Source organism: Cupriavidus sp. 96C5-1 (assembly GCF_057798855.1).
Window position 1 is genome coordinate 56743 of sequence record NZ_JBYOJU010000020.1, and the last position, 91846, is coordinate 148588.

Genomic DNA, 91846 nt, shown 5'->3' on the forward strand with positions numbered 1-91846 from the left:
GACCCCCATCGCCAAGAGCTGGCCGTCGCAGTGGTGCCTGGAAGCCAACAGCCTGGCCATCCAGGTCCATGGCGGCTACGGCTACACCCGCGAGTACAACGTCGAGCAGTTCTACCGCGACAACCGACTCAACCCGATCCACGAAGGCACCCACGGCATCCAGGGCCTGGACCTGCTGGGCCGCAAGGTGGTGATGAAGGACGGTGCCGCGTTTGCGGCGCTGGGCGAAGAGATCCAGGCCACCATCGGCCGTGCGCTGGCCAGTGGCGACGCTGCGCTGGGCAGCCATGCAAAGGCGCTGGGCGCCGCCGTCAAGCGCGTGGCGGAAGTCACGCAGGCGCTGTGGGCGGCGGGCGACGCCGAGGTGACGCTGGCCAATGCCTCGGTCTACCTGGAAGCCTTCGGCCATGTGGTGCTGGCGTGGACGTGGCTGGAGCAGGCGCTGGTAGCGCAGGCTGCCCGCGCGGGCGCTACCAGCCAGGAAGACCAGGACTTCTATCGCGGCAAGCTGGCGGCGGCGGAATACTTTTTCCGCTGGGAGCTGCCCAAGGTGGGACCGCAACTGGACCTGCTGGCCTCGCTGGACCGCACCACGCTGGACATGCAGGACGCCTGGTTCTGAGCACCGGCGGCTGCGCAAGACGATCGGGCGCGCACACGGATGCGCGCCCGCAACACGATATCGGGAGACCCCAATGAACACCATCCAGCAGTTGTTCGATCTCAAGGGCAAGACGGCACTGATCACCGGCGGCTCGCGCGGGCTCGGCCTGCAGATTGCCGAAGCGCTCGGCGAGCAGGGCGCGCGCATCGTGCTGTCGGCGCGCAAGCCGGACGAGTTGCAAGCGGCGCAAGCCCACCTGAAGGCGCTTGGCATCGAGGCTGACTGGATCGCCGCCGACGGCGCCCGCGACGCGGATATCGCGCGCCTGGCCGACGAGACCCTGGCCAAGCTGGGCCATGTCGACATCCTCGTCAACAATGCCGGCGCCACCTGGGGCGCGCCTGCCGAAGATCACCCGGTGGAGGCGTGGGACAAGGTGATGAACCTCAATATCCGCGGCGTGTTCCTGCTGTCGCAGCGCATCGGCAAGCTGTCGATGATCCCGCGCCGTTATGGCCGCATCATCAACGTGGCCTCCATCGCCGGGCTGGCGGGCAACCCGCCGGGCACCATGGAGACCATTGCCTACAACACCTCCAAGGGCGCGGTGGTGAACTTCACCCGCACGCTGGCGGCTGAGTGGGGCGAGCACAACATCACGGTGAACGCGCTGGCGCCGGGATTCTTCCCCTCCAAGATGACCCAGGGCTCGCTGAACCGCCTGGGCGTGGAAGCCATGTGCGCCTCGGTGCCGCTGCACCGGCTGGGCGACGACGAAGACCTGAAGGGCGCGGCGCTGCTGTTCGCCAGCGCCGCCGGCAAGCACATCACCGGCCAGGTGCTGGCGGTGGATGGTGGCGTGAGCGCGGTCTGATCCCGTGCTCTAATGCGGTTGGCATGCGCGTTGCGGGGCTTTCGCCTTGCACTGGTTCCGCAGCCGACCGTACCGTTTCCGCCTCATTAGCCAACATGACCCAAAGCAACGCCTTTCCGCTCAAGATTCCCTTCCTCGCTTCGCTCGGCGTGCAATGCACCCGCATGGACAAGGAGGGCAGCGAGATCCAGCTGGCGCTGGAACAACGCCACCAGAACAGCTGGGACATGGCCCACGGCGGCGTGCTGATGACGCTGCTCGATGTGGCCATGGCCATTGCAGGCCGCGCCGCCGACCCCGACGGCCGCGGCGTGGTAACCATCGAGATGAAGACCAGCTTCATGGCGCCCGGCCGGGGCAATCTGATCGCCCGTGGCCAGTGCGTGCACCGCACCACCACCATGGTTTTCTGCGAGGCCGAGATCGTCGACGGCGAGGGCAGGATCGTGTCGCGCGGATCGGGCACGTTCAAGTACGTCAAGCGCATGCCGCCGCAGCGCGCGTCCGCCGGTGCCGCCGATACCGGCGCCGACGGCTGAACCGGGCGCGGCCGGCGGCGCCAGCCGCGCGCCACCGGCCGGAGAGTCGGGAAAGGACAGCCGTAACACCGGCAGGGAAGCCGGAATCAACCGGCATGCAGCACCTATAAAACCAAGAATGGAGACAAGATGCTGTTTGAACGAATGGCCGCCACGCGGCTGCTGAAACTGACCGTGCTCGCCGTCTGCGGCGCAGGAACTCTTGCCATGTACCAGCCGGGCCAAGCCCAGAATGCCCCCGTTCCGCCTGCCGCCGCGCCGGCGGCACCCAGCTTTCCGTCTGCGGCAGCCACCGACCCCGTCACGGCAGGCTGGATGCAGGGCTTTCCCCCCGCGGCCGACAAGGTCATCAGCTTTACCCCCGCCAGCAATGGTTTCCCGCGTACCCGCTGGAGCTTTTCGCATATCCGCGAACTGGTCCCCACCGCATCGGTCTGGCATGGCCGCGGCCCGGTAGCGGCACTGCCACGCGCCGAGCGCGATATCGGCGGCGTGCCGTTCACGGATGCCGACGGCACCCACCGCACCTTCAGCGACATGCTGGGACTGACCTATACGGACGGCATCCTGGTGATGCACAAGGGCCGCGTGATCTACGAGAAGTACTTCGGCGCGCTGGACGACCATACGCCGCATATCGCGATGTCGGTGACCAAGTCCTTCGTCGGCACGCTGGCCGCCATGCTCGTGGCCGACGGCAAGATCGATCCCGCCGCGCCCGTGACGCGCTACCTGCCGGAAATGGCGGGTACCGCATACGGCGACGCCACCGTGCGCGAGGTGATGGACATGACGGTGGGCGTCAAGTACTCGGAAAACTACGCCGACCCCAAGGCCGAGATCTGGGACTACAGCCGCGCCGGCGGCATGATGCCGCGCGAGCCTGGCTATGCGGGCCCCAAGACGTTCTATGAATTTCTCGGCACGCTGAAGAAAGAGGGCGAGCACGACCAGGCCTTCGCCTACAAGACGGTCAATGCCGAAGTGCTGGCCTGGATCGTCAAACGGACCTCCGGCCAATCGCTCGCCAGGCTGCTGTCCGAGCGCGTGTGGCAGAAGATGGGCGCGGAGAGCGATGCCTATTTCATGGTCGACAGCGTCGGCAGCGAGTCCGGCGGCGGTGGGCTCAACACCACGCTGCGCGACCTGGCCCGCTTTGGCGAAACCGTGCGCAACGGCGGCCGGTTCAATGGCCAGCAGATCATCCCGGCCGAAGTGGTCGCCGATATCCGCCGCGGCGGCGATCCCGCCAAGTTCGCCAAGGCCGGTTATGCCACACTGCCGGGCTGGAGCTACCGCTCGATGTGGTGGGTGTCGAACGATGACCACGGCGTGTTCGAGGCGCGTGGCATCCACGGCCAGCGGATCTATATCGATCCCAAGGCAGAGCTGACCATCGTGCGCTACGCTTCGCATCCGATTGCGGCCAATGGCGCCAACGACCCCGTCACGCATCGCGCGTACCGGGCACTGGCATTGTCATTGATGAAATAAGCGGGCCGCCCCGTCGAGAAGCCGGGGAGGCATCACCCACAACGAACGACAAAGGACGAGTGTCCTTGTCCATTTCACTGTAAGGAAGCCATCATGTCGAACACCTTCAAGCGCATCGTCCTGGCCTCGCGTCCCACCGGCGCGGTTACCCCCGACAACTTCCGCCTGGAAGAGGTGCCCGTGCCCGAGCTGGCCGACGGCGAGGTGCTGGTCCGCAACCACTATCTCTCGCTCGACCCCTATATGCGCGGCCGCATGAACGAGGGCAAGTCCTACGCTACGCCGCAGCCGCTGGGCGAAGTCATGATCGGCGGCACGGTCGGCGAGATCACCGCGTCGAAGAATCCGAAGTATGCCGTCGGCGACAAGGTGGTCGGCATGTTCGGCTGGCAGGAAATGGGGGTCACCAACGGTCTCGGCATCCAGAAGGTCGATACCACCCATATCCCGCTGTCGGCTTACCTTGGTTCGGTGGGCATGCCCGGCGTCACGGCCTGGTATGGCCTGAACAAGATCATCCAGCCGAAGGCAGGCCAGACCGTGGTGGTGAGCGCGGCATCGGGTGCGGTCGGCAGCGTGGTGGGCCAGCTGGCCAAGCTCAAGGGCTGCCGCGTGGTGGGCTTTGCCGGCGGCAAGGACAAGTGCGATTACGTGGTCAATGAACTTGGCTTCGATGCCTGTATCGACTACAAGGCGGCCAAGGACAGCAAGGAGCTGTACACCATGTTCAAGGAAGCCACCCCGGACGGCGTGGATGGCTACTTCGAGAACGTGGGCGGCGAGATCCTCGACACCGTGCTCGCGCGCATGAACGCCTTCGGCCGCATTGCCATCTGCGGCATGATCGCCGGCTACGACGGCCAGCCGATGCCGCTGAAGAATCCGCAGCTGATCCTGGTGTCGCGCCTGACGGTGGAGGGCTTTATCGTGTCCGAGCACATGGACGTCTGGCCGCAGGCCCTGCAGGAACTCGGCACCGCAGTGGCGCAAGGCAAGATCAAGTTCCGCGAAAGCGTCGCCCAGGGCCTGGCCAGCGCGCCGGAAGCCTTCATGGGCCTGCTCAAGGGCAAGAACTTCGGCAAGCAGCTGGTCAAGCTGGTGTAGAAAAGGGGGCGATCCAGCGGCATTTGCCGAAGCCGGCAGGATGCGCCAAAGCCGTCCGAAGTGCCCGACGGTGTTTACTCCCTCTCCCGCCATGGGGAGAGGGGAGCAAGCCAACCAGAAAAGAGGAGACTCCCCATGAATGCCCCTGCAGATAACACCAGGCCCCAGGCCGACCAGGATGAAATGGGCGCCGGCCTGTCCGAGGAGGTCAAGGCCAGGTACCGCATGCTGCCGCGCCCGCCCAAGTTCGATACGCCGGCGGAGGAGCGCCTGCACCGCAAGCAGCGGCTGGCCGCGGCCTTTCGCCTGTTTTCCAGGTTTGGCTTCGACGAAGGCGTGGCTGGCCATATCACCGCACGCGACCCGGAGTTCCCGGATACGTTCTGGGTCAACCCCTTCGGCGTGCATTTCAGCCAGGTCAAGGTGAGCAACCTGATCCGCTGCGATCACCACGGCGATGTGGTGGAGGGCGACTACCCGGTCAATGCCGCAGCCTTCGCCATCCATTCGCGCGTGCACCAGACCCGCGCCGACGCCGTGGCCGCCGCGCACTCCCACAGCACCCATGGCCGCGCCTGGTCCACGCTTGGGCGCCCGCTCGATGCGCTGACCCAGGACGTGTGCGCCTTCTATAACGACCATGCCGTCTACGACGATTTCGGTGGCGTGGTGGTGGAACTGGACGAAGGCCAGCGCATCGCCAACGCGCTGGGCGGCAACAAGGCTGCCATCCTGCAGAACCACGGCCTGCTGACGGTGGGCAAGACGGTGGACGAAGCCGCCTGGTGGTTCATCACCATGGAGCGCTCCTGCCAGGTGCAACTGCTGGCCGAGGCCGCCGCCGCGCGCACCGGCGCGCCGCTGAAAGTGATTTCCGACGCGGCCGCGCGCCAGGCTTACTCGATCGTCGGCTCCGCGCAGGCGGGCTGGTTCCAGTTCCAGCCGCTGTACGCCCGCATCGTGAAGGAACAGCCCGACCTGCTGGACTGAAGCCATGGCCGCGCTTGCACCATTCACCGGCAAGGTCGTGCTGATCACCGGCGCCTCCGACGGCATCGGCGCCGAACTGGCCCTGCTGCTGGCGCAGCAGGGCGCGCGGCTGGCGCTGGCGGCCCGCCGCGTGGACATGCTCAAGGCGCTGGCGGAGCGCATCCGCCGCCAGTACCCGGCCGCCGAGGTGGCGTTCTGGCGCGTCGATGTATCCGATGAGGCTGACTGCCGGCGGCTGGTGGCCACGGTGGTTGCGCAATACGGTGTGCTCGACGTGCTGGTCAACAACGCCGGCGTGTCCGCCCACGGCTACTTCGAGCAGGTCATGCGCGTGAATTACTTCGGCGCCATGTGGTGCACGCGCGAGGCGCTGCCCCACCTGCGCAAGCGCGGTGGCCTGATGGTGGCGGTATCCAGCCTGGCCGGCAAGATCGGCGTGCCGGGCCGCACCGCCTATTCCGCCAGCAAATTCGCGCTGGCTGGCTTTTGCGAGGCGTTGCGCGCGGAGCTGCGCGGCACCGGCGTGGACGTGTGCGTGGTGTTTCCTGGCGTCGTGGCCACCGACACCCGCATCAACGGCTTTGGCCCCGACGGACGTGCGCTGGGTGAAAGCCGGCTGCGCGAGGAGGGCGCCATGAGCGCGCAGGAATGCGCGCGCCAGATGCTGGCGGCCATGACGACGCGCAAGCGCGAGCTGGTCATGACGGCCAAGGGCCGGCTCGGCCTGTGGCTCAAGTTGCTGGCGCCGCGCCTGGTCGAGAACATGGCGCTCAAGGCATTGAAGCAGGCTGGCAGGTAGCCCGCCCCTGCGGGCACGCGCCTCGCGCCAACGCCGGGCAGCATCGGCGGAGCGGAAGGCGGCGGGCATCGGCAGTACAACCAGGCAGACAACACGAGCAATCCGGATATCATGGCAGACCTTATCCTGCACCAATACGCAACCTCGCCGTTCTCGGAAAAAATCCGCCTGCTGATGGGTGCCAAGGGCCTGGACTGGCAGGCGGTGGAAATCCCGCCGATCCTGCCCAAGCCCGATGTGGTGGCGCTGACCGGCGGCTACCGTCGCACCCCCGTGCTGCAGGTCGGCGCCGATATCTATTGCGATACCGCGCTGATCTGCGAGGTGATCGACCGCGTGGCGCCCGCGCCCGCGATCTATCCTGCCGCGCAGGCCGCCAGCGCGCGCCTCGCCGCCGGCTGGATCGACACGGTGCTGTTTACCGCGGCCGTCACCTACCTGTTCCAGCCGGCCGGCGTGCAAAGCATGCTGGGCCACCTCACGCCGGCGCAGATCCAGGCCTTCTCGGCCGACCGCAAGGCCATGCGGGGCGACACCAATGCGCTGCGCATGCCGCTGCCGGAGGCTATTGCCCTGCTGCACGAGACCTTCGGCCGGCTCGAGCAGCAGTTCAATGCGGGTGTCGCGCATGTGGCCGGGCCGGAACTGTCGGTGGCGGATTTCTCGCTGTATCACAACGTCTGGTTTATCAAGCGAGCCAGCGAGCTGGCAAGCATTCTGGATGCCTATCCGGCGCTGCAGGCCTGGTACGCGCGCATGCAGGCCCATGGCCATGGCAAGGTCCGCGTGGTCACCGGCGCGGACGCCCTGACCGTGGCGCATCGCACCGATCCCGCGCCACAGCCGCGCGGCGTGGCCGCCGGTAGCGGTTTCGAAGCGGGCGACGCAGTCACGGTGACGCCCACCGATTACGCGCGCGATCCGGTGGCGGGCGTGCTGGTGGCGCTGGATGCGCACACCGTCGCGCTGCGGCGCCAGGATCCGCGCGCGGGCGCCGTCAATGTGCACTTCCCGCGCCAGGGTTATCAGGTACAGCGCGCGGGCTGACGCGCGCGGCTCGCCGCACTGGGGCGCGCACGAGTTCAACCATAAAAGCGAAATAAGCGACATAGACGAGAGGACGACAAGATGAAGCAATTCCAGGGTAGGGTCGCGGTGATCACCGGTGGCGCATCCGGCTTCGGCAAGGAGTTCGCCAAACAGGCCGCGGGGCTCGGCATGAAGCTGGTGCTGGCCGATGTGCAGGAGGACGCGCTGGACGCCACGGTGGCGGAATTCAAGGCCCAGGGCGTCCCGGTGATCGGCGTGCGCGTGGATGTGTCCAAGGCCGAACAGGTGCAGGCCCTGGCCGATGCCGCGATCGCCGCCTTTGGCCAGGTCAACCTGCTGTTCAACAACGCGGGCGTGGGTGCCGGCGGCCTGATGTGGGAAAACACGGAGCGCGACTGGGAATGGGTGCTGGGTGTCAATCTCTACGGCGTGATCCACGGCGTGCGCATCTTCACGCCGCTGATGCTGGCGGCGGCGGAGAAGGATCCGTCGTTCGAGGGCCATATCGTCAACACGGCCTCGATGGCCGGCCTGCTCAATCCGCCCGCGATGGGCGTCTACAACGTCTCCAAGCATGCCGTGGTGTCGCTGTCGGAATCGTTGTACCAGGATCTCAGCCTGGTCAGCGAGCAGGTTCATTGCTCGGTGCTGTGCCCGTATTTCGTGCCGACCGGGATCACGCAGTCGGGCCGCAACCGGCCGGCCGGACTGGCCAACGATGCACCGCCCACGCGCTCGCAGCTGGTGTCGCAGGCCATGTCGGACAAGGCGGTCAGCTCGGGCAAGGTCACTGCCGCCGAGGTGGCGCAGCTCACTTTCGATGCGATCCGCAACCAGGGCTTCTATATTTACTCGCATCCGCAGTCGCTGGCGCCCGTGCGGCAGCGCTTCGAAGATATCATTGGCCAGCGCAACCCGGGCGACCCGTTCGCCGACAAGCCGGGTGTGCGTGACGGGCTGGTGGCGGCGTTGCGCGGATAGCCAGCAACAAGCAGGCAGCCCGGGCGGGCGGCGCTTTCCCCGCCGGCCGGGTCTGCTGCGCAGCAGCAAGTCCATCGGAGACGGTCAGCCATTGCGGCAAGGGAGGATTTCATGACCAAACCTGCAGTCATTCGCCATCTGCAATATGCCACCTTGCCCAACGGCACGCGCCTGCACTATGCCAGCGCGGGCGAGCGCGGCAAGCCGCTGGTGCTGTTCGTGCACGGCTTCCCGGAGTTCTGGTACGAGTGGGAAGCCCAGCTCGCCGAATTCGGCAAGACCCATTTCGCGGTCGCCCCCGACCTGCGCGGCTTCAACCTGTCCAGCAAGCCGGCCGACGTGGAGGCCTACCGGCCCCGACACATCGTCGAAGACCTGGTGCAGTTCATCAGCGCACTGGGCTACTCGCACTGCGTGGTGGTCGCCCATGACTGGGGCGGCGCGATCTGCTGGAACCTCGCCATCCAGTTCCCGCAACTGGTGCAGCGGCTCGTCATCATCAACTCGCCCCATCCCTATGTGTTTGCCAAGGCGCTGACCAGCGATCCGCAGCAGCAGGCCGCCTCCGCGTATATGAACTGGCTGCGCCAGCCCGGTTCGGAAGAGGCGCTGGCGGCCGATGGCTTCGCCAGGCTGGAGGGCTTCCTGAACGGCCAGGGCAAGCAGGCGGCGCCCTGGTTCGCCGGCGAAACGCGGGAGAAGTACCACGCGGCATGGTCGCAGCCCGGCGCCGGCGGCTCGCATCCGCTGACCGGCGGCGTCAATTATTACCGCGCCTCGCCGATGCATCCCCCGGGCCCGGGCGAGACGCCGCCCGATATTTCCAAGCTGGATCCCGCTGCCTTCACCGTGCGGGTGCCCACGGTGGTGATCTGGGGCGAGCGCGACACCGCGCTGCCCAAGAGCCTGCTGGACGGCCTGGACCAGTTCGTGCCGGACATGCGGCTGGAACGCATCCCCGACGGCACCCACTGGGTGGTGCACGAGCAACCCGAGCGCATCAATCTGCTGATCCGCAGCGCCTTGCCCTGAGCGTGCGGCTGGCCGGCCCGCTGCCGGCCAGCCGTGACCGGCGAGCCCGCCGGCGCTGGCCCGGCGGGAAACCGGCCGACTGTGCATGGGCCGTGGCCCCGCCTGCTGCTACATTGGCCGGATCCGAAAGCGCCAGTGCGCACAGGGAAGGTCAAATGAAAACGATCGGACTGATCGGCGGCATGAGCTGGGAATCCTCGGCCGAGTACTACCGCCTGATCAACCAGGACATGAAAGCGCGGCTTGGCGGGCACCGCAACGCGCGCAGCGTGATGGTCACGGTGAGCTTCGAGCAGGTCAAGGCGCTGCAGCACGCGCAGCGCTGGGACGAACTCGGCGAGTGCATGCAGCAGGCCGCCTTGCAGGTACAGGCGGCGGGGGCGGATTTCGTGCTGCTCTGTACCAACACCATGCACCGGGTGGCGCCCGCGCTGGAAGCGGCGCTCGACATTCCCTTCCTTCACATCGTCGATCCCACCGCGCAGGCGTTGCGGGACGCCGGCATCGCGCGCGTGGGCCTGCTCGGCACGGCCTTCACCATGGAGCAGGCGTTCTATCGCGGCCGCATGCAGGACATGCACGGCATCGAGGTGGTGGTGCCCGACGCCGCGGACCGCGCGCTGGTGCACCGGATCATCTACGACGAACTCTGCCACGGCATCGTGCGCGACGGATCGCGCGATGCCTACCGGCGCATTATCGGCGGCATGCAGGCGCAGGGCGTGGGCGGCGTGATCCTCGGCTGCACGGAGATCGCGCTGCTGATCGGGCAGGACGACGTGGCGCTGCCGGTGTTCGATACGACTGCGCTGCATGCGCGCGCGGCGGTGAGCCGCGCGCTGGAGGGGGTGGTGGTTGGGGGCTAGCTCAGGCGCTGCCGATACAACCTGTAGTTCTCGTCGTCGAAGCAGACGAAGCTCACCTGCTCGATGCCGGGCGCCTTGGCCAACGCCTTGCGCACTGCATTGATGGCGATATCGACGGCGCGCTCGCGTGGGAAGCCGTAGATGCCGGTGCTGATATTGGGAAAGGCGAGGGTGCGCAGCTTGTGCTGCGCGGCCAGCGCCACGCTCGCCTCGTAGGCACTGGCAAGCAGGGCGTCTTCGTTGTGGTTGCCGCCTTCCCACACGGGGCCGACCGCATGGATGACATAGGGCGCGGGCAGCAGGCCGCCGGTGGTGATCACCGCCTGTCCGGTGGGGCATCCGCCCTTGGTTTCGCGGATGCCGCGGCAGGCGGCCATGATGGCGGGACCGCCGGCGCCATGGATGGCGCCATCGACACCGCCGCCACCGAGCAGGCCGCTATTGGCAGCATTGACGATGGCGTCGACTTCCATGCGGGTAATGTCTCCGTGCAAGACCTGCAGGTGTTCCCCTGTCATGACCTCTTCTCCGTGCTGGTTGGATAAAGCTGGATCGCCCCGGCTGTTCCGCGCACCTGTGCTGCCGGCCCGCCGCGGCACTTACATGGATTCCGCCAGCATACGCCGATAATCCTCGGCGCTGGCCTCTTTTGGGTTGGTCTTGTGGCAGTGGTCCACCAGCGCACCGGCGATCACCTTGTCGAACATGGCTTCGGTGACGCCCATCTGCCGCAGGCCGGTGGGCAGCCCGAGGCGCGCGGTCATGTCGTGCACGGCCTGGGCCAGGTCGGCATCCTTCGGCAAGCCCATGGCGTGGCGCAGGCGGGCGTAGCGGTTGTCGCGCACCACGCTGGGCGCATCGGCGTTGAAGCGAAGTACAGCCGGCATCACCACCGCGTTCAGGGTGCCGTGGTGCAGGCCGGTCTTGCCGTCGATCTTGAGGCCGCCGAGCGGGTGCGACAGCGAGTGCACGCAGCCCAGCCCCTTCTGGAAGGCCATGGCGCCCTGCATGGAGGCGCTCATCATGTTCAGCCGCGCCTCGCGGTCCTGGCCGTCGCGCGTGGCGCGTTCGATATGAGCCCAGCCGCGCTCCAGCCCGTCCAGCGCGATGCCGTCGGCGGGCGGGTTGAAGGCGGGTGCGAGGAAGGTCTCGACGCAATGCGCGATCGCGTCCATGCCGGTGGCGGCGGTCAGGCCGGCGGGCAGGCCGAGTGTGAGGCCCGGGTCGCAGATGGCGGATTTCGGCAGCAGGTGCCAGGAATGGAAGCCGAGCTTGCGGCCGTCTTCCAGGATGATGATGGCGCCACGCGCGACTTCGCTGCCCGTGCCGGCGGTGGTCGGCACGGCGATCAGCGGCGCCGCGCGCTCGGTGATCTTGCCGCTGCCGCCTTCGATGGTGGCGTAGGTGGTCAGCTCGCCGGGGTGGGTGGCGAGGATCGCAATGCCCTTGGCGAGGTCGATGGAGGAGCCGCCGCCCACCGCCACCAGCCCATCGCAGCCGCTTTCCCGGTATTGCGCGGCGGCTTTCCTGACCATGGCCTCGGTCGGGTTGGACGGCGTTTCGTCGAAGAGTTCGTGGGGCAGGCCGCCCAGCGCGTCGATCGCCTGCCGGGCTACACCGGCGGCGACCACGCCTTTGTCGGTGACCACCAGCGGGCGGCGGATGCCGATACGCTCGCACTCCGCCTTGAGCTGGCCGATGGTGCCGAAATCCAGGTGGATATGGGTGAGGTAATAAATGAAGGCCATCTGTACTGTCTCCGTCGGTGAGGTAATTTCTGTTTTTTCTGACGATGGTCGATGATCGCGCAAAACCTGCCACCCTGACCAGCCCTAGGGAAATTTCATATGTACTGCTGCAGAAACATCTGGAATCATACTAAAATCGAACGACCGTTCACAATTAGAACACCGGTTTGCTGATACCGCCGGAAATCCGGCTGTCTTGCCCGAGCTTCGTTGTCCATTGCATTGATCCGCCTTATGTCCGCTGCGCCGTCTACCCCGTCCTCCGGATCCGCTCACCCTGCGCCCGCATCGCCAGGCATGCCGTCGGCTCCGCTCGAACCGCAGGTGGCGGCGCTGCTGGAGCTGATCGGGCGCGTCAAGCGTCCGAGCATCCACGAGCTGGACCCGATTGACGCGAAGACCGCCTACGAAAAAAGCGCGCCCATCATGGATATCGCGCCGCTGCCCGTGTACAGCGTGGAAAACCTGTCCGTGGCCGCGCGCGATGGCTATCACATCCCGGTGCGCCTGTACGCACCCCGGGAAGCCAGCTGGGCCGACCCGCTTCCCCTCCTGCTGTATTTCCATGGCGGCGGTTTCACCGTCGGCAGCGTCAATTCGCATGATCCGCTGTGCCGGCTGCTTTGTCTGCGGGCGGATTGCATGGTGCTGTCGGTCGACTACCGGCTCGGCCCCCAATGGAAGTTCCCTCACGCGGCCAACGATGCGTTCGACGTGATGCGGTGGGTGTTCGACGAAGCCGCGCGCCTGGGCGCCGATGCCACCCGCATCGCCCTGGGCGGCGACAGTGCGGGCGGCACGCTTGCCGGCGCCTGTGCGGTGCATGCTCGCGATCTGGGCCTGTCGCCGGTGCTGCAGATGCTGATCTACCCCGGCACCAGCGCGCGGCAGGACACGCCGTCGCACCGGGCGCTGGCCGAGGGCTATCTGCTGACGGGGCCGATGATCCAGTGGTTTTTCTCGCAATACCTGGACAGCGAGGCCAGCCGCGACGACTGGCGCTTTGCCCCGCTCGACGGCGGCGGCAAGGGCGCCGATGTGCACGGCTGCTGCCCGGCGTGGATCGCCGTGGCCGGCTATGACCCGCTGCACGACGAAGGTGTGGCCTATGCGGCCAAGCTGCGCGCTGCGGGCGTGCCGGCGCATCTGGCGGACTATCCGGGCATGATCCACGATTTTTTCAAGCTGGGACGCTTCGTCCCGGCGGTGGCCGGCGCCCATGCGGACGCCGTGGCGGCCTTGCGCACCGCCTTCGACCGCGGCTGAGCCCGGTTCGCCGCGCAATCGCCGCAACCATCCCGAAGCGGTCGCAGACCCCCCGTTCCAGCTGGCCTCGGCTTTGGCTTTACTTGTAGTGCATCACCTTGTAGTGCATCACCTTAAGCAGTAGAAACAGGAGACAGAGACTCATGCAACGCCGCCATTTCCTCGCCCAAGCGGGCGCGCTCGCCGCCACCGCGGCAACCCTGGGGCTGGCCAGCGCACCGGCCCTCGCGCAGGCGGACAATTTCCCGCAACGCCCGATCCGGCTGATCATCGGCTACACCGCCGGCGGCTCCACCGACCTGCCGTTCCGCGTGCTGGCCGAGAACGCTTCCAAGATCTTCGGCCAGCCGGTGATCATCGAGAACAAGCCGGGCGCCGGCGGCGTGCTGCCGGCCCAGCTGATGCAGACGACCCAGCCCGACGGCTACACGCTGGCCCAGGTAGCGATGCCTGTCTACCGCCTGCCGTACACCACCAAGATCAACTGGGACCCGGTCAAGGACCTCTCCTATGTGATCAACCTGGCCGGCTATTCGTTTGGCCTGGTGGTGCCCGTGGATTCGCCGATCAAGACGATGCAGGACTACATCGCCTATGCCCGTGCCAACCCGGGCCGGCTCACCTACGGCTCGCCGGGCTCGATGACCACGCTGCACCTGACCATGGAAGAGCTGGCCATGAAGCAGAACGTGCAGTTTTCGCACATTCCCTACAAGGGCAACTCCGAATCGATGCAGGCCCTGCTGGGCGGGCATGTGATGTCGGTGGCGGACACGCCAGCCTGGGCGCAATACGTGGAAACAGGCAAGCTGCGCCTGCTGTCTACCTGGGGCGAGAAGCGCTCGGCGCGCTTCCCCAATGTGCCGACGCTCAAGGAACTGGGCCTGGGCATCGTGCAGACCTCGCCGTTTGGCGTGGTGGCGCCGAAGGGCACCGACCCGAAGGTCGTCAAGAAACTGCACGATGGCTTCAAGAAGGCCATGGAAATGCAGAATTACCGCGATGCGCTGGCCAAGTTCGATATGGAGCCGTTCTATATGGGCAGCGAGCAATACGCCCACTTTGCCGCGGATACGGTGAAGAAGGAGAAGGCCATCATCGACAAGCTGGGGCTGAACAAGCCGCAATGAGCGCGGCATAGCCCGCATCTGGCCGGTGCCGCCCTGTCCGGGGGGGCGGCGCCGTTTTCACACTGGGCCGGAGTCCGGCCGGCAATCAAGGGGAACGCCGTCATGGCAAAGGAAGATTTCCGCCACAGCATGCCGCTGCGCGTGCGTTGGGCCGAGGTCGATCCGCAGTCGATCGTCTTCAATGCGCATTACCTGACTTACTGCGACATCTGCGTCACGGAATACTGGCGCGCGGTGGGAATCCGGTACCCGGAGGATGTGCTGCACGCGCATGGCGTGGATATCTTCGTGGTCAAGTCCACGTTGGAGTACCACGCTTCCGCGCGCTTCGACGACATGCTGGATATCCGCGGCCGGATCGCGCGGCTGGGGCGCTCCAGCATGCTGTTCCGGGTCGAGATGTACCGGGGGGATGAGCACCTGATCACCGGCGAGATCGTCTACGTCTGCGCCGATCCCGCCACGCAGAAGTCGGCGCCGATTCCCGGGCCGGTACGGGAGACCGTCACGGCTTACGAGGTGGTGAAGCCGGAAGCTTGAGCATTCCCAGGTTTGCGCGTTGACGGTGCCGGCCCCGCTGGCCGGCGCCGCCAGCGCCGGCTCGGGAAAGCCATGCGGCTCAAGCCTTCCCGATCCCCGCGTCCTCCATATACGCGCGAATCACCGCGTCGAAACTCTCGTCCCCCTGAAATCCGAGCGCCAGCGCCCGCGCCGTATTCCAGGCGGCCGGCCAGGTCCCGACGATATTCTCGATGCGCGCCTCGCGCTGCCAGGTCACGCGATCCGCCACGGCATCGCCGGCAACCCGCCGCAGCGCCGCCACCATCTGCGCGGGCGTCACCGACAGGCCAGGCAGGTTGACCGTGCGCCGCTCGCCAAATGCTGCGCCATCGATCTCCATGCCACGCACCAGCGCCGCGATGGCCCCGCGCGGCGACAGCAGCCACAGCGGCGTATCCGGCGCAACCGGGCAATTGGCGGCCTCGCCGGCCAGCGGCTCGCGCAGGATGCCGCTGGCGAACGACGAGGCAGCGGCATTGGGCTTGCCCGGCCGCACGCTGATGGTGGGCAGCCGCAGCACGCGCCCATCGACGAAGCCGCGCCGGCTGTAGTCGGACAGCAGCAGCTCGCCGATCGCCTTCTGCGCGCCATAGGAAGATTGCGGATTGAGCGCGGTATCGTCCTGCACCACGGCGGGCAGGGCGCCGCCGTAGACCGCGACCGAACTGGTGAACACCACGCGCGGCCGCTGGCCATGCCGCTGATGCAGTGCGCGGCAGGTTTCCAGCAAGGCGCGGGCTGCGTCGAGATTGACCCGCATGCCCAGGTCGAAATCCGCCTCGGCCTGGCCGCTGACCACCGCGGCGAGGTGAAACACCGCGCCGGTGCGCGCATCGATCGCTTGCGCCAGCACGGCGGGGTCCGACAGGTCGCCGGTGATCACGCGTACGCGCGCGTCGTCCAGCGGGGGTGGCGCTATCACGTCCAGTAGCGTCAGGCCTGAGATGGCGGCCGGCTTGCCGTCGATTTCCAGGGTGCCGCGCTTGAGCAGCAGGCGGGCCAGTTGCAGGCCGAGAAAGCCGGCGCCGCCGGTGATCAGTACATGCATCTCTGTCTTCCAGTTGTGCCGCCGCGGGCGGCGGCATCGCTTGATGGATGCCGAAGGCGGGGCGTCCAGCCCAGCATTCAGCCCCTCATTCAGCCCTTCATTCAGCCCCTCATTCAGCCCTTCATTCAGCCCTTCATTCAGCCCTTCAGGTAAGGCCTGAGCCAGCCCAGCCCTGCCGTGGTACCGGCACGCGGACGGTACTCGCAGCCGATCCAGCCGTCGTAGCCGAGCGTATCGATCACGTCGAACAGGTAGGGATAGTTCAGTTCGCCAAGGTCCGGCTCGTGCCGTTCGGGCACGCCGGCAATCTGGATATGCCCGATGCCGGCAAAGTCGCGCTTGAGCTTGACGGCGAGGTCGCCTTCCACGATCTGGCAGTGGTAGCAGTCGAACTGCACCTTGAGGTTGGCCGCGCCGACCTCCTTGCAGATCGCCTGGCCGTCGTCCTGCCGGTTGAGGAAATAGCCCGGCATATCGCGCGTGTTGATCGGCTCGATCAGCACCGTCACGCCCTGCGCGGCGGCCGTGCGCGCGGCATAGGCCAGGTTCTCCAGGTAGCACGCGCGATGGCGCGCATCGTCGGCGCCGGCAGGCACCAGGCCGGCCATCACATGGATCTTGCGGTTGCCGATCGCGGCGGCGTATTCCAGCGCGCGGCCGAAGGCGTCGCGGAACGCTGCTTCGCGGCCGGGCAGGGCAGCCATGCCGCGCTCGCCAGCGCTCCAGTCGCCCGGCGGGGCGTTGAACAGCGCCTGGGTCAGGCCGTTGGCATCGAGGCGCGCGCGGATCTCGGCGGCGGGGTGTTCATAGGGAAAGAGGTACTCCACCGCCTTGAAGCCATCCGCCGCCGCAGCGGCGAAGCGGTCCAGGAAGGCGTGTTCGGTGTACATCATCGACAGGTTGGCGGCAAAGCGCGGCATGCGGTGCTCCAGGAGATTTCGGTTGTTCTTGCGTTGTTGCGTTCCTGCTGCCTGCATCAGCGGTTGACCAGTCTGGCCGGCGTCAGCCAGACCAGGCCCGCGCCGATCACCAGCATGGCCGACAGCACGTACATGCTGGACTGGGTGCTATGGGTGAGGTCGGTCAGGTAGCCCACCATGTAAGGTGCCACAAAGCCCGCCAGGTTGCCGACAGAGTTCACCACGGCGATACCGGAAGCCGCGGCGAGGCCGGACAGGAAGGCCGTGGGCAGCGACCAGAACAGCGGGGCACAGGTCAGCACGCCGGCGGCGGCCAGGGACAGCGCCGCGATGGCGACCACCGTATTGTGGGTAAACGAGGCGGCAATGGCAAAGCCCACCGCGCCCATCAGGGCCGGCACGATCAGGTGCCAGCGGCGCTCGCGGCGGGAATCGGCGCTGTGGCCCAGCAGGTTCATCACCACGATGGCGCAGATAAAGGGAATGGCGCTGAGCAGTCCGATATTGAGGTTGCCGCTCACGCCGCTGGTCTTGACCAGGGTGGGCATCCAGAAGGTCAGCGCGTATTGCCCGGTGACGAAGCAGAAGTAGATCAGGCACATCCACCATACGCGGCGGTCGGCGAACACGGCGGCGAGCGAGTGGCCGGTGCCAGCGGCATTGGCCTGGCGCGCGTCCTCCTCGATATTGCGCCTGAGCACGCGTTTTTCGTCGGCATCCAGCCAGGGCGCCTGGTCGATGCCGTTCTTGAGCACGAACACCGTGACGATGCCGATCAGGAACGCGGGCAACGCTTCGAGCAGGAACATCCATTGCCAGCCGCGCATGCCGCCGTAGTCATGGAAGGCATCCATGATCCAGCCCGACAGCGGGTTGCCGAACATGCCGGCCACAGGAATGCCCGACATGAACAGCGCGATCATCTTGGCGCGCCGGTTGGCCGGGTACCAGTAGGTCAGGTAGAGGATCACGCCGGGATAGAAACCCGCCTCGGCCAGGCCGAGCAGGAAGCGCATGACATAGAAGGTGGTGGGCGTCCTGACGAAGACGAACAGCGCCGAAATGATGCCCCAGGTGATCATGATCCGCGCGATCCAGATACGCGCGCCAAGCTTGTGCATCAGCAGGTTGCTGGGCACCTCGAACAGGAAGTAGCCGATAAAGAACAGGCCGGCGCCCAGGCCGAACACCGTTTCGGAAAAAGCCAGGTCCTGCGCCATCTGCAGCTTGGCAAAGCCGACGTTGACGCGATCCAGGTAGGCAATCACATAGCACAGCATCAGGAAGGGCATGATGCGCCAGAACACCTTGCTGTAGGCGCGTTTTTCTATGTCCTGATCCAGGCGGTGGCCGGCGCCGGTCAGCGCGGCAGGGGTGGATGGGTTCATTGTCGTCTCCTGTTTCCCGGCTCGCGCGGCGAGCCGGGGGCGAACGCTCCCCTTGCCGCGGCCCCGGCGTCAGCGGGGCGTGCGGTGGAGTGGTCCGGCCTTGTTTGTGATGCCGTGTGAGCCGGCGGGCTTACCAGCGCGCCTTGAAGGTGTCGCGCAGTTCGGCCAGGGCGTGTTCGTCGAGCGGGTCGGGCTTGTCCTTGAGCATCAGCCAGAGTCTGGCGGTTTCTTCCAGTTCCTCGAGCGCGAAGGCCGCGCGCGAGACGGTGGCTTCCCACACCACCGGACCAAGGCGCGCGAGCAGCACGCCGCGCACCTCGGCGGCAAGCTGGGCGACGCGCGCCGCCACCGCCGGGTCGCCCGGACGATGGTAGGGGATCAGTGGGATATGCCCCACCTTCATCACGTAGTAGGGCGTGATCGGCGGCAGCACATCGTCCGGTTGCCAGGCGCCCGCCAGGCTCAGCGCCACCAGGTGGGTGGAGTGCGTGTGCACCACGCCATGGGCCTGCGGGTTGTTGTCGTAGATGGCGCGGTGCAGGGTCAGCGTCTTGGACGGCTTGTCGCCGGCCACCCAGGCGCCGCCGGCATCCACCTTGGCGATGGCGGCCGGGTCCAGCATGCCCAGGCAGGCATCGGTGGGCGTGATCAGCCAGCCGTCATCCAGACGCGCGCTGATATTGCCGGCGCTGCCGACGGTGTAGCCGCGCTGGAAGAGACTGGCGCCGATGCGGCAGATCTCGTCGCGCAGGCTGGCTTCGGTGCTCATGCCTCACCTCCGAGTTGCCGCAATGCCTCGTCGAAGAAATCCACGCCGCCGAAGTTGCCGGACTTGAGCGCCAGCGCCAGCGGCTGCGCGTCCAGCGTGACGGTGGCGGGCACGCCCGGCGCGATCTGCGTGCCGATGCGCAGGGCCCGCACGCCCAGCGCCTGCACCACCGCGCCCGAGGTTTCTCCGCCGGCCACCACGAAGCGGCGCGTGCCGCGCGCTTTCAGGGCGGCGGCGATGGCGGCCAGGGCCTGCTCGACCAGATGGCCTGCGCGTTCCACGCCGAGCGCGGCCTGCGCCGCCTTGACTTCCTCGGGCGTGGTGGTGGCATAGACCAGCGCCGGTTCCGCGTGGGAGGCGATCAGGCCAAGCGCCTGATCCACCAGCGGCGCGCCCTCGGCCAGCGCGAGCGGGTCGATGCGCAGGGCCGGACGCTGCTGCGCCAGCCACCGCGCCACCTGGGCGTTGGTCGCCTTGGAAGCACTGCCGGCCAGCACCACGGCCGGGCCGGCGACCGGGGCCACGCTATCGGCATCCGCGCGCGCCGGCAGAAGGCCGGCGCGGCGGAAGTTGGCGGGCAGGCCAAGGGCCAGGCCCGAGCCGCCGGTGAGCAGCGGCAGTCCGGCGCAGGCCTCGCCCAATGCATGCAGGTCGGCATCGCTCACGGCATCGGCGATGGCCAGGCGCACGCCGTCGCTGCGCAGGGCCGCCATGGCTTGCTGCGCAGCGGCGCTGCCGCGCGCCACGCTGTCGTAGCGCACCAGGCCCACCTTGCCCTGGCTCTGGCACTGCAGCACGCGTACCAGGCTGGCGTCGCGCATCGGCGTGAGCGGGTGGCTCTCCATGCCCGACTCGTTGAGCAGCGCGTCGCCCACGAACAGGTGGCCGCGGAAGATGGTGCGGCCGTTCTCGGGGAAGGCCGGGCAGGCGATGGTGAAGTCGCTGCCCAGCGCCGCCAGCAGCGCCTCGGCCACCGGGCCGATATTGCCGGCGTCGGTGGAGTCGAAGGTGGAGCAATATTTGAAGAAGAACTGGCGGCAGCCCTGGGCCTGCAGCCAGCGCAGCGCAGCCAGCGACTGCGCGATGGCGTCGGCCGCCGGGATGGTGCGCGACTTCAGCGCGACCACCAGCGCATCGGCCTGCTCCACGCCGCGCAGCGCCTCGCCGCCGGCAGGCACGCCGATGGTCTGCACGGTGCGCATGCCGTTGCGCACCAGGGTATTGGCGAGATCCGTGGCGCCGGTGAAATCGTCGGCGATGCAGCCAAGCAGGGCGCGCGGGGAAGGGTTCGGTGCGGTCATGCTGGCTTCCTCAGTCGGCTTTCTTCGCCGGCAGTTCGATGCCGGGGAACACCTTGATCACGGCGGAATCGTCCTCGCCGCCGTGCCCCGCGCTGGACGCCATCATGAACATCTGGTGCGCCGCGGCCGACAGCGGCAGCGGGAATTTGCTGGCACGCGCGGTGTCGAGCACGAGGCCGAGGTCCTTGACGAAGATATCGACCGCCGACAGCGGCGTGTAATCGCCCGCCAGGATGTGCGGCACGCGGTTCTCGAACATCCAGGAGTTGCCCGCGCTGTTGGTGATGACCTCGTACAGGGCCTCGGCATCCACGCCTTCACGCAGGCCCAGCGCCATGGCTTCGGCCGCGGCGGCGATATGCACGCCGGCCAGCAGCTGGTTGATGATCTTCACCTTGGAGCCGGCGCCATGCGCGTCGCCCAGGCGGTAGACCTTGCCGGCCATCGCCGCCAGCACGTCCTCGGCCAGCACGTAGGCTTCGGATGGGCCAGAGGTCATCATGGTCATTTCGCCGCTGGCGGCACGGGCGGCGCCGCCGGAGACCGGCGCGTCGAGCAGCAGGATGCCGCGCTCGCCCAGCCGCCTTCCCAGCGCTTGGGCAAAGGCCGGGGGCACGGTGGCGCTGGCGATCACCAGCGTGCCGGGACGCAAGGTGCCCGCCGCGCCCTGTTCGCCGAACAGCACGGCATCGGTTTGCGCGGCATTGACCACCAGGATCACCACCACCTCGCATTGGCCGCCCAGCTCGGCCGGGCTGGCGCAGGGGATGCCGCCTGCATCGGTAAAGCGCTGCAGCACTTCGGGCCGCAGGTCGCAGGCGTGTACCTTGAAACCGGCGCGCAACAAGTTGTGTGCTACGCCGTTGCCCATGGCACCGAGCCCGATTACGCCAATGGATCTGCTCATATAGTCTCCTGCCGTGGCCCGTCGGGCCCGTTGTTCTTCGATTCTTCGATGCGTCGATGCTGCGGTTCAGTGGACCGGACCGCGCGCAGGCGCATCGGCAAGGCCGGGCGCCGGATCGGGCTGGCTGCCCTGCGACAGGCGCCGGGCCGCGTTGTACATATGGGTCTGGGCCGCGTTGCGCGCGGCCAGCGGATCGCCCGCGCGGATGGCCGCCACGATGGCCTGGTGTTCCTCGCGCACCTGGCGGGAGAAATCCGCGCGGCGGGCTTCGTTGGTCCGGGTCACGCGGGTGGCGGTTTCCAGGTACTGGCTCAGGAAGGCAAGCGTCTTGAGGAAATAGGGATTGCCGGTGGCCTGCGCGATGGCCCGGTGGAAGGCCACGTCGGCCGCCACGCCGTCGCCGCCGGCCGCCTCCTCGGCGTCGATGCGGGCCAGCGCGGCATCGATGGCCACCATGCTGGCGTCGCTGCGGCCGCGCGCCGCCTGCGCCGCCACCTCGGCCTCGATAGCGCGGCGCAATTCGACGATCTGCAGCACCGATTCGAGCGTGGCGGTATCCGTGTAGTCGATCCGCAGCGGCCGGATGCCGGCTTGCTCGGTGACGAACACGCCGCTGCCCTGGCGCGATTCGACCACGCCTTCGTGGCGCAGCCGGGCGATGGCTTCCCGGATCACGGTGCGGCTCACGCCGAATTCTTCGGACAGCACCGCTTCGGTGGGCAGCTTGTCGCCACGCGCCAAGGCGCCGCTATCGATCTTCTCCAGCAACTGTTCGGCAACGGTATCGGTCAGGGCTCGGGCAGGGACTTTCTGGAACACGGTGTGCTCTGGTGATTGGGTAATATGGTCATCATACAAATTTGAAGGCAGTGTTGCAGATCGGCAATTACCCTTAGAGCCGATCCGAGAAGCCTCGGCTATGCGATAGCGCCGGGCAACCGGCCTCGCACACGGGAGTATCATGACGCCCGCCCCCCGGGCTGTCCCTTTACCGCTTTCGCTTCTGTACCGACTCACCATGACGATCACCATCCGCCTTGCTCCCTGGTCCGAAGTGCGCGACACCGCACGCGCCATCCGCTACGCCGTCTTCGTCGAAGAACAGGGCGTGCCGGTCGAACTGGAATGGGACGAATGGGACGAGCCGAGCTGGCACGCGCTGGCGCTGGCCGGCGATGGCAGCGCGCTGGCCACGGGCCGGCTGCTGCCGGATGGCCATATCGGCCGCATGGCGGTGCTCAAGGCCGCGCGCGGCAGCGGCGTTGGTGCCATGGTGCTGGACGCGCTGATGGCCAAGGCCGAGGAACTGGGCTATCCCGAGCTGGTGCTCAATGCGCAAAGCTACGCGGCGCCGTTCTATGCGCGCGTGGGCTTCGAGCAAGTGGGAGAGGAATTCGAGGAGGCCGGCATCCCTCACGTGGAAATGCGGAAACGGCTGCGCTGAACCAGGCTGCCGCTACCGCATTGCGATCAACCGCCGGCCGTCCGCGGGAACAAGGGCCGGGCCATTAGCGCGCAACCGCTGGCGGCCAGCCAAACCGCCGGCCATCCATACCCGGCCACCAGCGCCGGAATCGCCAGCGGCACCAGGAAGAAACCGGCAAAGGCGAAGGTATTGCCCAGTCCGAGCGCGGTGCCGGCACGGCTCGCGCCGGCAATCGTGGCCAGTTCGGTAAAAGCGACGCCATGCCAGGCCGATGTGCAGATGCCGCCGAGCACCAGGCTGGCCACGAGTGCGGGCGTCAGCACGGCGTGCCAGCCCGGCGCGGCGGCGCAGAGCCACGTCAATCCGGCCACGATGGCAAAGACCAGCAGGGTCAGCAGGCTACAGGCCCGCATATAGCCGCGCCGGTTACCGCGGCGATCGGTCCAGCGTCCGCTCCATACGCGCATCACAGCGGCTCCGGCCTGGACCGCGGCCACGGTGAGGCCCGCGGCGGCGACGCCGATGCGGCTGAAGTCATGCAGGAAGACCGTGGCGAAAGTCAGCACCGCCACTTGCGGCGCGCACATCAGGCCCATGCCGCCCACCAGCCGCCAGACCAGCGCGCTGCCCAGCGGCCCCCGCTCCGCCTGCGCAGCCTGGCCCTGGCCGCTCGCAGCCAGGGCCGCCGCGGGTTCGCGGGAGGCCGGCGGCTCATGCATCCAGTGCCAGGCAAAGGCCACGGTAATGCCGCAGAACGCGGCGAGCATGCCGTAGACCGCCACAAAACCGAATGACTGTGCCAGCAAAGGCAAGGTCAGCGCCCCAATGCCGCCGCCGGCCGGCACGGCGGTCTGGCGGATGCTCATGGCCAGGCCCCGTTCGCCCTCGCGGAACCACGCCATCACGGCGCGGCCACTGGAGCCGTTGACGCTGCCGCCAAGCAGGCCGAGCACCAGCAAGCCCAGTGCCAGCGGGACATTGCCCGGAATATGGCCAGGCAGCGGCGCCATGAAGACCGCCATCAGCACCAGCCACAGCGCCGTGGCCAGCAGTCCGGTCAACAACACCCGGCGATCGCCCCAGCGGTCGGTCAGCAGGCCCCAGGGCACTTCGCTCAAGGCAATGCCCAGCCCCATCAGGCCAAGGCAGAAGCCCAGCTCGCCATTGCCGAGCCGGTAGCCGGCGCGCATCAGCACCGCCGTGGTGGGAATGCCGGAGAACGCCGCCGCGAAGCTGGCATTGGCCGCGACCCCGATGGCCAGCACTTTCCATCGGTGGCTCGGGCCATGGCGTGGGGTAGAAGCGTTGCCGGCATGTCCGGCGGCGGCGAACGGAAGCGGGGAAGGAGTGCGGGACACGGGATCATCCTTGAAGGGGCGGCACAGGCGGCCTTGACGGAACGATTCTGTCACCCGAGAATGATCCTGAATATCAGATTATTTTTTAACAAACATCCCAAATAACAGGACGATTGGCCATGGCTTCGGTGAACTTCGACCTGGATGTGCTGCGCAGCTTCGTGGTGGGCATGGACCTCGGCAGCTACGCCCGGGCAGCCGACCGGCTTGGCCGGTCCACCTCGGCGGTCAGCGCGCAGCTGAAAAAGCTGGAAGAGCAGGCCGGCACGGCCATCTTCCGCAAGGCGGGACGCGGCCTGGCCCTGACCGAAGCCGGCGAGACCATGTTGGCCTACGCCCGACGGCTGCTGGATCTCAATGACGAGGCCGCGTCCGCGGTGCATGGCGTGGCGCTGGAGGGCTGGGTGCGCTTCGGCCTGCAGCAGGATTTCGGCGAGGCGCTGCTGCCCGAGGTGCTGGGCCGGTTCGCGCGCGCTCATCCCAAAGTGAAGATCGAGGCGCGCGTGGCCCGCAACACGGAGCTGCTCGACAGCGTGGCAGCGGGCCGCCTGGACCTGGCCCTGGCCTGGGACGACGGCGTGGGGATGCCATACGTGGAGCGGGTGGCGGAATTGCCGATGCGCTGGATCGGGCCTGCCACCGCGCGCGCGCCCTGGCAGGGCGAGGGCCCGCTGCCGCTGGTTGCCTTCGAGGCGCCGTGCCGCTTCCGCTCGGCCGGCACGGCGGCGCTGGACCGTGCCGGCATTGCCTGGCGGGTGGCCTTCAGCAGTGCAAGCCTTGGCGGCTTGTGGGCTGGCGCAGCGGCCGGCCTGGGCCTGACCGTCCGCACGGCCATGGGCTTGCCGCCTTCGGTCAGGGCCTGGGAGGAGGGGGAGGCCGGACTGCCCGAACTGCCCTCGCTGGCGCTGGCCCTGTACCGCAAGGATGCCGAGCTGGAAGCGCCCGCCGCGCGGCTGGCAGGCATCATCGGCGAAGCCGTTCGCGCCGCGCTGCCAGTCAGGCTGGCAGCGGCCGCCTGAGGTTCAGGCCTGTTGCCGGCACGCAGGCATACAGGAGGGGCTGCAAGTGGCCAATAAACTCGCGTGGCATTTGCAGCCTGCCGCGCGCGCGGTACCATCGCGGTCTTTGTTTTTGCCCGCGCTGTTATCGCTTTATGTCAGAACTCCGTTCCCGCCTGCTCCAGGCCCTGGCCGACGCCACGCCTCCACTCGATCCGGCCTCGGCGCCGCCCCAAGATCCGCCTGCCGGCGAAGATCTGCTGTCCGCATGGCTCCATCCCTGGCTGGGGGCGCACTGCCTGGTACGCGTGGACTGGAAGGATTTCAGCACGCTGGGCGTGCAGGCCGTCACCGGGCTTGCCGCGCTGCGCGCGGCCGGTGTAACGGCCATCGACGTCGACGATCTCTATGACGAGGACGGGATTCCCCTGGGCGGCGACGACAACGATTTCGATATGGAGCCCGCCGCCCTGTACCTCGCGCATGTCAACCGGGAACTGGCGCCACACGGCATGCAGTTGCTGGAGATCGGGCATTTCGAGGATGCGTGGCTGCTGGCCGTGCGCAACGACCCTGGCGCCATCCGGGCGCTGAACGCCGCGCTGCGCCCGATGGGACTGGCCGCCCAGCAGTACTGAGCGCAAGCAAGGAGACGATCGGAATCGTGAGGGTCGGGAAGGGCTGGCAGGGCACCGCCGCGCCCCCTTCAGCGCGGCGCAGGTACCTGACCCGCGTCGCGGGCCACCCGCAGATGGCCGCGGTATGACACCTCGCCGGTGCGGCCGTTGGCGTCGAAGCTGCGCTCGCTCAGTTCGAAGCGGCCGTCGTGGCGCACGCGCAGCACCGTGCTGGCGCGGGTGCCATAGCTCGGCGAGCGGATAAAGGCGGAGGACAGCAGCCTTTCCCACTCCGGCGTCACGCCGGTGCGCGGCAGCTCGAAATCCAGGGCTTGCCGGTCGTCGGCCAGCAGGTCGAAGTAGGGCTCGGCGCTGGCGCCAGGCTGTCCGGTATCGGCGGCCAGCGTCTCGGCAAGTGCGCCGACGCGGCTGAGCACCTTGGGCCATGGCGTATCCAGCAAGGCATTGGACAAGCCATAGAGCCCCGCTTTCAGGCGTTGCGGATGAGGCGCCGCGCCGCGGTTGCTATACCACCAGAGCTGCTGCAGGTCGCTGGCGAGCAGGTTGAAACCGTTGTAGGCGCCGGCGCGCGGCATCAGCCCGGCGAGGTAGGCTTCGGGATCGCTCTCGCCGCGCAGGAAACCCGCCACCAGTTCGCCGCGGGAGCGGGCATCGGTGCGTTTCTCGGAAGGGGCGCGGTAATTGGTCAGGGCGGCAAAGCGGCCGTCGCCGGCCAGGCCCATCCACGTGCCCGGCTCGCCGATCACTTCCGCCAGGTCGCGTCCGGCCAGCACATCGGGGGCATCTTCCCACCAGTGCACGGCCGCCGCCGGGCGGGCGTAGAACTCGTCGCGGTTGCCGGCTACCACCAGGGCATAGTCCGGGTGCGATTGCCAGGCCACCAGAATCAGGCACATAGAGCTTCCTTTGCTACTTTCACTGCGGTCACTGCATCGACTGCGTTCGCTGCGATTTCATCCGCCGGCGGCATCAGAGCCGGATCAGAGCTGGTCGAGATCGACAAAGCGCTCGACCTGCCGTTCGCCGCTGATGAATTCCTGCAATCCGCTTTGCCGCCACAGGCCATCGAGCAACAGGTCGAAGGCCGGCGGCACATCGGCATAGGCTTCCATCCAGGTCTGCATGCCATCGCGCGTTTCGGGCCTGCGTAAGAGCGTACCACCAATTCCGCCGGCTTCGGCAACGGTCTCCATCCAGCGATGCCAGTGCGGCAGCGCCGCATCGGCCAGGGCATCCGGCACCCGGAAATAGACGTAAAGGTGATCGCTCATGACAGTCTCCCGCGCGCCGGGCGAGCCCAAGCGCTGCTTGCGTTCAGGCCGCGTCGCCGAAGGGTACCGCGTAGGGCAGTTCGCCCACGCGCACCGGGCTGCCGCTGGCGCTGCCCAGGTGCAGGGCGCCACCGGCGGCATCGATCTTGAGCTCGGCCAGGCCGTCCCAGCCACCTTGCGGCGCGGCGGCGGCGTTGACCACCATGCCGCACGGCTGCTCGGGATCCTCCGGACGGAAGATCTCGGTGGCCGCGGCCGGCACGTCGCCTTCGCCGTGGACCAGCCACATGCGGCGCTTGAGCGTGCCGCGGTACTGGCTGCGGGCGACGATTTCCTGGCCCGGATAGCAGCCCTTGCGAAAGCTCACGCCGCCGACCAGTTCCAGGTTGATCATCTGCGGCACGAACTGCTCCTGCGTGGCTGCGGCGATGCGCGGCACGCCAGCCTGCACTTCCAGCCAGTCCCACACGGCGGCATCCGCCGGCAGCAGTTGCACGGATAACGCAACCTGCGCCTGTGCCGCTTGCCCGGCCGGCAGCACCACTTGCCAGCGCGGCTGGCCGGCGCCGTCCGGCAGCCGGATCACGGTGGCGGCGCCAGCGGCGGCAGTCGACCAGGGCTGCGCCGGGGCGGGCAGGCCGGCCGCCTCCAGGGCCGCCGCGGCACCGGCGCCGGCCACGCCCAGCACGGCGCGCTCGGGGGTCAGGTCGGACAAGCGGGCCTTGGCGCGCAGCACGAACATCGACAGGCGCTTCTGGATGGCGGGCTGCAGGTCCGCCGACAGCTGCAGCACGATGCCTTCCTCGTCGCGCCAGGCCAGGAAGCTGGCCAGCAGCCGGCCCTTGGGCGAACAGTAGCCGGCCAGGCGGGCGGTACCGGTGGCGAGATCGTCGATGGCGTTGGTGAGCTGGGTGTGCAGGAAACTGCCGGCATCGTCGCCGGCAACCCGGATCAGGCCCAGTTGCGCGGGCCGGCAGACGACTCCGCCGTGGCGCACGGCTTCGAACTGGGTGGCAAGGTCTGGGGTAGGGGCATTCATGGCAGGTATCGCAGGCAAGGGGCGCGGGTAGCGCCGGATGAAAGGTGCAAACGGCTACAAAGGTCTAAAAAGGCCGGCAAAGACCGGCGGATTTCAGCGAATGGCAGCGAAAGGCGCGGTAACCGGCGCGGCAAATGGCGCAAAATCGGACCCCGCCGGACCGGCGCGCCGGTATCCGGCAGGCATTCGGGATATGGGGCGCGCTCGTGGCGGTGCAAGGCTCCCGGTATTATATGAGGCTGTCGCCATTTCAGCCGGCGGCCTGCGTGAATGACGCAGTGCGCGGCCGGCTTTGCCGCGGTGCAGAATGCGCCGCTACTCTCTGCCCTACATGAAACGTCTTTTCCTGCGACTGATGCTGGTCGCCGTGGTTTTCGCGATTGCCGCCGCCGGTGCCTTTGCCTGGTGGGCCAACCGTCCGCTCCAGCTTTCGGCCTCGCCGATCGAGGTGGTGATCAAGCCCAACTCGAGCGTGATGAGCGTCGGCCGCCAGATCCAGCGCGGCGGCGTGCGGATGGATCCGCGCCTGTTCGCCTTGCTGGTGCGGCTCACCGGCCACGGGACCGACCTGAAGGCCGGCGGCTACGAGTTCGACAGCACCGCCACGCCGCTGTCCGTGGTCGGCAAGATTGCCCGCGGCGAGGTCAACCACTACGTGCTGACCGTGATCGAAGGCTGGGAATTCCGCAAGATGCGCGCCACCGTGGACGCGCACCCGGCGCTCAAGCATGACACCCGCGGCCTGTCCGACGCGGCGCTGATGAAGGCGATCGGCGCGCCCGAGACGGCTGCGGAAGGCATGTTCTTTCCCGACACCTACCTGTTCGCGCGCGACAGCAGCGATCTCGAACTATACCGCCACGCCTACCGGGCCATGCAGCGCCGCCTGACGGACGCCTGGAATGCCCGGGCGCCCGGCCTGCCGTACAAGACACCGTACGAGGCCCTGGTCATGGCATCGATCGTGGAGAAGGAAACCGGCCAGCCAGCCGAGCGCCCGCTGATCGCCGCCGTGTTCGTCAATCGCCTCAGGAAGGGCATGATGCTGCAGACCGATCCCACCGTGATCTACGGCATGGGCGAGTCGTTCGACGGCAATATCCGCAAACGCGACCTGCAGACCGACACCCCTTACAATACCTACATTCGTAATGGCCTGCCGCCCACCCCGATCGCCTTGCCCGGACTGGCCTCGCTCGCCGCGGCCACCGCGCCGGCGTCGTCCGATGCGCTTTACTTCGTGGCGCGCGGCGACGGCAGCAGCCACTTCTCCAACTCGCTTCCCGAACACAACCGCGCGGTCGACAAGTACCAGCGCGGCAAATAAGTCTCCCATGCGCGGCAAATTCATTACATTCGAAGGCATCGACGGTGCCGGCAAGAGCACCCACGTGGAATGGGTGGCAGAGCGCCTGCGCGCGCGCCTGGCCGGCAGCGCCGCCGTGGTCACCACCCGCGAACCCGGCGGTACGCCGCTGGGCGAGGATCTCCGGCAGTTGCTGTTGCACCGCAAGATGCATCTTGAAACCGAGGCCTTGCTGATGTTCGCCTCGCGCCGCGAGCATATTGCCGAAGTCATCGAGCCCGCCCTCGCACGGGGCGACTGGGTCGTCTCCGACCGCTTTACCGACGCCACCTTCGCCTACCAGGGCGGCGGTCGCGGCCTGTCGCGCGCCCGGCTCGAAGTGCTGGAAGGGTGGGTGCAGGAAGGCCTGCAACCCGACCTCACATTGCTGTTCGACGTACCGCTGGAGACTGCCAGCGCACGTCTGGCCGGCGCCCGCGAGCCAGACAAGTTCGAGGCCGAGTCGCGCGCCTTCTTCGACCGCACCCGTCAGGAATACCTGCGCCGCGCGGCGGAATCCCCGCAGCGCTTCCGGGTGATCGACGCAACCCGGACCATTGCCGAAATTCAGGCGGAACTTGAAAAAATCCTGGCAACGCTTTGAATCCGCATCACTATTTACGGATGGTGAGCATGGCCGGGCCGGCAGGATCCGGCCCGTCGACTTGCCCGCCCGACTTACGCTGTCACGCGAAGTTCAAACCTTAACTCATTGATTCACATGCTTTATCCCTGGCAGACAGAAGACTGGCAACGGCTGAACGCGCTGCGCGAGCGGCTTCCGCACGCCTTGCTGGTGCACGGCCAGCAAGGCATTGGCAAACGCGACCTGGCGCTGCATTTCGCCCAGGGGCTGCTGTGCGACACGCCACGGCCCGACGGCCAGCCCTGCGGCGCGTGCTCCGCCTGCCATTGGTTCAGCCAGGGCAACCATCCGGATTTCAGCGTGGTGCGTCCCGAGGCCATGGAGGCCGCGGGAGAGGCCGAGACCGATGAAAGCGGTAAGAAAAAAGCACCGAGCAAGGTCATCCGCATGGAGCAGGTGCGGAACCTGATCGAAACGGTCGGCATCGGCACCCATCGCGCCGGCCTGCGCCTGGTGGTGGTCTATCCGCTGGACGCCTTGCAGCATGAGGGCGCCAACGCCTTGCTCAAGACCCTGGAGGAGCCGCCGCCGTCCACCGTGTTCCTGCTGGTGACCGATCGGCTGGACCGCGTCCTGCCCACCATCCTGTCGCGCTGCCGCCAGTTTTCCGCGCAGCGGCCCACGCCCGCCGATGCACTGGCCTGGCTGCGCAGCCAGGGCGTTGCCGACGCCGAGGCGCAGCTGGCGCTGGCCGGCGGATCGCCGCTGACGGCGCTGCATGCCGCCGAGGCGGAAGAACAACCCATGCAGCGCTGGCTGGTGAGCCAGCTCGGCGCCGGCGCCGGCTTCGATGCGCTCGCCGCCGCCGAGCAGGTCCAGAAGCTGCCGGTGCCGTCGGTGCTTGGCATCCTGCAGCGCTGGACGTACGATCTGCTGTCGGCCCAGTTGGCGGCAGCCCCGGCGCCGCGCTATTTCCCGCGGGAGCAGGCGGTCCTGGCGCGCTGCGCGCAGGCTTCCGACGCGCACCGGCTGCAGGCGTTCCTGGCGCGGCTGGTGACCTACCGCCGCAGCGAGAATCACCCGCTGGCGGCGCGGCTGGTGATGGAAGCGGTGTTTCTCGAGTACCGGCAGTTGTTCCAGTAAGTCCAGGTCTTCAGATAAGTCAGATAAGTCAGATAAGTCGAATAAGCAAAATAAGGCCTCAAGGCCATCTCTGTAACAAGGGGTCAGTCATGAACACAGCAGTGACAGGGGCACGGGGCGCCAGCGTTCCCGGCGCCGCAGGCGTGGGCGCGGCGGGTGCGGGCGCCGGGATCGGAGCCCCGACAGTGCCGGGCGCGCCGTCGCGGCCGAACGTGCTTTCGCTCTCGATCAAGGACCAGGCGGGGCTCTACGGCGCCTATATGCCATTCCTGCAGCGCGGCGGCATCTTTGTGCCGAGCAACCGGCCTTTCCGCCTGGGCGAACAGGTGTTCCTCGTGCTTTCCCTGCTCGACCGCCCGCAGAAATACCAGGTCGCGGGCCAGGTGGCCTGGATTACCCCGGTGGGCACGCCGAACAAGACGCCCGGTATCGGGATTCACCTGCCGGACGACGAGAATGGCCGCAACCTGCGCCGTGCCGTGGAGGAAATCCTGGGCAAGACCATCGAGTCCGGGCGGCCCACCCAGACTTTGTAGCTGACTTTAACTTTATTGCCTAAACGGTTGTTTCAGAAGAATTCCAAAATGAGTGATTCCGGTTTCTCCCTCAGAATCGCGCAGCAGGACGACCTGCCCGCCATCGTTGCCATCTACAACAGCACCGTTGCGTCGCGCATGGTTACGGCCGACACCGAGCCGGTTTCGGTGTCCTCGCGCCAGGCCTGGTTCGATGCCCACCAGCCGGAGCGCCGGCCGCTGTGGGTGGCGGAGGACCGGGACGGAAACATGGCCGGATGGCTCAGCTTTTCCGACTTCTACGGACGCCCGGCCTACGGCGCCACCGCCGAAGTCTCGATCTACCTCGACGCCGGCCGCCGCGGGCAAGGCCTTGGGCGCTACCTGTTGAAGCAGGCGATCGCCCATGCGCCGCAGATCGGGGTGAATACCCTGCTGGGCTTTATCTTCGGCCATAACGCACCGAGCCTCGGCCTGTTCGCCGCGCTCGGTTTCGAGCGCTGGGGCAACCTGCCGCGCGTGGCCGTGCTCGATGGCGTGGAGCGCGACCTGGTCATCCTCGGGCGGCATTTGACTAAGCCGGCGGAGTAAGACCGCCCCGGGCACGCCGGGAGGCCCATCGGGCGGTTCGGCACGCCCGATGGTCCGCCATGCGGCTGGCATGCCGGTGCGACCGGATACAATGGCAGGCGGCGCCGCCCCGGGCGGCGCCTCTATCCGGAAAAAGCCACTCCCATGTTTGTCGATTCACACTGCCACCTCGATTTCCCCGACCTGGCCGCGCGCCTGCCCGAATTGCTGGAGAACATGCGTGCCAACCAGGTCTCGCATGCGCTGTGCATCTCGGTCACGCTGGAAGATTTCCCGCGCGTGCTGGCGCTTGCCGAGCAGTATCCGCACCTTTACGCCACCGTCGGGGTGCACCCCGACTACGAGGAAGGCGAGGAGCCTACGCTGGAGCGCCTGCTGACGCTCTCGCAGCATCCGCGCGTGGTCGGCATTGGCGAGACCGGGCTTGACTATTACCGCCTGAACGGCCGCAGCGTGGCGGACATGGAGTGGCAGCGAGAGCGTTTCCGCACCCATATCCGTGCGGCGCGGCAGACCGGCAAGCCCCTGATCATCCATACCCGCTCGTCCGCCGACGACACCTTGCGCCTGATGCGCGAGGAGGACGCGCGCGCCGCGGGTGGCGTCATGCACTGCTTCACCGAGAGCTGGGAGATCGCCAGGCAGTCGCTGGACGAGGGCTTCCATATCTCTTTTTCGGGCATCGTCACCTTCAAGAACGCGGTGGAGTTGCAGGAGACCGCGCGCAGGGTGCCGCTGGACCGCATGCTGATCGAGACCGATTCACCTTACCTGGCGCCCGTGCCCTACCGCGGCAAGACCAACCAGCCAGCCTGGGTGCGTCATGTGGGCGAGTTCATCGCCGATCTGCGCGGCATTCCGGTCGCGCAGCTGGCGGAACAGACATCCGATAATTTCTTCAGGCTTTTCAAGCATATAAACAGGGAATCTCATGTTTGACATGAAATCGTTCCGAAGCCTTGCCGCCGCTGCGGCGCTGCTGGCCAGCACCCTCGCATGGGCGACGCCGGCCGACGATATGCGCAAGGCGGTGGAGTTCGACGACGCCAATACCGCGCAGAAACTGCTGGCGCGCGGAGTCGATCCCAACCTGGTCGACGCCAAGGGCAACCCCATGCTGATAGTGGCGCTGCGGGAGAAATCGCTGAAGGTGGCAAACGCGCTGATCCGCGCCAAGAACATCGATTTCGACAAGACCAACGCCGCCGGCGAGACGCCGCTGATGATGGCCAGCCTGCAGAACGAGATCGACATGGTCAAGCTGATGGTCGACCAGATGGAGGTCGAGATCAACAAGACCGGCTGGACGCCGCTGCATTACGCCGCCACCAACGGCAACAACGAGATCGTCAAGTTCCTGGTCGACCACGCCGCCTATATCGACGCGGAGAGCCCCAACGGCACCACGCCGCTGATGATGGCGGCGCGCGGTGGGCATATCGAGACGGTCAAGCTGCTGCTGGACGAGGGCGCCGACATGCGGCTGAAGAACCAGCAGGGCATGACGGTGATCGATTTTGCCGAGCGCTACCATCAGGCGGAAATCGCCGACGGGCTGAAATCGCGCTGGCAGAAGCTGTATCCGCAGGCGCCGCAAGGCTCGCAAGCCCCGCGCAAGGGCTGGAACTGACCTGAAGGCGGGAAGACGGGCGGGCGCCTGTCCACGTTCGCCCGTTTCCGCGCCATCTCCCGCCCCGGCTAGGCGTCGTCGGCAAGGCGCACGCCGGTAAATTGCCAGCGCTGGTGCGGGTAGAAGAAGTTGCGGTAGCTTGCCCGGATATGCGATTCCGGCGTCACGCAGGAACCGCCGCGCAGCACCATCTGGCTGCACATGAACTTGCCGTTGTATTCCCCCACCGCACCGGCGCCAGGCCGGAAGCCCGGATAGGGCTGGAAGCCGCTGGCGGTCCACTCCCACACGTCGCCAAACATCTGGCGCAACGCGCCGGCGGTATTCTGGCGGTCGGGCAGCGGCCGCAATACGCGTCCCTCGACAAAATTCCCCGTGGCTGGCAGGTTGCGCGCCGCGTGCTCCCATTCCGCCTCGGTGGGCAGGCGCCGCTCGGCCCAGCGGGCGAAGGCGTCGGCCTCATAGAAGCTGATATGCGTGACCGGACTGTCGGGATCCACCGGCTGCATGCCGCGCAAGCTCATCTGCCACCAGGTGCCGTCGCGTTCCTCCCAGTACAGCGGTGCCTCGATGCCCTGCTCGCACACCCAGCGCCAGCCGTCCGAGAGCCACAGCCCGGCGGCACGGTAGGCGCCATCCTCGATAAATTCAAACCATTGCCGGTTGCTGACCGGATGCGAGCATAGCTGGTACGGCTGCAGCAGCACGTTGTGGCGAGGGCCTTCGCAATCGAAGGCGAAACCGTCGCCGTCATGGCCGATGGCGACAATGCCGCCGGCCAGGCTGATCCATTCCGCCGCGGGGCGCGGATCGGCGATCACCGGTGCCAGCAGCTCGGGCGCGAAGGCTGGCTTCAGCGGGTTTTGCGCAAACAGGTGAAGGATGTCGGTCAGCAGCAGCTCCTGGTGCTGCTGCTCGTGATTCAGTCCGAGTTCGATCAGCGCCGCCTCGGCATCGGTCTGGGCGCTGATGAGCAGGCTGAGCATGGTCTCGTCGACTGCCTCGCGGTAAGCCAGGACCTCGTCCAGCGAGGGCCGCGTCAGCAGCCCGCGGCGCGGGCGCGGGTGACGCGCGCCGACCGACTCGTAATAGGAATTGAACAGGTAACGGTACTGCGGATCGACCGGTTCATAGTCCGGAATGCGGGCCGTCAGCACGAATTCCTCGAAAAACCACGTGGTATGCGCGAGGTGCCATTTGGCGGGACTGGCGTCATCCATGGACTGCACCGTGGCATCGGCGTCGGTGAGATCGGCCACCATGGCCTCGCTGGCCGCGCGCACGTGGCGGTAGTGGGCAAGCAATGCGGGCTCGTGCGGAGGGTGCACGGCGCTGGCAGGCAGCAGGGCAGAGGACATGCGGGCTCCCGGATCGGACTTTGCATCTGCCGCGGATGCCGCTGCGAGGGCGGCCGGCCGTGGCGTGTGGATTGCGGACAGGTTCCGATCCAGGCTCGCGCAGCAAGGCCGGGCGGGCTTCCCCCTGGATGGACGTGCACCGAAACCGCTCAGGCGTTCGAAACCATCATAGACCCGATTCGGGCGGCGGGCATAGCAGGCATACGCCTACAGAGCCGGCGGCTGCGCGCTGGCGGGCTGGCCAAACAGATAAGAGAGCGCCTGTCCCACCTCGGCCCGCAGCGTGGCGACGGCATTGGGATCGCCGGACAGGTGGCTCAGCAGGCAGCGCTGGAACAAGCCGTCGAGCACGGCATAGGCTGCGGCCGGGGACATGCAGGCCGGGGTGCCGCGCAGTTCCGCAAACCGGCCGACGATGCGCCAGGTCATGTCCTCGAGGCTCTGGTCTATCTCCACGACATCCGCCCGGAACGCCGCTTCGAACAGGGATTGCGCGCGCAGGTCGTACCACAGCCGGTGCATATGCGCCTCATCGCGCAGCGTGTCGCCAAGGATGGTCAGGAAGCCCTCCGTCAGCGCGTCATAGCTGGTGGCTTGCGCCAGCACCTTGTCATAGCGGGTAACGCAGCGGGCCTTGTACTGGCGCACGCTGCAGACGATCAGGTCGGTCTTGTCGTTGAAGTAGTAGTGGAGCACGCCATGCGAGAACTCGGAGTTCTGCGCGATCTCGCGCAGGCTGGTCCGTGCATAGCCCAAAGCCGCCAGCGTAGCCAGCGCGGCTTCGCCGAGCTCGGCGCGGCGTTCGGCGAACTTGTCCACGCGTTTGCGCGGCACTCTTTGCGGGTGCCTTTCCTGCTGTTCTGCCATGTCTACGCTTGCCGGCACGGGGCGCCGTCGGTTGCTCCAGTGTCTGGCAAGCATAGCATGCCCGCTGCGGCCGTTGCGCAGTGCAAACCCAATATTTTGGACAGTTGCCCAATAAAATCTTGACAGGTGTCAAGTCGATTTCTAGGCTGAGTACTCCATCCGCATAACAAACCTACAGGAGACAGCGATGGCACGATTCGACCTGACAGGGCGCAAGGCCCTGGTGACCGGTGGCGCCCGCGGTATTGGCGCGGGTATTGCCGAGGCGCTGGCCAGCGCCGGCGCCTCGGTCATGATTGGGGACGTTCTGGCCGAGCCTGGCCGTGAGACCGCGGCCAGGATTGCCGTCACGGGCGCGCAGGCGGGCTTTGTCCCACTGGACGTGACCCGAGACGAAAGCTGGGCCGAAGCGGTTGCCGCCACCGGCAGCGTCCTCGGCGGCTTCGACATCCTGGTCAACAACGCGGGCATTGAAATCACCTCGCTGCTGGCCGATATCGATGCCGCCGACCTGCGGCGCATGTTCGACGTCAACGTCATCGGCACGGCGCTTGGCATGAAGCATGCGTTCCGCGCCATGCGCCCCGCGGCCAATGGCAAGGGGGGCGCCATCGTCAATATCTCCTCGGTTGCGGCCACCATCGCATTTCCCGCCATCGCCGGCTACTCGGCCACCAAGTCCGCAGTCGACCGCCTGACGCGCGTCGGTGCGCTGGAGTCGGGCAAGCTCGGCTACGGGGTCCGGGTCAACTGCCTCTATCCCGGGCTGGTGCCGACCCAGATGGGCATGCAGCTTGCCGACGACCTCGTGGCCGCCGGGCTTTGGCCCACCACGGAAGCGGCGGTGACCGACGTGATCGGGCAGACCCCGCTGGGCCGCCTGGGCGACGTGACCGACATGGCGGACGCCGTGCTCTTCCTGTGCTCCGACGCTGCCCGCTTCATCACCGGCGCCGGCCTGCCCGTCGACGGCGGCATGGGCATGTGAGGCGGCACGCGCGTTCTCCGGCAAGAGAAACAATGGGAACAACTGGAATAGTTGGAATAGTTGGAACAAGAGGAGACATCCATGAGCAAGAAAAAACCCGTCGTGGTCTACGGCGCCTCAGGCTATACCGGGCGGCTGGTATGCGAATACCTGCGCGAGTTCAACGTGCCCTTTATTGCCGCCGGTCGCGATGCAGCCCGGGTACAGGCCGTGATGGACAGGATTCCGGGCATCGAGACGGCCGACTATGAGGTGGTCGGCGTGGAGCACACCACCGAGGCCCTGACCGAACTGTTCCGCGGCGCCAGGGTGGTCAGCAATATGGTGGGCCCATTCATCAAACTGGGCGGGGAGGTGGCCGAGGCTTGCCTGGCGGCCGGCTGCCACTACGCCGATACCACCGGCGAGCAGGACTGGCTGCTCGAAGCCCAGTCGCGCTGGGGGACCAGGTTCCAGGAAAAAGGCCTGCTGCTGTCGCCCGGCCTGGCGCAGATGTACACCACCGGCGAGATTGCCGCCAATATCTGCCTGGAAACGCCGGGGCTGGATACGCTCGACATCCTGGTGCTGTGGAAAGGCTTCCCGACCTACGCCTCCACCCAGACCATCTTCACCATCCTGAAAGCCAAATGGTATTACCTGGCCAATAATCAGTATGCCGAATGGGCGCCGGGCACCAGTTTCGAGGTGAATGTGCCCGGCCAGCACGAGAGCGCGCTGGCCCTGCCCTGGGGCGGCACCTGCCACCCGGTCTGGTTCAAGGACGACCCGCGCGTGGCCAATTGCAGGGTGGCCGGCGGCGTATTCTCCCGCGAGGTGATGAAGGGTGTGATCGCCACCGCGCAGATGGTCGAGGAGAAGATCAAGGTCTTGCCCATCGACCAGCAGGAAGCGGCACTGGCCGAGATCGCGGCTTCGGTGCAGGCGGGCATGCCGCCGCGCGAGAATCCGCGCCTCAACAGTTCGCTGGATTCCGTCTATGCCTCGGGGCCGCTGGGGCGGGCCCATTGCGTGATCCACGGCAACTGCAACTACAAGCAGACCGGCCTGTTGCAGGCTTATGCGGCGTACTCACTGCTCCAGCAGGCTCCCCGGCGAGCCGGGCTGGCATCGGGCTGCCAGGCTTTCGGTCACCGGGAACTGCTGGGGGTGCTCAAGAGCTTCGGGCTGGTGATGGACCCCGTGCTGACCGTGCACCGTTGAGCAGCCCGCCGCCAGGCTCTGATGCTCCCGGGCCTGCACGCGGCAGGCCCGGGCACCTGTGTTTTCGGAGAACCGCATGCGTTTGATCGATTATCTGGACAAAGGCGCCGCCAGGGACCCGGCGGCGCCGTGCCTGACCATGGGCGACGCGACCCTGTCCTATGCCGAAGTCCAGCAACTGAGCTGCCGGGTAGCCCGCGCGCTGTGGCGCGACGGTATCCTGCCGGGCGAGAAGGTGGCGGTGCTTTCGTCGAACGACGCTACGGCGTTTGCCTGCGTTTTCGGGCTATCGCGCGCGGCGGCGGTATGGTGCCCGATCAACCCGCGCAACGAAGCGGCTGAAAACCGCTATGTGCTCGATGCCTTCGATTGCACCTGCCTGATCTTTCATAGCGCCTACGCGCCGCTGGTGGCGCAGCTGCGCGCCCAGCTTCCCAGGCTGAAGGTGCTGGTGTGCCTGGACCAGCCGCAGGCTTTCGCCCCCGCGCTGGCAGCATGGCTGGAGAGCATACCCGGCGATCCGCTGGAACAGGCCGTTGCCGACGACCTGGTCATGATCGCCGGCACCGGCGGGACGACCGGCAAGCCAAAGGGCGTAATGCTCTCGGGCCGCAACCTGGAAGCCATGTCGGCACTGACCCTGATGGGCTACCCGTTCAAAGGGCGGCCCGTGTACCTGGCGCTGGCGCCCCTGACCCATGCGGCGGGCGTGTTATGCCTGCCGATGATGGCCCTGGGTGGCGAGATCGTGATCATGCCCCGGCCCGACCTGGGTGAATTCCTGCGGCTGGTGGAACGCCATCGCGTGACGCATACCTTCCTGCCACCCACCCTGATCTATATGTTGCTGCAGCATCCGGCACTGGCGGGCGCCCGGCTCGATTCGCTCCAATGCTTCTGGTACGGCGCCGCGCCCATGTCGGCGGCCCGGCTGGAAGAGGCCCTGCAGCGGATCGGCCCGGTCATGGCCCAGCTATTCGGGCAGACCGAAGCACCGATGATGGTTTCGATGATGCCGCCGGGCGATCATTTCAACCCGGACGGATCGGTGGCGCGCGAGCGGCTGGCATCGGCCGGGCGCCCGGGGCCGCTGGTGCAGGTGGCCATCATGGATCCCGACGGGCGCCTGCTGCCCAATGGCGAGAGCGGCGAAATCGTGGTGCGCGGCTCGCTGGTCATGATGGGCTACTACAAGGATCCCGCCGCCACGCGGGAGGCTTCGCGCCATGGCTGGCACCATACCGGCGACATTGGCTACCTGGACGCCGATGGTTTCCTCTACATCGTCGATCGTGCCAAGGACATGATTATTTCGGGCGGATTCAACGTTTACTCCACTGAGGTGGAGCAGGCGCTGATGCAGCACCCGGATATACAGGACAGCGCGGTGGTCGGCCTGCCCGACGAGAAATGGGGCGAGCGGGTGGTCGCCGTGCTGCAGCTTCATCCCGGGCGGGCGGTCGATGTCGAGGAGGTCAAGGCCTTTGCCAAAGCGCGCATCGGCAGCGTGAAGGCCCCGAAGCAAGTCGAGGTCTGGCCGGACCTGCCCCGCTCCAAAGTGGGCAAGGTGCTGAAGAGGGACGTGCGGGCCACGCTGCTGGCTCGCTTGCCGTAACCCCGGGCGTGCCGTTCCGGATGGCAATGCTCCCGCCGGCATGGCTGCGGGCGGGAGCGGGTCTTGCTGCGCGGCGGCGTGCTGCCGCCGGGCCGGGATCAGGCGGCCAGGGCGGCGCCGTCGTTCAGGGCTGCCACATCGGTGCGGGCCGCAGCCAGGCTGGCTTCACGGGCTTCGGGGCCGAACGCCAGGCCGTGCGCGCGCACATAGGTGATATCGGTGATGCCGAGGAAGCGGAACACCACGTCGACGGTCTGCTCATGCAGGTCCAGCGCACTGGCGTCCTGGCGCACGCCGCCGCGCGACGACACCACGATCACGCGCTTGCCACCGGCCAGGCCCACCGGACCGGACTCGGTGTACTTGAAAGTACGGCCGGCCTGGGCGATGCGGTCGATCCACGATTTGAGCTGGCTGGGAATGCTGAAGTTGTATTGCGGCACGCCCACGACCAGCACGTCGGCTTCCAGGAATTCCTTGAGGAAGGTTTCGGTGCGTTGCAGTTCGCTTTCCTGCACGGCGTTGAGGCCGTCCTTCGGACCGCCCAGCACGGGCAGCAGGTGACCGGACAGGTGAGCCGGGGTGTCCTGGTCCAGGTCGCGCACGGTCAGGCTGGCTTCGGGGTGCCTGGCGCGCAGGTCGGCCACGACCTTGGCGGTCAGGCTGCGGGAAGCGGAATGGCCGCCAAGTACGCTCGAGTCGATTTGCAGGATCTTCATGTTCATCTCCACAGGGGTTCGGGTTGATGAAGCAAAAGATAGCGGTCCGCCATTGATGCCGGTAGTGGGGCAAAATAGAACTTATTGTTCCAAGTGCAGAACGCCGGCCTGAATGATCCTGGCGCGCCCACCCCACAAGGAAGTCCGATGCAAGACCTGAACGATCTCTCTCTGTTTGCCCAGGTGGTCCAGCACGGCAGTTTCTCTGCCGCCAGCCGCGCCAGCGGCGTGCCCAAATCCCGGCTGAGCCGGCGCATTGCGCAGCTGGAACGCGATCTCGGCGTGCAATTGCTGCGCCGGACCACCCGGCAGGTGCGGGTGACGCCGATTGGCGAGGCTTACTACGAACGCTGCCGCGCCATGCTGGCCGAAGCGGACGCCGCGCGCGAAGTGATCGAGCAGGCGCGCGACCAGCCGGGCGGCACCTTGCGCGTGAGTTGCCCCGTGGCCATCGCACAGAGCCTGCTGGCGCCCGCCATCGGGCGTTTCATGCAGGCCAATCCCGGGGTGCGCATCGAGGTGGAGGCCACCAACCGCCGCGTCGACGTCATCGCCGAAGGCTTCGACCTGGCGCTGCGGGTGCGCGAGGTCATGGACGATTCCTCGCTGGTGGTCCGCACCTACGGCGAAAGCCCGCTGATGCTGGTGGCCAGCCCGGCGCTGCTGGACAGCATCGGCCGTCCGCGCACGCCCGAGGCCCTGGACGGCATGCCCGGCGTCAACCAGAAGCCGCACGATGGCAAGCACGCGTGGACCCTGACCTGCAATACCGGCCAGTCGATCCACGTGGCCTACGATCCCCGCCTCATTACCGATGAGTTCGCCCTGCTGCGCGAGGCGGCGATCGCGGGCGTGGGCGTGGCGATGCTGCCGCGCATGTTCTGCCGCGACGCCATCGAAAGCGGGGAACTGGAGGTGCTGCTGCCGCAATGGATCATGCCGGTGGGCACGCTGCACGCGGTATTCCCATCCCGCAAGGGCATGCCGCCCGCGCTGCGGCGCTTCCTGGATTTTCTGGCCGATATCCTGCCCGAGACAGCCTGCAAGGCGGGCATGCAGCCCCCGCGCCAGCCCGGCATGCACCGCCCGATCAGCCAGATCTGAACAGGTTCGGCCGGACCCGCAAGCGCGCGCCGGCGCAACTTGCGGCTTTACCTTCATGGTTGGGCGCACTAAGGTACAGGTGCGAACCACGCGTGGAGTTATAGGCGCTTGGTTCGCGCCAGATGGCGTGGACTGCCTGCGTGCGGTGCATCGCTTTTCCAACCGGACAAGGAGTGGCGACCATGAATGGCTCCCAGGGATCCCAGGACCTCGGCAAGGCGGTACTGCGCATCGTGCTCGGGCTGCTGATCCTGCTGCACGGCATTTCCAAGCTGATCAACGGACCGGGGTTCGTGACGCAGATGGTGACGCAGGCAGGCTACCCGCCGGCCCTGGCCTACCTTGTCTATATCGGCGAGGTGGTGGCGCCGGTTCTGCTGATCCTTGGCATCTGGACCCGGCTTGGGGCGGTGATCGTAGTCGTCAACATGCTTGTCGCGATCAGCCTGGTGCACACGAAGCAGCTGGGCATGCTGGCCGACACCGGTGGCTGGGCGCTGGAATTGCAAGGCATGTACCTTGCGGGCGCGCTGGCGGTTGCGTTGCTCGGAGCGGGTCGGCTGAGCGTGGGCGGCATCGGCGGCAGGTGGAACTAGCGCAAGCCTTCAGGGCGTCCATCGCCCCAGCGTCTCCGCCACGAACATATCGGGCGGCAGCGCTGGCGACCAAAGATAGCCTTGGCCGAGATCGCAGCCCAGGGCCAGCAGCGCGTCGCGCTGGGCAGGGGTCTCGATGCCCTCGGCCACGCACTCCAGCTTGAGGTCGCGCGCCAGATTGATGACATTGCGGCAGATTGCCGCGCGCTGGCTGTTGCCGGGCACCGCCACCACGAAGGACCGGTCCAGCTTGATCTGCGTGAAGGGCAGGTCCGCCAGCAGCTTGAGGGTGGCGATGCCGATGCCGAAATCGTCGATCGCCACGCCGTAGCCGAGCAGCCGCAAGCGGTTCAGCGAGATCGACAGGGCACGGGTGTCATGCACCGGATAGCCTTCGGTCAATTCGATGATCAGGAGCTGGCGCGGCATGCCGCTGGCTTCCACCATGGCGTCGAAAGCGTCAAGCACGCCGGGCCGGCACAGTGTCTGGGCAGAGGCATTGATGCTGAGGGGAATGCGCACGCCGCGCGCCAGCAATTGCTGCTGCACCGTCAGGCATTGCCGGCCCGCCAGATGGAACACCGCATCGGCTTCGCCCAGCGCCTCCAGCCGGGGGATAAACAGGTCGGGCCGGATCAGCCCGAGGTCCGGATGGCGCCAGCGGCAGAGCGCCTCGGCGCCGGCGAGCTCGCCGCTGCCGATCCTGAATTGCGGTTGCAGCATGATAAAGATGGCGCCCGGTGTCTTCAGCGCAGCCAGCAGCTCGCGGTCGTCAGGCTGGCTGGCCGGCGCCGCGGGCACCCGGGCGGTGAGATCGCGCTCCAGCGCATCCTGCAGGATCTCCTCGAGCATCACGACCGAGATCGGCTTGCGTACCGCCCTGACGTGGACAAGCCCGACGGAATCGGCCAGGCTTACATGGGAATCAATGATGTCATCCTCCAGCGCGGACACCCAAACCCAGAGTGGCTGGGCACCGGCAAAGGCATGCTCTGCGCGCCGGGTCAGTTCGTCCATCATGGCAGGTCCGTTGAGACCTGGCATTTCGATGTCGCACAGAACCAGATCGACCTTGCGCGCGGCCAGCAGGTCGAGCGCAATGCGGCCATCGGAGGCGCAATGCACGTCACTGACGCCAAGCTGGGTCAGCAACTGCTCCGCGGCCAGCAACTGGAAAGGGTGGTCGTCGATCACCAGGGCCGATAGTTCGGCGTAGCGCGTCTGCATGGTTGACTCAGGCTGGTTGTCGGTGGGGTGGCGGAGGCAGAAGCGTTGGGATGAAAGCAGGTGCGCCTCATAGTAGCGTAGATGATGCATGCTGGGCATGGCTCTCGGCCGGCAGCGGCGGATCGCACGGCGGAGGAGGGAGGTTTTGCACGGAAATCTGGCGCTATTGCGCCACGGCGGCCATCTTGGGCGCAGGCACGGCGCCCAGACCCGCTACAATCGCAGCCCGAGGTATTTGATTATGGCGTTTCGATAATGGGTTTTGGCTGGTTCGGATTTTCGACCTTGTGGCTTGTGCCGCTGGTATGGCGGCTGGTGACGCGCCTGCTTGCCGGCGAGCGCCGGTTCTTGAGCGGCCGGGGCACGCTCCGGGTATGGGTGGGCACGCTGATCGTGCTGTGCGCAAGCGCTTCGCTGGAAGCGCTGACGGGCGCTGCGGGCGAGGCCGGCATGGCAGGCAGCACGTCGGGCGGCAGCGCCGGGCGTGCGCTGGGCGGGCTCGTCTCCGGCATGCTCGGCTGGAGCGCCAGCCTGCTGGTGATGCTGGGCGTGCTGGCGCTGGCCGCGCCGATGATCTTCGGCGAAACCTGGCGCAGCCTGTTCCTGCGCGAGCCCCGCCCCGCGGAGCCGGAAGAAGCCGATCTTGCACCGGCTCGCAGTGCCGTTCGTACACCGGTCCGCACCGTGCGCGAGCCGGACAACTGGGAAACCACGCACCTGGGCACGACGCATGGCGCCGTGCCGGGCACGAGCGACCATGTACCGCGCCACAAAGGCATCGAAGCCGTTTCGGCGCGGCGCCAGCCGGTCTGGCAACCGCCTGCGCGCACCCGCGAGTCGCCGCCGCAACCGGGCGAGATATGGCTCCAGCAGGCTGCGCCGCCGGAAGCCGCCGCGCCGGCACCGCAGCCGGCCGTGTCCAGGGCCCCCGCCAAGCCAGCGCCAGCGCGTGCCGCCGGCCAGAACAGGAGCGCCAGCCAGGCTACCGCACGCACCGCATCCGCTGCGGCGGCCGCCACCACCTCGATCGCCGCGGCGGCGCAGCCCCGCACTGCTGCCATGGCAACGGCAGCGCAGGCTCGCAGCAGCGGCACCGCAACGGCCGCGACACCGCGCGCGAGTGTGGCCAGCAACCCCGTGCGCCAGCCGCAACCCGTCGTGCGCTCGGCCATCACCACCTTGCCGGAAGCCGGTTCGCGCACCGCCCGACCCGATGCGGGGAGAAACCCGGCCACCGCGCCGGCGGCCGTTGCCGCAGCGGCGCCCGCGTCCGTGCAGGCCAAGGCCGGCGGCGCCGCAATCCCGGTCGGTAACGCCGCACCTCAGGACGGTGAGCAGGGACAGGACAATACCGCGGATCACCTGCCGGGCGAACCGGCTGCTGCGCGGCAGGCACCGCCGGCTATGGCGGAAGCCGTGGCCGGACAAGCGCACACGCCGCCGGCACCGATCGAGCCAGTCGCGGTGCTGGAGGAGAAGACGGCCCCAGCGCAATCGCTCGCGGAGCCGCAGACGGTTGCAGTGCTGTCCCCGGAAGATGTCGCCCTGCCGGTTGCCGTGGCTGCCGGCGGCGCGCCTGGCGAAACGCTGCCCGTGACGCTGGACGAAATCCGCCAGGAAGCCGAGACGCTGATGGCAGAGCTGAAAGCCCTCTCCGGTGCCTGGAAACCGGCGGCGCCGGCTGTAGCGGAGGTGGCGGCGGTGGCGGCGGTGGGGGAAGCCGCCAAGGACGGGGCAGGCGGGGAAACGTTGCCGGAACCAGCCGAAGAGCCTGTTGAGTCCGCCGCTGAGCCCGTCACCGATGCGAATGCCGGCGATGCCGAAGGCATGGTCCCGGAAACGCCGGAATTCGCCGTATCCCGTGATGTTGCATTCGTGGCCGATGCGGTGGATTCGTTGACGGCGTCCGGGCCTGAGGCCGAGGCTGAAATCGAAGTCGAAGTCGAAGCCGAAGCCGAAGTCGAACATCACGCCGAGGTCGAAGCCGAGTTCGAACCCGAGGTCGGAGTTCAAGCCGAAACCGCGGCTGGTACGGATGAAAGCGCCGACTGCGTTCTCGATGCCAATCTGTTGGTCGAGCACCGGGGCGAGGAGATGGGTCCCGAACCGGCGCATCAGGCGGAAGCGGCGCCGGCCGCCGTCATCGCACCCGAGCCTGCCCCGGTGCCCGAGGCATTGCCTGCCGCACCGGCTGCCAAACCGCGCATCGTGTTGCAGGCCGTGGTCGGCAAGGTGGTCGCGCTCGGTGCCGCGCAAGGTGCGGCCACGTCAGCAGCAGTGGCACCCGTGGCACCCGGCGTGCCTGCGGCGCTGGCCATTGCAGTGACGCCGGCGCCTGCGCGTATCTCGGACTATCGCTTGCCCGACCTGGGCCTGCTGGAGGCCGCCACGGCCGATATCGAGCAGGTCACCGAAGAGCGCCTGCAGGAAACCGGTGACCTGATCGCGCAGCGCCTGGCTGAGTTCAAGGTGCCGGTATCGGTGGTGGGTGCGTCGGCCGGCCCGGTCATCACGCGCTTCGAAGTGGACCCCGCCATGGGGGTGCGCGGCGCGCAGGTGGTGGGCCTGATGAAGGACCTGGCGCGCGCGTTGGGCGTGACCTCGATCCGCGTGGTGGAAACCATTCCCGGCAAGACCTGCATGGGACTGGAGCTACCCAATGCGCGGCGCCAGATGATCCGTCTGTCGGAAATCGTGGCCGCGTCGTCATTCCTCGCGCACAACTCGAACCTGGTGCTGGCGATGGGCAAGGACATCACCGGCAACCCGGTGGTGACCGATCTGGCGCGCGCGCCGCACTTGCTGGTGGCGGGCACCACGGGCTCGGGCAAGTCGGTGGCGGTCAACGCCATGATCCTGTCCCTGCTGTACAAGGCCACGCCGGACGATGTGCGCCTGATCATGATCGACCCCAAGATGCTGGAGCTGTCGGTCTACGAGGGCATCCCGCACCTGCTCGCGCCGGTTGTGACCGATATGAAGCAGGCCGCGCACGCGCTGAACTGGTGCGTGGGCGAAATGGAAAAGCGCTACCGGCTGATGTCGGCGCTGGGCGTGCGCAACCTGGCCGGCTTCAACCAGAAGATCCGCACCGCCGAGGCCGCGGGCGAGTACGTGCGCAACCCGTTCTCGCTGACGCCCGATGCCCCCGAGCCGCTGCGCACGCTGCCGCTGATCGTGGTGGTGATCGACGAGCTGGCCGACCTGATGATGGTGGCCGGCAAGAAAATCGAAGAGCTGATCGCGCGGCTGGCGCAGAAGGCGCGTGCCGCAGGCATCCACCTGATCCTGGCCACGCAGCGCCCGTCGGTGGACGTGATCACGGGTCTGATCAAGGCCAATATCCCGACCCGGGTGGCCTTCCAGGTTTCGTCCAAGATCGATTCGCGCACCATTCTCGACCAGATGGGTGCCGAGAGCCTGCTGGGGCAGGGCGATATGCTGTTCCTGCCGCCGGGCACGGGCTACCCGCAACGGGTGCATGGGGCCTTTGTTGCCGATGACGAAGTGCACCGCGTGGTGGAACACTGGAAGCAGTTCGGCGAGCCGGACTACGATGAAGCGATCCTCGCCGGCGATCCGGCGGAGGCCGCCGCCGGGGACCTGTTCGGCGATGGCGGCGAGGTCGAGGCCGACCCGCTGTACGACGAAGCCGCCGCGTTCGTGCTCAATACGCGGCGCGCGTCGATCTCCGCCGTGCAGCGCCAGTTGCGCATCGGCTACAACCGCGCCGCGCGCCTGATCGAGCAGATGGAAGTGGCAGGCCTGGTCTCGCCGATGGGCCGCAACGGCGCGCGCGACGTGCTGGCGCCGGGCTCGGGCGATTGACGTCGGGCGGCGCCACCGGGAGACGATGATGGATGCCACGACTGGTCCGCCGCCTGTGCCGCAGGGCAACCTGCTGGCGCAGGTGCCCGTCGACCGCGACGCGGAGCGTTTTGAACCCCTGCTGGACCGGCCGGGCCTGAAGATCGAACGCATCGTCTCCAACGGCCAGGCCAGCCCGCCGGATTTCTGGTACGACAGCGTGCAGGACGAATGGGTGCTGCTGCTGAGCGGCAGCGCCGGCCTGCATATCGAAGGCGAGGCCGCGCCACGCCAGCTGATGCCCGGCGACTGGCTGCACCTGCCGGCGCATTGCCGGCACCGCGTGGCGTGGACCGATGCGGACCAGCCTACGGTATGGCTGGCCGTGCATTGCGCAGCGGCCACGCAAGGATAGGGCGGGCGCGAGCCGAAGCCGATTACTCTCAATGCACGCGCCCCACCTCACCGCCTTCAGCCTGCCTCTGCCGGAAACACCGGCTCCCCCAGGTTCAGCATCAGCCGGTTCGCCCACGCAAAGATGGCGATCGAGTGAATCAGATCGAGTATCTCCGCGTCGCTCACGCCCACCTCGCGCAGCGCGCGCAGGCTTTCGGCGCTGACTTCGTTCGGCCGCTCGGTCAGTTCGATGGAGAACTTCGAGATTGCCCGCTCGCGCTCGGTGGTCCCGGCGGTTTCCGGGTCTTCGAATATCTGTGAAATCACATCGTTGCGCTTGGCCAGTTGCTCGAAGCGCTGCGCATGCACCGATGCACAGTACACGCAGCCATTGACCCGCGACACCACCGTGCTCGCCAGTTCGCGCTCGGCGCGCGCCATGCCGCCGGGCGCGTACATGATGGCGTTGAAGGCGGTGGAGCGCTGGCGCAGGATCTCGGGCTGGTGCACCAGGAAGAGGTAGTAATCCGAGACCTTGGCCTTGGGATGGCTTTCTTCCAGCACCGCGACCTGCCCGGGCGTCGCCTGCTCTACCTGGACCACGTCCAGCCAGGCCTTCCAGTCGAGGATTTCGTTGGTGAAACCTTTCACCTTGATCGGTGCGCTCATGCTGCGGCCTCCTCGGATTGCAGGGTCTTGAGGGCCTTGAGGCCGGCCACCAGGCGTACCTGGTAGGACAGGAAAGCGATCAGTTGCGCCAGGGTCACCACGTCGGGGGTGGCCAGGCCGGCGGCGGGCAAGGTCTTCAGGGCAGCTTCATCGCCGGCTACCGGGTTTTCGATCAGCGTGCGGGTGAAGGCCAGGATGGCGCGCAGGCGGGGATCGGCCAGCGTGGCGGGATCTCCTTGCCCTGCCACGGCGACCAGGGCCGCATCGGCGCCGGCTTCGCGCAGGCGGTCGCGGTAATGCACGGCCAGTTCCGGCGCCGGCGTCAGGCGCGCGGCATAGAGCGCCACCAGCAGGCGCTCGGCCAGCGCCAGGCCGGGCAGGGCGGGAGCGAACAGGGCGTCGTAGCTGCCTTGCGTGGATACGGCGACTTTGTCGCGCTGATGGCGCAGCGCATGCGTGGCGGAGCCGGCGGCAAGGCCGGCCACGTGGTCCACCACGTCGGCGATGGCGGGGTTGGCTTGGGTCATGATGGGTTCTCTGTCTTGACTCAGGGGTTTAGTCGTTCGGTGCTTCGGCGCGGCCGGCATGACTGGCGACCGCGCGGGCCAGGAATTCACGCACGCCAATCCACGATTGTTCGTCCGCTACCGCATTGGCCGCGGGCGTGCCGCCGGTGGTGCTGATGCGCCTGGAAACCGGGTGCGCGTAGACCATCTGCGTGGCCGGCACATAGGGAAACAGGATGGCATGGCCGGCTTCCTCGAAATCGAGATGCTCGACGGCGTAGGGATGCCCGGCTTCGGCCAGCTTGTCCACCACCATGCGCGAGTACCGGCTGGAAGGCCAGGAGCCGTCGTCGGTGCCCGACAGCAGCATCACCGGTCCGCGGATGTTTTCCACGCGGATGCGGGCGCGCGCCACCGCCTCGGGGTCCTGCAGCGCGGTCAGGATGGCGCGTTCGTGCCGGTGCGGCGCCGGGCCTTCGTCGAAAGGCGCCCAGCTGGCAGTGCGGTTGTTCTCCCATACGTGCGCCAGCGGCTTGCCGTGGTGCAGCCAGGCCGCGCCTTCGCGCCCGATGGCGGGGTCGGCGGCATTCTGCGCGCTGTGCACTACCGCCCCCGGCACATAGCCGATCACCGCCGAGACCAGCCCGGCAAAGGTCGCGCCCAGCAGCAGCACCAGCTCGCCGCCGCGGGACTGGCCCGACAGCGCGATGAAATCGCGCGCCGGCCGTACCTGCTGGCGCATCCAGCGCAGGCCGCGCTCGAAGTATTCCAGCGGCGTATTGGATATATAGTCCGAGAGCCCCGGCGCCTTGAAGTACGCCAGCGCCAGCGCGGCATAGCCGCGCGAAGCATAGAGCGCGGCGCGCGGCTCGTTGATGCCGCCGCCCGAGCCGTTGAGCACCATCACCGCCGGATGCGGCCCCGGGCCCGCAGGCAGGTAGAGCGTGCCGACCAGGCCGTCGTCGCGCACTTCCTGCCGGGTCACGCCGGCGGCCGCCAGGCGCTGCACCAGTTCGCCGCGCACCTCGCCGCCGTCCGTGCGCACAGTGATGTCGGTCGCGAGCGGCCGGGTGGCGTCGGCGTGGAATAGCTCCCGGCTGTCGCTGTCGACCGGGCGCTGCGACCAGAGCAGGCCCATCGGGCTGACGCCCGAGTAGCTGCCGGACGAAGGCGCGTCGCGTTCCAGGTCGACAGTGCCCGCGGCATCCGCCACGAACACCGCCTCGCTGGCCCAGGGAATCTCCCGGCCGCGCAGCGTGCGCGCGGCGACGGTGACGATTTCGCCGGGGCGCAGGCCCGACACGGCGATCCGGCGCGGCACGTCGATCAGCTCGTCGGCCGGCGTGATGGTAAGCAATGCCATATCCGCTGCTCCGCCTTACTTGCCGTCGCGCGTGACCATCATCGCCGCGGTACGGTCGCTGGTCATCGGCGCCACCTTCAGGCCCTTCTTCGCGGCCCAGATGTTCTGGTAATGGTAGAGCGGCAGCACCCCCACGTCGTCCGACACCAGCTTGACCGAGCGGCGCAGGATGGCTTCGCGCCTGGGCACGTCGAACTCGGCCGTGGATTCGTCCAGCGCCTTGTCTACCGCCGGGTTGCTATAGTGGCCCCAGTTCGAGGCCCCCAGGCCTTTCCTGGCGTCCACGGTGGCGAGCACGTTGACCAGCGCGTAGCTGGCTTCGCCGGTGCCATTGCCCCAGGCCAGCATGCTGACCGCGTACTCGTTCTTGTTGGCGCGGCCCGAGTAGACCGACCAGGGCACCACTTCGACCTGCGTCTTGACGCCCACGCGCGTCCAGAACTGCGCCACCGCCTGTGCGGTCTCGGGGCCTTGCGGATAGCGGTCGTTAGGCGCGTGGATGGTCAGCTTGAAGCCGTCCTTGAAACCCGCCTCGGCCAGCAGTTTCTTTGCCTGCTCGGGATCGTAGGGGATGTCCTTGACCTCCGGGTTGTAGCCGAAGGTGTTCTTCGGCATCCACTGGTTGGCCACGCTGGCCGTGTTTTGCAGGATGCGGCCCACCACCGCCTGGCGGTTGATCGCCAGCGACAGCGCACGGCGCACGCGCACGTCCAGCAGCGGGTTCTTGTCGAGCGGCTTGCCGGCGTTGTCGGTGATGTACGGGTTGGGGCCGGGCTTGAAGCTCGGCTGCAGCAGCATGACGCGCAGGCCGGCATAGGGGAAGACGCTCACGCCGGGCGACTGCCTGAGCTTGGCGAGGTCGGAGACCGATACCTTGTCGATCACGTCGACATCGCCGGACAGGAGCGCCGCGGTGCGCGCGGGGCCATTGTTGATGTAGCGGTAGCTGACCTGCTGCCAGGCCGGCTTGCCGCCCCAGTAGCCGTCGTTGCGCGTCATCGTCACACGGTCGCCCGGCGTGTAGGAGACGAATTTGTACGGACCGGTGCCGACCACGGCGCGGCCGCTGTTGTAGTCCTCGGTGCCGGATTTCTCGCCGACATGCTTGCTGACGATATGGATCGAGGCCAGGTTCAGCGGCAGGTCCGGGTTCGGGATGGTGGTCTTGACGATCAGCGTGTACGGATCCTTGGCGGTGACCGCTTCCACGGTGCGCAGATAGCCCGAGAATGAGGCCACGCTGCCTGGCACGTTGCGCACGCGCTGGTAGGAGAAGATCACGTCCTCGGCGCCGAAGGGCTTGCCGTCCTGCCACTTCACGTCGCGGCGCAGCTTGAATTCCCAGGTCTTGTCGTCCAGCGGCTTCCATGACAGGGCCAGCCCTGGCTGCAGCTTGTTGTCCTTGTTCTCCACCAGCAGGTCCCAGAAGTGCAGGTCCACGGAGCGGTCGCCCGCATGGTTGTTGAGTTGCGGGTCCAGCGAGGACAGCGGATCGGCAAAGGCGATCGACAGCGACTGCGCGGAGGCGGCGCCGGCGCAGAGCATGGCGGCGACGGTGGCGCTGGCGGAAAGGGACAACAGGCGTTTCATGGACGGATTCCTCGGGGCGGTTGGAATAAGCAGGGCGGCGCGGCGCGCTTCAGCCGCCGTCGTTCAGGTGGCAGGCGCTGAAATGGTTCACGGCGATGCCGCGCAGGCGCGGCACCTCGGTCCGGCAGCGCGCCATGGCATGCGGGCAGCGCGGATGGAAATGGCAACCCGGCGGCGGCGCCAGCGGGCTCGGAATCTCGCCGCGGATGGCGGTGAAGGTCTTGTGGCGCGAATCCAGGCGCGGGATTTCCGCCAGCAGCGCCTGCGTGTAGGGATGGTTGGCCTGCCGGAAGATCTCCTCCGTGGGCGCGCTCTCCACCACGCGGCCCAGGTACATGATGACCACGCGGTCCGACACATGCTCCACCACGCCAAGGTCGTGGCTGATAAAGAGATAGGTCAGGCCGAGCTGCTCGCGCAGGTCCATGAACAGGTTGAGCACCTGTGCCTGGATCGAGACATCCAGCGCGGCCACCGCCTCGTCGCACACCAGCAGCTCCGGCTGCACGGCCAGCGCGCGGGCAATGCCGATGCGCTGGCGCTGGCCGCCGCTGAACTGGTGCGGGTAGCGCTGGCGCAGGGCCGGGTCCAGCCCGGCGCGCTCCAGTTGCGCGCTGACGTAGTCGTCGAAGCCGGCCGCATCCACCAGCCCGTGCAGGCGCGCGCCTTCGCCGACGATGCGGTCGACCCGCAGGCGCGGGTTCAGGCTGGCATACGGATCCTGGAACACCATCTGTATCTTCAGGCGCAGCGCGCGGCGGGCGGCGGCATCCAGGCCGTCGACGCTTTGGCCGTCCACGCGGATCTCCCCCGCCGACGGTGGCAGCAGGCCGGCCACCATGCGCCCGAGCGTGGACTTGCCGCAGCCGGATTCGCCCACCAGGCCAACCACTTCGCCACGGCGGATCTGCAGGTCGACGCCGTCCACGGCATGGGTGACCGGCGCCGGTTCCGACCAGCCCAGCCGCCGCAGCGCGCGGCCAATATAGTCGAAGCGGCCGGGATGCTGCTCGCCAAAGCGCTTGGCAAGGCCGCGGGCGTCGATCAGCGCAGGCAAGCGCGGCGGCTCGCCGGCGGCGTGTTCAGTCGGCTTCATGCGAACTCCGCGGTGACGGCCGGCTGGCCCGGGTGAAAGCAACGGACCTGGCGCAAGGCTCCGGGCGAGCTGATCGCCGGGGCCTCGCGGCAAGCCCCGGAGGCGCGCGGGCAGCGCGCGGCAAAGGCGCAGCCGGGCGGCATCGTCAGCAGGTTCGGCGTCATGCCAGGGATCTGGCGCAGGCGCTGGCCGCGCTTGTTCAGGCTCGGCAGGCTGCCGATCAGGCCTGCCGTGTAGGGGTGCAGCGGATGATCGAGCACGGCGTCTACCGGGCCTTGCTCGACGATGCGGCCGGCGTACATCACCGCCACCTCGTCGGCCAGGCCGGCCACCACGGACAGGTCGTGCGTGATCCAGATCAGCGCCGTGCCGTGCTGGCGCGCCAGCTTCTGCACCTCGGACAGGATCTGCGCCTGGATGGTGACGTCCAGCGCGGTGGTGGGCTCGTCGGCAATGATCAGGTCGGGCCGGTGCAGCATGGCGATGGCGATCGCCACGCGCTGGCGCATGCCGCCGGAAAGCTGGTGCGGATACGCGCGCAGGCGTTCCTCGGGGCTCGGAATGCCCATCATCCCCAGCGTATCGCGCGCCTGCTCGCGCGCCTGCTTATGGCTCGCGGCGCTATGGGCGCGTACCGCCTCGATCATCTGCGCATCCACCCGCATCACCGGGTTGAGCGTCATCATCGGGTCCTGGAAGATCATCGCGATGCGATTGCCCTGCAGCTGGCGCAGTTCGGCGGGCCGCATGCAGGTCAGCTCGCGGCCCTGGAACAGGATCTCGCCGCCCACGATGCGTCCCGGCGCGTCGACCAGTCCCATGATGGAGAATCCCGTCACCGACTTGCCCGAGCCGGATTCGCCCACCAGCCCGAGAATGCGGCCGCGCGGCACGCTGAAGGAAACGTCGTCCACCGCCGGCAGCACGCCGGCGCGGGTTTCGAAGTGCGTGCGCAGATGGCGGACTTCCAGCGTGGGCACGGCCTTGTCGATGCTTGCCGCCGTCATTTCTGCAGTCTCGGGTTGAGTACGTCGCGCAGGCGGTCTCCCACCAGGTTGATGGCCACCACCGTGACCAGCAGCGCGATGCCGGGGAAGAAACTGATCCAGTATTCGTCGGACAGCATGAACTGGTAGCCGTTGGCGATCAGCAGGCCAAGCGATGGCTCGGTCACCGGCACGCCCAGGCCGAGGAAGGACAGCGTGGCTTCCAGCGTGATGGCGCGCGCCACCTGCAGCGAGCCGATCACGATCAGGGGCGGCAGGCAGTTCGGCAGGATATGGCCCACCACGATGCGCCAGTTGGAGATGCCCTGGCCGCGCGCCGCTTCCACGTATTCGCGCCGGCTCTCCACCAGCGCCTGGCCGCGCGCGGCGCGCGCATAGTAGGCCCATTCCAGGATCACCAGGGTCAGCACCACATTGAGCACGCCCTTGCCGAGGAAGGCCAGGATCATCATCGCCACCAGGATCGACGGGAAGGACAGCAGCAGGTCCACCGTGCGCATGATCAGGCTGTCGATGCGGCCGCCGGCATAGGCGGCCAGCAAACCCAGCAGGGTGCCGACGATCCCGGCGATCAGCGCCGAGCCCACGCCCACGGTCAGGCTGATGCGCAGGCCATAGAGGATGCCGGAGAAGATGTCGCGCCCCTGGCCGTCGGTGCCCAGCCAGTAGCTGAAGCTGCCGGCGCCGTTGGGCGTGCCGGGCGCCAGGCGTGCGTCCATCACGTCGAGCTGCAGCAGGTCGTAGGGATTCTGCGGCGTCACCAGCGGCGCGAAGATGGCGGCCAGCATCAGGATGGCCAGCACGGCAAGGCCGAACACGGCAGTGCGCGAGGCGAAGAAATCCGCCGCCACCCGGCGCCAGGGCGATTCACGGCGCAGTGCCTGGGGCGGGGCAGGCATGGCGGGGGCAGTGTTGTCGATGGCGCTCATGCGGCGGTCTCCAGCCGCACGCGCGGGTCGAGCAGCTTGTAGAGAATGTCCACGATCAGGTTCAGCGTGACGAACAGGCACACCACCACGATCAGGTAGGAAACGATCACCGGACGGTCCAGCGCGTTGATGCTGTCGAGGATCAGCTTGCCGGCGCCCGGCCAGGCAAAGATGCTCTCGGTCACCACGGCGAAGGCGATGGTCGAGCCGAATTCCAGCCCCAGCACCGTCACCAGCGGGATCATGGTGTTGCGCAGCACGTGGCCCAGCACCACGCGAAGCGGCGACAGGCCCTTGGCGCGCGCGAACTTGACCCAGTCCTGCGGCAGCACCTCGCGCACACCGGCGCGCGTCAGCCGCAACACCAGCGAGACCTTGAACAGCGACAGGTTGATGGCAGGCAGGATCAGGTGGCGCAGGCCGTCCGCGGTGAGCCACGACCAAGGCACGCCGAGCCACTCGGCGGTGGCGCCGCGCCCGCCCGATGGCAGCCAGCCGAGCCGCACGCTGAAGGCCATGATCAGCATCAGCCCGACCCAGAAGGTGGGCAGCGAGAAGCCGACGATGCTGCCGGTCATCAGTACGCGCGACAGCGGATGCTCCGGATAGAGCCCGGCGAACAGGCCCAGCGGCACACCCACCAGGATCGCCAGCAGCAGTGCCGCCACAGCCAGTTCCAGCGTGGCCGGCAGCCGTTGCAGGATCAGCTGGATGGCCGGCACGTTATAGACAAAGCTGTTGCCCAGGTCGCCGCGCAGCGCGCCATGCAGAAAGGACAGGTACTGGCGCCATAAGGGCTGGTCCAGCCCCAGCCTGGCGATGATGCGGGCACGCTCGACCTGGTCCACGTCCTGGCCGATCAGGATGTCGACCGGGTTGCCGATCGCGTGCAGCCCGGCGAAGACGATCACCGACATCGCCAGCACCACCAGCAGCGACTGCGCCAGCCGGCGCGCCAGCCATCGGATCGGCCAGCGGCTCATGATGCGTTCGCCACGCCGGCGCGAAGTGCCGGCGGCGGCCCGGCCGGTACCCACTCGTCGCCAAAGACTTCGGGTTCGGCGAAGGCTTCCATATTGGCATAGTGGAATTCCACGTCTTCCTGGTAGAGCAGGCCCGCAATACCCTGGCCGAGGCGTCTGGCACCATCGCTGATGGCCGGGATATCGCCCGACACGGTGCCGTGCGATAGCGCGGCGGGATAGCAGAAGCAGTGGATACGCGACAGGCCCGGGCAGGCGCCAGGCGTTTTCTCCAGGAATTCGAAGGCCGGGCCAAGATCCGGCGAGTCCGACAGCTCCTGGTCTTGCTGGCCGTCGCGCGGCGCGTAGCGGTCGCGCCAGTAACGGATCTGCCCGGCGAAGGCGGCGAACTCCTCGCGCGTTTCCAGGGCAATGCGGAAACCCGTCGAGAAAATCAGGAAATCCAGCTCGAACACGCCCTTTGGCGTGTGCACCAGCAGCGCGTCGCCGGATTGCTCGATGCGCTCGATGGGACAGCCCAGGTTGAAGCGGGCATTCTCGTGCCGCGAAACCCGCAGCGTGCTGCCGCGCGGTGGCGGCACCTGCTGCGCGTTGATGTAATGGCGGATGCGCCACTTCCATTCGTCGGGCAGGCCGGCATGGCCATGCGTGAGGCCCGGGTTGCCGGCGCCCTTGCCCTTGTTGATACGCGGGATGTCAGCACGGCGGATCAGCAGGTCGACGCTGGCTGCGCCCGCTTCCAGCGCGGTGGCAGCGCTATCCATGGCGGAGGCGCCGGCGCCGATCACGCCCACGCGCTTGCCGCGCAAGGTGCCGTAATCGAAGGCATCGCTCGAATGCGCCCAGCGCGCGCGCGGCAGGTCCTGCGCGAACGGCGGCACATGGGCGCCGCCCAGTCCGTCGCGGCCGGTGGCCAGCACCACGCGGCGCGCCAGCACGGTCTGCCCGCCGGAGGGCGTGCGCATTGCCAGCGCCACCAGGCCGTCGGGGCGCGGCAGCACGCGCTCGACCTGGTGTTCGTTGCAGATGTCGAGATCCAGCACGCGGCGGTACCAGCGCAGGTAGTCCATCCACTGCAGGCGCGGGATCTTGTCCAGCGTCTCCCAGGCCTCGCCGCCGAATTGCGCTTCGAACCAGGCGCGGAAGGTGAGGGCGGGCAGGCCCAGCGCGGGCCCGGTCAGTTGCTTGGGCGAGCGCAGCGTCTCCATGCGCGCCGTGGTGGCCCAGGGGCCCTCGAAGCCTTCGGGCGAGCGGTCGAAGATGCGCACGTTCACGCCCAGGTGCTTGAGTGTGGCCGCCGCGGCCATGCCGGCCATGCCGCCGCCGATCACGGCGACGTCGAGCACCGGTTCGCCGTCATGCGCCCGCGCTACGGTCCAGTTCCTGGTGGGCAGTTCCAGCCAGGCGAGATCCTGGCGCAGGCGCGCTTCCAGCTTGGCGAGGCCCTGGGCGGCGTTGGCGGATTCTGCCGGGGTGGCGTCAGCGGGCAAGTTCATAGGTCGGTGTCGTCGGTGTCGAGGGGGGCGCCGGCCGGCTCGGTGGCCGTGGCGTCGCCATACAGTGCTTGCAGCAGCGCGCCGTGCTGCTCCGGCCCGCGCTGGGTGAAATCCGGCAGCAGCGCGCGGGCCGCGGCCGCCAGCGTGTCGATCAGTGCCAGCACTGCGGCGCTGGCCGGCCTGGACTGGGGGGTGATCACGCCAAAATAAAAGGGGATGTCGGCGTCGATGGGCCGCACCACGATGTCCGCCAGCGGCACGCCGCGCGCGGTCACCGGCTCCAGCACGGCGATGCCGAGGCCGGCGCGTACCGCGGTCAGCGCGTTGAGCGAGGAATTGGTGTCGATCAGCGCGGCCGGCTCCACGCCCGCCCGGGCAAAGGCCTCGTCCAGGCGGCGGCGCAGCCGGTAGGGGTTCTGCATGGTGACGATGCGCCGTCCGCTGCAGGCCGCGAGCGGGATGGTGGCGCGCGCGGCCAGCGGATCGTCGGCGCGCACCGCGGCAACGCAGGCCGCCTGCCCGATCCAGTGCACGGTCACGCCGCGGTGCTCCAGCGGCAGGCTGGTCAGCCCGATCTCGGCCGCGCCGGTCAGCACCGAGTGCACGACTTTTTCCGGGGAAGCGCTATTGATATGGATATGGCTGGCATGGCCCGAGCCTGCCGTGCCGGCCGTGGCATGGTCCGGCTGCTTGCCGGCCAGGGCGAGGGGCAGCAGGCCCGCCGCCAGGGCCGGGGTGGCGGCAACCTGCAGCGAGCGGTTCTCCTCGCGGGCGATTTCGGCGGCGCGGGCGCGGATCTGCTGCAAGCCCACCAGCGCATGTTCCACTTCCTCATACAGCAGGAAGCCCCGCTCGGTAGGGCTGACGCGCGGCCCGCTGCGGGCAAACAGCGCAAAGCCGATCTCGCTCTCCAGCTCCTGGATCAGGCGGGTGATGGCCGGCTGGGAGCGCCCCAGCAGGCGCCCGGCGGCGGTGATGCTGCCGCTGGTCATGACTGCCGCGAAGGCTTCCAGTTGCCGGATTTCCATGGGGGCTCGATGTCGCTGATGCGATGTATGCTTTTTCTGGATTCTGGACCACCAAGCATTCGTATTGCAAATACTATTTTCGTATGTGCTAATGCGGCGCTGAAGGATGGATTGCAGCGGCCCGGGATACGAGCCCGACATGCAAATGATTCGAGATAGTGACAAAATTCGCAAATATGCTGCGCTTCTGGCAAAAATGTGGCTTTATTGGGTAGCATTGCGCACCTGGGGAAGGCACGCAATGTGAAAAGAGGCGCCTGACTCGCACCCTATTGCACGGAGATATTCATGACCCACCCATCCAGCCAGCCCACTTTTGCCTTCGTCGCAGCATCCTGGGCGGCACTCCTTGCCGGCTTTGTGGCATTTCTCATCGGGCTGTTCAACGCCGACATGCAGCTCAACGAGCGGGGCTACTACTTCACAGTGCTGGTGTACGGCCTCTTTGCGGCGGTTTCCGTGCAAAAAAGCGTGCGCGACCGCATGGAAGGCATCCCGGTGACGGGCATCTACTACGGCTTGTGCTGGGTGTCCGTGCTGCTTGCCGTGGCGCTGCTCGGCGTCGGCCTGTTCAACGCCACCCTGGCGCTGAGCGAGAAAGGCTTCTACGGTATGTCGTTCGTGCTCGCCCTGTTCGGGGCGATTGCGGTGCAAAAGAACACGCGCGACATCCAGGCGTCCAAGCCGCAAGTGATCGAATCGGAGTTCGTGCAGATCCACGAGGGCGGATCCGCCAAACAGCAGGAGCTCTGAGCCGCCGGTGCCTGGCCCGGCACGTATCATGGAATCCATGACAGGCCGGGCGGTCGCGATGCCTGTGTTGCGGTGCGATTTACCGGACCGCGCCGGCGCACCGCGGGCCCGGCATGACACACGGGAGAGCACCTCATTTGAATGCCGACCAAGGCCGCGCGCGCGGCGCCGGCCTTAGCATCCAGGCCGGGCTATCCAGGACCATGGCGGTGCTCGCTTCCGCGCTGATCGGGCTTGCGCTGCTGGCCGCGGCAGGCACGGCGCGCGCCGACACGCTGCGGATCGGCTCCAAGCGTTTTACCGAGTCCTACATCCTCGGGGAAATCCTCACCCAGACCGCGGCCGCCCATGGCAGCGCCCAGCACACGCCCGGCCTCGGCAACACGGCCATCGTGTTCGAGGCGCTCAAGGCGGGCAGCATCGACCTGTACCCGGACTACACCGGCACGGTTGCCAGCGAAATCCTCAAGCTGCCGCCCGGCACCACCCTCGATCAGATCAATCGGGCGCTGGCGCCGCTTGGCCTGGCGGCCGGCATCCCGCTCGGATTCGAGAACACCTACGCCCTGGCAGTGGACGAGGCAAAGGCGCGCCGGCTTGGCCTGGCAGCGCTGGGCGACCTGGCCGGGCAGCCGCAATTGCGGCTGGGCCTGTCGCACGAATTCCTCGGCCGGGCCGATGGCTGGCCGGGGCTGGCGCAGCGTTATGGCCTGCGCCAGCATCCGCTGGGGCTGGACCACGGCGTTGCCTACGAAGCACTGGCCAGCGGGCAGGTCGACGCCATCGACATTTATTCCACCGATGCCAAGATCCGCAAGTACGGACTGCGCGTGCTGACGGACGATCGCCATTACTTTCCGCGCTATGACGCCGTGGTGCTTTACCGGCGCGACGTGCCGCAGCGCTTCCCGGCGGCCTGGCAGGCATTGACCAGCCTGGCCGGCAAGGTGCAAGCGCGGGACATGATCGCGATGAATGCGGCGGCCGAACTGGACGGGCAATCCTTCGACACGGTGGCGCGCACCTTCCTGGCGAAGAGCGGTGCCAGCACGGCGGGCGATCAGGCAGGGACCCGGACGGCCGCGCGTGCCGGGCTTGCCGGCACCTTGTTTGGCCGCGAGACCTTGCGGCTGACCTGGCGTCACCTGGCCCTGGTGTTCGGGGCGGTCGGCGCGGCGGCCCTGATTGGCGTGCCGCTGGCCATCGTGGCCGCGCGCCGGCCGAGGCTGGGCCTGGTCCTGATGGCGGCGGTGAGCGTGCTGCAGACGGTGCCGTCGCTGGCCTTGCTCGCCATGCTGATTCCGCTGCTGGGGCGCATCGGCGTATGGCCGGCGATGGTGGCGCTGTTTCTCTATGCGCTGCTGCCGATCGTGCGCAATACCCTGACCGGCCTGCAGCAGGTACCGGCCGGCATGCGGGAGGCGGCGCGCGCCCTGGGTTTCCGGCCCGGCCAGGTGCTGCGCTACGTCGAGCTGCCGCTGTCGATGCCGGTGCTGCTGGCGGGCATCAAGACGGCAGCCATCATCAGCGTCGGCACCGCCACCATTGCCGCCTTTGTCGGCGCCGGCGGCTATGGCGAACGCATCGCCATCGGACTGGCGCTGAATGATCACGTCCTGCTGATGGCCGGCGCCATCCCGGCCGCCGTGCTGGCGCTGCTGGTGCAGGCGGGATTCGAGCTGGGGGAATGGTATCTGGGCAGGCAGGGCCAGGGCGGGCCGGCAGCCTGAAGGGGCAGGGCCTGTAGTCTTATTCCGTGACGTTGTCCATGGCCAATGCCGGCGTCTTTGCCTTGTTCGCCAAGGCGAGCCACCAGAACGCCGCAGCCGAGAGCGAGACGACCACGGTCACGTAAAGCCCGGCTCGCACGCCGGCTTGAAACGGCCGGGTGGCCGCGATCAGCGCGCCGAAGATGGCCACACCCAGTGCGGCGCCCAGTTGCCGGGCCGAATTGAGTACCGCGGCGGCAATGCCGGCCTGGTGTTTTTCGACGGTCCCCATGGCGGGCGCCGTCGCTGCCGGCGAGATAAAGCCGGAAGCCAGGCCAATCGCCAGCATGGGCACGGCAGCAACCCAGTAAGGCGAGGTGGGGCTGGTCCAAAACATACCCAGGGCGCCTGCCGCATAGAAACCGAAGGCGCCGCACATGGACCACCGCGTGCCGCACCGTTTCGAGATGCGGCTGGAGACCAGGCTCCCGATAGCCACCATCGTCGTCATCGGCAGGAAAGCGAGCCCGGTCCGCAGTGGCGAGTAGGCCAGGACCTGCTGATAGTAGAGGCTTGTGACAAAGAGCAGGCCGTAGAACACGAAGGCCGAGGCCATGGAAACACAGACTGACCCGGTGAAGATGGCGCTCTTGAAGAATGCCACCGGCAGCATCGGATGCCTGTTTCGTGCCTCGGTCAGCAGAAATGTCACCCAGGCTGCAACGGCGACTACGCTGCCTGCAACAATCGGCGGTGAAGCCCATCCCAGCGCCTGGCCTTCGATCAGCACGCCGATGAGCGCGCCAAGCGCGACCATGGCGCTGACCTGTCCCAGAAGATCGAGGCGGCCAGCCTGCGGCAGCTTCCGGTCGCGCGCGATGCGCCACGCCATCCCTATGCCGGCCAAGCCAACCGGCAGATTCACGAAGAAGATGCTGCGCCAGCCGAACAGATCGATGAGAACACCGCCAACCAGCGGCCCGGCCGCCATGGCGACGCCGCCGCAACCAACCCATACGCCAACAGCACGTGCCCGTTCCTCCGGATCGGGGCAGGCATGATTGATGAGTTTCAGCGAACATGGCACCAGCAGCGCCGCGCCAACGCCCTGGAGGAGGCGGGCAACGACGAGACCTGGCAAGCCGCTTGCCAGGCCGCAAAGCACCGAGGCGCAGGTGAACACCACCAGACCGGCGAGGTAGGTATTCCGTGCGCCCCAGCGGTCTCCCAGCAAGCCGCCCGTCAGGAGCAGGCTGGCGAACGCCAGGGTATAGGCATTGACGACCCATTGCAGGCCCGCGATATGCGTGCCGAATGCCGTGGACAGACTATCCAGCGCCACGTTGACGATGGATGCGTCCAGGGCAACGACGACATAGCTGATACTGGTGGCTGCCAGGATGCCGCGCTGGAATGTGTGTCCGCTCCGCATGTCGCCAGTCTCCATCGTTAATTGTCCTTGTCATTGTCAAATCGATGACCTGGACTCTAGCTGCGGATGGACGACAGATGCTTCGATGCGTGTCGAAGCATGCGATCGGGTCTGGATGCTATCGTAACGGTGTCCTACGAGAGACCAGAGATTGGAGATCCAGGCATGGATGCGCACCCGAATATCGCCGCCGCCGCGTTCCTGATCGCCGACCCGGCACGCGCCGCCATGCTGATGAGCCTGCTGGACGGCCGCGCGCGGCCCGCCGGCGAACTGGCCTGCGCCGCCTGCGTGACCGCGCAGACGGCGAGTTCGCATCTGGGAAAACTCCTTGCCGGCGGCCTGCTCGTGGTCGAGACGCAGGGGCGGCATCGCTACTACCGTCTGGCCGGCGCTCATGTGGCGCAAGTCCTGGAACATCTCGCCACCATCGGCCCGGTGGGAACGATGCGCCGCAGGCCGCCCAGCCGCGAGGCACAGCATCTGCAGTTTGCGCGTTGTTGCTACGATCACCTGGCGGGAAGCGTCGGCGTCGCCATGACACAGGCCATGCAGGCACGAGGCTTCCTGGTGGCAGTGCCGGATAAGCGGTTCGAGGTCAGCCAGGCAGGTATGGCATGGTTTGGCCGCATGGGCCTGGACGTGGCGGGAGTCAAGCCAGCCCGGCGCGGCATCGCCCGGCAATGCCTGGACTGGACCGAGCGGCAGTATCACCTCGCCGGACCGCTCGGCGTTGCGCTGACGGCGCTGTTGTGCGCGAAGGGATGGCTGCGGCGCTCGACATCGTCCCGCGCCGTCCATGTCACGCCGGCGGGGAGGGAGGCGCTGATGGAACACCTGGGCATCGATACGGCATCGCTTGGCCTGTCGCGTGAGGGACCGGGATTCGTTAAAATCCACCACATCTCTGGCTAAGCTTATGATTTCAATATGAAACCTATGGCTTGCTCGGGCGGCATGACTGATGAGTGGCGTTTCGTCAGGTGGGCCATGGCTCAGTCCGGTAATCTCGCGGCGAGCAACCGACGGCCCGCTTGAATGCGTGGCTGAACGCGCTGTCCGAGTCGTAGCCAAGCGCCTGCGCAATGGCGGAGACCGACGCGTTCGAGCGGCGCAGTTCGCGTGTCGCGAGTTGCATGCGCCAACGCAACACATACTCGAGCGGACCGAATCCCACCCGCCGCTTGAAATGCAACGCGAACGTTGAGCGTGAAACGTTGCAGCGGGCCGCAAGATCGTCAACGGTCCAGCGCCGTGCGGGCTCTGCGTGAATCGCCTCAAGCGCCGCCGAGATCCGCGTGTCCGCGAACGCAGCGAGCCATCCGATCGCGCCGCGTTCACGCCCACCGGCATAGAGCCGCAGCATCTCCACTAGCATCATGTGTCCCAGGTGCCGAACCATCAGCGACGCGCCCGGCGACTGGACATCAAGTTCGTGCGCAAGTCGCTGCAGCGCCCAACGAAGCACGGCTGCCTGCTCGGAATCGCCGCTCACGACCGCGACGGGCGGCAGGCTGCCGAGCAACAGCTTGGCGTCGTCCTCAAACGAAAAGCGGCCGCCAATCAGGAAGAAGTCCGGGGGCTCGCCGCAGTGCGCGATGCCGCGCTCGGCGAAGCGATAAACGTCTTCCGCCGCGACAGGTTTGACTGACAGATCACTGGCAAGCGAAAACGCACGCGGTTCCGCGAGCAGAAAACAATCGCCCGCATGCAATTGCACCGGCTTCCCGACGCCGTCGACAGTGAGCCAGCACGAGCCTTCGACCACCGCGTTGAATTTGACGCCGTCGGGCGGCGGGCAGTCGATCGCCCACGCACCGCCGGCCTTCAGGCCGCCGAAGTACGAGTTGCGCGTTTCCAGCAGCGACAGCACATCCGATAGCGGGTCCATGCGTGTCCTCCGGACGATCTCGATGAGAATCCGGATTCTATGGCATTCACGGTCCGGATTCATCACGCGAGAATAACGCTGTACGACAGCACGGCCGACCGTCGGCCGATCGCGTCGCGCAATCAGGGAGTTCCCATGACGCACCAGCAGATTCCACTTGGTTCCGGCTTCGGCACCGCTACGACGGCAAACGACGTACTCGACGGCGTCGACGTAACCGGCGCGACTGTCATTGTGACGGGCGGTCACTCTGGCCTCGGTCTGGAGACGACTCGCTCGCTCGCGCGGGCCGGCGCACGCGTCGTGGTCGGCGCGCGGAATATTGACGCCGCGCGCGCCGCGACACGGGGTATCGACGGCGTGGAAGTTGAAGTACTTGACCTTGGAGACCTCGCGAGCGTCAGCGCGTTTGCCGCGCGATTCGTCGATGCGCGTCGCAACGTTCATATCGTCATCAACAGCGCCGGCGTGATGGCTTGCCCGGAGACGCGCGTCGGTAACGGCTGGGAAGCACAGTTCGCGATCAACCATCTCGGCCATTACGCGCTCGTCAACCAACTGTGGCCCGTACTTGCGCACGGTAACGGGGCGCGTGTGATCGCGGTGTCGTCGCTTGGGCACCGGCTGTCGCCAATACGCTGGAACGACGTGCAATTCACGCGCGACTACGACAAGTGGCTCGCGTATGGGCAATCGAAAACCGCCAATGCGCTCTTCGCGGTCCATCTCGACGCACTCGGCGAGCGTGACGGTGTGCGCGCGTTCTCGCTGCATCCGGGCAAGATCGCCACCCCGCTGCAGCGGCACCTGACACGCGAAGAAATGATGGCGGCCGGCTGGGTCGACGAACACGGCATGCCGCTCGACCCAACCTTCAAGACGCCCGCGCAAGGCGCGGCGACCCAGGTGTGGGCGGCGACGTCGCCTCGCCTGGCCGGACTTGGTGGCCTCTACTGCGAGGACTGTGACGTTGCGCCGGTGACCACGGGCGATGAAGAAGCTGGGGTGCGTCCCCATGCGAATGATCCAGAACAAGCCGAGCGTCTCTGGATATTGTCTGCAGCGATGACGGGTATCGATGCGTTCGCATCGCGTATTTGAACGACCTTGGACGTGATTTCTAAACGCATCCATATCGCTGGCTTTTGTTAGCGATATGGAAGGGTATTCTGATCAAACTGCCGCGAAGTTGTGACTCAAGACAGCATGCCGCCCCAAATCGCGAACGTTCGGTGGAGTGAATTGACCGCTTGCGCGATGACTGCAGTGCACGAAAGCCGGACGTGAACCGGGAGTGCGTCCATTCACCCAGCCCCATGAAGGACTTGGCCTCATTCATTAATGCGGCTGTACCATGGCCTCTCATTGAGGCGCCTGGACACCGTCTTGCGGCAGGCGCTTGATCACTGTGCCGAGGAAATCGGCCAGACCGCCGCAGCGGGCGTGAGTACAGCCTCGTCGTCGGATGCCGCCGCGTTGGCGGAACACGGCTGCCGTCGACGGGGTGAGCACTCCCATGTTGTAGGCAGAGAACGGAAATCCGATGCGGATGGGCGCGGCCTCGTGCCGCTCGATACAGTAGAGCAGGGCGCAGAACATGCCATCGCTCAATGGAGCGAAGCGAGCGATGCCAAAGCCGATGCCGACCGAGGTGGTGCCGCTCGGCACTGGCGAGTCGATTCCCCGTTGGACCCGCCGTCAGGACTGACGCAGTCGGCCGCCCCCGGGACGTCCCTCCTGGCACGATTACGATTGCGCCTTCGCCAGCGCCCCCAGCCTGGCCACCGCGGCTTCCACGGCATCGCTCCACAGGTGGCCGTAGTTCAGCCGGATGCAGTTGCGGTAACCTTGCCGCGCCGAGAAAATCGGGCCCGGCGCAATCCCGATGCCATGCTCCAGCGCCGCGCGATGCAGGGCCAGGGCGTCGAAATCCGGCGCGAACTCCACCCACAGGAAATAGCCGCCGGCGGGCTGCGAGACCCGCACGTTGTCGGGGAAATGCCGGCCGATGGCCGCGATCAGCTGGCCTTGCTGCATTTCCAGCAAATGACGCAGGCGCCGCAGGTGCTTGTCGTAGCCGCCGTTCTGCAGGTACTCCGACAGCGCCACTTGCGTCGGCACGCCGGCCGACAGCGTGGTCATCAGCCGCAGGCGCTGGATCGCCAGGCCAAACCGCCCTGGCGCCACCCAGCCCACCCGGAAGCCCGGCGCCAGCGTCTTGGAGAAGGAACTGCAGTGCATGACCAGCCCTTCCTGGTCGAAGGCCTTGGCGGGCAGGGGGCAACGATTGCCGAAGTACAGCTCGCCATAGACATCGTCCTCGATCAGGGGCACGCCGTGGCGGGCCAGCAAGGCCACCAGCTCCTGCTTCCTGGCTTCGGACATGCTGGCGCCAAGCGGGTTCTGGAACTGCGTCATAAACCAGCAGGCCTTGATCGGGTGGCGCTCCAGGGCCTCCGCCAGCGCGCCCAGGTCGATGCCCTCGCGCGGGTCCACTGGAATCTCGACCGCGCGCAGGCGCAGCCGCTCGAGCGCCTGCAGCGCCGCGTAAAAACCGGGGGACTCGATGGCCACCACGTCCCCGGGCTGGGTCACCGCCATCAGGCACAGGTTGAGCGCTTCCAGCGCACCGTTGGTAACCACGATTTCGTCGGTGGGTTGCGGGGCGCCGGCGCCCAGGTAGCGCAGGCCGATCTGCTGGCGCAGGGCCAGGTGCCCGGCCGGCATGTCGTTGACGGAATACCACGGATCGAGTTCACGCCCGGCGCGGGCCAGCGACTTGCCCAGCCGTTCCCAGGGGAACAGCTCGGGCGAGGGGAAGGCCGAGCCCAGCTGGACAAGCTGCGGGTCGCGCGCGGCATCGAGCACGGAGAAGACCAGCTTGGAAATATCGACATCGGTCGAGACCTCGTGCGAGCGCCGCGCGGCCGGTTGCGGCAGCGGTCGCCCGACCGGGCCCGTCACGTAATAGCCCGAGCGCTCGCGCGCCCGCACCAGGCCGCGTTCTTCCAGGCGGTAGTAAGCCTGGAAGGCGGTGGCGGGGCTCACGCCATACTGCGCGACGGTCTTGCGGATCGACGGCATCTTGGTGCCGGGCGGCAGGTTGCCGTTGCGGATGTCCTTGGCCAGCGTTTCCGCCAGTTCTTCGTAGCGCTTCATGGGGCAGGGGGCTTTGCCGGGGGCGATAACGGATCAAGGCCTGATGATCAGGCCATCAAACTGATACGTAAAATTATCACAGATCTGATTCTGTTATTACTTGCCGGCAGACGCGATAATTCCCCCCAACTAGCAAAAGCCATGGCGCTGGCCGGCCACATCGACGCAGGCGGGCGCATGGCAAGCATGGAAGGAAGAGCGAGATGAACCCCTTGCGATTGATTGCTACGGTGTTGTGGGGATTTTTCGGCCTGCGCCGTGGCCAGGAACATATGCGCGACCTGCAGGCGGTGCGGCCGGTGCCGTTGATCCTGACCGGCGTGGTGCTGGCGGCGGGGCTGGTACTGCTGCTGGTGTCGCTAGCCCATTGGGCCGTATCCCAGGCCTGAAGCGCGGACGCGCCAATCCATCCCGCATCCACGGGGCCTGCCCGGCCCGCCACCACGAAGCCTTGCCCGCCGCGCGCGGGCTGCGCCACGTTCGCCGTATCGAACGCCGTCATCGCCGCGCACGCATTGGCATCTAAAACGACAATCAGCCCCATGAGCCTTGCCACACGGCGGTTTTCCGCTACTGCTGCTGCCTTCGCCGGTTCTTTCGCCAACGCCATTTCCGCCTCTGTGCGCAAGCCCTTGCGCCGCGCCACCGCTGCTATCGCCACCGTCGGCGCCGCCTTGCTGCTGGCGCCGGCACTGGCATCCGCTGCGCCGGACGCGCCCAATGCAGCCCAGCCCCCCGGCGCCGCGCAGATCGAGCGCGGCCGCTACCTGGCCAAGGTCGCCAACTGCGCGGCTTGCCACACCAGCGCCGGCGGCGCGCCCTTTGCCGGCGGACTGGCGCTGAAGACCGGCGTGGGCACCGTCTATTCCACCAACATCACCCCGGATGCCGACACCGGCATCGGCGCCTATACGTTCGAGGAATTCGATCGCGCGCTGCGCCAGGGCGTGGCCAGGCACGGCAAGCGGCTCTATCCGGCCATGCCTTATCCGTCCTATGCCAGGCTCGCCGAACCGGATGTGCAGGCGCTCTACGCCTATCTGCGCACCGAAGTGAAGCCCGTGCGGCAGCAGGCCGCCGAACCCGAGATGCGCTGGCCGTTCGGCATGCGCTGGCTGCTGCGCGTCTGGAACTGGCTGTTCCTGGAGGACGGGCCGGTACGCAGCGAGGCCAGCCAGAGCGCCGAATGGAATCGTGGCGCCTACCTGGTCCAGGCGGTGGCCCATTGCGGTGCCTGCCATACGCCGCGCGGCGTGCTGATGGCCGAGAAGGGACTGGACGAGCGCAGCCGGCATTTCCTCGCCGGCGCCAGCGTGGAGGGCTGGGCTTCCACCAACCTGAGGGGCGATCCGCGCACCGGGCTGGGAAGCTGGACGCGCGAGGACATCGCCGAGTATCTGCACACCGGCCGCAACGGACACGCCACGTCCTTCGGGCCGATGTCCGAAGTCATCGCGTCATCCACCCAGTTCATGAGCCAGCCGGATCTCGCCGCCGTTGCCGCGTACCTGAAATCGGTGCCCGGCGCGCGCAGCGAAGAAACGCCTTACAGCTATGAAAGCGGCACGGCCGACATGCTGGCGCAGGGCCGCTTCGACGCCACCGGCGCGCGCCAGTACGCCGAATTCTGCATGCCCTGCCATGGCGCCGACGGCAAGGGTTTTGCCCGCGTCTTCCCGCCGCTGGCGGGCAATCCCACCGTGGTCGATCCCGATCCGTCCTCGCTGGCCAACCTGCTGCTCGATGGCGCCGTCACGGCGCGCGTGGGCACCGCGGCCACCGACTACCACATGCCCGGCTATGGCTGGACCATGGACAACCAGGAGCTGGCCAATGTGCTGACTTTCATCCGCACCGGCTGGGGCAATCGCGCCAGCCCGGTGGAGGAGGGGACAGTCGCCGCCCGGCGCGCGGAAATCGGCCGCCAGCGCAACGCCGGCCCCCGTTGATCCCACGCCCCAGCGAACCGCCAAACCGCCAAATCAAGCGAACGATATTGCCATGACCATCACGCGCAGGGACTTTCTCAACGGCGCCGCGCTCACCATTGCCGCGGGCCTGGCACCCTCCCAGCTACTGCAGGCCGCCGAGCGCGGTGCCGGCTACCCGCCGGCGCTGACCGGGCTGCGCGGCAATCATGCAGGCACTTACACGCTGGCGCACAGCCTGGCGCGCGAGGGTGCCAAATATCCCACCGTGATGGCGCGCGAAGTCTTCGACCTGGTGGTAGTGGGCGGCGGGCTGAGCGGACTGGCGGCCGCGTGGTTCTACCAGCGCCGCTTCGGCCCTGGCAAGCGCATCCTGATCCTGGACAATCACGACGACTTCGGCGGTCATGCCAAGCGCAACGAGTTCACCGTGCGCGGACAGAGACTGGTGACCTACGGCGGCAGCGCCGAGATGCCGCCGACCGCGCTCGACAGCCGTGCGGTGGCCACGCTGCTGGCCGGGCTCGGCGTGGACGCCAAGAACCATCAGGCCGGCCAGCGCGACCCCTACCGCGACATGGGCATGGGGCGCTCGGTGTTCTTCGATGAGGCACATTTCGGGCGGGACCAGTTGCTCGCGGGCGATCCGTTCGCCGACCTGGTCGATGCGCGCAATGCCCGCGGCGCGGACACGCAGGCGGCAAACGCGGCAGCCTTCAAGGCCTTTCTCGACAAGACGCCGCTGCCGCAGCAGGACCGGGCCGCGCTGGCGCGCCTGGCGGACGGCGGCACGGATTACCTGGCAGGCATGGGCGAGGGCGAGCGGCTGGCCTATCTGAAGCGGACCAGCTATGCGGCCTTCCTGCGTGAAAAGGCCGGCCTGGGCCTCGATGGCCAGCGTTTCTTCCGTAGCCGCAGCAACGACGCCTACGCACTGGACGCCGACGGCGTGTCCGTTTTCGACGCGCTGGCTATCGGCCTGCCGGCGGGCAGGAACATGCCGCCTCCCCGCCTCGATCCGCGTCTTGGCAAATCGCCCGCATCGAAGCTGTGGTTTCCCGACGGCAATGCCTCCCTGGCGCGGCTGCTGGTGCAAAACATGATCCCGGGCGTGGCAAGGCTTGCGAGCGCGGATGGCATCGGGGCGGCCAGCTTCGACTACAGCCGGCTCGACACGGACGACGCAAAGGTGAGAATACGGCTGAACAGCACCGCGATTGCCATCGAGCCCGACCAGCGCATCACGCGCGTGACCTATGGATGGAGCGGCAACCTGCACCGGGTCGAGGCCGCGCACGTGGTGCTGGCCGGCTACAACATGATGATCCCATTCGTCATGCCTGGCCTGCCGGACGCACAGAAGCAGGCCCTGCGCGCCGACGTGAAAGCGCCCGTGGTCTACACCAAGGTGGCGCTGGACAACTGGCGCGCCTTCGAGGCGCTCAAGACCAGCCGCATTCATGCGCCAGCCATGGCATACACCGACCTGTGGCTGGAGAAGCCGGCGGGCACGCGCGCGGCCGATCCGGTAGTGCTGCACATGCTCTACGTGCCCACCGTACCGGACAGCGGCATGAAGGCACGCGAGCGCTTCCGCGCCGGGCGGGCCTTCCTGCTGGGGACGCCATTCAGCGAGCTGGAAAAGGGCATCCGCAACCAGCTCGACCGCATGCTGGCGCCCGGCGGCTTTGCGTCGAAGGACGTCATTCGCGGCATCACGGTCAACCGCTGGGCGCACGGCTACAGCTACATGCCCAACAGCCTGTTCGAGGAAGAGGCGGCAGCCCAGGCCGCGCTGGACCGATCGCGCGTGCCCGCGGGCAATGTGGTGATCGCCAATAGCGACAGCGCGGGAAGCCCGTCGTTGACAGCGGCGATCGACCAGGCCTGGCGGGCGGTCGGAGAGCTGCCAGGCTGACTACGGACGCTCAGCGGCTGCCGTCGCGGGCGGCGAGATAATCGCGCTGGAACATGCACATGCGCAGCGCGTTGTGATATTTGCCGTAGCTGAAGAATTCCTCCTTCAGCTCTCCCTCCCGCTGGAAGCCGCATTTCTCATAGATATGGATGGCCTTGGTGTTCTGCACGTCCACGATCAGGAACAGCTTGTGCAGGTTCAACACCATGAAGGCGTAGTCCGTGGCAAGCCGGGTGGCCGTGGATGCGTAGCCCCGGCCCTGGCTGGCCGGCGCCACGATGATCTGGAACTCGCCGCGGCGGTGGATATGGTTCAGCTCCATCAGTTCGACCAGGCCGACCGCCTCGCCATCCCGGTTTTCGCAGACGAAGCGGCGCTCGCGCTGGTCGTGCACGTGGCGGTCATATAGCTGCGACAGCTCGGTGAAGGTTTCGTAGGGCTCCTCGAACCAGTAACGCATGATCTTGGCGTCGTTGTTCAGGCTGTGTACGAAATGCAGGTGGCTGCGCTCCAGCGGGCGCAGGAACAGGTTCGGGCCGGTTTCGGTCACCATCGGCGGGCCTTTCTTGATTGTTATGCGTTGAGGAATCGGCCCGGAATCGCGCTGCTTGGGCGGAAGTCATGCGATCGGGCATGCCGGGCGAGGCGGATTGGACCCTTTGCATGATAGGGGAGTTCCTCACCGAGGTCGACACGCCCGGACACAATGCCCGTCCACCGGCTTCCCGCGCCGGCCCCGGATTGCCTATTATTCTTGCCAGTGGATGCGGTGTTTGTCCTCGGTCTGCTGGTGCCTGGCATCGTCCTCCGTATGCAGGTACAAGCTGGTGGTCGACAAGGATTCATGACCCAGGTTATCGCGCACCACGCGCAGGTCGATCTCGTGGTTCGCCATATGCGAACCCGCCGTATGGCGCAGCCAGTGCGCCGATGCGGCCTCCATCTGCTCGGCGGCGCCCTCGGCATCTTCGCCGCCGCGTGCCCGCAGGCGGTCCGCGGCGCCTTCGAATATGGTCTTGATGGTCAGGTGCAGCGCCGAGCGTGTCAGGGGCTTGCGCGATTTGCCGAGCGGCAGCACCAGCGGCGTGTCCTCGATCGTGGCCGGCCGCGCAGGCAAGCCCACGGCGAGCCGGTAGCGCTGCAACTCCGTCATCAACTGGCTGGTGGCCGGCACCAGCCGCTCTTTCCGGCCCTTGCCCAGGATCTCCAGCCACCAGCGTTCGCGCCCCGCGCTGTCGCGCCGGGCGTAAAAGCAGCCCATGGTATTGCCGGCCACCTCGGATATCCGCAATCCACCCAGGTAGAGCAAGGTGAACAGCCAGCGCGCACGCGCCTGCCTGGCGCGCTGTGCTGGGGTTTCCTGCTCCATTTCCGCGATATAGGCGAGCGTCTCGCCCCACATCTCGTCGGTCAGGTAGCGCGTCACGCGCGGTTTGGCGCGCCGCGCCCGATGTCTCGACAGCGACAGCGGATTGCCGCGCAGGTAGCCCGCCTCCACCAGCCAGGCCAGCATCGAATTCAGGATGACCATCGCCTGCCGCTGGCTTGAGGCGCCCAGCGGCCCATGGAACGGCCGCCAGCGCGGATCGCGCCGGCCATGCTTGCGTCCACCGCCGCCCACCCATTTCTCCCGCGGCTGCGGGTCGGCCAGGAAGCGCTGATAGACCAGGAAATCCTCATGCGTCAGCGAGGACAGCGGTTTTCCCAATTGCAGGGTGCTCCACAACAGCAGCCGTTCGGCCTCCTTGCGGTAGTTGTCGAAAGTGGTGGGCGTGTCGTGGAAACGCGCCAGCCACGCCCGCACGGCCTCCACGTCATTGTTCGCCGCAATCCGCGACAGCCCGGCAACGCCGCGATTGCTACCGGCCGAGCCATCGAGCGGCAGCGGCGTAGCAAGGATATCCAGGGGAAAAGCTGGCGAAACAGGCTCCAAAACGGTCTCCGCACGATCAGGAATGCACAAGCGCCCAGTTTAGTTAGAAATTTGACATTAGACTAGTAATGTCAAATAAATAACGCCATTTTGTATGAAACATACTAATTACGATGTAATATTACAAAAAGCACGGAATCCTGGAGAACACCATCAACATGGACGCAGAACAGCAACTTCAAGCCGAAATCGACACGCTCAGGCTCCGGATCGCCAATACACAGGACCTTTACGTGCAGGCATGCCATGTGATGTTCTTCCGGTTTGGCGTCACACCCACCGCGACCAGGCTCTACCAGCTGGTACGCAAGGGCAGCATGACGACGGTGTCGGAAGCCGTCAGGCAGTTCTGGGCCCAGCTCCGGGAGAAAAGCCGCATCCTGGTGGACCATGCCGGCCTGCCTGACGACATCCGCGGCTACGCTGGCGAAATCCTGGCCGAGTTGTGGCACAGGGCCGTGACGTCGGCGGAAACAAACGCTGCGCGCCTGAAGGATGAGGCGGAGCAAGCATTGGTGGTCATGCAAGAAGTGCTCGCAGCAACGCAGCGCGAGCGCGACAATGCGCGGCTTGAAGTCGAAGCCGCAAACGGTCGGCGCGACGAAGAGGCCCGGAGTGCGCGGGCCCTGGAGCAACAGCTATCCGCCGCCGGCGCGCAGATCGCGTTGCTGGAGCGAGAACTGCAATCCAGCCGCAGCCAGACGGCCGACGCCCAGGCCGCGCTCGCCGGCGCGCAGCGGGATTTTTCGGCCGAACTGGAGAAGCTGCGAGAGGACGCCCGCATCGTCGAAGAGCGGATGGCCGGCACCGAACGGCGCGTCTTGCTGGAAGTCGATCGGCACCGCACCCAGACGGCAGCGCTGCAGAAGGAACTCGACAATGCCCGGCAGGAACAGGTCCTGCAACGCGAGCGGCTGCAGGCGGAAACCGAACGGTACGAGCGTGAAGCCGCACAGGAGCGCGAGCGCGCCAGCGGCTTGCAGGGAAGCTTCCAGGCCGTTTGCGCGGAACGCGATCGCCTGCTTGCGGAAGATGCCAGGAACCGGCAACAGATTGAAATCGCGGCCGCCGAGGCCAGGACGCTGCGGCAAAAACTGGTCGCAGGCAGCCAGTCCCGTGAAACCCTGGCCGCCGCGCGTCGCCGGCAACGTCTTGCAGGCCGCAAAGTGCCGGGAGCGTGAACGCTGGTCACCGGGTTGGCGCAGTCTCAAGGAGAGGCTAGCGGATCCGGACTAAGGGCCATCGGGTCACGAAGCAAGCAGTGGCGCTAGAGCTCAGTGCCGCCGATCAGCGCTTCGGCTTTTTCATTAATATTTAACATAACACTAATTATCCGTAAAATGTATTGTAGAGGCCAAATCAGAATGTCCGCTTCCAGCCACATCAGACAGCACGGCTTGCCGCCTGTTCCAGACTAGCCCGCGCGATTACACGGTGGAACGGTGTGATTACCGCGAGGTACGTCCGTCCCAGCAAGTTATGGCAATGCACTACGGTCACCAGGACGAGCTCCCTGCCGCCTGCCGCACCCGCGCGCAGCTGGATCGCGAGCCGGAAGTCGAGATGCCGATCGTCCTCGCCCATCACCAGTTCCCCCGCACTCTTCGACTGCAGTGGAAAGAAACCGATCACCGGCCCTCGCGCCGCCGCAGCAATACCGACCGCACGAGACGATTTGACGCCGACTGTCGCCATAATCGTGTCCCGTACCCGCGTCAGCGCACGAATCCACCACGCCTGCCGCTCGAATCCAGCGCGCGCCAATACTTCGAGATCGTCGCTGGCCCCCGCCGGCAACTGAACCGCATACGCATCCAGCAGGTCCGCGCTCCTATAAAGCGGCGCCAGGATGCTGTCGGATGGCATGGGTATCGCATGAGCTTTATGGGCATTGATCATCACCGAACCTGCTCGGTGCCAATCCAGGCTGGATGCCAAGCCGTGTCGACCTTGATGATGAGTTTGTCCTCATCCTCGACACGACACAAACCAGAATAAGCAATCATTGTCTCGAAAAGGGCCGCCGGATCGCTATTCAGGCGCTCTCTGGATGTGAGTATCGACATCATCCTATCGCGTTCGATGACTATATGGCCGAGTGGTTCGACACCGTATGTGTCCGCGCGCTCGCCTGTATCCTCGAACTCGACCTGAAAAGATAAAATCTTCCACCACCCGGACAACGGGTGGGCTTCGATGTCGGACATAGCCATCTCATCTCTCCTTGGTTTCGCCAACCTGCAAGTCAGACACGGGCGATTGGCTTCACGCCATCAGGCGCAATTCACCTTTGGGGGAAATGTGCCGATACAAGGTCTGCCGTGGGCCATCTGGCCAAAGCCTTGCCGGATACTGAGCCCGATCAGTGCGCCGTAAAGTTCCTGCTGTCCAGCCGGCAGCACCGGCAACAGTGTGGCGCGTCGTTTCTCGATATCGAACAGGGATTCCACCAGCCACCCCACCAGATAGAGCGCAGCAAGGCAGCCTCCAGCCGTCGCGACGCTTCCTTGGCATACCAGGGGCTGGTCCACTAACTCCAGCCCTAGAGCTTGAAAGCCTTCGCGCGCATCCGGATGAGTTGTCGCACGACCACCAGGAAGCAGTCCAAGTCGTTCAAGGATGAAGGCACCTGCACAGATGGAGCCAATGAACTGTCGTGTGGGATCGAGTTGGAAGGATGATAGGAAATCCGGATGAGCAAGCGCTGCAGGTATGCCCTGCTTGCCGCTGGCAAACAACACTGCATCGGCGTGATTGGCCTCAGAGAGAGAGCCATGTGCCGAAACCGACAGTCCGTTCGCCGATCGCACGATAGAACTAGACGCCAGGATGCGCACGTTCCAGTCCTTGGTGTTGCGGCCCAAGATGTCCCACATTAGGAAGAGGTCGATATCGGTGAATTGGTCGAACGTGACCAGTGCGATTTCTTTCAAGGTGAACTCCCGGAGAAACGCTGCTGTGCAAAATGCAGCGGCGATCTATGCTAATGTTCGCAGCGTATCAATCCAGATCGCACCATACACAGCCTGTATGGCGCAGACATATGAGCAAACTGACTCGCAACCACTGGGTCTCGGCTGGCCTTGAGTCCCTAGACCAAGAAGGACACGCCGGCGTCTCGGCCGAAATCCTAGCTCGCCGGTTGAACGTAACCCGTGGTTCGTTCTATCACCACTTTCGCAATCGCGAAGACTTCGTGCGTACGTTGCTGGCCAAGTGGGAAGAGGACTACACGGAGCGGATGCTTGCCTATGCAGCGCAGGGACGCACCGCCAGCGAAACCTTGATGCGCTATTTGAGCATTGCCGCCGAGAAACAGCCGGGCCGGGAAGTTGCCATCCGAGCGTGGGCGCTGCACGATCCGTTGGTGGCCGAGTTTCAGCAACGAGTCGACGCAACTCGACTGGCTTTCGCGGTCAGAACGTGCCGTCGATGGGTTCGCTCGCCTAGCCATGCAGAAATAATCGGCCAGGCGGCTCACTTGTGCTTAATCGGTGGTCAGCAGGCAGGACTGCGACGTGACGCCAGTCGCTTCAATAGGCTCTTGCAGGATGCGTTTACCCTCTTCAAAGACACACTTCCACCGCGCGCCTGAGACCACGTTGCCGGCCTAACGGCAAGTCCATCCAACGTCGTCAGTCATTGTGATTGACATACAGGTCAGTTGGGGGCTAGGCGGCGCACGATTCTGGATATCTCGTCGCATGTGAGGGGTCTTTGGTCCGCTGCGTTGTGAATACCTATCCCCTCGATAAGGCGTCAAGCGCTCAAGGAGTGTCTGAAGGGTTGATGAACCGCCCCGGCCGAAATGGCGCTGCGCTTCCCTATACCACCTACCATGGCCATTAAACGGTACAACTGACTGAGCCGTTGTCTCCGGAAATTCCACATGCGACCAGCATGAATGCCAAGTCTTCTGGAAAGACCGTTTCACGCGTAGCAGCTAACTCACTGAGCGTCCACCAGTGGCTATCAGCCATTACCTCATTTTCCAGCGAGGTCCAATGCTCCTTCGAGAGGATATCGCTTGATACCCTGACGAGGAAATAGCGCTCCTCCGCCCAAACATTCTCACCGTCGGGAAGCTGCATCTGAAAAGATCGCTCCGCTACATGCTTGCCGACATCGCTTCTCTCAATGCCTGTCTCTTCAAAAAGCTCGCGGGATGCTGCCTCCTCGAAGCTCTCGCCCTCGTCCACTCCGCCACCCGGAGTCGCCCAATAGGCTTTCCCTGCAAGTGCTCCACGCCTATGTGCAAAGCGGAAAAGCAGTGTCCGGTGAAGGTGGTCCACTACCAATAGTCGGGATGAAGGCCGTAGTCGCACGGGATGTTCTCGTTATTTCCACAGCGGACATTCTAGCTTTGCCAGAGACCGGACATCTGAACTTAGCCTAGGCAAAAAATTGTAGAGGCCAAATAGTAATGTCGTACCCGTAGGCTAACGCGAGCATGCTGGCGCTCTATCCGCTTGGATTGGAGGGCCGGCCATGCCGAAGCCCGAGATGGTCACCATGTCGATGCGTGAACTGGACTCGGTTCACGGTGAGGAGTCTCGCGGCTGGAGACGCCATGCTGTGTCTAGTTTGGCACGGTCTTTAAGCGGTACAGGCTGTCGAAGCCGGCACCGTCCACTGGCGTGCCGTCCGCGCAGCCGGGCATTGGCAAGCCCTGCGCCCATCCTGCCGCCAAAGCCTGCACGTCACGCAAGGGATCGGCCGCCTTGGCGCGCTGGTTGCGGATGCGGCAGGTTTCAGGATCGGTGGCGAACAGCCCGCGCGCGAAGACCCGGCCCTGCTCGGTCAACCTCGCGGTCTTCGGCCCGCGGATCTCCGCGAAGCGCAGGAAGGCTTCATCCAGGCCGCCGTCCGCCCCGTCCAGGCACCGGGCCAGATGCCAGGCGTCTTCCAGCGCCTGGCAAGCGCCCTGCCCCGACGTCGGCAACGGCGCGTGCGCCGCATCACCCACCAGCAGCACATTAGCCCGGCTCCATGTGCGCAGCGGCTCCAGGTCATGCACGGCAATCAGCCGGATGGCGTGCGCCGGCGTCGCCCGGATGATGCGGGCGACAGGCTCCCCCCATCCCGCGAACAGATCCTCGACCTCTTTGCGCATATCCGCTGCGGACTCCGCCCCAGGCAATGGCCGCGCCTGTGCCGCCGCCCAGTAGACCAGCCCCGGCCTGACCGCCACGCAACCAAAGCGCTCGCCCGAGCCCCAATAATCCTGAATCGCGATATCGTCCACCAGCGCGCCCCGCCCCTGCGCCACGCCTATCCAGTTCACGAAGCCCTGGTAAACCGGCGTGTTGTCCCCTGCGACGAACCCGCGCGCCACCGAATCCATACGGCCGTCGGCGCCGATAAGCAGGTCCGGACGGATGCTCACCCCGTTCTCGAACCGCGCCACGGCCTTGCCGCTGGCATCCAGGTCGATCGCCACCGCCCGATGCCCGTATTCCACCTGGATCCCGGCCTGCGCCGCATGGTCCAGCAGCACCGCCTGCAGGTCCCGGCGCAGAATCGTATGGGTCGGATATCCCATCATCTGGTCCAGCAGCGCAATATCGATGCCCCCCAGTGTATTGCCCGCAGCATCCTGGCGGCGCATTGCCACCGGCCGTCCGCCCGCTGCCGCGATGTCTTGCAGCAGCCCCAGTTCCTCCAGCACAAAGCCGGCATTGGGCCAGAGCGTCACGCCAGCCCCCATGGTCGCCGGCCCTGCCCGGCGCTCATATACCCGGGGACTGTACCCCCGCTTACGCAAGGCAAGCGCCACGCCCAGGCCCGCAATGCCGCCGCCAAGTATTCCGATTTCCACGCTGAAGCTCTCCTGTCCAAGCCGCCCTGACGCGCCGCCGGCGGCGGTCCATCGGACGAGACGGCATCTTATATTCCGCCAATGCAGAGAACTAGCATGTAAAAATGGGCTGCTTTCATACCTTAAACGGGATAATCATGCGCGATGCACTCGACCTGAATACCATCCGCGTCTACACGGCGGTCGTCGACGAACAGAGCTTCGCCGGCGCGGCGCGCCTGCTGGCCCTGCCCTCATCCAACGTCAGCCGCCACGTCGCCTCGCTGGAACGCAGGCTGGGCGTCCGCTTGCTGGAACGCAGCACCCGCCACCTGCGCATGACGGAAGCCGGCAGGCTACTCTACGAACGCGCGAAACCCCTGCTCGACGCCTTGCTCTCCACCGAAGAAGAACTCGGCGCGGTGCAGCGCGAGCTGCGCGGCCCCCTGAGAATGTGCATGCCAGGCGAAGCGCCAAGACTGCTAGCCCCCATCCTGGCCGAATTCTGCAGCCTCCATCCCGGCGTGGAACTGGAATGCGACACGCGCCTGACCGGCCTGGAAGCGCTCCGAGAAGACGTGGACCTCTCCATCATCTTCCATCGCGGCCGCCAGGACGACAGCACCCTTATCACCCGCGAACTCGCCACGCTGCCCAGCATCGTGGTCGCGGCGCCCGCCCTGCTAGCCAAGACCGGAATGCCGCGCCAGGCGCGGGCACTCAAGTCCCTGCCCTGCATCACCACCCTGAGCGCGCTGAAGGGCCAGCCCTGGCAGTTTCAGGACGCCACGGGCGAAATCATCAAGGTGCCGGTCCGCAGCCGCTACCGCGTCAACAGCGGAGAACTGGCGTTGGCGGGCGCGCGGCAAGGCATCGGCTTCGCGATAGTGGCGGCCTATCCATGCCAGGAAGATCTTGCCGCGGGCCGGTTGCGGGAAGTGCCGCTGGATCTGTCCCCCGCGCCACTGCAATTGCTGGGCGCGTACAGCCACCGGCATTCCGTGACTGCGCGGGTTCGGGCGTTGCTGGATTTGATACAGGTGCGGCTGGATGGAGTGGGGAGCGGTTCGAGATAAAGGTCGAATCCTAGCGCGGTGACCGGGAAGCTGATCGTGATCGGTGCCGTCAACGTGGGCGGGGCACTGCAGTACCAGATGGGCGCGAGCCGCTCCGTGCTTGCACCTCAGGTACCCGCCTTCAAGGAACAGGGCTTCGACATCGAGCTGGCCTCACTGCGCGGCGTGGCTGCGCCAAAGGGCCTGCCCGAAAGCGTGCGCACGCAGCTGGTAGACGCCATCGCGCGAATAGCCTCCGATCCGCAGTTCCAGCAACAAGCCGAGGCGATGTTCGCACCGCTGCGCTACCTGCCACCCGGCCCGTACGCGGCCGAAATCGAGCGCGCCGAGGCTGGCTTCCGACAGCTGTGGAAGGATATGCCGTGGCAGGAAGACAAGCAATGAGACAGCACGCCCCTTGCAAACGCCGCACGCTGCCGAGGAGACGTCGGCCATGTCCGGCCGGCGCCACCGCCCCAAAATGGCCCCCACCATACAAGAAGAAGGGCTGGACTGATGTTTGAAATTGGCCGGCGTGCGGAGCATCTGGCCGGGCGAGGTGCCTCAGGCCGTAGAATCTCCCTTATATTCGTTTCGAGATCCCGAAGCTCGCCAAAGACATGATCAAGAAGATCTCCCTGCTCTCCGCCCTCCTATTGGCGTCAATCTCCGCGCACGCACAACCGCCCGGCAAGGACGCGGCGCCCCTCGGCCTTGAGCTTGGCAAGACCAAGTGCGCGCGGATGACGCCCGGTCCGAATCGCGTCAAGACTGGCGTGGCGCCGTGGGCCGGCGGGGATACGGTGGAGATCAAGCACCTGGACCGCTTCAATCTGCCGGGCCTGACCCGCGCGACTGTGAACTGCGACGCTCAGGACGCTGTGGCGCTCATTACCCTGACGTTCGATCGGTCCGCGCTGGATGACGTCAGCAAGAAGCTCGACGACCGCTACGTGTCCAAGCGCAAGACCGAACCCAATGCCGAGAACGGCTACGCCGAGTGGGAGGCAGCCAACGGCAGCCTCGAGATGCTTTACGCGCGCGACAGCAAGCAGTTCACCCTGGCGTACTGGGCCAAGGGCGCCAAGGCCAGGTACTTCAGCTATAGCGGCGCCAGCGACAAGAAGCCAGCCGCGCCAACGCAGCCCTCCCCGGCACAGCCTGCACCGCTGTAATAAGACAGACACGGCCGTCACCCCGATACCAGTCTCGTTCGGCATGCCGAACACAGGATTGGCGCCCCGCCGGCGCTGATCCTGCCCGATTGCACCAGGGCCATCGTACCCCCTGGCTTGCTAACGACGCCAATGGCGCGTCTAATGATCTGAGGCAGGCGATTGCAGTCAGGAGGCGATATGCACTGCACAGGTTGCGGGTTCGAGAACCTCGCCAGGGCCAACTTTTGCGAGCAGTGCGGGGCCAGGCTCGCACTGATCTGCCCGCGTTGTGGCGAGGAGTCCAGCCCAGCCGCAAACTTCTGCCGGGCATGTGGCTCGCCCCTGAACGAGTCCCCGTCAGAATCGCTCCCGGCGCCCAGGTCTGGCGCTTCAGCCCCTGTTCATTACACGCCTCCTCATCTGGCCGAGCGCATCCTGGCGGAGCAGGCGGCTATGGAAGCCAGGGGTGGGACGGCAGGAGAACGCAAGACCATCACGGCGCTGTTCGCCGATATGGCCGGCTCGACGGCGTTGATCCAGGACCTGGATCCCGAGGAGGCGCGCCACCTGATCGACCCGGTCGTGACGCTGATGATGGAGGCCGTGCACCACTATGAGGGTTACGTAGCCAAGTTCCTGGGCGACGGCATTCTCGCGCTGTTCGGTGCCCCCATTGCCCATGAGGACCATGCCCTGCGGGCTTTGTATGCAGCGCTGCGCATGCAGGAAGCAATGCGTCGTCACAGTGACCGCGTGCGCCTGGACCAAGGCATACCGCTTCAGATCCGTGTCGGCATCCACACTGGCGAGGTGTTGGTGCGCTCGATCCGCAAGGACGACTAGCACACCGACTACGATCCTGTGGGACACACGATCCACATCGCCTCGCGCATGGAAGGTGTCGCCACGCCGGCGTCCATCCTCGTCAGCGAGTCTACCCATAGGCTCACCGAGGGGTACTTCGAATTCAAGGCACTGGGGACCACCCACGTAAAAGGCGTCCGGGATCCGCTTGCGGTATATGAGGTGCTGGGCCTCGGGGCATTGCGCACGCGCCTGCAAGTGGCGGCGCACCGCGGTCTGGCGCGCTTTGTGGGACGCCAGACCGAAATGGAGCAGTTGCACGACGCCCTGGAACTGGCCAAGGCGGGGCATGGGCAAGTCGTCGGGGTGGTAGGCGAGGCCGGGGTAGGCAAATCGCGGCTGTTCCACGAGTTCAAGGCACGATCACAGCACGGCTGCCTGGTGCTGGAGACCTTCTCGGTTTCGCACGGCAAGGCCTTCGCCTATTTGCCGCTAATCGAGCTATTGAGAAATTACTTTCAAATCACCCCGCAAGACAACGACCGAAGCTGCCGCGAGAAAGTCACCGGGAGACTGCTCACCCTGGAGCGGGCGCTGGAAGACCATTTGCCCTACTTGCTTTACCTGATTGGTTCCGTCGGGCCCGACTCGACACTGCCGACCATGGACCCTGCCATTCGGCGCCAGCGCACGTTCGAAACGGTCGCACGCCTGCTGGTCCGCGAAAGCCTCAACCAGCCTCTTCAGCTCCTTTTCGAAGACCTGCAATGGCTGGACAGCGAAACCGAGGCCTTCCTCAATGTCCTCCTGGACCATGTGCCGGGTGCCAGGATTCTCCTGCTTGTCAACTACCGTCCGGAGTACTCCCATGATTGGGGCCCCAAGGGCTATTACGTCCAACTGCATCTGGAGCCGCTTGGCCCGGCTGAAGCCCAGGGCCTGCTCACTGCGCTGCTGGGCGACGATCGCACACTCGCGCCCCTGAAACGGCTGATCCTGGACAAGACCGAAGGCAATCCATTCTTCATGGAGGAAGTGGTCCAGACCCTGGTTGAGGAGAAAGCCCTGGTTGGGCAGCCTGGGTGTTACCGCATTGAGAAGGCCCCTACCTCACTGCACATTCCCACCACCGTCCAGGGCGTGCTTGCTGCCCGCATCGATCGGCTCCCCCTCGTCCAGAAGGAGTTGTTGCAAAGCCTGGCCGTGATCGGCAAGGAGTTTCCTTTGAGTCTCATCCAGCACGTTACTGCGCTGGATGACGACAAGCTGCGCCCGCTTCTGGCCGACCTGCAGGCGGGGGATTTCATTTACGGGCGGCCCGCATTCCCGGAGGTCGAGTACGCGTTCAAGCACGCCCTCACTCAGGAAGTTGCCGGCAATTCACTGCTCACCGAGCAGCGCAGCGCGCTGCACGAGCGCACCGCCCAGGCCATTGAAGCGCTGTTCCAGAGTCGGTTGATGGACTACTGCGGCGAACTCGCTCACCACTACAGCCATAGCGGCAACATCCCGAAGGCAGTCGACTACCTGCTCTGTGCCGGCCAGCAGGCCCTCCAGCGTTCTGCCCAGATCGAAGCGATCCGTCACCTCGGCACAGCCGTTGAACTGATCAAGCGACTGCCCGACACGCCTGAGCGCACGCGCCAGGAGCTCACGTTGCTACTAACGCTCGGGCCGGCCCTGATCGCCACCCGGGGTCAAGCCGCCCCGGAAGTGGAGGCAACCTACAGGCGCGCGCTGGCATTGTGCGAACAGGGTGGGCAAACGCCATCTTTCTTCTCGGCGCAGCTGGGACTGTGGGCGTTCTATCAATTGCGGGCGCAGTACAAGGTTGCGCTACCGCTTGGCGAGCGGCTGTTTGGCATGGCTCTGGATACGCACAAGCCGGAGCAGCTCGCGGAGGCGCATCGTGTACTCGGGGCCACCACGTTCCGCCTGGGCCAGCTCGATGCGGCCCGCGCCCATATGGAAGAGGTGCTGGCACTGCAACGCCCGGACCCATCAACATATGACTTTCTTATGGGTTACGGGCGAGACCCGGCCGTACATGCCATGAGCACGCTGGGTTGGATCCTGTGGTATCTGGGCATGCCGGATCTGGCTCGCACGCGCTGCCAGGAGGCGTTGGTTCTTGCCAGGAAGCGCCCTGACGCCTTTAACCTTGCGCTTTGCCTCGTGTTCGCAGCCGAAGTGCATCAATGTCGACGTGAGGTGCAATTGACCCGCGAGTATGCAGAAGCCGCGATCGCGGTCTCGGGGGAGCAGGGATTTCCCATCTATCTGGCATGGGGAACCATCCTGCAAGGCTGGGCGCTGGCTGAACAAGGTCATCATGAGGAGGGGATTGCCCAGATACGCCAGGGCCTCACTGCTTACGAAGCAACTGGCGCGGCACTGGGCAGACCGAACCTTCTGGCCCTGCTCGCGGAAGCCCGTGGGAAAGCTGGGGATTTCCACAGCGGACTCGACGTGCTGAGCGAGGCGCTGGCCTTGGCGGAAGAGACAGGAGAGCGGCTTGACGAAGCGACGCTGCATCGGCTCAAAGGGGAGCTGATACTGCAGCAGCCGAGCGTGGGATCCAGCGCGTTCACTCGCCACGAAGAAGCCGAGGCTTGCTTTCACAAGGCCATCGCCGTCGCCCGCCATCAGAATGCCCGGTCGCTGGAGCTGCAGGCCGCGCTGAGCCTGGCCCAGCTATGGCGACGGCAGGGAAAGACGGACGCCGCGCGCCAGACCCTGACCGCGATCCATGGCGCCTTCAGTGAGGGCTTTGACGTCGCTGACTGGCAACAAGCCAAGGCACTACTGGATGCTCCGTAGAACGGCCTTTCCTGTGCAACCTGCTGGCTCGCCCCCGGATTTACCACACCGATCTGCTCGAGGCTCCGGTCCAATCATCGCTCTCAAAGGAATTCCTTTCTGATGTCAATGCTCGATCGCTGGCCAACATTCTCGTAGTTTTCCTTGATCCATACCTCTGCCTCTGCCCTCCCCTTGTCACGCAAGTCGCAAAGGAAGTCCCAGTCGGCGTTGTATTTGCTGGACACGTCGAGGGCGCTCATCTTCTCGTCAGACCTGATTGAGTGGATCAGCATTTCCTTCATCTCGCCCCGCCCGACCTTGCCTTGCTGGATAAGCGAAGTCACGAAGGCAATCGCGCGCATCTCTCGCATTAGCGACGAGTTGAAGCTCACTTCATTGACGCGATTGAGGATATCGGCGGCAGTGGTCGGCACGCCACGGCGTACGATCGGATTGATATGGACAATCACGACGTCCCGCGTACTGCACTGATAAATCAGCGGGAAAATTGCCGGGTTGCCGGCATAGCCGCCATCCCAATAGTGCTCCCCGTCGATAGACACAGCCTGAAACAGGGTTGGCAGACAGGCCGAAGCCAGCACGGCTTCAACGCAAATGTCCTCGTGTGAAAAGATGCGTATTCTGCTGGTCTCGACATTGGTCGCGCACAGATAGAGCTGTATCGGGCATTGCTTGCGTAACGCCGCAAAATCGACCTGCTTCTCCAGCACATCCCGGAGCGGATTCATGTTGTTGGGATTGAACTGGTACGGCGACAGGATACGGAGAACGATGTCCGCCATCGCATACAAGGGCGAGTGGTTCAGCCCAAAGCTATGCGTCCCCTTCAGCCACGGCATCCAACGGAACGGGCTATACCTCTCTGCCGATTGCGCGATTGCGAGCCAGAATTCGTGCAGCGCCTGACGCGCCCGGTTGTGCCGATTGTGCAGGTCATGCCCGCCTTGCAGCAAACCGTAGGCGAGCACGACGGCATTCATCGCCCCCGCACTGGTTGCGCTGACGCCTTCGATGGCGAATCTCCCATCCTCCAGCAACCGGTCGAGGACTCCCCACGTGAACGCACCGTGCATCCCGCCGCCCTGCAAAGCGAGTGCAATCGGCTTTTGTTCGCCGTTACCCGTTTGCTTACGGTTCTTCCCAGCCATCCCAATGCTCCTTAGTGGCGCGGACGGGAGCGTGCCCGCCGGGTATCGGCTTCCGCGGGCGTAGCGTGAAGTATCGTAATCAACGCTTCCTCAAGCGTTCGATCGGCGGCTACCAACGCTGATGGCTGCCCACCGAACAAGGCTCCCAGCAGGACGTCGAATAACGGGATCCGCTGTCCTGAAGTGTAGTAAAGATGTGACGCTTGAGTGGTCAGGTGGCAGTTGGCGCTCAGGACCGCAGTCGCCAAGACATGCAACCCGAGAGCTACCTCGGCTGCAATCGTCGGATTGGCCGTTTCTCATAGCACCCAAGGATAGGCCTCGACATCGCGCAGGGTGAGCCACCGCCTGGCTGACGGCGGATTGCGAAATGCCAGGCATCGCCCCCCCGGCTTGGCATGTGGTGGGCCTCGGCCAGCATGGTGGCGACTTCGAGCCGGCGCCCGCTATATAGCGACCCCGAAGTCAGCCCGGAAGGACGCTCCGGACCGTGTAAGCAGTCTCGTTGCGCATCCATTGGCGGAACGCAAGGATGCGGGGGTCCTGGCTGCTGCGCTCCGGAAAGACGAGATGATAGGCGAACTCTGGCGCTATGCTGACGCCGATATCGAATAGCCGCACCAGGCGGCCTTGGGACAGGTCATTGGCAATCATGGGTAGCTCGACGAGGCCGATGGCAGCGCCGTCGATCACGGCCTGCACGACGTGGCTCGAATCGGAAAAGGCTACGCATCGGCTGTCGTCGAAATCGTCGACGCCGGCCGCGGCCATCCACATGCGCCAGTCGGGCCAGGCCATGCCGTCGACCGGGCAGTCGACGTAGCACAGCGTGTGGCCGAACAGGTCTTGCGGCGTTTGCAGCCTGGAACCGGCTTCGAGCAGCCTCGGGCTGCAGATCGGGACGACGACCGTGTCGAACAGACGGACCGAGCACGCGTCTTCGTAGTTCCCGGCGCCAAAGCGGATCGCGATATCGATATCGTCCGCGTCGAAGTCCCGTACCTGATCGGAAATATCGAACGTCAGGTCCAGCGTCGGGTTCGCCGCCCTGAACCGCGCAAGCCTGGGCAGAAGCCAGTTCGTGGCGAACATCGCGCCTAGCGATACGCGCAGATGTGCCGGCCCCCGAGCCATTCTCCGGGCCCGGCTGGCGGCCCGCTGCAGGGTGTCGAGCGCGTCGGCTGCCGCCTCGAACAAAACGGCGCCGGCCGGCGTCAGCTGGATACTGCGGCTGGTGCGCGCGAATAGCGTGACGCCCAACTGGTCTTCGATCTCCTTGATCTGGTAACTGACCGCCGCCGGGGTCAAGCCCACCTCCTCGGCCGCACGCGTGAAGTTCAAGTGCCGCCCGGCCGCCTCGAAGGTCCTCAGTGCTCGTGTTCCCGGCAGCATTCGCTTCATCGATCTTCAAGCCATACTTAATGATCCACCAAGAAATACTCGTTTCTCAAAGCGCGGTCAATAGCAGATAGTTGTGAAAAACCATGCTCAAGCGTGCGGGACGCGATCTCGCCAAGCCCGCTCCACGCAACTACCGGAGAAAAAATTGCCCATGTCAGCTAGCCAGTCTTCCCCTGTCGTTCAACGCAATGGCCTGCCGGCAACCATCGAAGCGTTGGCACCCCTCGCCTTCGCGGGCTATGCGCACTTCACCGCGATGCAGGTCCGTGGAGGCCGGGTCCGCGGGCTGGATCTCCATCTCGAGCGGCTCAGGGTTGCCTCGATAGCGCTGTTCGGTCGTGCATTGCCCGACGATCAGTTGCGTTCCCATCTGCGCGCGGCGCTGGCATGCGCGCCAGCGGACGTCTCGCTGGTGGCCACCGTGTACTCGCCGGCGGGTGAGTTCACCGCCGCCGGAGCGGATGCCGAGCCTGAAGTACTGGTCCGTACCGGGCCGCCTTCGTCCGGACCTAAAGGCCCGCTGGCACTGGCGGCTGTTGCCCACGAACGGTTCCTCCCGGCCCTGAAGCACGTTGGCGAAGTGTCCAAGACGTATTTCCTCCGTCAGGTGGCTGGGCAAGGCTTCGACGATGCCGCTTTCGTTGACGCTCAGGGGCGTCTCAGCGAGGGGACGATCTGGAATCTGGTCTTTTGGGACGGCGAAGCGGTAGTGTGGCCCGAGGCCGCAATGCTTGCAGGCACGACCATGGATATCGTCCGCCGGCAACTGGATCGCCTCGGCATCCGTCAGCGCGTCCAGCCGCTGACGCTCGCCAGCCTGCCAGGCCTGGCCGGAGCGGCGGTGATGAACTCATGGACGCCGGGAGTGGCGGTAAGTCGGATCGGTTCCGTGCCGATGCCCGAGGCGCCGGTCTTCCTGGCACTGCTTCACCGGGCCTATCAGATGGAAGAACCTGTCTCGCCATGAGGCAGGAATCGTGTCGCGGCATGATGAGGCAGACGGTGACTGTCCGCCTTGGCCGATGATCTTCGTGAGCCGGCAACGGTCGAGAAGCCTACAGTTCCCGCTCGCGGGGAGCACTGTGCGCTCCCAGGCGCCGGTCGGTGGCGCTATTTCGTTGGCTGGAAGCCTTGCCAGCGCTTACCGCTCCAAATTCGCGCTCCAATTGCCGGGCCCCACGCGTGAGAACCTGCCTTGGCAGAAAGCGAACGTTATAGCGACGGCGGAGGATTGCTGCTGTCCAGCATTCAACAAGAGTCGGCATTGCGGGAGATCCTGATGTGCAGACAAATTCTATCGTTTCCGGCGCAGGTAACTTGTGGGAGAAGAGCCGGGGAAATGGCCTTATTCCTGCAATCAGGGCTTAAGGCGGCCAGCGTTCGGGCATTGGGCAGGTGTCAAGTCGATGCGGGTGACTGCGCACAATTGCCGAACGCCCGGCAGGCGTCCCTGATGTGGTCCAACGCCGCTCTATAACCACCCATCCTTGCCATGCGCCAGCAGGCCTGTAGAATGAGCGCCCCGGCTGGGCGCATGGTGACGGGGCGCTCGGGCCGATGCTCTACCGGGCCCGCAACGGTGGCGGGCGGCAAGACCATGACCTACAAGCTGATCGCTTTTGACTTTGACGGCACGCTGGCCGATTCCATGGCCTGCTTTCTCCAGGCCCTTGAAGTGTCGGCAAGGCACCACGGGTTCCGCTCGCTCGATGGCGAACTTCTGACGCAGGCACGCGGCCAATCCGCGCGGGACATCATGCGCCTGCTTGGCGTGCCGCTCTGGAAGGTGCCTGCCCTCACCATCGAGATGCGGCGGCTGATGCGGGAGCGCATCGCGCAGATCAGGCTCTTCCCTGGCGTGGAAGGAACCCTTGACGCATTGTCCGAGCGCGGGGTGAAACTGGCCATTGCCACATCCAACGCCGAAGACCTCGTGCGCACCGTTCTCGGCCTCGCAGCGAGTCAGAGGATTGCCCATTTCAGTTGCGGCATTTCCATGTTCGGCAAGACCAGAAAGCTGCAAGCGCTACTCTCGTCGGCGGGCGTGCGGCCGAATGAAGCGCTGTACGTGGGCGATGAGATCCGCGACGCCGAGGCCGCAAGGGCGGCTGGCATGGCGTTCAGAGGCGTTGCCTGGGGGTACACGGCGCCGGAAGCGTTGCAGTTGCAATGCGGTGAGAAGCTGCTGGCTTGTCCGGCGGATCTGCTTGTCCTGTAGAAGAGCTTGCGCCGTGCCGGCAATGCTCCCGGCAGGAAGGGCCCAGCCTCACGTTGATAGAAGCACTGGGTGTCTGACGAAGAGCACGCCTCTGCTCAATCCAGAATAGCCACCAGGAGGTTCAGAGAACTTTCTTCATCGAGGGAGCAGGATGGAGCGCATAGCTCTCGCGCTCATAGAAAGGAATTGCTTCCGGCCGCGCGTCAAGAAACACCGCAGTCATGTCGCGCGCACGCGCGTCGGCTTCCGCATATGCCATCAGGGCGTGACCAGCACCACTTCCACGCGCTTGCGCATCGACCACCAGGTCATCGACGTGCAGGTGTGCGCCGCGTGCCAACGTATGGACGGGCCTCATCCCCAATACGCCGACAAGCTTGCTGTCGTGAAAGGCTCCGACAAGCTCGTAGCCCGAGTACGATTGCCGGCGGACTCGCCGCAGGAACTCGGCTTCATCCAGCGAGCGTAATTGAGAAATGATAGGAAAAGCTTGCTCCCATTCCGTTGGGGAAAGCCTTCGGATATCCAGGCTGGTACGGCGATCTGCAGTCATAGCTTCATTCCGTTGTTGTTGCGAAAGCCCCTGTTCTTGCACGGACTTTGGCGATTAAATCTTGCGGGCTGCGCGGAGCACTTGGATAGCACGCTGCAGGAGCAGCTGGTAAAGGAAATATTAGCCCAGTCCGCAGCGCCAGACCGGCAGCACGTACTGTAGATCGGACGATGTCGTTGTATCCGCGGAGTCGTCAGCGTACTTGTCGTTGCTCCAATCCTCCTCAACGATATGCCCGGTAATGTCCAGCAGATTCTCGACGGTTCGGATCTTGCATCCGAAAGGCAATCGTCCGTGCGACCTGGAAACCAGGCTGAGCCGGAGCGCGCGTATCTGGGCGTCGTGCCAGCAGTAGAAGATCATGCCCTGCAGCGCATGTTGCGTCATCCACTGCCGCCGCGCTTCCAGGATGGCAAGCACAAAGGACTGCAGGCCCTCGCCGCTGATATGGCAAGACTCGTCTTCATTTGGCGAAAAGGTCCAGAGATTCGAGCGTGCCTCGGCGTTGATATCGTCCGGATTCTTGAGAATGGCATCGCCGCGGGCAAGCTCCAGCCAGCGTGACAGTGCGGATGTGTCGAACACGTCGGATCTTTTGGGAAGTGCCAAACAACGTTGATGGAGAGCAAATTGTATGCGTGAAATCAGCGCGTAGCGAAGCCGGTATCGGTGACCGGACGGTCGGAGTGGCGGGCGCGCTGACGATATCGGGCAGCGTCGATCCGGCATTTCGTCTGGTCAGGCGCTTAGGCGATGTCCGCCAGGCACATCTGAGCAAACGACTTGCAGTCCTCGCTAACCGAAGGATGCAGCAGCACAGCCTTTAGCGCCCGTGCAAATTGGGCAGGCGTTGTGCCACCTTGCTTCTCACGCTCCTCCTCTTCCATCCGCATCGTCCGATCCAGCCAGCCGACCACTTGCGAGCTTGGCTGGCGCTGCAGCGAATCGAGCAATTGCGGCGTATAGGCACCCACGGGCTGCCCCTCGATAAACGTGCCGAAGGGGCCAGGACCGCCGTAGTCCAACTCGGGGTACTTCTCGATCAAGGCCAGGATGCACGCCAGCACCTGCTGGTAGTCGTGCGTTTCGAGCTTGTCAAGGTATCCATGCACGCAATCGATCACGATCCATTTGTCGCCCTTGGCAGTGGCGTCTGTTGCGGCCATATCGATCGCGGCGAAAATGGCATCGAGTGTGTTGTTCATGAATGCGTCCCGTAAGCGCAGTAAGGATCAAAGAGAGGGTATGGAGAATTTGTCGACTTTGTCGACCACCGCCCAAGGCGTCAGTCTATCCTGTCAGACGCGGGCGGGAACTCAAGACCATTGCCGCATTTCCGGCGCCGCAAAAGCAAAACCCCCCAGTACTATCGTACTGGGGGGTTTCAAGGGAGAGCCTGGCGATTACCTACTTTCACACGGGTATCCGCACTATCATCGGCGTGGAGTCGTTTCACGGTCCTGTTCGGGATGGGAAGGGGTGGTTCCAACTCGCTATGGTCACCAGGCATAAACGGTGTGCCGCGCTGACTTGGTCAACGCAGCGAATAGGGATGTAGTAGTTGGTTGTGCGTATCGGCCTGTGGCACGCGATACTCAACCAGGAGAAACACACTGGTTATAGGATCAAGCCTTACGGGCAATTAGTACTGGTTAGCTTAACGCATTACTGCGCTTCCACACCCAGCCTATCAACGTCCTGGTCTCGAA

Annotated in this window: 85 protein-coding genes, 2 rRNA genes and 3 pseudogenes (1 of these 90 cut by a window edge); 46 read left to right on the forward strand and 44 right to left on the reverse strand. The window is 66.2% G+C overall.

The genetic code is table 11. From position 1 onward, the window contains the following. The 11 genes from AC3FOF_RS21475 to AC3FOF_RS21525 all read left to right on the forward strand — a co-directional run. On the forward strand, positions 1-622 hold the 3' end of the coding sequence (locus tag AC3FOF_RS21475) for an acyl-CoA dehydrogenase (protein ID WP_488727718.1). The gene continues 1229 nt to the left of window position 1, outside the view; the window shows 622 of its 1851 coding nt (coding positions 1230-1851); its start codon lies beyond the left edge, outside the window; it ends in the stop codon at positions 620-622. A gap of 73 nt (positions 623-695) precedes the next feature. Then, positions 696-1478 (forward strand): SDR family oxidoreductase, encoded by a 783-nt coding sequence (locus AC3FOF_RS21480; protein ID WP_488727719.1) that lies wholly within the window; start codon positions 696-698, stop codon positions 1476-1478. 95 nt (positions 1479-1573) lie between these two features. After that, the gene (locus tag AC3FOF_RS21485; RefSeq protein WP_276265628.1) at positions 1574-2017 is read left to right on the forward strand and encodes a PaaI family thioesterase; all 444 of its coding nucleotides are present in this window, start codon (positions 1574-1576) and stop codon (positions 2015-2017) included. 207 nt (positions 2018-2224) lie between these two features. Continuing rightward, positions 2225-3511: a serine hydrolase domain-containing protein gene (locus tag AC3FOF_RS21490; protein ID WP_488727770.1), complete on the forward strand. Its 1287-nt coding sequence runs from the start codon at positions 2225-2227 to the stop codon at positions 3509-3511. A 93-nt stretch (positions 3512-3604) separates the two neighbouring features. Further along, complete coding sequence (locus AC3FOF_RS21495) at positions 3605-4615, forward strand: NADP-dependent oxidoreductase (protein WP_017223856.1); 1011 nt, start codon at positions 3605-3607, stop codon at positions 4613-4615. 135 nt (positions 4616-4750) lie between these two features. Next, complete coding sequence (locus AC3FOF_RS21500; RefSeq protein WP_488727720.1) at positions 4751-5605, forward strand: class II aldolase/adducin family protein; 855 nt, start codon at positions 4751-4753, stop codon at positions 5603-5605. 4 nt (positions 5606-5609) lie between these two features. Continuing rightward, positions 5610-6404 (forward strand): SDR family oxidoreductase, encoded by a 795-nt coding sequence (locus AC3FOF_RS21505; RefSeq protein WP_488727721.1) that lies wholly within the window; start codon positions 5610-5612, stop codon positions 6402-6404. 111 nt (positions 6405-6515) lie between these two features. After that, the gene (locus AC3FOF_RS21510) at positions 6516-7451 is read left to right on the forward strand and encodes a glutathione S-transferase family protein (RefSeq protein ID WP_488727722.1); all 936 of its coding nucleotides are present in this window, start codon (positions 6516-6518) and stop codon (positions 7449-7451) included. An 81-nt stretch (positions 7452-7532) separates the two neighbouring features. Beyond that, positions 7533-8435, forward strand: coding sequence for an SDR family oxidoreductase (locus tag AC3FOF_RS21515; RefSeq protein WP_488727723.1), 903 nt, complete (start codon positions 7533-7535; stop codon positions 8433-8435). 111 nt (positions 8436-8546) lie between these two features. After that, positions 8547-9467 carry an alpha/beta fold hydrolase gene (locus AC3FOF_RS21520; protein WP_488727724.1) on the forward strand — a complete coding sequence of 307 codons (921 nt, stop codon included), beginning with the start codon at positions 8547-8549 and terminating at the stop codon, positions 9465-9467. Positions 9468-9622: 155 nt separating this feature from the next. Beyond that, positions 9623-10333 carry an aspartate/glutamate racemase family protein gene (locus AC3FOF_RS21525; protein ID WP_276266106.1) on the forward strand — a complete coding sequence of 237 codons (711 nt, stop codon included), beginning with the start codon at positions 9623-9625 and terminating at the stop codon, positions 10331-10333. Here AC3FOF_RS21525 and AC3FOF_RS21530 read toward each other — a convergent pair. Both AC3FOF_RS21530 and AC3FOF_RS21535 read right to left on the reverse strand, forming a co-directional pair. Beyond that, on the reverse strand, positions 10330-10851 hold the full coding sequence (locus AC3FOF_RS21530) for an O-acetyl-ADP-ribose deacetylase (RefSeq protein WP_276266107.1): 522 nt from the start codon (positions 10849-10851) through the stop codon (positions 10330-10332). The genes AC3FOF_RS21525 and AC3FOF_RS21530 overlap by 4 nt on opposite strands. Positions 10852-10932: 81 nt before the next feature. Beyond that, positions 10933-12081, reverse strand: a complete 1149-nt coding sequence (locus AC3FOF_RS21535; protein WP_488727725.1) for an iron-containing alcohol dehydrogenase — start codon at positions 12079-12081, stop codon at positions 10933-10935. A 297-nt stretch (positions 12082-12378) separates the two neighbouring features. Here AC3FOF_RS21535 and AC3FOF_RS21540 point away from each other — a divergent pair, with 297 nt between their 5' ends. From AC3FOF_RS21540 to AC3FOF_RS21550, 3 genes are all read left to right on the forward strand, one after another. Next, on the forward strand, positions 12379-13347 hold the full coding sequence (locus tag AC3FOF_RS21540) for an alpha/beta hydrolase (protein WP_276268345.1): 969 nt from the start codon (positions 12379-12381) through the stop codon (positions 13345-13347). A gap of 143 nt (positions 13348-13490) precedes the next feature. Beyond that, positions 13491-14477: a tripartite tricarboxylate transporter substrate-binding protein gene (locus AC3FOF_RS21545; RefSeq protein ID WP_017228275.1), complete on the forward strand. Its 987-nt coding sequence runs from the start codon at positions 13491-13493 to the stop codon at positions 14475-14477. A 102-nt stretch (positions 14478-14579) separates the two neighbouring features. After that, positions 14580-15017, forward strand: a complete 438-nt coding sequence (locus AC3FOF_RS21550) for a YbgC/FadM family acyl-CoA thioesterase (RefSeq protein WP_488727726.1) — start codon at positions 14580-14582, stop codon at positions 15015-15017. A 79-nt stretch (positions 15018-15096) separates the two neighbouring features. On the opposite strand, the gene denD is transcribed toward AC3FOF_RS21550, so the two are convergent. The 7 genes from denD to AC3FOF_RS21585 all read right to left on the reverse strand — a co-directional run bounded on the left by denD (position 15097) and on the right by AC3FOF_RS21585 (position 22190). Next, a complete protein-coding gene (gene denD, locus AC3FOF_RS21555; RefSeq protein WP_488727727.1) occupies positions 15097-16086 on the reverse strand; it encodes a D-erythronate dehydrogenase in 990 nt (329 codons plus the stop codon). Between the two features lie 137 nt (positions 16087-16223). After that, the gene (gene otnI / locus AC3FOF_RS21560) at positions 16224-17006 is read right to left on the reverse strand and encodes a 2-oxo-tetronate isomerase (RefSeq protein ID WP_017227625.1); all 783 of its coding nucleotides are present in this window, start codon (positions 17004-17006) and stop codon (positions 16224-16226) included. A gap of 56 nt (positions 17007-17062) precedes the next feature. Beyond that, positions 17063-18394: an MFS transporter gene (locus AC3FOF_RS21565; protein WP_017227626.1), complete on the reverse strand. Its 1332-nt coding sequence runs from the start codon at positions 18392-18394 to the stop codon at positions 17063-17065. Positions 18395-18524: 130 nt separating this feature from the next. Next, complete coding sequence (gene otnC, locus AC3FOF_RS21570; RefSeq protein ID WP_276268341.1) at positions 18525-19163, reverse strand: 3-oxo-tetronate 4-phosphate decarboxylase; 639 nt, start codon at positions 19161-19163, stop codon at positions 18525-18527. Further along, entirely contained in the window at positions 19160-20464 is a 1305-nt protein-coding gene (otnK, locus tag AC3FOF_RS21575) for a 3-oxo-tetronate kinase (RefSeq protein WP_488727728.1), read from the reverse strand. Before otnK ends, otnC begins: the two co-directional genes overlap by 4 nt. Before the next feature lie 10 nt (positions 20465-20474). After that, the gene (ltnD, locus tag AC3FOF_RS21580) at positions 20475-21413 is read right to left on the reverse strand and encodes an L-threonate dehydrogenase (RefSeq protein WP_488727771.1); all 939 of its coding nucleotides are present in this window, start codon (positions 21411-21413) and stop codon (positions 20475-20477) included. A gap of 24 nt (positions 21414-21437) precedes the next feature. Beyond that, positions 21438-22190: a FadR/GntR family transcriptional regulator gene (locus tag AC3FOF_RS21585; protein ID WP_276264351.1), complete on the reverse strand. Its 753-nt coding sequence runs from the start codon at positions 22188-22190 to the stop codon at positions 21438-21440. 199 nt (positions 22191-22389) lie between these two features. Here AC3FOF_RS21585 and AC3FOF_RS21590 point away from each other — a divergent pair, with 199 nt between their 5' ends. Next, on the forward strand, positions 22390-22815 hold the full coding sequence (locus AC3FOF_RS21590; RefSeq protein WP_488727729.1) for a GNAT family N-acetyltransferase: 426 nt from the start codon (positions 22390-22392) through the stop codon (positions 22813-22815). A 26-nt stretch (positions 22816-22841) separates the two neighbouring features. Here AC3FOF_RS21590 and AC3FOF_RS21595 read toward each other — a convergent pair whose 3' ends face one another. Continuing rightward, a complete protein-coding gene (locus tag AC3FOF_RS21595; RefSeq protein WP_488727730.1) occupies positions 22842-24155 on the reverse strand; it encodes an MFS transporter in 1314 nt (437 codons plus the stop codon). 119 nt (positions 24156-24274) lie between these two features. Here AC3FOF_RS21595 and AC3FOF_RS21600 point away from each other — a divergent pair, with 119 nt between their 5' ends. Continuing rightward, the gene (locus AC3FOF_RS21600) at positions 24275-25174 is read left to right on the forward strand and encodes a LysR substrate-binding domain-containing protein (RefSeq protein WP_488727731.1); all 900 of its coding nucleotides are present in this window, start codon (positions 24275-24277) and stop codon (positions 25172-25174) included. 134 nt (positions 25175-25308) lie between these two features. After that, complete coding sequence (locus tag AC3FOF_RS21605) at positions 25309-25791, forward strand: hypothetical protein (RefSeq protein WP_276264348.1); 483 nt, start codon at positions 25309-25311, stop codon at positions 25789-25791. 68 nt (positions 25792-25859) lie between these two features. Here AC3FOF_RS21605 and AC3FOF_RS21610 read toward each other — a convergent pair whose 3' ends face one another. The 3 genes from AC3FOF_RS21610 to ygfZ form a co-directional block, all read right to left on the reverse strand. Then, positions 25860-26687, reverse strand: a complete 828-nt coding sequence (locus AC3FOF_RS21610; protein WP_276264347.1) for an NRDE family protein — start codon at positions 26685-26687, stop codon at positions 25860-25862. 84 nt (positions 26688-26771) lie between these two features. Next, positions 26772-27062 carry a DUF4936 family protein gene (locus tag AC3FOF_RS21615; RefSeq protein ID WP_488727732.1) on the reverse strand — a complete coding sequence of 97 codons (291 nt, stop codon included), beginning with the start codon at positions 27060-27062 and terminating at the stop codon, positions 26772-26774. A 43-nt stretch (positions 27063-27105) separates the two neighbouring features. Next, positions 27106-28101, reverse strand: a complete 996-nt coding sequence (ygfZ, locus tag AC3FOF_RS21620) for a CAF17-like 4Fe-4S cluster assembly/insertion protein YgfZ (RefSeq protein ID WP_276264346.1) — start codon at positions 28099-28101, stop codon at positions 27106-27108. A gap of 331 nt (positions 28102-28432) precedes the next feature. Here ygfZ and mltG point away from each other — a divergent pair, with 331 nt between their 5' ends. The 7 genes from mltG (at position 28433) to AC3FOF_RS21655 (ending at position 33911) form a co-directional block, all read left to right on the forward strand. Beyond that, entirely contained in the window at positions 28433-29428 is a 996-nt protein-coding gene (mltG, locus tag AC3FOF_RS21625) for an endolytic transglycosylase MltG (RefSeq protein ID WP_488727733.1), read from the forward strand. Between the two features lie 7 nt (positions 29429-29435). Then, positions 29436-30050, forward strand: a complete 615-nt coding sequence (gene tmk / locus AC3FOF_RS21630; RefSeq protein WP_488727734.1) for a dTMP kinase — start codon at positions 29436-29438, stop codon at positions 30048-30050. A 117-nt stretch (positions 30051-30167) separates the two neighbouring features. Then, positions 30168-31175 carry a DNA polymerase III subunit delta' gene (locus AC3FOF_RS21635; protein WP_488727735.1) on the forward strand — a complete coding sequence of 336 codons (1008 nt, stop codon included), beginning with the start codon at positions 30168-30170 and terminating at the stop codon, positions 31173-31175. Between the two features lie 89 nt (positions 31176-31264). Beyond that, entirely contained in the window at positions 31265-31711 is a 447-nt protein-coding gene (locus AC3FOF_RS21640) for a PilZ domain-containing protein (RefSeq protein WP_276266586.1), read from the forward strand. A 48-nt stretch (positions 31712-31759) separates the two neighbouring features. After that, positions 31760-32281, forward strand: a complete 522-nt coding sequence (locus AC3FOF_RS21645; RefSeq protein ID WP_488727736.1) for a GNAT family N-acetyltransferase — start codon at positions 31760-31762, stop codon at positions 32279-32281. A gap of 144 nt (positions 32282-32425) precedes the next feature. After that, positions 32426-33220 (forward strand): TatD family hydrolase, encoded by a 795-nt coding sequence (locus AC3FOF_RS21650; RefSeq protein WP_017230736.1) that lies wholly within the window; start codon positions 32426-32428, stop codon positions 33218-33220. Beyond that, a complete protein-coding gene (locus tag AC3FOF_RS21655) occupies positions 33213-33911 on the forward strand; it encodes an ankyrin repeat domain-containing protein (RefSeq protein ID WP_488727737.1) in 699 nt (232 codons plus the stop codon). The genes AC3FOF_RS21650 and AC3FOF_RS21655 overlap by 8 nt, the downstream gene beginning before the upstream one ends. A gap of 68 nt (positions 33912-33979) precedes the next feature. Here the strand turns inward: AC3FOF_RS21655 and egtB are convergent, their stop codons facing one another. Both egtB and AC3FOF_RS21665 read right to left on the reverse strand, forming a co-directional pair. Beyond that, positions 33980-35269 (reverse strand): ergothioneine biosynthesis protein EgtB, encoded by a 1290-nt coding sequence (egtB, locus tag AC3FOF_RS21660; RefSeq protein WP_017230734.1) that lies wholly within the window; start codon positions 35267-35269, stop codon positions 33980-33982. Positions 35270-35476: 207 nt separating this feature from the next. Continuing rightward, positions 35477-36103, reverse strand: coding sequence for a TetR/AcrR family transcriptional regulator (locus AC3FOF_RS21665; protein WP_017230733.1), 627 nt, complete (start codon positions 36101-36103; stop codon positions 35477-35479). Positions 36104-36323: 220 nt separating this feature from the next. Between AC3FOF_RS21665 and AC3FOF_RS21670 the strand changes: the two genes are divergently transcribed. From AC3FOF_RS21670 to AC3FOF_RS21680, 3 genes are all read left to right on the forward strand, one after another. Continuing rightward, positions 36324-37124, forward strand: a complete 801-nt coding sequence (locus AC3FOF_RS21670) for an SDR family NAD(P)-dependent oxidoreductase (RefSeq protein WP_488727738.1) — start codon at positions 36324-36326, stop codon at positions 37122-37124. Positions 37125-37205: 81 nt separating this feature from the next. Next, positions 37206-38327, forward strand: a complete 1122-nt coding sequence (locus tag AC3FOF_RS21675; protein ID WP_488727739.1) for a DUF5938 domain-containing protein — start codon at positions 37206-37208, stop codon at positions 38325-38327. Between the two features lie 76 nt (positions 38328-38403). Continuing rightward, a complete protein-coding gene (locus AC3FOF_RS21680; protein ID WP_488727740.1) occupies positions 38404-39942 on the forward strand; it encodes an acyl-CoA synthetase in 1539 nt (512 codons plus the stop codon). A gap of 98 nt (positions 39943-40040) precedes the next feature. Here AC3FOF_RS21680 and AC3FOF_RS21685 read toward each other — a convergent pair whose 3' ends face one another. Then, on the reverse strand, positions 40041-40661 hold the full coding sequence (locus AC3FOF_RS21685) for an FMN-dependent NADH-azoreductase (protein ID WP_488727741.1): 621 nt from the start codon (positions 40659-40661) through the stop codon (positions 40041-40043). Positions 40662-40808: 147 nt separating this feature from the next. Here AC3FOF_RS21685 and AC3FOF_RS21690 point away from each other — a divergent pair, with 147 nt between their 5' ends. Together AC3FOF_RS21690 and AC3FOF_RS21695 are read left to right on the forward strand one after the other, a co-directional pair. Further along, entirely contained in the window at positions 40809-41765 is a 957-nt protein-coding gene (locus AC3FOF_RS21690; protein ID WP_017230728.1) for a LysR family transcriptional regulator, read from the forward strand. Positions 41766-41947: 182 nt separating this feature from the next. Then, positions 41948-42361, forward strand: a complete 414-nt coding sequence (locus AC3FOF_RS21695) for a DoxX family protein (protein ID WP_488727742.1) — start codon at positions 41948-41950, stop codon at positions 42359-42361. 9 nt (positions 42362-42370) lie between these two features. On the opposite strand, the gene AC3FOF_RS21700 is transcribed toward AC3FOF_RS21695, so the two are convergent. Continuing rightward, positions 42371-43588 (reverse strand): EAL domain-containing response regulator, encoded by a 1218-nt coding sequence (locus AC3FOF_RS21700; RefSeq protein WP_488727743.1) that lies wholly within the window; start codon positions 43586-43588, stop codon positions 42371-42373. A 255-nt stretch (positions 43589-43843) separates the two neighbouring features. On the opposite strand from AC3FOF_RS21700, the gene AC3FOF_RS21705 reads away from it, so the two are divergent. Together AC3FOF_RS21705 and AC3FOF_RS21710 are read left to right on the forward strand one after the other, a co-directional pair. Further along, a complete protein-coding gene (locus tag AC3FOF_RS21705) occupies positions 43844-47416 on the forward strand; it encodes an FtsK/SpoIIIE family DNA translocase (RefSeq protein ID WP_488727744.1) in 3573 nt (1190 codons plus the stop codon). 28 nt (positions 47417-47444) lie between these two features. Continuing rightward, positions 47445-47810 carry a cupin domain-containing protein gene (locus tag AC3FOF_RS21710; RefSeq protein ID WP_488727745.1) on the forward strand — a complete coding sequence of 122 codons (366 nt, stop codon included), beginning with the start codon at positions 47445-47447 and terminating at the stop codon, positions 47808-47810. A gap of 56 nt (positions 47811-47866) precedes the next feature. Here AC3FOF_RS21710 and AC3FOF_RS21715 read toward each other — a convergent pair whose 3' ends face one another. From AC3FOF_RS21715 to AC3FOF_RS21755, 9 genes and pseudogenes are all read right to left on the reverse strand, one after another. Beyond that, positions 47867-48460, reverse strand: a complete 594-nt coding sequence (locus AC3FOF_RS21715; protein ID WP_017230306.1) for a peroxidase-related enzyme — start codon at positions 48458-48460, stop codon at positions 47867-47869. Continuing rightward, positions 48457-50329 (reverse strand): annotated as a pseudogene (locus AC3FOF_RS21720) (acyl-CoA thioesterase/BAAT N-terminal domain-containing protein). The gene AC3FOF_RS21715 and the pseudogene AC3FOF_RS21720 overlap by 4 nt, the downstream one beginning before the upstream one ends. 15 nt (positions 50330-50344) lie before the next feature. Beyond that, complete coding sequence (locus tag AC3FOF_RS21725; protein ID WP_276265119.1) at positions 50345-51919, reverse strand: ABC transporter substrate-binding protein; 1575 nt, start codon at positions 51917-51919, stop codon at positions 50345-50347. Between the two features lie 49 nt (positions 51920-51968). Further along, a complete protein-coding gene (locus tag AC3FOF_RS21730) occupies positions 51969-53015 on the reverse strand; it encodes an ABC transporter ATP-binding protein (RefSeq protein ID WP_488727746.1) in 1047 nt (348 codons plus the stop codon). Next, on the reverse strand, positions 53012-54022 hold the full coding sequence (locus AC3FOF_RS21735; RefSeq protein WP_488727747.1) for an ABC transporter ATP-binding protein: 1011 nt from the start codon (positions 54020-54022) through the stop codon (positions 53012-53014). Before AC3FOF_RS21735 ends, AC3FOF_RS21730 begins: the two co-directional genes overlap by 4 nt. After that, the gene (locus tag AC3FOF_RS21740) at positions 54019-54951 is read right to left on the reverse strand and encodes an ABC transporter permease (protein ID WP_488727748.1); all 933 of its coding nucleotides are present in this window, start codon (positions 54949-54951) and stop codon (positions 54019-54021) included. Before AC3FOF_RS21740 ends, AC3FOF_RS21735 begins: the two co-directional genes overlap by 4 nt. Next, the gene (locus AC3FOF_RS21745) at positions 54948-55934 is read right to left on the reverse strand and encodes an ABC transporter permease (RefSeq protein ID WP_035805455.1); all 987 of its coding nucleotides are present in this window, start codon (positions 55932-55934) and stop codon (positions 54948-54950) included. The genes AC3FOF_RS21740 and AC3FOF_RS21745 overlap by 4 nt, the downstream gene beginning before the upstream one ends. Continuing rightward, positions 55931-57430, reverse strand: a complete 1500-nt coding sequence (locus AC3FOF_RS21750; protein ID WP_488727749.1) for an FAD-dependent oxidoreductase — start codon at positions 57428-57430, stop codon at positions 55931-55933. The genes AC3FOF_RS21745 and AC3FOF_RS21750 overlap by 4 nt, the downstream gene beginning before the upstream one ends. Then, entirely contained in the window at positions 57427-58458 is a 1032-nt protein-coding gene (locus AC3FOF_RS21755; RefSeq protein WP_276264588.1) for a LysR family transcriptional regulator, read from the reverse strand. The genes AC3FOF_RS21750 and AC3FOF_RS21755 overlap by 4 nt, the downstream gene beginning before the upstream one ends. A gap of 288 nt (positions 58459-58746) precedes the next feature. Between AC3FOF_RS21755 and yiaA the strand changes: the two genes are divergently transcribed. Both yiaA and AC3FOF_RS21765 read left to right on the forward strand, forming a co-directional pair. After that, on the forward strand, positions 58747-59211 hold the full coding sequence (yiaA, locus tag AC3FOF_RS21760) for an inner membrane protein YiaA (protein WP_017225774.1): 465 nt from the start codon (positions 58747-58749) through the stop codon (positions 59209-59211). 203 nt (positions 59212-59414) lie between these two features. After that, a complete protein-coding gene (locus tag AC3FOF_RS21765; protein ID WP_488727772.1) occupies positions 59415-60941 on the forward strand; it encodes an ABC transporter permease/substrate-binding protein in 1527 nt (508 codons plus the stop codon). 19 nt (positions 60942-60960) lie between these two features. Here AC3FOF_RS21765 and AC3FOF_RS21770 read toward each other — a convergent pair whose 3' ends face one another. Then, complete coding sequence (locus AC3FOF_RS21770; RefSeq protein WP_488727750.1) at positions 60961-62352, reverse strand: MFS transporter; 1392 nt, start codon at positions 62350-62352, stop codon at positions 60961-60963. 165 nt (positions 62353-62517) lie between these two features. Between AC3FOF_RS21770 and AC3FOF_RS21775 the strand changes: the two genes are divergently transcribed. Then, positions 62518-63267, forward strand: coding sequence for an ArsR/SmtB family transcription factor (locus AC3FOF_RS21775; RefSeq protein ID WP_488727751.1), 750 nt, complete (start codon positions 62518-62520; stop codon positions 63265-63267). Positions 63268-63331: 64 nt separating this feature from the next. Here the strand turns inward: AC3FOF_RS21775 and AC3FOF_RS21780 are convergent, their stop codons facing one another. Next, positions 63332-64243 carry an AraC family transcriptional regulator gene (locus AC3FOF_RS21780; protein WP_488727752.1) on the reverse strand — a complete coding sequence of 304 codons (912 nt, stop codon included), beginning with the start codon at positions 64241-64243 and terminating at the stop codon, positions 63332-63334. A gap of 135 nt (positions 64244-64378) precedes the next feature. Between AC3FOF_RS21780 and AC3FOF_RS21785 the strand changes: the two genes are divergently transcribed. After that, on the forward strand, positions 64379-65344 hold the full coding sequence (locus tag AC3FOF_RS21785) for an SDR family NAD(P)-dependent oxidoreductase (RefSeq protein ID WP_488727773.1): 966 nt from the start codon (positions 64379-64381) through the stop codon (positions 65342-65344). 261 nt (positions 65345-65605) lie between these two features. Here the strand turns inward: AC3FOF_RS21785 and AC3FOF_RS21790 are convergent, their stop codons facing one another. Both AC3FOF_RS21790 and AC3FOF_RS21795 read right to left on the reverse strand, forming a co-directional pair. Beyond that, positions 65606-65911 (reverse strand): hypothetical protein, encoded by a 306-nt coding sequence (locus AC3FOF_RS21790; protein ID WP_488727753.1) that lies wholly within the window; start codon positions 65909-65911, stop codon positions 65606-65608. A 78-nt stretch (positions 65912-65989) separates the two neighbouring features. After that, the gene (locus tag AC3FOF_RS21795; protein ID WP_276264591.1) at positions 65990-67402 is read right to left on the reverse strand and encodes an aminotransferase-like domain-containing protein; all 1413 of its coding nucleotides are present in this window, start codon (positions 67400-67402) and stop codon (positions 65990-65992) included. Positions 67403-67605: 203 nt separating this feature from the next. On the opposite strand from AC3FOF_RS21795, the gene AC3FOF_RS21800 reads away from it, so the two are divergent. The 3 genes from AC3FOF_RS21800 (at position 67606) to AC3FOF_RS21810 (ending at position 71248) form a co-directional block, all read left to right on the forward strand. Beyond that, the gene (locus AC3FOF_RS21800) at positions 67606-67791 is read left to right on the forward strand and encodes a DUF2970 domain-containing protein (RefSeq protein WP_488727754.1); all 186 of its coding nucleotides are present in this window, start codon (positions 67606-67608) and stop codon (positions 67789-67791) included. 153 nt (positions 67792-67944) lie between these two features. Further along, positions 67945-69351: a cytochrome c gene (locus tag AC3FOF_RS21805; RefSeq protein WP_488727755.1), complete on the forward strand. Its 1407-nt coding sequence runs from the start codon at positions 67945-67947 to the stop codon at positions 69349-69351. 52 nt (positions 69352-69403) lie between these two features. Next, complete coding sequence (locus AC3FOF_RS21810; RefSeq protein WP_488727756.1) at positions 69404-71248, forward strand: flavin monoamine oxidase family protein; 1845 nt, start codon at positions 69404-69406, stop codon at positions 71246-71248. A 10-nt stretch (positions 71249-71258) separates the two neighbouring features. Here the strand turns inward: AC3FOF_RS21810 and speG are convergent, their stop codons facing one another. Both speG and AC3FOF_RS21820 read right to left on the reverse strand, forming a co-directional pair. Next, positions 71259-71801 (reverse strand): spermidine N1-acetyltransferase, encoded by a 543-nt coding sequence (gene speG, locus AC3FOF_RS21815; RefSeq protein WP_017225784.1) that lies wholly within the window; start codon positions 71799-71801, stop codon positions 71259-71261. A 195-nt stretch (positions 71802-71996) separates the two neighbouring features. Further along, positions 71997-73181, reverse strand: coding sequence for a tyrosine-type recombinase/integrase (locus AC3FOF_RS21820; RefSeq protein ID WP_276264594.1), 1185 nt, complete (start codon positions 73179-73181; stop codon positions 71997-71999). A gap of 158 nt (positions 73182-73339) precedes the next feature. On the opposite strand from AC3FOF_RS21820, the gene AC3FOF_RS21825 reads away from it, so the two are divergent. Then, the gene (locus AC3FOF_RS21825) at positions 73340-74362 is read left to right on the forward strand and encodes a DNA-binding protein (RefSeq protein ID WP_488727757.1); all 1023 of its coding nucleotides are present in this window, start codon (positions 73340-73342) and stop codon (positions 74360-74362) included. A gap of 202 nt (positions 74363-74564) precedes the next feature. Here AC3FOF_RS21825 and AC3FOF_RS21830 read toward each other — a convergent pair whose 3' ends face one another. The 3 genes from AC3FOF_RS21830 to AC3FOF_RS21840 all read right to left on the reverse strand — a co-directional run bounded on the left by AC3FOF_RS21830 (position 74565) and on the right by AC3FOF_RS21840 (position 76114). Then, on the reverse strand, positions 74565-75080 hold the full coding sequence (locus AC3FOF_RS21830) for a DUF2867 domain-containing protein (RefSeq protein ID WP_488727758.1): 516 nt from the start codon (positions 75078-75080) through the stop codon (positions 74565-74567). After that, positions 75080-75388: a lipocalin-like domain-containing protein gene (locus AC3FOF_RS21835; protein WP_488727759.1), complete on the reverse strand. Its 309-nt coding sequence runs from the start codon at positions 75386-75388 to the stop codon at positions 75080-75082. Before AC3FOF_RS21835 ends, AC3FOF_RS21830 begins: the two co-directional genes overlap by 1 nt. 66 nt (positions 75389-75454) lie before the next feature. Next, the gene (locus tag AC3FOF_RS21840; RefSeq protein WP_017225577.1) at positions 75455-76114 is read right to left on the reverse strand and encodes a DJ-1/PfpI family protein; all 660 of its coding nucleotides are present in this window, start codon (positions 76112-76114) and stop codon (positions 75455-75457) included. 110 nt (positions 76115-76224) lie between these two features. On the opposite strand from AC3FOF_RS21840, the gene AC3FOF_RS21845 reads away from it, so the two are divergent. Beyond that, positions 76225-76776 carry a TetR/AcrR family transcriptional regulator gene (locus tag AC3FOF_RS21845; RefSeq protein ID WP_017225576.1) on the forward strand — a complete coding sequence of 184 codons (552 nt, stop codon included), beginning with the start codon at positions 76225-76227 and terminating at the stop codon, positions 76774-76776. A gap of 250 nt (positions 76777-77026) precedes the next feature. Here the strand turns inward: AC3FOF_RS21845 and AC3FOF_RS21850 are convergent, their stop codons facing one another. Further along, complete coding sequence (locus AC3FOF_RS21850) at positions 77027-77506, reverse strand: NUDIX hydrolase (protein ID WP_488727760.1); 480 nt, start codon at positions 77504-77506, stop codon at positions 77027-77029. A gap of 254 nt (positions 77507-77760) precedes the next feature. After that, positions 77761-78999 carry an FAD-dependent monooxygenase gene (locus tag AC3FOF_RS21855; protein ID WP_035808741.1) on the reverse strand — a complete coding sequence of 413 codons (1239 nt, stop codon included), beginning with the start codon at positions 78997-78999 and terminating at the stop codon, positions 77761-77763. A gap of 137 nt (positions 79000-79136) precedes the next feature. On the opposite strand from AC3FOF_RS21855, the gene AC3FOF_RS21860 reads away from it, so the two are divergent. The 4 genes and pseudogenes from AC3FOF_RS21860 to AC3FOF_RS21875 all read left to right on the forward strand — a co-directional run bounded on the left by AC3FOF_RS21860 (position 79137) and on the right by AC3FOF_RS21875 (position 84814). Next, positions 79137-80054 (forward strand): LysR family transcriptional regulator, encoded by a 918-nt coding sequence (locus AC3FOF_RS21860; protein WP_276266427.1) that lies wholly within the window; start codon positions 79137-79139, stop codon positions 80052-80054. A 12-nt stretch (positions 80055-80066) separates the two neighbouring features. After that, a pseudogene (locus tag AC3FOF_RS21865) lies at positions 80067-80438 on the forward strand (type 2 periplasmic-binding domain-containing protein); the annotation flags it as partial. Between the two features lie 215 nt (positions 80439-80653). Further along, on the forward strand, positions 80654-81208 hold the full coding sequence (locus AC3FOF_RS21870) for a hypothetical protein (protein ID WP_488727761.1): 555 nt from the start codon (positions 80654-80656) through the stop codon (positions 81206-81208). A 180-nt stretch (positions 81209-81388) separates the two neighbouring features. Then, positions 81389-84814: pseudogene (locus tag AC3FOF_RS21875) on the forward strand (adenylate/guanylate cyclase domain-containing protein). An 83-nt stretch (positions 84815-84897) separates the two neighbouring features. Here the strand turns inward: AC3FOF_RS21875 and AC3FOF_RS21880 are convergent. Both AC3FOF_RS21880 and gcvA read right to left on the reverse strand, forming a co-directional pair. Continuing rightward, entirely contained in the window at positions 84898-85965 is a 1068-nt protein-coding gene (locus AC3FOF_RS21880; protein WP_488727762.1) for a patatin-like phospholipase family protein, read from the reverse strand. 465 nt (positions 85966-86430) lie between these two features. Beyond that, positions 86431-87366: a transcriptional regulator GcvA gene (gcvA, locus tag AC3FOF_RS21885; protein ID WP_488727763.1), complete on the reverse strand. Its 936-nt coding sequence runs from the start codon at positions 87364-87366 to the stop codon at positions 86431-86433. A 151-nt stretch (positions 87367-87517) separates the two neighbouring features. Between gcvA and AC3FOF_RS21890 the strand changes: the two genes are divergently transcribed. Then, on the forward strand, positions 87518-88333 hold the full coding sequence (locus AC3FOF_RS21890; RefSeq protein WP_488727764.1) for an aminotransferase class IV family protein: 816 nt from the start codon (positions 87518-87520) through the stop codon (positions 88331-88333). A 630-nt stretch (positions 88334-88963) separates the two neighbouring features. Further along, the gene (locus tag AC3FOF_RS21895; RefSeq protein ID WP_276266431.1) at positions 88964-89584 is read left to right on the forward strand and encodes an HAD hydrolase-like protein; all 621 of its coding nucleotides are present in this window, start codon (positions 88964-88966) and stop codon (positions 89582-89584) included. 121 nt (positions 89585-89705) lie between these two features. Here the strand turns inward: AC3FOF_RS21895 and AC3FOF_RS21900 are convergent, their stop codons facing one another. From AC3FOF_RS21900 to AC3FOF_RS21920, 5 genes are all read right to left on the reverse strand, one after another. Next, a complete protein-coding gene (locus AC3FOF_RS21900) occupies positions 89706-90137 on the reverse strand; it encodes a GNAT family N-acetyltransferase (RefSeq protein WP_488727765.1) in 432 nt (143 codons plus the stop codon). Positions 90138-90257: 120 nt separating this feature from the next. Beyond that, a complete protein-coding gene (locus AC3FOF_RS21905; protein ID WP_488727766.1) occupies positions 90258-90722 on the reverse strand; it encodes a hypothetical protein in 465 nt (154 codons plus the stop codon). Between the two features lie 161 nt (positions 90723-90883). Beyond that, positions 90884-91342, reverse strand: a complete 459-nt coding sequence (locus AC3FOF_RS21910) for a hypothetical protein (protein WP_488727767.1) — start codon at positions 91340-91342, stop codon at positions 90884-90886. A 189-nt stretch (positions 91343-91531) separates the two neighbouring features. Further along, positions 91532-91644, reverse strand: a 5S ribosomal RNA gene (gene rrf, locus AC3FOF_RS21915). Between the two features lie 114 nt (positions 91645-91758). Further along, positions 91759-91846 (reverse strand): 23S ribosomal RNA (locus AC3FOF_RS21920); the annotation flags it as partial.

What these genes read in the sequence shown, in the direction of transcription:
- AC3FOF_RS21900 (WP_488727765.1), bottom strand. Translation starts at nt 90,137, where the DNA reads ATGACTGCAGATCGCCGTACCAGCCTGGATATCCGAAGGCTTTCCCCA.
- AC3FOF_RS21735 (WP_488727747.1), bottom strand. Translation starts at nt 54,022, where the DNA reads ATGACGGCGGCAAGCATCGACAAGGCCGTGCCCACGCTGGAAGTCCGC.
- AC3FOF_RS21535 (WP_488727725.1), bottom strand. Translation starts at nt 12,081, where the DNA reads ATGGCCTTCATTTATTACCTCACCCATATCCACCTGGATTTCGGCACC.
- tmk (WP_488727734.1), top strand. Translation starts at nt 29,436, where the DNA reads ATGCGCGGCAAATTCATTACATTCGAAGGCATCGACGGTGCCGGCAAG.
- AC3FOF_RS21525 (WP_276266106.1), top strand. Translation starts at nt 9,623, where the DNA reads ATGAAAACGATCGGACTGATCGGCGGCATGAGCTGGGAATCCTCGGCC.
- AC3FOF_RS21700 (WP_488727743.1), bottom strand. Translation starts at nt 43,588, where the DNA reads ATGCAGACGCGCTACGCCGAACTATCGGCCCTGGTGATCGACGACCAC.
- otnC (WP_276268341.1), bottom strand. Translation starts at nt 19,163, where the DNA reads ATGAGCACCGAAGCCAGCCTGCGCGACGAGATCTGCCGCATCGGCGCC.
- AC3FOF_RS21835 (WP_488727759.1), bottom strand. Translation starts at nt 75,388, where the DNA reads ATGTCCGACATCGAAGCCCACCCGTTGTCCGGGTGGTGGAAGATTTTA.
- AC3FOF_RS21645 (WP_488727736.1), top strand. Translation starts at nt 31,760, where the DNA reads ATGAGTGATTCCGGTTTCTCCCTCAGAATCGCGCAGCAGGACGACCTG.
- otnI (WP_017227625.1), bottom strand. Translation starts at nt 17,006, where the DNA reads ATGCCGCGCTTTGCCGCCAACCTGTCGATGATGTACACCGAACACGCC.
- AC3FOF_RS21740 (WP_488727748.1), bottom strand. Translation starts at nt 54,951, where the DNA reads ATGAGCGCCATCGACAACACTGCCCCCGCCATGCCTGCCCCGCCCCAG.
- AC3FOF_RS21750 (WP_488727749.1), bottom strand. Translation starts at nt 57,430, where the DNA reads ATGAACTTGCCCGCTGACGCCACCCCGGCAGAATCCGCCAACGCCGCC.
- AC3FOF_RS21550 (WP_488727726.1), top strand. Translation starts at nt 14,580, where the DNA reads ATGGCAAAGGAAGATTTCCGCCACAGCATGCCGCTGCGCGTGCGTTGG.
- AC3FOF_RS21860 (WP_276266427.1), top strand. Translation starts at nt 79,137, where the DNA reads ATGCGCGATGCACTCGACCTGAATACCATCCGCGTCTACACGGCGGTC.
- AC3FOF_RS21890 (WP_488727764.1), top strand. Translation starts at nt 87,518, where the DNA reads ATGTCAGCTAGCCAGTCTTCCCCTGTCGTTCAACGCAATGGCCTGCCG.
- AC3FOF_RS21605 (WP_276264348.1), top strand. Translation starts at nt 25,309, where the DNA reads ATGTCAGAACTCCGTTCCCGCCTGCTCCAGGCCCTGGCCGACGCCACG.
- AC3FOF_RS21485 (WP_276265628.1), top strand. Translation starts at nt 1,574, where the DNA reads ATGACCCAAAGCAACGCCTTTCCGCTCAAGATTCCCTTCCTCGCTTCG.
- gcvA (WP_488727763.1), bottom strand. Translation starts at nt 87,366, where the DNA reads ATGAAGCGAATGCTGCCGGGAACACGAGCACTGAGGACCTTCGAGGCG.
- AC3FOF_RS21600 (WP_488727731.1), top strand. Translation starts at nt 24,275, where the DNA reads ATGGCTTCGGTGAACTTCGACCTGGATGTGCTGCGCAGCTTCGTGGTG.
- AC3FOF_RS21530 (WP_276266107.1), bottom strand. Translation starts at nt 10,851, where the DNA reads ATGACAGGGGAACACCTGCAGGTCTTGCACGGAGACATTACCCGCATG.
- AC3FOF_RS21490 (WP_488727770.1), top strand. Translation starts at nt 2,225, where the DNA reads ATGTACCAGCCGGGCCAAGCCCAGAATGCCCCCGTTCCGCCTGCCGCC.
- AC3FOF_RS21895 (WP_276266431.1), top strand. Translation starts at nt 88,964, where the DNA reads ATGACCTACAAGCTGATCGCTTTTGACTTTGACGGCACGCTGGCCGAT.
- AC3FOF_RS21785 (WP_488727773.1), top strand. Translation starts at nt 64,379, where the DNA reads ATGACGCACCAGCAGATTCCACTTGGTTCCGGCTTCGGCACCGCTACG.
- AC3FOF_RS21780 (WP_488727752.1), bottom strand. Translation starts at nt 64,243, where the DNA reads ATGGACCCGCTATCGGATGTGCTGTCGCTGCTGGAAACGCGCAACTCG.
- AC3FOF_RS21650 (WP_017230736.1), top strand. Translation starts at nt 32,426, where the DNA reads ATGTTTGTCGATTCACACTGCCACCTCGATTTCCCCGACCTGGCCGCG.
- AC3FOF_RS21695 (WP_488727742.1), top strand. Translation starts at nt 41,948, where the DNA reads ATGAATGGCTCCCAGGGATCCCAGGACCTCGGCAAGGCGGTACTGCGC.
- otnK (WP_488727728.1), bottom strand. Translation starts at nt 20,464, where the DNA reads ATGACCGCACCGAACCCTTCCCCGCGCGCCCTGCTTGGCTGCATCGCC.
- speG (WP_017225784.1), bottom strand. Translation starts at nt 71,801, where the DNA reads ATGGTGACCGAAACCGGCCCGAACCTGTTCCTGCGCCCGCTGGAGCGC.
- AC3FOF_RS21655 (WP_488727737.1), top strand. Translation starts at nt 33,213, where the DNA reads ATGTTTGACATGAAATCGTTCCGAAGCCTTGCCGCCGCTGCGGCGCTG.
- AC3FOF_RS21795 (WP_276264591.1), bottom strand. Translation starts at nt 67,402, where the DNA reads ATGAAGCGCTACGAAGAACTGGCGGAAACGCTGGCCAAGGACATCCGC.
- AC3FOF_RS21805 (WP_488727755.1), top strand. Translation starts at nt 67,945, where the DNA reads ATGAGCCTTGCCACACGGCGGTTTTCCGCTACTGCTGCTGCCTTCGCC.
- AC3FOF_RS21680 (WP_488727740.1), top strand. Translation starts at nt 38,404, where the DNA reads ATGCGTTTGATCGATTATCTGGACAAAGGCGCCGCCAGGGACCCGGCG.
- AC3FOF_RS21705 (WP_488727744.1), top strand. Translation starts at nt 43,844, where the DNA reads ATGGGTTTTGGCTGGTTCGGATTTTCGACCTTGTGGCTTGTGCCGCTG.
- AC3FOF_RS21710 (WP_488727745.1), top strand. Translation starts at nt 47,445, where the DNA reads ATGGATGCCACGACTGGTCCGCCGCCTGTGCCGCAGGGCAACCTGCTG.
- AC3FOF_RS21520 (WP_488727724.1), top strand. Translation starts at nt 8,547, where the DNA reads ATGACCAAACCTGCAGTCATTCGCCATCTGCAATATGCCACCTTGCCC.
- AC3FOF_RS21690 (WP_017230728.1), top strand. Translation starts at nt 40,809, where the DNA reads ATGCAAGACCTGAACGATCTCTCTCTGTTTGCCCAGGTGGTCCAGCAC.
- AC3FOF_RS21765 (WP_488727772.1), top strand. Translation starts at nt 59,415, where the DNA reads ATGGCGGTGCTCGCTTCCGCGCTGATCGGGCTTGCGCTGCTGGCCGCG.
- AC3FOF_RS21725 (WP_276265119.1), bottom strand. Translation starts at nt 51,919, where the DNA reads ATGAAACGCCTGTTGTCCCTTTCCGCCAGCGCCACCGTCGCCGCCATG.
- ygfZ (WP_276264346.1), bottom strand. Translation starts at nt 28,101, where the DNA reads ATGAATGCCCCTACCCCAGACCTTGCCACCCAGTTCGAAGCCGTGCGC.
- AC3FOF_RS21685 (WP_488727741.1), bottom strand. Translation starts at nt 40,661, where the DNA reads ATGAAGATCCTGCAAATCGACTCGAGCGTACTTGGCGGCCATTCCGCT.
- AC3FOF_RS21670 (WP_488727738.1), top strand. Translation starts at nt 36,324, where the DNA reads ATGGCACGATTCGACCTGACAGGGCGCAAGGCCCTGGTGACCGGTGGC.
- AC3FOF_RS21745 (WP_035805455.1), bottom strand. Translation starts at nt 55,934, where the DNA reads ATGAGCCGCTGGCCGATCCGATGGCTGGCGCGCCGGCTGGCGCAGTCG.
- AC3FOF_RS21845 (WP_017225576.1), top strand. Translation starts at nt 76,225, where the DNA reads ATGAGCAAACTGACTCGCAACCACTGGGTCTCGGCTGGCCTTGAGTCC.
- AC3FOF_RS21615 (WP_488727732.1), bottom strand. Translation starts at nt 27,062, where the DNA reads ATGAGCGATCACCTTTACGTCTATTTCCGGGTGCCGGATGCCCTGGCC.
- AC3FOF_RS21515 (WP_488727723.1), top strand. Translation starts at nt 7,533, where the DNA reads ATGAAGCAATTCCAGGGTAGGGTCGCGGTGATCACCGGTGGCGCATCC.
- AC3FOF_RS21635 (WP_488727735.1), top strand. Translation starts at nt 30,168, where the DNA reads ATGCTTTATCCCTGGCAGACAGAAGACTGGCAACGGCTGAACGCGCTG.
- AC3FOF_RS21590 (WP_488727729.1), top strand. Translation starts at nt 22,390, where the DNA reads ATGACGATCACCATCCGCCTTGCTCCCTGGTCCGAAGTGCGCGACACC.
- AC3FOF_RS21730 (WP_488727746.1), bottom strand. Translation starts at nt 53,015, where the DNA reads ATGAAGCCGACTGAACACGCCGCCGGCGAGCCGCCGCGCTTGCCTGCG.
- AC3FOF_RS21545 (WP_017228275.1), top strand. Translation starts at nt 13,491, where the DNA reads ATGCAACGCCGCCATTTCCTCGCCCAAGCGGGCGCGCTCGCCGCCACC.
- AC3FOF_RS21610 (WP_276264347.1), bottom strand. Translation starts at nt 26,687, where the DNA reads ATGTGCCTGATTCTGGTGGCCTGGCAATCGCACCCGGACTATGCCCTG.
- yiaA (WP_017225774.1), top strand. Translation starts at nt 58,747, where the DNA reads ATGACCCACCCATCCAGCCAGCCCACTTTTGCCTTCGTCGCAGCATCC.
- AC3FOF_RS21800 (WP_488727754.1), top strand. Translation starts at nt 67,606, where the DNA reads ATGAACCCCTTGCGATTGATTGCTACGGTGTTGTGGGGATTTTTCGGC.
- AC3FOF_RS21810 (WP_488727756.1), top strand. Translation starts at nt 69,404, where the DNA reads ATGACCATCACGCGCAGGGACTTTCTCAACGGCGCCGCGCTCACCATT.
- AC3FOF_RS21755 (WP_276264588.1), bottom strand. Translation starts at nt 58,458, where the DNA reads ATGGAAATCCGGCAACTGGAAGCCTTCGCGGCAGTCATGACCAGCGGC.
- AC3FOF_RS21640 (WP_276266586.1), top strand. Translation starts at nt 31,265, where the DNA reads ATGAACACAGCAGTGACAGGGGCACGGGGCGCCAGCGTTCCCGGCGCC.
- AC3FOF_RS21910 (WP_488727767.1), bottom strand. Translation starts at nt 91,342, where the DNA reads ATGAACAACACACTCGATGCCATTTTCGCCGCGATCGATATGGCCGCA.
- AC3FOF_RS21500 (WP_488727720.1), top strand. Translation starts at nt 4,751, where the DNA reads ATGAATGCCCCTGCAGATAACACCAGGCCCCAGGCCGACCAGGATGAA.
- AC3FOF_RS21770 (WP_488727750.1), bottom strand. Translation starts at nt 62,352, where the DNA reads ATGCGGAGCGGACACACATTCCAGCGCGGCATCCTGGCAGCCACCAGT.
- AC3FOF_RS21505 (WP_488727721.1), top strand. Translation starts at nt 5,610, where the DNA reads ATGGCCGCGCTTGCACCATTCACCGGCAAGGTCGTGCTGATCACCGGC.
- AC3FOF_RS21825 (WP_488727757.1), top strand. Translation starts at nt 73,340, where the DNA reads ATGGACGCAGAACAGCAACTTCAAGCCGAAATCGACACGCTCAGGCTC.
- AC3FOF_RS21675 (WP_488727739.1), top strand. Translation starts at nt 37,206, where the DNA reads ATGAGCAAGAAAAAACCCGTCGTGGTCTACGGCGCCTCAGGCTATACC.
- AC3FOF_RS21830 (WP_488727758.1), bottom strand. Translation starts at nt 75,080, where the DNA reads ATGATCAATGCCCATAAAGCTCATGCGATACCCATGCCATCCGACAGC.
- denD (WP_488727727.1), bottom strand. Translation starts at nt 16,086, where the DNA reads ATGCATGTACTGATCACCGGCGGCGCCGGCTTTCTCGGCCTGCAACTG.
- AC3FOF_RS21540 (WP_276268345.1), top strand. Translation starts at nt 12,379, where the DNA reads ATGCCGTCGGCTCCGCTCGAACCGCAGGTGGCGGCGCTGCTGGAGCTG.
- AC3FOF_RS21480 (WP_488727719.1), top strand. Translation starts at nt 696, where the DNA reads ATGAACACCATCCAGCAGTTGTTCGATCTCAAGGGCAAGACGGCACTG.
- AC3FOF_RS21715 (WP_017230306.1), bottom strand. Translation starts at nt 48,460, where the DNA reads ATGAGCGCACCGATCAAGGTGAAAGGTTTCACCAACGAAATCCTCGAC.
- egtB (WP_017230734.1), bottom strand. Translation starts at nt 35,269, where the DNA reads ATGTCCTCTGCCCTGCTGCCTGCCAGCGCCGTGCACCCTCCGCACGAG.
- AC3FOF_RS21775 (WP_488727751.1), top strand. Translation starts at nt 62,518, where the DNA reads ATGGATGCGCACCCGAATATCGCCGCCGCCGCGTTCCTGATCGCCGAC.
- AC3FOF_RS21880 (WP_488727762.1), bottom strand. Translation starts at nt 85,965, where the DNA reads ATGGCTGGGAAGAACCGTAAGCAAACGGGTAACGGCGAACAAAAGCCG.
- AC3FOF_RS21565 (WP_017227626.1), bottom strand. Translation starts at nt 18,394, where the DNA reads ATGAACCCATCCACCCCTGCCGCGCTGACCGGCGCCGGCCACCGCCTG.
- AC3FOF_RS21870 (WP_488727761.1), top strand. Translation starts at nt 80,654, where the DNA reads ATGATCAAGAAGATCTCCCTGCTCTCCGCCCTCCTATTGGCGTCAATC.
- AC3FOF_RS21495 (WP_017223856.1), top strand. Translation starts at nt 3,605, where the DNA reads ATGTCGAACACCTTCAAGCGCATCGTCCTGGCCTCGCGTCCCACCGGC.
- mltG (WP_488727733.1), top strand. Translation starts at nt 28,433, where the DNA reads ATGAAACGTCTTTTCCTGCGACTGATGCTGGTCGCCGTGGTTTTCGCG.
- AC3FOF_RS21510 (WP_488727722.1), top strand. Translation starts at nt 6,516, where the DNA reads ATGGCAGACCTTATCCTGCACCAATACGCAACCTCGCCGTTCTCGGAA.